Genomic DNA, 115,343 nt, shown 5'->3' with positions numbered 1-115,343 from the left:
TAATAAAGACAGTATTGTGTCTAATGGTAAAAATACACCTCTGATCAATCAAACTGTAAAAGGTAAAGTGGTTCAATCTTTTTTTAATAAGTAGTAATTTTCTTTATTAATTTTAAAAAAGCCAGCATTGGTTGGCTTTTTTAAATTAAGAATGGTTAATAATTGTAATTTTGTGTATATTTACCCTTAATAACTAGGGGGTAATATGAAGTTTTATAATAAAATTTTAGGAATTAGTGCGGTTACATTATCTGTAACAGCTTGTAATGCTAATTTATTTTCTAAGCATGTTGCATGTGATAATCAGGAAGCAATAAGTCTAGTCGAACAGGTTTTAAAAGATGACTTATCAGAGACACTAGAGAAAGAGCTTAAATCTTTAATTTCAGATGGAGCTATCAAAGATTTAGATCCAGCAAAATTGAAACTTTCAGCACAATCTATCAAATTTACATTAGCAGATAGCCGAACTGAATTCATTGATCCAAACAGTCCTAAAACGACTTGTTCTATTGATTTATCGTTAGTACTACCATCGGATTTAGTTAAGAAATCAGATGAAGCTCGTGCCAAAATTGATAGATATTCAACAGAAGCTCAAGCAAATGATTTAGATGTGAATTATGATAATAATAAAATTAATTTAACACTGGAATATACATTACAACCTACAGATAAAGGTGATAAAATTTTTGCGTTAGTTAAGAACTCAAATAATATTAATACGCTAATATCAGATACTTTAACTTATGCGTTTTTAAAGCCACAAATCGAAAAAAATCAAATAAAATTAAAAGAAGAACAAAATAAACATGTGGTTCAAGCTGAATATGAAGCAAATCAAGCCCAATATGAAGCAAATTTAGCTGCTCAAGAAGCTACAGCAGCAGCTGAAGACGTTAATGCTGAATATTATGAAGATTATTAATGGGGAAGATGAATATGAATTTAAAAATTGTTTGTCTTACGGTTACGACAATGTTGATTGCTGCTTGTGATAAGGTTTCTGAGATTACTGGGTCGGCTGCTAAATGTGATAACGAAACTGCAAAAGAACTAGTAGTTGAGTCTTTTAGTAAAAGCTTAAATGAAGTTTCGAGTAATCGTATTAAAGAGCTAATTGAAATTGAAAATGTTACAATTGATATGGGTAAAATGCGAAGTGCATTAAAGCAAATTACCTTTCAAGTGACTGATGTGCGCACAAATAATACAGATCCAAATAGCAAAAAAAGTTATTGCGCAACTAATTTTGTAGTTAAGCTGCCTGAACAAATGATTACAGATGCAGATTCTGCTAGAGCTGTATATCAGGAAAATAATGTTGCTCAATCTGCTGTGTTGTCAGACTTAAGTTTTGAACAAAACCAACTGAAAAAAGAAATTGAGTATTTAGTTCAACCAACTGATGATGGAAAAAAAGTTTTTGTAACTTTAGAAAATCCAGATGCGATAGTCTATTTTGTAAGTAATGTTGCAGTTGACTCTTTATTAAAAGCTGCCAGATTAAATGCTGCAGAAGTTGCAAAGCAGGAGGAGGTAAAACGTGTTGCTGAGCAAAATGCTGCAGCGCAGGAATATCAACAAGTTTTACTGGCTGAAGCTAAAACTAATCTTGATAATGCCAATGAAAATCTAAATTTGGTTTGGAATGCTACAACAAAAGAAGTACGTGAGCAGTTATTGGCTGAACAAAAGATTTGGCTTAAGAAACGAGATTTAGAATGTAAACTAGAAAGTTCCAATACTGAAAATCCTGAAGTTTATCGATTAAATTGTGAGACAAATATGACAGTTACACGTACTTCTGAATTGCGTCAAAAAATTTATTATCTAGAACCTTAAGATCTTTCTAATTTTGAATAAAAGTCAGCTTCGGCTGGCTTTTTTTACGAGATATTTTCCACACGTATTGAAATTATGAGTTAAAAATCATTGTAAAACCGCAATGAACAAATTATTACATTTGATTAAAAAATAAGCATATAAACTAAAATCTGCATGAAAATAATGAGAAGAGCATGGAGTATAAGTATGAATATCGATTTAATTGAATTAATTAAACAGCACGTCTCATCGATTGTGCTAGACGGTGACACAGAGAATTTATTTGAAAAAAATTCTGCGATTAGTCAGTTTATTCCTGTGTTGTTGAATTTATTTCGTTCTAAGCCACAATTGATTGAAACATTTCAAAAGCAATTAAATCCACGGCTTTCAGATATCTTTGTATCTAACCCAAGTTTAAAAGATCAATTTCTACAACATTTAGGTGGGGCAGCGCCAGCATCACAAATTGAACACACGCTGAACCAATCAATTGCGCCTACACTCGGTATACTGGAAAATGAAGCAGGTTCATCAGATCCACAGGCGATTACCCATTTACTCGATAATCATGCTGATTCTATCTTGGCTGCTGTTCCACAATGGGCTTTACCATTACTCGCTGGTCTAGGAATAAATACCGCGGTAGGTAAAACATTACATCAAGCTCCAGTCATTGAACCTGAACCAATCATTGTTGAAGAAAAAAAATCCAATTGGCTACTTCCTTTAATTGCTTTACTGGTGTTATTGGGGCTAATTACGTTTTTATATAAAGCATGTTCGAATAAAGAGGAACCAGCAACATCAAGTACCACCGTTGCACAGCCTGCAGCATCTCAGCCAGCGCGTTTACAATTTACCACCGGTGTAGATGGTGCATTGACTAATTGTCAAATTCAAACTGGTGATGCCAACTATATGGATATCCTACAACAGCAAGTGAAGCAAATTTTTAATTTTGCTACAGGTTGTGGTGCTGTTTCAGATGCGAGTTACCATACACAATTCATTGATCAAGACACCATTCCAACAGTACTACAAAAATTAAAAGGTGTGCCGAATACCACTTTAACCTGGACAGAAAATCAATTGTCAATTTTGTCTCAAAATCCTGCGGATGCTAAAAATTTAGCGAGCCAAATTGCACCTTTAGCGAAAAATATGACGGTGTTGGTTCAAGAGGGTGTTGATGAAAGTTCTGCGGTTGATAATAGTATTACTGATGCACAAAAAGCCTTGGCGAGTATTAATCCAGATCAAATCCGTGCTTTAGATGTCGCAACAGCATTGAATCTACAAATTATTAATTTTGCGACAGGTTCTTCTGAAATTCCTGAAGTGAATAAATCTATTTTGGATCAGGCTGCTGCGTTGATGCAACGTGCATCACAAGTGCATTTAACGGTACAAGGTCATACCGATGCTGTGGGTGATGCTGCTGCTAATAAAAAACTGTCACAAGAACGTGCACAGTCAGTAGTAGATTATTTAGTTTCTAAAGGTGTTGACCCTGCTCAATTGCAAGCAGTGGGCTATGGTCAAGAAAAACCAGTCGCAGATAACAGCACAAAAGAAGGTCAGTTTAAAAACCGTCGTATCGAATTTGAAGTCTTAAATACTGAAAATGGTAAGGTACGTGATGTCAGTAGTGAGGGTGTGACAGAAACAACACACTAAGCTTTAAACTCAAGATTTTAACCATACAATAAAGAAAATCCCTGTTTTAAGCAGGGATTTTTCTCGTCAAGGCGGGGTGATTTTGATTAGAATACGTCTGAATAATAAAACACCAATGGTAATTTAAAGCATGAAAAAAATAATATTAACCAGCCTGATGATTTCGACGAGCTTAATGTCGGGTTGTGATTATTTTAAAAATAAGAAAGATGCGGAAGTGAAGTCAGATACACCGGTATTAGAAGATTGGAGCTGTACTGCAAATGCAAATATTCAACAGCTGCAAGATCATTTGAAGAGTGAATATCTAAAAGAATTAAACAAACAATTACGTCAGTCTGATTATGAAGCAGATCAACAGTTGATGGATTTAATTGTAAAAAATCTTCAATTTAAAATTAAAAATATAACCACTCTAACTGAAGATCCAAATAAAGCAAAAACATTGGAATGTGCTAGTCAATTGCAGGTGGTCTTTCCGAAGGGTTTACAAAAGCGTGCGGAAAATGCTTTTGCCGAACGTCCATGTGATGAATGTGAGGAAGGGTATTCAAATTACACCTTAAATGATTCATTGCAGGATGGTGAATCTGGTTTAAGCATGGAAAATGATCAGCTCAAAGGTAACTTTACTTATAGTATTACCAAAACGGATCAAGAAGGTTTGAGCCTCAGTGTGCCGAGTCAAAATGATGTGATTGATGGTGTGGTGACGGTGACACGACATGCTGTGTTATACGCAGCTTATAGTAAGCAAAATAAACAAGACGAAGAGTCTTATCAGCAAAGTATTGAAAGTCAAACTGAGCAAATGGGACTTGCTCAAAAAGCAATGGATATTCGTAAAAAAGAATTAGATCAGGATAATGCTGCTGTCGTGGATCGACTGAATCAAACTTGGGATCGTTTTAGTGATGAGCAAAAGGCACAATTGCAGCAAGATCAATCCGATTGGTTTGAAAAGCGCGATGTTGATTGTAAAGTGCTTGCACAAAAATCCGTGTATTCATTAAATGACAGTGAAAAAGAAACTTATCAAAAGCATTCACAGTATTGGGATGACGCCATGCAAAACCAAAATCAAAACATGCAATTCACCAAGTGTTTTAATCAAAAAACAAATGAACGTATTGTATATTTGAATAATGTGTTTAATTAAATTCTAGGATTAATTAAACCTGTCTCGTCTTGAAATAGATGGATAGAATTTCATTTAAAACCGAGTTAAGAAATTAACTCGGTTTTTGCTTTCTTATACTTTTGATTACTATGCAATTGCATCAAATAGGCATTCCTGACATGCTCTAGTTTATTTTAAAATATATTGAAGTTACGAATGCGAATAAGTATTGTCGGTGCAGGGCGTGTTGCACATCATCTTGCTCAAGTGCTCAGTACCCAACATCAAATTGTGCAAGTCTTAAATCGAAATCTACAGAAAGCGAAGTCACTTGCCGCATTGGTGAATGCTGAAGCCATAGATTCTTTTGAGCCGCTAGACTCAAATATTGATTTAGCAATTATTGCCGTTAGTGATCAATCGATTTCAACGGTGATTGGGCAGGTGCATTATTCACTTCCTGATGTGCTGATTGTGCATACATCTGGCAGTACCAATTTAGATGTACTTACTCAACAGCATTCACGTGCAGGCGTATTTTATCCATTACAAACCTTTAGTTTGGATCGTGAAGTGGATTGGAGCAATACACCGTTATTTGTTGAGGCGGTGAATAAAGGCGATTTAAATATTTTAACTGTTTTGGCGAACAGTTTAAGTCAGCATGTCTATCAGTACGATTCAGCACAGCGACTAAGTTTACATTTGGCAGCGGTTTTTGCTTGTAACTTTAGTAATTATTGCTATGACATGGCCAAACAAGTGGTTGATGCTAAACAGGTTGATTTTAGTTTGCTTTATCCCCTTATATTAGAAACTGCTCAAAAAGCCACACAGCATGATCCTCGTTTAATGCAAACAGGGCCAGCAATGCGAGGCGATCAAAATATATTAAATATGCATACTTCGATGCTGGCAGATGCTCAGCAAGTTGAATTGCAACAGGTTTATCGTTTATTGAGTGGGCAGATCTTAAAACGCCATACTGCCACTTAAAATTTGGAATTATTATCGATCGCTAGATGAAATATATAAGGACGTATTGTGGCAAAAGATTTTAATAGTCAGCTTGTGGTTGATGGATATGATGAGCACATCCGAAAACTCATTCCTGGTTATGAGTTGATTCATCAGCAGATTCAAAGCATTTTGAAGTTACATCTTCAGGAAAATGCGCATGTACTGATTATTGGCTGTGGCACAGGTTATGAGTTGAATTATTTGTTGGCTGCACATCCAAACTGCACATTTACTGTGACAGAACTTTCTGAAAATATGCTGAATCAAGCTCGACAAAATGTTCAAGCTACAGGGCAGGCATATCGAGTTAATTTTGTATTGGGTAGCCATACAGATTTTGAGGTACCTGAAGTATTTGATGCGGTGTTGTGTATTTTGGTCACTCATTTTATTGAGCAAGATGCTAAACCTTTATTTTTAGCCAAAGCGTTTGAACTGCTTAAGCCACAGGGCATATTTTTAAGCTTTGATTTAATGCTGTCACAGTCGAGTGTAGAGCTGGATATATTACCTCAGTTTTGCCAAGCGCAAGGTTTAACAAAACACCAAGCGGATAAAATGATGCAACGTTTGGCAGATGATTTTGAGCTGATATCACAGTCGGATTATCAAACTTTACTAACGAAAATTGGCTTTGAGCACATCTATTGTTTTAGCCAAATATTTAGTTATGCCGCATATTGGGCAGTGAAAAGTTAAAAATCGTGCTGAGAACACCATAAAATATTTTAGAAAGTAACTATTCAGCCTGCGTCAAATCACTTATTGTTCAGATATAAAAATAATCAACTGGACGAAAATAATGTCAAAAACGGAATTTGATTACATCATTATTGGTGGTGGTAGTGCAGGTTGTGTATTAGCTGCGCGTTTAAGTGAAGATCCTGAGGTCACAGTCTGTTTACTTGAAGCTGGTGGGCAAGGTGATCAATGGACAGTCAATATTCCAGCCGCTTGTGTGGTAAGCCTACCTACTAAAATTAATAATTGGGCATTTGAAACTGTGCCGCAAAAAGGCTTGAATGGGCGTAAAGGTTATCAACCTCGTGGGAAGTGTCTAGGCGGATCATCGAGCATTAATGCCATGATTTATATCCGTGGCCATAAAAATGATTATGACCAATGGGCAGCGCAAGGCAATATAGGCTGGTCTTACGACGAGGTATTACCGTACTTTATTCGTTCTGAAAAAAATAACCGTATTCACAATGAATATCATGGCAATGATGGGCCTCTGTCTGTCACAGATGTACAGAGTGATAATATTTTCCATCAGCGTTATACCGAAGCTGCACGTGCGCAAGGTCATAAAGTTTTAGATGACTTTAATGGTGCCGAGCAAGAAGGGCTTGGCGTTTATCAAGTGACCCATATCAATGGGGAGCGTTGTAGTGTGGCACGGGCTTATTTATTTCCACATTTAAACCGTCCAAATTTAACTGTTTTCACCAAAGCGACTACCCATAGAATTGTAATTGAAAATAAAGTCGCGACAGGCGTAGAAGTACAGCATGCAGGGCAGTTGAAAGTACTGAAAGCACAGCGAGAAGTGTTGCTGAGTGCGGGTGCTATACAATCTCCACAAATTTTAATGCTTTCGGGTATTGGTGAACAAACTGAATTACAGGCATATGGTATTGAGTTAAAGCACCACTTACCGGGTGTCGGCAAAAATTTCCACGACCATCCTGACTTTATCTTTGGTTATAGTGTAAAGGAGTATCAAGGAACCTTTGGTATTTCAATTCCCGGCTCGATGGATATGCTGAAACAAATTGGCCGTTACCGTAAAGAACGTCGTGGCATGATTGCTTCAAATTTTGCTGAGTGTGGCGGCTTTTTAAAGACTTCACCAGAGCTGGAAATTCCGAACTTACAATTACATTTTGTTGTGGCACTTGTCGATGATCATGCACGTAAGTTCCATGCCAGTCATGGCTTGTCTTGCCATGTATGTCTGTTGAATCCACGTAGTCGCGGTACAATTAAAATCAGTGGTTCAAGTATTCATGATCCATTATTAATTGATCCAAATTTTTTAGGCGATGATCAGGATGTTGAAGATTTAGTCCAAGGTTTTAAAATTACTCAGCAATTGATGTTATCACCTGCCTTAGCGGGTCATTACAAGCAAGATCTATTTACCTCATTGGTCAAAACGGATGATGATATTCGTGCCATATTACGTCAGCGGGTAGATACGGTTTATCATCCTGTTGGTAGCTGTAAGATGGGCATCGATGAAATGGCTGTCGTTGATCCAGAGCTGAAAGTGTATGGTATTCAGAACTTACGTGTAGTGGATGCATCGATTATGCCGTCTGTGGTTAATGGCAATACTAATGCACCAACCGTGATGATTGCCGAAAAAGCAGTGGATATGATTCGTCAAGCGCAGCAGCAATCTAAGGTTGCTTAATATTTTTCTGATTTAAATAATAAAAAAACCACCGATGTCGGTGGTTTTTTAAATTTTCAAAATAGATTAATTGATCTTTTTGAAAATGAAGTCATTAATTTTATGACCTGCCTCAATACCACGACGTTCAAATTTGGTTTGTGGACGCCATTCAGGACGAGGGTAGCTATTGCCTTTACCCGCAAGATTCTCTAAACGCGGACGGTTGTCCAATACGTCTAACATCCATTCAGCATACGGTTCCCAGTCTGTTGCAGCATGGAAAGTACCGCCCATTTCCAATTTTTCTTCAACTAACGGCATGCGGTCATGTGAAACGAAACGGCGTTTGAAATGACGTTTTTTCTGCCATGGGTCAGGGAAATACAATTGAACGGTATTAATACTGTTGTCTGGCATTTCACGCAGCACTTGAATGGCATCTGCATCCAACACACGTAGGTTAGTTAAGCCTGCTAGACCTGCTTCATATACACACTGTGCAATACCTGGTACGTGTACTTCAATGCCGACAAAGTTACGTTCAGGATTTGCTTTTGCCATCAGTACCAATGAACGGCCCATACCAAAACCAATTTCGACAGTCAGAGGACGCTCAGGGTGTTCAAAGTGTTGACGTAGATCACCAACAGGGTAATCTAAAATTAAATGGCCATGTTGTTCCAATGCAGTACGTTGAGATGTATTGAGTGGAGTTGAACGACGCATAAACGTTACGATTTCACGGTGTTCGTTTAGGTTATCCAGTTCTACGGCTTGCTGGTCTAATTGATCGTTCGACATAACTTTGGCAAATGTAAAAAATTCGAATGCGGTATTTTAAGTCCTGAGTCTGACAAGTCAAATTTTTTCAGGAAAAAAGCGACTCTAAGGTACTGCTAAAGCAAGTGCTAGGATTCAGATTAGAGTTTATTTTCGGCTTGATCATCAAGCATTGGTAAAATGATTTTTACGCGTGTATGACCCGGTTTTGAATCAATATGAAACTCACCATCTATTCTTGCAATACGTGTACGCATGCTATGTAATCCCACATGTAGGCCTTGATCGACTTCAGATGGATCAAAACCGATCCCATTGTCTTCAATTTGCAAAATCAATAGATCGTCTAGTTCACTCAGGGAAACAGTGACTTTATTGGCCTGGCTATGTTTTAAGATGTTGGTGAGGGTTTCTTCGGCAACACGTGTCAATGTTAAACATTGTGCGGCATTCGGGCTATTAATCCATGTTGGTGCAAAGCTCCAATTTGATTGGATTTCTAATTCCTCAAATAATTGTACAAAACGATGTCGAATCGGTGCAGCCCATTCAATAGGTGTGTCAGGCGCTTTTACACCGATGCTTGAGCCTGAGTCGATGACTTGTCGAAGGTCATTTCGAAAGAGTTTCAGCATCGACATAATTTGTGGTTTCTCAACCTTGTCATTTTGTTCGAGCAACAACATTGAACGGACAATCGAACCGCCCAAACCATCATGTAGGTCATGGGAAAGATGAATGCGCTCTTGTAGTCGAACATTTTCAATAGCAAGTTGATGTTGTTTTTCTAAAGATTCGGTCAGTTCGGTTTTAGCCCGAGATACGTTTTCCGATAAAGTTTTATTAAAACGATCAATTTGGCGTGCATTACGAGCTAAACGTAAACCTAAAATTGCCCCTAAAGACAGCGTGGTGAAAGGGCCTGTATACGGTGATAGCGGGCGACCTTCCATAGAAATCACAAAATGCGCATCGTGAAAAGCAATTGGGATAAAGAGTAAATATACAGCAGCCATTAAGTAACTTTCAGGCTGTTTAGATTGATAAGCCAAAAAGGGGAAGCTAATACATTTTGCTAAAAAGATCAGCACCGCAACACCGAAAAAGATTTGAATGACAGTATTCAGTTGTGTGAGCGGTATGAAGCTTAGACACACGAGTGCGACTGTGAAAAATGCCCAAAGTGCTTTTTCTAGGCGCGGGAAACTACGATCCACAAATGACCATAGCGCTAAACAACCCGATACAGTATAAAAGCAAAAAATAATATTCTGAATTCTGTCTAATACTGTAGTTGAAAACGGTAATGGGCCTGTTAATAAAAAGCAGATGCTATAAAAAATCCAGAAAAAATTGGTTATTGCAAACCATAAAAAACTGCGTTCCTTACGATTGGTCAGCCAAGCGAGAAAATAGAAAATACCAACCACGAAGCTAATCATGGCGTTAAATTCAATTAGGGTTCTTTTTTCAAGTAGCCAACTTTTGTAGATAGGCAATACACTTTGATTTGTACCTAGACTGATTTGCCCCAGTCCAGATTTTTGCGTCAAGCTACCGTAGACCTGTACCCATATGACATTTCTACCTTCATTTAAACTTGACGGGGCAATGCTCCATTGGCGTGGGACATATTGGCTACGAGATGCAGGCTCATGTACAGATAAATCACTCCATAGCAATGAATCATTAATATAAATCTTGCCACTTTGAGTAATGCTTTCGAGCGCAAAAGAAATGGGTGCTTGGACGGATGTTGTACAGTGATAATTAAAATCAATTTTGTACCAAGCATTGCCATGAAAATCTGGCCAGCGTGAGCTCCACTGGTCGGGAAATTGTTGTATGTTAAGCCAGCCTGCGGTGGGACGTAGTTGAGGATTTAATTGGTTGCCTTGTGCAACCTGAATAGATTTGATATTTGCTGTACAGCTTGGGGTGTTTTGTAGGCTTGCATTGACTGCTGAGCAAAAAAATAAGTTGATAAATACTACGATGCTATAAATGATGAGCACATTGAGATATTTTTGGACTGGATCAAATACAAATCCTTGTCTCATTATTCCGCCTTTCCCCTAAGTTCTAAATCATTTAAAAGAAATGCGGAAGTAAATGAATCAAAACTAAAAATATATTTTAATATTCTGTCATTGTATTTTTTATAAACATAAGATTCAATAAAATTTATAATTTTCATTGAATTAGTAGATGATTGTTCATTTGAATGTGGTTGAAAACACATAATATTGCCGCCTCACTTGGGCGGCAAATTAAGCTAAATGGAATTTCAAAATGACCAAGCGTAGGCTTAATTATTGATTCGATCAATTAAGGTTGCGCTGGCTTCATTGAGACCAAGTAACTGCGTTTTGATGCCTTTTGCTTCAAATTTCTCCACCACACTATTTAGCATATTTACCGAGGTAATATCCCAAATGTGTGCATTTGACAAGTCAATTTCCACCGATTGAATGTGCTCATTAAAGTTAAAAAATTGGTAAAAACGATCTGAACTACTAAAGAAAATTTGACCACTGACTTGGTAGCGACGTTGATGATTATGTAAAGTTGAAGTGACTTTTACTGAGCTTTCTAATTGATTAATGATAAATAGCGCTGAAAGTAAAACGCCAACAAATACGCCAAGTGCTAAGTTATGTGTCAGCAAAACGACAATAACTACAGCAATCATCACAATGTTAAAAGAGATTGGGTGTTTGCTAAATTGCTTGACTGACCCCCATTGGAACGTCGTCAATGAAACCATAATCATAATTGCGACCAAAGCTGCCATTGGCACATAAGCCAGCCAATCTTTTAGGAAGACAACCAAACAGAGTAGGAAAACACCTGCGATTAAGGTCGATAGGCGTGTACGCGCACCAGAAGTTACATTAATAATAGATTGACCAATCATGGCACAACCGGCCATACCGCCCATAAATCCGCTAACAATATTTGCCATCCCTTGGCCACGGCATTCTTGATGGCGATCTGCTTCAGTATGGGTGATTTCATTAATCACCGTTGTGGTCATCATGGTTTCAAGTAAACCGACAGTCGCTAACGTCATGGAATACGGGAAAATAATCGTCAGTGTTTCTATATTGAATGGAATATTCGGAATTAAGAAAATAGGTAAGGTATCAGGTAACTGCCCTAAATCACTGACGGTGCGCATATCTGAACCTAAAAATAGCGCCAAGCAACTTAAAACAATAATACAAACGAGAGGGGATGGAATTGCTTTACCAAGTTTAGGAATATAGGGAAATAAGTAAATCACAGCTAAGCCAAGCAGCATGAATAGATAACCCGTACTATCCATTTTGGAAATTTCAGGTATTTGAGCAACAAAGATTAAAATCGCCAGTGCATTTAAGAAACCGTAGACCACTGCCTGAGAGACAAAGCGCATTAACTTTGCAACTTTAAAATAGCCAGCAATAATTTGGATGATCCCTGTAAGCACAGTCGCTGCTAATAAATATTGTAAGCCATGTTCTTTGACTAAGGTAATCATCAGCAGTGCCATTGCGCCTGTCGCCGCTGAAATCATGGCAGGGCGACCACCAAAAAATGCGATACTGACAGCAATACAAAAAGATGCATATAGTCCGACTTGTGGATCAACACCTGCAATCGCTGAAAACGCTATTGATTCTGGAATGAGTGCTAAACCAACCACTAAACCGGCCAGTACATCGCTACGAATATTAGAAAACCATTGATCTTTTTTGAGTTGCAGCACTGTATATTTTCATCAAACTTTAAACAGGGCTATGTTAAAACAACTGAATAAAAAAATGCATAACAGTTTGACTTGAAAATTCTATAGATATGGACAATAGTCAATGAGTATATGTGTTTCAGCATTTACGCTTTTTTGCAATTTACAGGTTTGATCACTTGAAAGTTTGTCAGAAGCGATTTAAAACAGTTAATAGTTTATAACAAGGATCAGATATGAAGCTTTATTATTCGCCAGGTGCATGTTCATTGGCTGCCCATATAATTTTAAATGAAATTAACGTAGATTTTGATTTGGTTCGTGTTGACCTTATAACCCATAAAACAGAAAAAGGATTAGATTATTACGAGATTAATCCAAAAGGATATGTTCCAGCTTTAGAAATTAATCCAGGTTTGATACTGACTGAAAACGTAGCGATTCTACCGTTCTTGGCACAACATGATCCTAAACAAGACTTAATTCCACCATCAGGCTTAGGTCGTGCAAAAGTATTGGAGTGGTTAGGTTATCTGAATTCTGAATTGCATGATGCCTATGCAGTATTCTTTGGTGCGCCATTAGATGCTGTAGCAAAAGAAAAAGCCTATGCTGAAATTGACCGTTTATTGAGTTATATCGATAAAGCGATTGGCGAGTCAGATAATGATTATTTGGTTGATGATAACTTTGGTCCGGCAGATGCCTACCTTTTTGTACTTACAAATTGGTCAAATGGCATTGAGCACGATTTAACACCGTATAAAAATATTATTGCGATTCGTAATAAAGTTGCTGAGCGTCAATCGGTACAAATTGCAATGCGAGATGAAGGCTTGATTCCTTAAAATATCTTTAGTTATTTATAAAAACGCCTCATTGTGAGGCGTTTTTTGCTGATCTATAAAAGTTTTAGTATTCAAACTGTGTATAAAAGTCATCAAAGTTAATATTATTTAAGGTCAATGTTTGGGGCGTTTTAAAGCTCGTCCATTTAATTTGGGTTTTACTTTCTTCAAAGGTGTTGCCACCCAGTATTTCCTTGCGTTTATGGGTTAGAAAATTATAGCTCTTAGACGTTTCTTCTCCTGAAGCGCGATGAAAACTGCTGTAATCAAATCCAATCAATTCAAAGCGCTTATTTTGCCATCTAAAGGTATAGCTGTGACGTGGCCATTCCCAGCCACCACAGGCCATAAAGTAGCTGAAATGTACCTTTAAAATTCCTTTAGAAATTTTAAGCTTATCCGCTTCAGCCAGTGGGTCGAGCAAACATGAGTTGGCTTGTTCAGCAACAGGAATACTATTGTTTTCTGCAACTCGTTGGTAACCCTGAGCAGTTTTAAAGAATACTAAAAATTTTCGCGGATTGTCATGAATGACCTCGCCACCTTCATCTTTTGTAACGATATCAACTTTCTGCTTCTCAACAATCATTGCTATATCTTGCAGCTGATCTTTATTTAAGTCACCAGTTGCTGCCATTAAGATGTCCCAACCTTTTGGCGCGAGTAATCTGGCCTGGGCTGGAATTTGGGCATGTAGGTAACATGGAAGTACCAAAAGGGGAAAGGTGTAAATGAGTTTGGGAATTTTCATTATTATCGTCAAAAAAAGGACTCGTTTGAGTCCTCTTTATAGCGTGAATCAGGGCTTATTTAAAGAAGTATCCTGTTTCAGGTGAGCTCGCATTGGCCATACGTTTACGTGGCATACGACCAGCAAGGAACGCTTCACGACCAGCTTCAACGGCTTTTTTCATAGCTGAAGCCATCAATATTGGATTTTGTGCAGCCGCAATCGCTGTATTCATTAATACACCGTCGCAGCCCAATTCCATTGCTATAGCTGCATCGCTTGCTGTACCAACACCAGCATCAACCAATACTGGCACTTTAGCGTTTTCTTTAATAATTGAAATGGTGTGTGGGTTGAGAATACCAAGACCAGAACCAATTAAACTACCTAAAGGCATAATCGCAACACAGCCCATACTTTCAAGCTCTTGTGCCACGATTGGATCATCAGAGGTATACACCATTATCTCGAAACCATCATCTATTAAAGTACGTGCTGCTTTCAACGTTTCGGTAATATTCGGGTAGAGGGTTTTTTCATCACCCAATACTTCTAATTTGACCAAGTTGTGACCATCCAATAATTCACGTGCCATCATGCAGGTGCGTACTGCGCTATTGGCATCAAAGCAACCCGCTGTATTGGGTAAAATGGTGTACTTTTCAGGCGGAATCACAGAAAGCAAGTTAGGCTGATCCGCATGTTGACCAATGTTCACACGTCGAATTGCAACGGTAACAATCTCCGCGCCGCTGGCTTGAATCGCTAAATCTGTTTCATTTAGGTCTTTATATTTACCGGTACCGACCAATAAACGTGAGTTAAAAGTTCGTGAACCTATAATTAAAGGTGTGTCTTCCATGGGAGCTCCATTTTAGCCGCCGCCAACGGCATGAATAATTTCAATATGATCTTGCTCAGCAATTAGTGTTTGTTCCAATTTGCTTTTTGAGATGATCATTTCATTTTTTTCGACAGCGAAACGTTTACCCTCTAGTTGCAATTGTTGAATCAATTGCAACAGGTTTATACAGTCAGTTTGAGTTGCTTCGCCGTTTAAAAATATTTGCATTTGTGCTGATTTCCATTCGTTCTAGGCAAATTTGAAGATTGAGTCTGTTTTGTTCGCTTCAGTACTCTTTATTCGTTTATCTTGCAAATTTAAACGCATTCCATGCGAGGATGACCCAACCTGCAATCATCAGTGCACCGCCAATTGGGGTGATTGCACCTAAACCACGCGGTAAGCCAAGCGCCATGATATATAGTGAGCCACAGAAAAACAAAATACCAATTTGGATAAGAAGGAAGCTGGCTTTGATCGGAATTTGCGGAATCACTTTCGCAATAATTGCAAGTGCAAGTAAACCGAGGGCGTGATAGAAAAAATAGTCGGTTGCGGTTTGCCACCAAGCAAGTTGAGCTTCACTGGCACGTGCTTTTAATCCATGTGCGCCAAAAGCACCAAGCATGACTGCAAAAGCTAAATTGAGTGCGGAGATTGCCATCCACATGTGCATTCACCCTAACAAATTTTGCGCACAACCATAGCATATTTTTGAACGTAATTTAAGTAAAACGACCCAATCTTTATTTTGATTTAAACCAAAAAAAAAGAGCATTTAGATGCTCTTTTTTCATGGATATTAGACCGAATTCAGTCATTAATTTGATGACATTGCGACTTTGATTTTCTCCATCGCATTTTTTTCTAACTGACGAATACGTTCTGCAGAGACATTATATTCAGCTGCAAGTTCATGTAGCGTTGATTTTTCATCATCTAGCCAACGACGCTGCAAAATATTACGAGAACGATCATCGAGTTGATCCATCGCATCATGCAAAGCAGTGCTACTTTGTTCTTCGTAATCTTCTTCTTCAGCCAAGCGAGCAGGGTCGTAGCGGTTATCTTCTAAATATAGCGCTGGGGCAACATGCGTTGAACCTTCGTCATCGTCATCACCTTGTGCTTCGAAGGCTGCATCGTATGCTGTTAAACGACCTTCCATTTCGAGCACTTGTGCTGCAGTCACATTTAAGTCATTGGCGATTGACTCAGCTTCAGCCATGGTGAGCTTTTTAGACGATTTTTTTAAGCTACGTAAATTAAAGAATAATTTTCGCTGCGCTTTGGTAGTTGCAATTTTAACAATACGCCAGTTACGAATCACATATTCGTGAATCTCTGCCTTAATCCAATGCACTGCAAAAGAAACAAGGCGAACACCCATAGTAGGGTCAAAGCGTTTTACTGCTTTCATTAAGCCCAAGTTACCTTCTTGAATCAGGTCGCCTTGTGGCAGGCCATAGCCTGCATAGCTACGCGCAATATGTACAACAAAACGCAAGTGCGACATTACCAACATTTTGGCAGCATCTAAATCTTGGTCGTAGTAATAACGTTCGGCCAGCTCTTTTTCTTGTTCGGCCGTTAAAATAGGAATTTGGTTAACAGTACTAATATAAGCACCGAGATTCACCCCGGGTGCCGATAATGACAGGGGCATCAATTGATTGCTGCTGTCACTCATATCTTCTCCTTGAGAAATAATAAAGGCTATGCCCAATAATTAAGATTTATCTTAATCCAATATTTCGCTAAATAATGGAAAATTGGGTATAGAAATGTAAAGTTTTATGCAAATGTGAAGCAATTAAGTTTATACGAAACTTTTTAAGATTCAATTAAGTAATGAAATTCAGACTCTGAAATTTTACTCAATTGAAAGTCTAACTGATGAATTTGACAGTATCGTGATACATCTTGTTGACTATGTGGGTCAGATGACTTCAAAAGCAAAGAATGTCCAGAACTATTCTTTAATGCTTTTTTTAACATCAATAAAGGCATTGGGCAGGGTTTACCCATTGCATCAACAGTGAGCACTGTCTTTTTACCATCATTCACAGCTGAACTTCATCGCATTTACATATGAAATGAAATATTAGCAAATACAGTGCCAAATCCCAACTATAAAAAGGCGAAAAGTCTTAGCCATTCATTGTTGAAAAGTATGTGAAAAAATAAGCTTATTGATAAGGAATTTAGCGCAAAAAAACCTATTATTTGCGTTTAACCCATGTTAAGCTCGTTGCGTTATTAAGATTTATGAGGGCTGTGAAGCCGCGTTTTTCTTGATATATTTGGATGTAACCGGGATTTTGTTGATAGTTTTACAGAATGATTACAAGCTTAGAAATAAAAATATTTTTTAACCTTGTTTGGTCTGCTGTTTGCAACACCGGGTGGTCCTTCTTTTTTAAATACGATAAGGATTAACTTATGACAGCTCGTGAACAAGGCGTTGTTAAATGGTTCAACGACACTAAAGGCTTTGGCTTTATTCAACGTAACGGCGGCGACGACGTATTCGTTCATTTCCGCGCAATTATGGGCGAAGGCCACCGTTCACTTCGTGACGGCCAACGCGTAGAATTCAGCGTTGTTAAAGGTCAAAAAGGCTTCCAAGCTGAAGAAGTACAACCTTTAGACTAATCGTCTGAATGTACTCAAAAACGCTCCAATGTAAATTGGGGCGTTTTTTGTTTATAATGCTTCAGCAATTTTGTGATTATTCAATTAGGGCACATCTATATGTCATCAGGTTTTGAAACCTTAAATTTACATCCGAACCTTAAAAAAGCCATTGATGCTTTAGGTTTTAAGGATATGACGCCTATTCAGCAAAAGGTTTTAAAATTTACATTGGCTGGACATGACGCTATTGGTCGTGCTCAAACTGGTACTGGGAAGACTGCGGCTTTCTTGGTCAGTGTGATCAATGACTTGTTGAATAATCCAATTAAAGAACAGCGTTATCGTGGTGAACCGCGTGCATTGATTCTTGCACCAACGCGCGAACTTGCTTTGCAAATTGAAAGTGATGCAAAAGAATTAGTGAAATACACTGATTTGAATGTCATGACTTTGCTCGGTGGGGTAGATTTTGATAAGCAAAAAAATCTTTTAAATCGTAATTTTGTCGACATTATGGTGGCGACACCGGGTCGCTTGATTGATTTTGTTGAACAAAAAGAAGTTTGGCTAGATCAAATAGAATTTTTAGTGATTGATGAAGCTGACCGTTTATTAGATATGGGCTTTATCCCATCTGTAAAACGTATCGTGCGCTTTTCACCACGTAAAGAACAACGACAAACTTTGATGTTCTCTGCAACATTTAGTTATGACGTTTTAAATTTGGCACAGCAATGGTTGTTTGAACCAGTGACTGTTGAAATTGAACCTGAGAAAAAAACCAATGCCGACGTAGAACAACGTGTCTACATGGTGGCAAAATCTGACAAATATAAATTGTTAGAAGAAATTTTACGTGTAGAGCCGATTGAAAAAGTAATGATCTTTGCCAATCGACGTGATCAAGTACGTAAGTTGTATGATCATCTTAAAAGAGATGGTTATAAAGTGGTGATGTTGTCTGGTGAAATCGCGCAAGACAAACGCCTAAAAATGTTGGATCAATTTAAAAATGGTCAACATAATATTATGATTGCGACTGACGTTGCTGGGCGTGGTATTCATGTGGATGGCGTTTCACACGTGGTGAACTTCACATTACCTGAACAGTCAGATGATTATGTACATCGTATTGGTCGTACCGGTCGTGCAGGTACTCGCGGTGTGAGTATTAGCTTTTTGTCAGAAGATGATGCGTTCTCTTTGCCAGAAATTGAAAAAGCCATTGGTCAAAAATTACCTTTAACCCGCTTGGAAGGTTATTGCTAATTAAAAGCAGAATGCCAGTTAAAAAAAGCCACTCAATTGAGTGGCTTTTTTATGGATGAGTCATATTTACCGTCACCATAGTTTAGTATTACTTCGCCTGACAAGTAAAAGTTAAAACAGTTTGATAGTCGTCATCTTTACTGATGCTACCGCTGTTACCAGTAATGGTACCAAGTACGCCAGCAGCCGCTTGAATCATTTGTCCAGTTTTTTCATCGACGACACCTTTTAATACGCCGTTGTATTCTTGTTTTTCGTCAACAACGATAGGTGAAGCATTTTTACCACAAGTACTATTAGCCGCAGCAATTGCGTTATTTTTAGCAGCAATACTGGTTTTTCCTACGGCTGTTACTTCGTATTGATTATTTGGTTTTTGTACGGCAAGTGTTTTAGTTGGTGTGCTTGTACATGCTGTCATTAATATTGCAGCTGAAAGTGCAGTAACTACAGCATAAGTTTTTTTCATTACTTTCATGGTATACCCCGTAACAGAAATAATTTAAATCATTTGATCATAAAAATGCTTATACAACAGGGATGTGCTGTACAGATTATGCAGTTTTTTTATAGTGAATCTGTGAATGAGGCTTCTAGCAAAGAGATCTGTGAGTCAACAGTAGAAACATTCTAGAGTAAGTGCTTGAGAATATGCTAATCTTGAGCAAAAGTTTTTAAGTACAGTAGATAGATGTCAATTCTAAAATCAGCAGTTGATTCAGTTCATCAAAATATTCATCAGCGTCAGTCAATTGGTCATTTAATTGAGCCTGCGCCGAATGCTGAACAATTGGAACAAGCATTTCAAGCGGCGCTTACTGCGCCTGACCATCACCGTTTAAAGCCAACACGTTTTGTTGTTATTCCTGAAACTGAACGTGAATCATTTGGTGAGCTTTTATCACAGGCTTTAGCGGATACTGGGCAAACAGAAGAAGCACAATTAGAACGTGTAAAACACCATCCATTTCGTGCACCTTTACTTGTTTTAGCACTTACAAAATTACAAGATCATCCCAAAGTACCGCATTTTGAACAAATTTTAAGTTCTGGTGCAGCTGTACAAAACTTCCTTCTTTCGCTACAAGTACAAGGTTTTTCAACAATGTGGCGTAGTGGTGCTGTCGTTGAATCTAAACTTTTTAAGCAAGCCTTAGGTCTTACTGAAAATGATTTAATTTCAGGCATTATTTATATAGGTACAGCAGTGAAAGCAATTCCTGCACGTGCAGAAATAAATTCAGCGGATTTTGTCAGCCATTGGCATAAATGAAATAGATAGAAATACGTAATTAGGATAAAACTAAAATGTCAGAACTTGATTTCGCAAGCCTAGTGAGCCCTGTATCAGTTGATCAAAAAACAGCACTACGTGTGACGGTTTTGGGTGGAGGGAGCTTTGGTACGGCAATGGCAAATACTGCTGTACGTAATGGTTGCGATACCATGATTTGGATTCGTGATGAAGCAGTTGCAGCTGATATTAATGCAACTCATATTAATAAGCGTTATTTACCTGATTTTCAACTTGAAGCAGGTTTGGTGGCTGTTTCTGATTTAGAGCAGGCTGTATGTAATCGCGATATTATTTTAGTGGCTATTCCGAGCCATTCTTTTCGTAGTGTGTTGCAACAAATTAAACCCTTTATAACCTCGCAAGCTGTGGTGTCGTTAACCAAAGGTATTGAAGCCAATACTTTTAGTTTTATGAGCGATATTATTCGTGAAGAATTACCAGAAGTTCCCTACGGTGTGCTGTCAGGGCCAAACCTAGCGAAAGAAATCGTGGCTGGACAACCTGCAGGGACTGTAATTGCCAGCCAATCAGAGCTAGTGCGTTATGCAGTTCAGCAAGCTTTACACAGTGCATTATTCCGTGTTTTTGCCAGTGATGATGTGCATGGTGTAGAACTTGGTGGTGCTTTAAAGAATATTTATGCGGTCGCGATGGGTTTGGCTGCGGCATATGGTGTCGGTGAGAACACTAAAAGTATGATTCTAACCCGTGCTTTAGCTGAAATGAGTCGCTTTGCCGTTAAGTTAGGAGCTAATCCATTAACCTTCCTCGGTTTGTCGGGGGTTGGTGATTTATTTGCAACCTGTAGTAGCCCATTGAGTCGAAACTATCAAGTTGGTTTTGCGTTAGGAAGTGGTAAATCATTAGAGCAGGCAACCACTGAGTTAGGACAAACAGCGGAAGGTATTAATACGATTGTTCAAGTGCGAGCACGTTCTGAAGAGCTTGATGTATATATGCCAATTACGAGTGCTTTATATGAAGTTATTTTTGAAGGTGCACCTGCAATAAATATCGCACTTTCACTTATGAAAAATGGGCATCGTAGTGATGTGGAATTTGTACTGCCGCATCAGCAGGTTTAAACGCTCGAAGTTTTGTGAATAATCATAGCTTTGTCATACATGCTATATATAATATGCTGGATAGAATAGGGACATTTTATGCAACTCACTTTAGTAAGACATGGCGAAGCTGCGCCACCTATCATGGGAAATGATATCAAACGCCCATTAACAGAACGTGGTATTGCACAAGCAGAGCAAACAGCACAGTACTTGAAAGATTTGATTCATCCGGAGGTTTTTGTGGTGAGTCCTTTACTTAGAGCACAGCAAACGCTTTCGTACTTGCAAAAGTATTTCCCAAACGTTCCTGTGGTGGTGTGTAATGCCATTAAACCAGAAGATGATGCAAAAATTGCGGTGGAGTGGTTGTCTCATTTACCGTATGAGTCTATTGTTGTGGTGTGTCACATGAACGTTGTTGCGCATATTGCATCATTATTGGTATCGGAATTCTTTAATCCGTATTCCCTTGCTGAAGCCCGAATTTATGATCAGGCAGTTATTGCGCCAGGTTTATCAACACAAATTAAATCGTTTATACCATCTATATAAAAACCAATTAAAACGGCAGAAAATAATCAATGTTGTATTTATGGATGCCAGAAGCCAATGGGGTTTGGCAATGGTCTGAGGGTGATTTTTGGAAACAGTCATCCACCCTTGAACAACTTATTCGAGAAATTCAGCCACACGCTGGAAAGGAAGCTGTTGTATTCTTTCCAAGTCGTGATGTGCAACTGATTCAGCAAAATTTTCCAAAAGCACAATATAAAAAGCTGGGGCCAGAAGGGGTTAAGTATCTTTTAGAAGAATTTGTCATCCTGCCTTTGGACGCGATGAAAATTTTGCATCACTTTCAAAACCCAGATCAGTTAACGGTAATGGGTATTGCAAATTCTGCTGTTGAAACCATGCAACATGCTTTGACGCTGATACCTGTTAAGGTTGTTTCTTTATTACCAGATTTTTTGGTGTTGCCAGTACCAGAACTTGGACAGCATACTTTGGCTAATGTGGGTGGCCATTTGCTGGTTCGTGAATCGGAGTATGTGGGGCAGTCGATTGATGATTTGGCGTTGTATCTCGATTATCAAAGTATACAACCGAAATATAAAATTTCTAATTTGACGGCAGATCAAACTCATTGTTTAGAAGCAAGTATCACACATGATCAACTCGAATCTTTTCATTATGAATTGCCGGTTTTAAAAAAGCCGAAACAACATCCTTGGAATGTATTGCCCAAAGCTAAGTCCAATAGTGGTGTGTCTGGTTATTGGAAAGCATGTGCAGCTGTATTGGTTGCTGCGATAATTACACAATTTAGCTATGATGCTTTACGTTGGTATCAGTATAAAAAAGTAGCTAATGTTACGGCAAATCAAGCTTTGGACCAATTTAAATATTGGTTTGGTCAATCATATCCTGTAACTGAACAAACTTTAAAAAGCCAATTTGAAGCCCAATTACGTCAAAGCCAAACGGGTAATGCTCAGGCTTTAGCGGTATTGAGCCGAGTTGGCCCCGTTTTAATGCAAAATCAGGTTGTGGCCAGTCGTGTGAGTTATGAGGCTTCAATAATGAATATGGAATTGAAAGCCAATTCATCGGAAGTCCTGCAAAATTTAAGTAATCAACTTAAACAGCAAGGTTTTAAAGTCGAATTAGGCAATATTCAGCCGAGTACTAACGGTGTAATCGGATTGGTGAAAGTACAATAAGGACAAAAATGGAACAGTTTCAGCAGCGCATAGACCTGCAAATTGAACGCATGACGGATTATTTAGATCGTTTAAGCATGCGTGAGCGTGTGATGGTCATCTTTACCACAATATTTGTTTTGGTGGCTGCCATTGGTGCTGCTTTATTTTATATGAATAAAGCCGCCAACTTTCAGCAAAAAAGAGTCAATGATTTAAAAGACACTGTGGTATGGATGCAAAGTAATGCAGTGACCATGAAGCCAGCAGGGGATGGTCAACTAAGCGCATCGGAAAAAGTACAGCGCGTTTCTCAGCAGCAAGGTTTGTCTGTTGCATCACAACAAATGGGTGATCAGATTCAAATTGCGGTGATGCATGAAAATTATGCAGTATTGGCAAATTTTCTTACACAATTGGTTCAAATGGGCTTAAGTGTTGAAAAGATGGAATTTAGTTCTGAAGCTGGACAGATTAAATTAACAGCGACTGTACAATAATCGGTAAAAATAAAGATCTGCTAAGCATGGTGTTTTTGTGATGCTATGCCTATAATATGCCGACTTAAAAAGCAGTAGACTTTTATAGATATGTTGTATTCTCTAGCCCGCCCTTTGTTGTTTAGTTTAGCACCAGAGCGTGCACATGAGCTGACATTGTCACTGTTGAAATCCTCTCACAAGATAGGAATGATGCGCCAAAACATCGCATCTAAACCAGTGACATGTATGGGAATTCAATTTCCAAACCCAGTGGGTTTAGCAGCCGGTCTTGATAAAAACGGTGCATATATTGATGCATTGGCGAGCCAAGGTTTTGGCTTTATTGAAATTGGTACGATCACACCTCTTCCTCAATCAGGTAATCCTGAACCGCGTTTATTCCGTTTACCGAAAGCAAAAGCTATTATTAACCGTATGGGTTTCAATAATGATGGCGTGGATAAACTGATTGAAAATGTAAAAGCTGCGAAATTCAAAGGTATTTTGGGTATCAATATTGGTAAAAATGCAGTGACTCCAGTGGAGAAAGCTGTTGATGATTATCTGATTTGTCTAGAAAAAGTTTACAATTACGCTTCTTATATTACTGTTAATATCTCTTCTCCTAATACAAAGAACCTTCGTAGCTTACAAAGTGGCGATGCTTTGACTGAACTGTTAGAAACTTTGAAAAAGCGTCAGCTTGAATTGGCTGATGAAAATCAACATTATGTGCCATTGGTACTTAAAGTTGCTCCAGATCTTGAACCTGAAGATATTCAATTTATTGCACAGCAATTGTTAACCTTTAAAATAGATGGTTTGATTGTGACCAATACCACATTGTCACGTGAAGGCGTTGAAGGCCTACCATTTGGTGATGAGGCGGGTGGTTTATCTGGAGCACCTGTATTTGAAAAAAGTACCGCATGTCTCGCTGCCTTTGCAAAAGTATTAAATGGTCGCATTCCATTGATTGGTGTGGGTGGTATTTTGTCGGGTGCAGATGCAGTGGCGAAACAAAAAGCAGGTGCAAGCCTTGTACAAGTGTATAGTGGCCTCATATATACAGGTCCAACACTTGTAAAAGATTGCGTAGACGCACTTTAAAGATCATGAATACCATTGATATCTTTATACTGATTATTTTGCTCATTGGAGGGCTGAACGGTTTGCGACAAGGATTTATTAAAGCCTTTGCGAACTTCGTTGGATGGATTCTTGCACTTGTTATTGCAGCAAAGTATGCAACCGTCCTTGCACCTTCGATGGTTTCACTCAGTACAGATCCAGTGGTTCAAAAAATTGCTGCGTTTGCATTTATCGTGCTGTTGATTGTGGTCATGACATGGGTTGCGACCTGGCTGTTAAATAGTATTCTGAAAACACTTAAGCTTGGGCCATTAAATCGCTTAGCTGGTGGTGTGTTTGGGAGCCTAAAAGGGTTGTTGGTAGTGCTCATCACCATGCAAGGCATTGGGCCTTGGGTGGAAAGCTCACCGCACTGGAAACAGTCGAAAATGGTACAGACATTATTGCCGTATGCACCTTGGGCGACTGCCATGTCCAAAGATGCTGCAAATCAAGCCTTACATCATATTAAGTCTGAAGATGCCGAGAAATCTTCTGACTATTCTTCTGAGTCGCAGAACAAGCATGGACGTTCTGGATCAGGCGAGTCAACGAATAATCCTTTTTATTAACCCTAGCTTGTCTGCGAGGTTGCTATGTGTGGAGTAGTTGGTATAGCTGGTAAATCACCTGTTAACCAAATGTTGTTTGATGCGTTAACGATGTTACAACATCGTGGACAGGATGCAGCCGGGATCGTAACTTGTCAGGATGGTCGTTTATTCCTGCGTAAAGATACGGGTATGGTGCGTGATGTGTTCCACACACGTCACATGCGTGCATTACAAGGTAACTATGGTATTGGCCATGTGCGTTACCCAACAGCGGGCTCTTCAAGTAGTGCTGAAGCCCAACCATTCTATGTAAACTCACCTTATGGCATCACGCTTGCGCATAACGGTAACTTAACCAATGCTGCTGAAATTCATGAAGATTTGTTCAAAACTGACTTGCGTCACATGAATACAGATTCAGATTCGGAAGTATTATTAAACGTGTTTGCACATGAATTGCAAAAACGTGCCAAATTGACTCCATCTGCAGATGATATTTTTCATGTCGTTTCACGTGTACATGAGCGCTGTAAAGGTGGTTATGCTGTTGTTGCCATGATTACCGGTCAAGGCTTAGTCGGTTTCCGTGATCCAAATGGTATTCGTCCATTAATTTACGGTTCTCGTGAAACTGAAAATGGTATGGAATATATCATTGCTTCAGAGTCTGTTGCGATTACAGCACTTGGCTTTAAGGTTGAGCGTGATATTGCACCGGGCGAAGCAATCTATATTAGCTCGACGGGCGAAATGCATACGAAGCAATGTGCAGCAGCACCTGAATATCGTCCATGTATCTTTGAGTATGTTTACTTTGCTCGTCCGGATGCAACAATTGATGGTATTTCAGTTTACAAAGCACGTTTGAAAATGGGCGAAAAACTTGCTCAGAAAATTCAACGCGAATGGGGTGAAGAACACGACATTGATGTGGTGATTCCAATTCCTGATACCTCACGTACTTCTGCGCTTGAGCTTGCTAATACCTTGGGTGTGAAGTTCCGTGAAGGCTTTATGAAGAACCGTTATATCGGTCGTACTTTTATTATGCCGGGTCAACAATTACGTAAAAAATCTGTACGTCAAAAGTTGAACCCTGTTGAGCTTGAGTTCCAAGGTAAAAATGTACTACTTGTAGATGACTCAATTGTACGTGGTACAACGTGTAATGAAATTATTCAGATGGCGCGTGATGCTGGTGCAAAAAAAGTATTCTTCGCTTCAGCTGCACCAATGGTGAAATATCCAAACGTGTATGGTATTGATATGCCAGCTAAATCTGAATTGATTGCATCTGAGCGTAGTGTTGAAGAAATTCGTGAAATCATTGGTGCAGACCGTTTAATCTTCCAAGATTTAGAAGATCTTAAATCAGCAGTACGTACAAAGAAAGTGCCAGAGCTACAAGACTTTGACTGTTCTGTATTTGATGGTAAATACGTGGCAGGTGGCATTGATGCAGAATATCTTGCTGCACTAGAGCGTAAACGTAACGATTCTGCAAAGAACGAAAAACCAGCTTATATCGATGTAAACATTGATGCAGCTTCTGTAGATTTAACTGGTGTTCGTGAAGAATAATCTGGTTAAAACATACTGAAAAAGCGGGAATTTCCCGCTTTTTTCATTTATGATGAGCAAACAAAAGACAATGTAAGTTAAGGATATTACATTGAGAAGCGTGGGTTATGATTTTATAAAAAACAAAAATATGTTTTGGCCTGTCACCATGTGCATGGCTGCGGTATTTATGACGGTTGCGATTATTAATGTCATCGTCGGTTTGATTGTGAACTATTACGATTCAACACAATCTGTTTATTGGCATGTATTAAGTCCTTTTTTGATCGCAGCTGTGTTGCTGATCATGTTGATCTCTGTAATCTACGAATTTTATACCTTTCGTTTAGGTGGTTATTCACTTGCAAAGCAATTAGGTGCGCGTCGTTTAAGCTTAATAGAAAGCATTCCTGAAGAAAGTCTCGCTTTGCGTATGACAGAGCAACTTGCTGATACTTTCTTAATTGGAACACCGGCACTTTATGTTTTACCAGATGAAGTGGGGGTAAATGCACTAACCGCAGGGTTTAATCCTAAAGATACATCCATCATTTTAACTTGGGGAGCACTGCAAACCCTAGATGAAATGGAAATGTATGGTTTATTGAGCCATGAATTTAATAAAATTTTATCTGGCGAAGCTGCTGAAAATACACGTTTAAAGATTTTATATAGCGGTTTAACGACCTTTAGTCAGTGGGGAAGTAAGATTGCTAAACGTGGTTTTTATAAAAATGGTCAGGCTCGTGACAATAAATTTGAAACATTGTTTGTCGCAATTGGTGCAGTTATATGGCTAATTGGTAGCTTAGGTGTACTGATTTCACGTTTTATTAAATACATTTCACTTGGTTCGCGGACTTATCGAAATGACCAGAAAACGAAACGCCTAATTCAGAACGATGCCAATATTCAAACCTTACTACGAATTTATGTGCATCACTCGGGTTCACAAATTCACAGTGAATATGCAGAATCTATTTCGCATATGTGCTTTGCCAATGCCTTAAGTCAGCAAAATTGGATGAATATTCATCCAAGTATTGAGCAGCGTATTTTTGAGTTGAATCCCGCATTGATACAAGATTTACAACTGGAAAATTTAAAGAAATTACGCAATCAACCTTTGTTTAACTTATTCCGTTCTTTGGAGGAAGCCAGTCCAGACATCACTACACCGTGGAATTCACCGCAGCCATTACCATTATTGCGTTTATCGCCGATTAGTTTTGCTTTAAAGGATGCGATTAAGCCACTTAATCCTGAAATACGTGATAATTGGCAGCGCCCAGAATTGATTCAACGTGCATTGCAAACTGCAACTGGTTCACGTGAAGTGATGGTGGCAATCCTCATGATTCGTCAGTATCGAGAGTTTATCCCGACTGAAGCTGAAGTGAGTCGCGCGATTGTAGATGCTTTATTGCATCTAGATGGGCGCGTACATATCTCCATTTTCCATGAAGCATGTAAAAACATTGGTTCAATGCCTGCGACTATTTCACGTCAATTCTTGACTAAGCTAGCACGAATTATTCAAGAAGATGGGGAGATTGGATTACTCGATGCTTTGCTGTTAGAAACAGTTAAACATGAGTTGAATCTACTCCCAACTCATACGCCAACGTCTTTGGAAGATGTTAAACCAAGTATCGTACGTTTAATTGATGCTTTATTGCATGTGCAGCAAATCAATAGTGATAATCAGCTCGAAGTTCGCGAAAAAATATTAAGTCGTATTTTAAGTAAAGATGAGCTGGAACATTACCGTGACATTTCGGACGAACCGATTGATTTAGCTGAAATATTGAATGATATTGCGGGACTGTTATTACGTGAGCGATTGAGTATTTTGGGTGTGGCTGAAATATGTTTGTGGAACGATCGAATCATTACGCAAGATGAATTAGACGTATTGCAACTCTTGTATTGGCGAATTGGTTTTGAAGCGGAAGAAATGATTGAGATTATGCAGAAAAAAAATAGTCTTATGATTATTTAAATATTGAATTAAACAGTGGTTATAGGCTTATAAACAAGAAATCGCTAAGCTGGGCTATATTGGGCGACTCATGCAGATGAAATAAGAATTTGTCGCTTGAATGAGTGAAATTAGGGCTAAAATGCTAAACTGAATGATCTATAAAAGTTCAGCAAAGCATCTACATAACCGTTAGAATACCAAACCTGAATAGGGTGATGATGAAAACATGATTGGGCATCAGCGAAGCATAATGGCGGCAATGGGAATCGACCTTTGGGTTCCTCAGGCTGCACCGTGTCAGCAATATAGCCCAAGCATTTGGCGTGATCAGGTCGCGCCTGAAATAGCCTTACAACCCGTTTCAGAAATTATTCTAAAAAACATTCCTCAAATTGATTCACAGTCAGTACAGACCAAACAGGTAAATGAAGTGCCTGTTGAGCCGCAGCACGATGTTGTACCTGTTACAAAACAGCAGGAGGAGCAACGTCCAATATTACAAATAGCGGCATTTAGCCTTGAGGCTATTTGTTTGGAGCACTGTGTAGTTGTGATTGATTCCACTGAGTTGACAGCAGATCAACAGTTACTGTGGGCTAATATACAACGTGCGGTTTCATCGCAATTTTATACATTACAATGGCCATTTGCTTGGGTAAATTTACAGGATGGACGTGGTGCTGCATCATATGTACAGGGTTTTATTGATGCGATAAGTTTGGATAAAAACATCTTATGCCTAGGTGATATTCCTCATTTAGCGCATTCAAAGATTTATCCACTGGCTTCATTACAACAAATGATCGATCAACCTAAATTAAAAAAACGCCTTTGGCAGTTTATGCAAAATAAAATGATTTAAAGGCGGCTTAAAAATCAAAGTTTAGTCAATACACGGGAAAGCAATGCAAAAAAAAGTCGTGGTATTTAGTCAGATAGATTCAGAAATTCTTCAACGTTTAGAACAACAATTTAAAGTCGTTAACATCAATCCAAAATTAGGCGACGTCAATCAGCAAATTTTAGAACACAGTGCCGATGCTGATGCAATGATTGGTGCAGGACGTTTACTCAATTCGAAAAATTTAGCATATGCAAAAAAGTTAAAAGTGATCTCGAGTGTGAGTGTGGGCTATGACAATTATGATTTGAGTTATTTAAATCAGCAGAAAATTTGGTTAACCCATACGCCACATGTTTTGACAGAAACCACAGCAGATTTAGCTTTTAGTCTACTCATGAGTGCTGCACGTCGAATACCTGAATTGGATCAATGGACCAAGCAAGGGCAGTGGTCAAGAACGGTTGGGCCAAGTCAGTTTGGGATGGATATCTTTGGTAAAACCATCGGTATTATCGGTTTAGGTCATATTGGTGCAGCAATTGCACGTCGTGCATTTCATGGCTTTAATATGAACGTTTTATATCATAATCGCCGTGAAAAGATTGAAGTCGCAGAAGCTTTCAGTGCTCAGTTTTGTGCTTTAGATGATTTACTGAAAAAATCAGACTTCGTTGTTGTTGCAGTTGATTTAAACGCAGCATCACAGGCTTTGATAGGTGAGCGTGAGTTGGCACTCATGCAAGCCAATGCTGTTTTGGTGAATATTTCTCGTGGTGCTGTAGTTGATGAAAAAGCTTTAATTCAAGCACTTAAAGATAAGCAAATATTTGCAGCTGGTTTAGATGTATATGAGAAAGAACCGCTGCATAGTTCTGAGCTTTTTCAGCTGAATAACGTAGTTACGTTGCCACATGTGGGTTCGGCTACACATGCGACGCGTAAGCGTATGGCTGAATTGGCATATCAAAATTTAATCGATGCATTGTCTGATAAGCAGCCGCGCTATTTGGTGAATCCTGTATTCGAATAATGAATTAACAACAGATTCTTCCATAATTATACGATTTTCAATGCTATATTTTAGTGGGATTGAATTTATAAAGTGGGCTGTATTTTGAAGAAAATAATACTGGCATGTGGTCTTGGTCTTTGTTCGAGTCTGGCGCAAACGCATTCGGTAGATTTCAATTCAACCCCTCAATTTAATGTGCCAGAAATTGGTAGTGGCATTGGTTTGCTTGATCAGCAGAAAGAGCGCGCGATTGGTGAAAAAGTTTATCGTGAAGTACATCGTCAATTACCTGTGACGCAAAATCCTTGGTTGGAAGATCGCCTACTTGCTGTTTTTACTCATATTCTTAGTCAAACGCAAATTAGTGAGCCTGTTGGTTTGCTGTTGATTAATGATGCCCAAATTAATGCCTTTGCTGTACCGGGTGGCCTATTTGCCTTAAATGCAGGACTAATTAATTCTGCACGAAATATGGATGAGGTGGCAGGGGTGATGGCGCATGAAATTGCACATGTATCACAACGTCATTACAGTCGCTCGCAAGAAGCCTTTAAAGGACAGGGTTTATTGTCACTAGCGGGCATTTTAGTTGGTGCTCTTGTTGCCTCTCAGGCAGACGGAGATGTTGGTGCTGCTGTCATGATGGGGTCGCAAGCGGCATTAATGGATAAGCAGCTCACATATAGTCGTAATCAAGAGCGTGAGGCAGATCGTATTGGTATGCAGTATATGTATCGTGCTGGATATAACCCACAAAGTATGGCTGATTTTTTTGAAGTGATGCATCGCGCGACTAGTCGGGTGAGCTTTTTGCCAGACTTTTGGTTGACTCACCCCTTAACAACTGAGCGGATGAGTGAGGCGCGATTACGTGCCAATCAGCTTCCACCTGTCAAAACAAGTTTACTTGATCAAGATTTTGAAATTTTAAAATGGTATAGCCGTGTACTTTCTGGTCAAGTGACGGAGCAACAGCTAGATGCAATGGTTGCACAAAAGAACTATGCCGCAGAATTGGCGCTAGTAAGTTTACAGGTACAACAAGGTGATTATGCTGCAGCACAAAAAATACTAAATGATGCTAAGCTGCAAAATGCAAATCATGCTTTATTGCTATTGTTACAAACTGATGTTTACTTGGGTCAAAATAAGATTCAAGAGGCATTAACTACGATCCGTAGTCCAGCAGTTGTTATGCCAGAAAATCGCGCGCTGAATTACAAATATGCTGAAGCATTAATACGAAATAAAGAATTTGGACAAGCGCAGATCATTTTGCAGCGTTTCTTACAATCTAATCCACGTGATGTCAGTGGTTGGCGATTGATGTTGCAATTGGCCAATGCGGATAAATCGGGTGCTTATCGCTCTGTAAATGTTTTGCGCTATCGTGCTGAAGTCGAGTATTGGACTGGGCAGGAGGAAAGCGCCATTAAGTCTTTATTGCAAGCTCAGCGTTTGGCTAAAGATTCGAAATCTCTAGAAGCTAAAGTTAAACAGCGCGTTGGTGAAATGCAAAAAGAGCGTATGTTGAAAATATAAAATATTTTTGCGCAAATATAGAATTTAAATTTGATAGATTATGTGGTTGTTCCTTTGTATGTGATTGATTTGGCTTTATTATTGAATTTTTAAGTTGCTCGAGTTTTGGTGCTTTGATTGTTCGGTGATAAACTCATTTTGTTTTATAACTTTAATCCAAAGATGTTGATACATGAAAAAAGTCATTTTAGCATTTTGCTTAATGGGTGTTGTAATGCAGGGTGTGTTTGCTGCAAGTGCTGAACAATATGTATTGTCAGTAAATGACATCAATGAAAAATATAAAAAAGATGTACGTGGATTTTTAGGCAATTTAGATCCACAGCAATCTGGTTTTACTGTGTCACAACAGGCTCAATTTTGTGGCATTGTTGGTACATATGTTAATGATCTTTATCGTGCAGCGGATGAAAATCGAGATTTTTTAGATCGCCAATATCGAAATATGACCAAGCAAGATGTCATTCAGCAAGTGCTTTCATCTCGTGAAATGCAGCTCTTAAAAAAATATAATGTCCAGTGTTCATTAAATTAATACTGTTTTTGTATTGCTATGCTTTGATAATAAAAATGAGAGAATTATGGATCAGCAAGGCGGCCAACTAACGTTAGATCATTTCACTATTGAAAACGACCAGATTGAATTAAAAATATTACAACAGAAAGATGCAGCTGAATTGTATGCTGCTATTCAGGCTTCATTAATTGAGTTGAGAAAATTTCCTGCAAGTTTGATTTGGTCGCTGCAAGAGCCAAATCTTGAAGCATCGCACGCATTTTGTTTATCAAGAATGCAGGCTCTCTTAAATAAAGAAAATTTTGTATATGTTGTTCGAGATCAAGACTGTAAAAATTTTTTAGGTGTGATGGATATTCACGAAATTAATTGGGAGAAAAATTCAGCAGCAGTTGGTTTTTGGGGGAATGCACAGTTTAAGCAACAAGGTTATATGTGTACAGCACTCAAATTATTTGCTGAAACTTTGATGAACCAATGGTCTTTTCAGCGTTTGGAAGCTTTTGTTGATACAGAAAATGTCTTGGCGCGTAAGCTATGTGAAAAAGTAGATTTTAAAATAATAGAAATACAGCAAGGTAAGGTGCAAAATCCAGTTGATGGAAGTATGCGGGATATTTGTCGCTATGTTTTAGAAAAGAAATAAAAACAGTCTTAAAATATAAATATGATGATTGGCTATTTAAGGTCATTCAAAGAACAGAATAAGCAACTTAAATAGACCAAATCAAACAATGGGTGTTGAAAGATTAAGAGAGTTTCGCCTTAATTTTAGCTGAAACTTGTGCAGGATCGGCACGTCCGGCTATGAGCGGACGTAGAGAGTTCATCACCTTACCCATATCTTTCATGCTAGTAGCTTCTTGCGCAGTAATAACTTGCGCAATGATGGAATCAAGTTCTTCCTCAGTCATAGCTTCTGGTAGAAACTGAGACAAAATCTCAATTTCGGCTTGTTCCTTACTAGCTAAATCTTCTCGGCCAGCGCCTGCAAAGGCTTTAACCGATTCTTTTCGTTGTTTGATTTGCTTTTCAATGACCGCAAGAACTTGAGCGTCGTCAAGTTCTTTGCGCTCATCGACTTCAATTTGTTTGATCGCTGCCTGAAGACTACGTATTACCGTTAACTTATCCATTTCTTTAGCACGCATTGTTGCTTTCAAAACGTCAGTAATTTGGTTTTTTAAAGTAGTCATTTATCTTGTCCAGGTAGTCAATCAATCACAAATTAATCTTAGTAAAGGCGTGTAGTACGTACTGATTCGCGCGCCAATTTCTTTTGGTAGCGTTTAACAGCAGCAGCTTTTTTACGTTTACGTTCTTGAGTAGGTTTTTCGTAGAATTCACGTTTACGAACGTCAGCAAGAACACCCGCTTTTTCGCATGAACGTTTGAAACGACGGATAGCTACGTCTACTGGTTCGCCTTCTTTCAATTTAACTTGTGGCATGAAGAATCCTCATTAAGTTATGGATAAGATCGCAGGCGTTATTGCCCTTGATCACAAGTGAAGTGCAATATTTTACTCATTTACATCTCATACCACAAGTCTATAATGGCACAAGCAATAGATTTGATATAGGTTATAGGCAGTTTAATGATCGTTTTAGGCTTAGAAACTTCGTGTGATGAGACTGGACTCGCACTGTATGACAGTGAAAAGGGATTGCTCGGGCAGGTATTGTATAGCCAAATTAAACTGCATGCAGAATATGGCGGTGTTGTGCCAGAATTGGCATCACGTGACCATGTGCGTAAGTTAATTCCATTAATTAAACAATTACTTGAAGAAAGTAGTGTAAACAAATCAGACATTGATGCCATTGCATATACACGTGGTCCAGGTTTGATGGGGGCATTAATGACAGGTGCATTATTTGGCCGCACACTGGCATTTGCTCTGAATAAACCAGCAATTGGCGTGCATCATATGGAAGGTCATATGTTGGCGCCTTTGTTGTCTAAAACTCCACCAGAATTTCCTTTTGTAGCTTTATTGGTATCGGGTGGACACACTCAATTAATGGCTGCTTATGGTATTGGTCAGTATGAATTACTCGGTGAGTCGATTGATGATGCTGCGGGTGAGGCTTTTGATAAAGTCGCAAAAATGATGGGCTTGCCATACCCTGGTGGACCTAATATTTCTAAGCTTGCTGCAAATGGAGATATGAATGCGTTCGAATTTCCACGACCTATGTTGCATCAAGGTTTAGATTTCTCATTCAGTGGTTTAAAAACTGCGGTTTCGGTTCAATTGAAAAAATTGGATGGTGAAAACCGTGATGCAGACGTTGCAGCTTCATTCCAAGAAGCATTGGTTGATACCTTAGTTAAAAAATCAGTGAAAGCGTTAAAACAAACGGGTTTAAAACGTTTGGTGATCGCTGGTGGTGTAAGTGCGAACAGTCGTTTACGTGAACGTTTAGAAGCTGATTTAGCCAAAATTAAAGCATCGGTATATTATGCAGAACCTGCTTTATGTACAGACAACGGTGCAATGATTGCTTTCGCAGGTTACCAACGTTTAAAAGCGGGTCAGCACGATGGCTTGTCGGTTACGACAACACCACGTTGGCCGATGACTGAGTTAAGCAATCCAAGTGAAGCTTAATTACATCTAAAACGTTAAATGCATTAAAGCCAAAAAAGAACCGCAATTGCGATTCTTTTTTGTTTCAATTTAAATTTGAAAATAATTGTGCACTACTAACTTTTCGCATAAAACCAGCACGTTTTAAGGCCAATGTCACCATGTTGGTATTACATGATTGAATGCCTTCAAAATTACCAAGATCTTCAGTAATTAATTTCCATAAATCACTTAAATCATTACATAGGACATGCCAGAAAAATTGTGAATCTCCACTAATGCCAAATAGGCAGCGTGTGTTTTTAAGTTCAGACAAGGTTTTGGCAATTTGATTTGCCGCATCTGGACGGGCTTTAATCAAAATAATCGCTTCGGACTTATAGCCCATCAAACTGGGTTCTACATCAACGCGAATATTGAAAATGCCTTCTTCCAATAAATCATTCAATAATTTCTGCGTTTTATGTTCACTGAGTTCAATTTGTTCTGCCAAACTTTTAATAGATGAACGCCCATCATTTGACAGAGCATGAATTAGTTTTAATTCTGTTTCAGTCAAACTTCTAAAATTGACGTTTTTATCGCTTGTGCCATCTAAAGCTTTGGGTTTGCTGGCCCAAGTAAAGGGTTTTAATACGGCTTGGGTTTCAACGGTTTTAATATCCGGAATTTGCGTGACAAAGTCATGCATCCAAACAGAGAGATCGGCGGCCTTTTCTAATCCAATTTCAAGGAAAATATCTGCAAGTCCTGTAGTTAGAAAGACAATGCGCACTTCTGGGCGATTTGCAAAAAATTGTGCAACTTCTTTTTCCTTGCCAAATTTCACACTGATCCAGACATGAACGGTGTAACCCTTATTGGCAACCACAGGATTTAATTCAATTGCAGTTCGTATAACTTGGTCATCTAGCAATTTACCCAGACGTCGAGACAGCTTTTTTTCAGGGACATCACTAATCTGGCTCAGTTCTCGCCATGATCCTCTCGGATTAGAGATAAGAGCTTTGATGCATGCAGTATCGATTTCGTCGAAACTAAAAGATTCACTCATGATAATTGACTTGTCTAAAAACTAATTATAATCTAAATTTAAGTCTAGAAAATAAAATACAGCCTGTATTTATGTCTAAATATTAAATGAGACGCTTATGGATGAGTCAAAAATGCAAAACTCAATTTCCACCCAAGGAAATGTATCACAAAAGAAAGTTATTCTTGCAGGAACTGTAGGAAATGCTATTGAATGGTTCGATTGGACGATTTATGCCACATTTGCAGTATTTTTCGCGAAACAATTTTTCCCATCAGATGATCCAACCGCATCCTTGCTTGCGACCTTCGCAATTTTTGCTGTAGGTTTCTTCATGCGCCCATTAGGTGGAATCGTATTAGGGATCTTTTCTGACCGCTATGGTCGAAAAGCCGCTTTGGCCGCAACCATCATAATGATGGCAGGTGGTTCTTTGATGATTGGTCTTTCACCAACCTATGAATCAATTGGTATTTTTGCACCGATTATTTTGGTATTAGCGCGATTACTTCAAGGTCTATCTTTGGGTGGTGAGTTCGCTTCAGCGGCAACTTATCTTTCAGAGATGGCACCAAAAAATAAACGCGGATTCTATTCGAGCTTTATGTTTTTTAGTTCAGCGATTGGTATTTTGATGGCCTCAGGTCTTGCTTGGGCTTTAACAAGTTCTTTAACTGAAACGCAAATGAGCGAATACGGATGGCGTATTCCGTTTATTTTGGGTGCGATTGGCGGCTTGGTGGGTATGTGGATTCGTAAATCAGTACCTGATAGCGAAATGACCCATAAAAAAGAATCAGTAAAAAATCCTTTGGCTGTACTGATTAAACGTCATCCGAAGGAAACGCTCCGTATTGTCGGTATTTCTATCTTAACAACATTTGCATTCTATATTTTTGTGGTTTATGTCCCGACCTATGCCATTAAAGTTTTAGGTGCAGAGCCACAAACCGCCTTTGCTGCCAATACGGTTGGCTTAATTATCTTTATGTTGTGTCAGCCTGTGTTTGGCTGGCTATCAGACAAAATTGGGCGTAAACCACAGTTGATCGTATTTGCCGTGGGATATTTAGTGTTCTTTTATCCAATCATTAAATGGATGGATGGTACGTTTGCATCAATTTTATTGGTCGAGCTTTTCGGCTTGGTTTTATATGCTTTATATACCGCCATTGGCCCAGCTGTCATGTCTGAACAGTTTCCGACAGAAGTACGAGCTGTCGGTATTGGCGCACCTTACAATTTGATGGTGGCTTTACTCGGCGGCACTACACCGTATGTGCTGACTTGGCTGCAAAGTATTGGTAAACAAGATTACTTCTATTTTATGGTGTTGGTTGGCGCATTATTAACATTAATCACATTTATTAAAATGCCTGAAACGGCAGGAAAAGGTTTGGAAGATATAAAATGAATATTGTGAATTTATCTGCACTTGAGCTAGGTCGCCAGATTGCCTGCAAAAAGATAACTTCAGTAGAGACAGTTCAATTTTATATTGATCGAAACCAAACATTTAAACATCTAGATTGTATTTCGGAATTATTCGAAATCGAGGCTTTGCAACAGGCACAACATTTAGATGAGTTGCTTCAGCAAGGCACACGATTGAGTCCATTTCATGGTGTGCCAATTTTACTAAAAGATAATCTGGATGTAGCGGGTCATATCACCCATGCAGGTACAGTTTATCTAGATCAAAAAGCACAAGCGAACTGTGAACTGGTTGATCAGTTAAAAAATTTAGGTTTTGTGATTTTAGGTAAAACTAAAATGACCGAGTTGGCATTTGGTCTTTCTGGGCAAAATCCAATGCAGGGTACACCTAAAAATCCGTGGGCGGAACAGCAATATGCGCCAGGTGGATCTTCTTCAGGTTCAGCGGTTGCGGTGGCTTGTGGTCTTAGTCCCTTGGCATTTGGCGGTGATACAGGTGGTTCGATTCGTACACCAGCAGCATTAAATGGCATATTTGGTTTTAAACCTTCAGCCCATAAAATTGCCGACACGGGTGCAGTACCTTTATCCAAAACTTTAGATACTCTAGGGCCTTTTGCACGATTTGCAGATGATATTAGCGCTTTAGTCAATGTATTGATGGATGTAAATGTTGAAGCGGCATCAAGTGAAAATGTAATTTATGCTTTAGATGAATCTGCATTTCCATATCCGCTTGAGCCTGAGGTATTAACACTTTGGCGCGAAGGGCTAAAACGCATCGAATCATTGGGAATCGAAATTAAAAACTGGCAACCACCTACACATTTCAATTTTCATGATTTATCGGACCGAACTTCTGACATTATTGCTTATGAAAGTTATTTATATCATGGAGATACAGCTGAAGATTCTGAAACACAGATGTGGGAATTAGTTCGTCAGCGTGTGTTACGCGGTAAGAGTATTTCACAGGAAAAATACGAGTCATTGATTGCAGAGCGAACTGAATTTCAGCAATCATTTAAAGCCTCTTTAAATGGTCAATGTTTGCTGTTTCCAGTGAGCCCATTCCTTGCAGCTGTGTCAAACACAAAGGATACCGAGTTTAGTCATGTGGGTGAATACACGCGTCCATTTAATTATTTAGATGCACCAAGTTATGCTTTTCCAATTGCTCAAAGTGAAAGCGGACTGCCGATGGGTATTCAGTTGGTTTCATATCAAGCGAATGATGTTGATGTGATGCACATCGTTCAGAAAATTGCTAATGGTTTAAATATTCGCTCTATTCTGCCGCCGATTTGTCAGGATTAAGAATTAACGAATCATTTGTTATATTCAAAAAAAGAACCGCTATTACGGTTCTTTTTTTATTTAGTTTTTTGGCTCTAGGCTTGTTTAAGTTGCTCTGACCCAATCCAATGCTTTGAAAATTGATAGGCAGCACGACCAGAACGTTGTCCTCGCGCCTGACACCAACGTAGTGCCTCAGCACGCGCTTCATCTGTCCATGGCATCTCGGCTTTAGCCAAATAGTGTTCAACAATTTCTAAATATAAATTTTGATCCATTGGGTAGAACGATAACCAAAGTCCAAAACGATCTGAAAGTGATATTTTTTCTTCAATCGCTTCTTGCGGGTGAAGTTCGGTATATTGTGGAACATCTACACGTGTGACAGGCGTATTTTCATGCATAAATTCAGGCAATAAATGACGACGGTTACTGGTGGCATAAATAATGAAATTTGTAGATCCAGATTGGAGTGAACCATCTAAGACACTTTTTAGACTGCGATAGTTTTCGTCTTCAGCATTGAAAGCAAGATCATCACAATAAACAATAAACTTTTCGGGACGACCTTCAATCAGTTCTTGAATTAGTGGTAATTCAGACAAATCATCACGTTCAATTTCAATTAAACGTAAACCTTGCTCAGCATATTCAGTCAGTAGGGCACGAACAATGGATGATTTACCCGTACCACGTGAACCTGTAAGCAAAACATCATTGGCAGGCAGACCATTCAGAAACTGTAAGGTATTTTGAATGACTTTTTCTTTTTGCCGTTCAATACCTTTTAAATCATCTAAATACATGACTTTAGGTTGATAGATCGCTTTTAGTTGTTGGTTTTGCCATTTGAAAGCCATACTTGAAAAATCGGGTGCTTGCTTGAGTTCTGGCAAACTATGTTGTAGTTGCAGGAGTACAGTGGAAAGCGATTCAAGGATGTTGTCAGGTAAATCAATTGTTGCCATGATGAGTCAGCTTATCTTGTCTTGTTGTGTATGGATGTATAAGACTCAGTTTACATAAATACGTGTATGAATTGGATGAAATATGTCAAATTTGAATGTAAATTAGATCGATCAGGCACCATTGATTCAGTTAAAATGTTGTTATAAATCTATTGTTGCTAACAAGAAAAATGCCTAGAGGGATCATCATGTTGTTTAAAGATTTTTCACAGAATATAAATCCCCATCAGGCCTATCGCTTAAAAAAATTAAAACGCCAGCTCGAACATGCTGAAAGTTATGAAGAATGGAAAAGTATTGCGCTCAAAATTGATGAAGAGTCGGGCGCTCAAGAGTGGAAACTTGACAATAGTTCTCCTTATTTTGATGCAGAAATAATTTCACATCGATTAAGTTTATTAAAACGTTACCGCACACAACAACGTACCCGTGACTTGATGTATATCTTAAGTGAGGGGCTGAGTTACGATATCGGCAATATTGCTCATCCCTTATTGTTTACAGAAGCTTATGTAGGCACAAAAAAAATCATTGAAGATTATGTAGAAGAAGTGAGTAAGAGCTTAGCTTTTATAGCTTCAGCAGAATGTACATGTCTAAATGTTGAGCAAAAAATTGAATTCTTTAAACAAAGCCAAACTGCTTTTGGTCAACCTGTTTTAATGTTTTCAGGAGGTTCAACTTTAGGGTTATTTCATACAGGTGTGTGTAAGGCGCTCATGGAGCAAGACTTGTTGCCTAAAGTTTTATCGGGTTCAAGTGCGGGAGCGATTATGACGGCAATGTTAGGGGTATCGAAACCTTCTGACTTTGCAGGACTATTAAATGGACACAACTTCTTTAGTGAAGCATTTCATTTCCGTAAGCTCAGTGAGCTCATACAGGGCAATGGTGGCCTGGCAGATGTGAAGTATCTCAAAAAATTTCTGATTGAGAACTTAGGTGACTTAACCTTTGCTGAAGCCTATAAGCAATCTGGTCTACACATTAATATTGCGGTAGCGCCTTATGATGCATCGCAAGATGCCCGCATTATGAATGCCTATACATCACCAGACTTATTGGTGTGGAGTGCTGTTTTGGCTTCGTGTGCAGTGCCTATCTTATTTCCACCAGTACGTCTAACCAGTAAGCGCTATGATGGACAACTAACCCCTTATATGTCCGCTACCCGTTGGGTGGATGGCAGTGTGAGAAGTGACTTCCCACAAGAAAAAATGGCGCGTTTATATAATATTAACTACAGCATCGCGAGCCAAGTGAATCCACATATTGTGCCGTTCATGCAGGATGATGCAGCGCGTTTTCGTAAAAGTATGCTGAGTTGGCCTGAACGCATTGTACGTAGACAAGGGAAGGTGATTAGTAAAGGTGTTATGGACTTTGCACGTGAACGTGTGGGAAGTATACCGCCTGTTCGGCGCTTGCTCGATCATGGTTATGGGGTAGTCGATCAGCGTTACTATGGTGATGTAAATATTGTGGGTAAATATGGTTTACGTCACTACAGTTATATGCTGCAAAATCCACGACCATACTTATTTAAGGTACTTCAGCGAGAAGGTGAGCGTGCAACTTGGCCTAAAATTTCATTAATTGAAACACAGGCGCGGGTAGGGAAAACCATCCAGCATTGTCTTGAACTGTTAAACTATCAGCATGAACCCGAACAATGTCAGGCAGAGTATATTGCCGTTTAGCGACTTACCGTTAGCACAACTACGTTATAGCTTAAAAACCAAGCCAAAGAGCTTGGTTTTTGGTCGACGGCTGTATCAATTTACATTTAATCAAAAGCGATATTGGTTAAAGACCCAAATTAAGCACGGTGGTCATCAAACTCATCTTGAGAGCTTTCAGCATGAATTAAACATGTATGAGATATTTGCTCAGCATCCTTCGTCGCAAGCATTGCTGTTAAATTATCAAATGTTAGAGCCAAACAACTTATGCATTGAAAATGAGCAGGTTGAACAACTGCTTATTATTGAGCATGCAGTAGGGTTGTTTGAGCAAGCTGCTGAACAAATGAGTCTTGAGCAAGTTCGACAAATACTTTGGCTTGCTATAGATGCGATAGAAAAAATATATGCTGCTGGTTATTTACATGCAGATTTGAAAAGAGAGCACTTTGTGATTCAGCAAGGGCAGTGCAAGCTCATTGATTTTGAACAATCACTAGAAATAGAACATCAATCTCGATTGATGACGGCGACTCCACGTTATATGGCACCTGAGTTGTTTCAAGGACAGGCTAAATCTATACAAAGTGAAATCTATGCTTTAGGCATCATTTTCCTTGAATGGCTCACAGAACAACGATTACAGGCCGCTAATTATCAAGATTGGGCTTATTTACATTGTCAGCGATTAAGAATTGATCTACCTGAGCAATTCCGTGTATTTCAACCGTTACTCATGTTGATGCTGGATAAACAAAAACAGCAAAGAATGGTGGATTTTTATCGCTTAAAAAGCACCTTAATAGCTGAATTTGCTTAAGAAAAATACAAAAAAGAGGTTTTTGTTTTTTATTTAAACAAACAAGAGGCTTTTTTATAAAAAAGGCTTGTCATGTACAGGTGATCTCTATAATATACACAGCCATTGGGGACGTGGCGAAATTGGTAGACGCACTGGATTTAGGTTCCAGCGCCGCGAGGTGTGAGAGTTCGAGTCTCTCCGTCCCCACCACTAAATATTAAACTTCGGTTTGATAGTTAGGCTACAGAGGATTGGTGTAATGGTAGCATGACGGTCTCCAAAACCGTTCGTCAAGGTTCGAGTCCTTGATCCTCTGCCAAGTTTTAAATTAAAAGTCTGATTGATTCAGCAACCCTGTTGGGGACGTGGCGAAATTGGTAGACGCACTGGATTTAGGTTCCAGCGCCGCGAGGTGTGAGAGTTCGAGTCTCTCCGTCCCCACCACTTATTTATTAAGCGGTGTAACAACAGAATTTGAAACTAATATTTTAAGTCTGATTTATTCAGCACCCTGATGGGGACGTGGCGAAATTGGTAGACGCACTGGATTTAGGTTCCAGCGCCGCGAGGTGTGAGAGTTCGAGTCTCTCCGTCCCCACCATTAAATTAAGCAAGGCATTGGCCTTGCTTTTTTGCGTTTGGGGTGTCCAAATTTTTCAAATGCAAAATGTATATGATTCGCCTGATATATACTGAAATATTGCTATAGGCTTCTAAAACAGCTCACTATTTAAGATGCCTTGCGTTCTATTAAGAGTTGTTTTGTCACACAAGTGTTGAAGCACTTAACTACGATTCTTAACTGTGAAAAATTACATAAATGCTGCTATAAAAAAAGCCCGAAAAATCGGGCTATTAATGATTTAAATTTCAAAAAAATTTTTGAATTAATTCATTTATTTCAAAAATTAAAAAAAGAATCAGATCGGACTTAAGCCTTTAAGTGATCTTCAAATTCTTCACCAAGCTGCATAGCTAAAGCATTACCAGATAAATCCACAGTTACAAGACCGTATTCTTTTTTAAAGCTGAAGGTAAAACCGCGGTTGTCCGCGAGTGAGCGTACTGAATAACCAAGTTTTTCTAACCAAAGACGAAACGCAACCACATTTTTTGCTTTAACTACTTTTTTCACGAGCGAACTCCTTATCAATCATTCTTTATTAAATAGGGGTGTCAAAATATTTTTTAAAGGGCGAAAAGTTAAGTTTTATATAAAATATTCAATTTTGAGTGATTAATAAACAGAAATAACTTTTAATATAATATTTTTATATCATAAGTTTTTGTTAATACATGAAATAATCTTAATGTAAGTAAATATTATTATTTCATAAATTGTTCATAGTGAAACAAAGCTTTTTAAAAGATTCTACAGATGCTTGATAAATGGAAACTAGATATAGTGCGATAGTACAAATTAAATGTATGCTGGATCTAAAGTGTTTTGATCCTTCAAATCGGGATGAAGTCATGTTGAATTGAGTGAAGTTGGCTAAAGGTAATATTTGAAAAGTGAACTAAAAAGCAGTTTTTTAAAATTGTGTGAAATAATAAATATTATATAAAAATTAATTAGTTATGATTGTTTAAATCATGCTTTGACTGCGTATAATGCCATTGCTTTTGATATTAATTTTAACAGTTGTGAATAAAGTTATACTTCTTTGCATTCCATTTATTAGTCTATTTTGTACGGTTACTTTGGCTGCTGTACCCCAAATGATCGGATGACGACACTTATTCAGCAGGTCAATGCAGCTCAGCACAATGCAATCCAGAACAAAGAGGAAAGGGTTTTAATTGGAAGGGCAAGCTGGAAAATTTCTTGTCGTATACAGGCCAACGACAATTTGCATTTCTGTATGATGCGTAAAAATCATATTACGGTGATGCGTTTAAATGATGATTACAGTATCAGTGTTGGTCATAGTCATGCGAAAAATACACTAAGTTTTCTAAAGGTCGATCATCATTTAGCGGTCAGTGCGCGTGAGGGGCTATTTCGAGATGCAAATGATCTAGTGATACAATTTAAGCAAGGCAATCTGTTGAGAATAGGCTATCAATTAACAGGTGCTGATACTGTGCAATATAGTGAGCTTTCGCTGATTGGCTTTAATGATGCATTTGAAGATATGCAGGCTCAGTTTAAGCAAAATCGATAAAATAAATATTCATAATGAAAGGTGTATTTGTAGAAAACTCTACTAAATCCATATTTGAAAACTTATATACTGTGCGAGTAGCAAATATGATGAATGAATATGCAAACGATTGAGCAATATGTGCATGAAGAAATTGAACGTATACAACAGCAGGGGAAAGTACCGGTTGGGGTGATGTTAGGCCATGAAGATTGGTTGGTTTTTTCAGAACAATCTAAAGTTTCATATACACCTTTTGGTAGTGCGCGTCGCTATCAGCCTGCTTTGGGTGGATTGCTTTTAGTGCGTATTGATGAAATGCAAGCAGTGCGTGTTGTTACCCAAACCGAGTTGGATGTATTTGCAGTTACCAACCAGATTTTGTAAGCAATTACCTATTTTATAAAAAAGAGGCAGTCATAAGCTGCCTCTTTTTATATGTTTTCATACTGATCAAATCAAAAATTATCTTTTAAATCACGTAAGCGTTTAAAATCTTCTACACTTTCAGCACGTAAAAAAGGGTTGGTTTCAAGCTCTAAAGCGATGCTACTGGGCAAAGTGCATTGACCAATCATGCGTAAAGATTCAACCTCTTCAAAACGTTGCTGAATCGCGATATTGTCAGGTTCAACATGCCGTGCAAACTGCGCATTTGAAAGTGTATATTCGTGGGTGCAGTAAACTTTTGTTTCTGCTGGAAATGCTGCAATACGTGCTAAAGAGTCGTACATTTGCTCATATGTTCCTTCAAAAACACGTCCACACCCCATAGCAAAGAGCGTATCTCCACAAAATAGGGTGTTTATGTCATCGATAAAATAAACAATATGGCCGAGTGTGTGTCCAGGAACAGCAGTAACTTCAACTGTAAGACCATGAAATTCGAATATGTCATCATGATCTAAAGGAAAATTAATCCAAGGAATACGGGATAATTCAGCACGTGGCCCATAGATTGGAATATTTCGATCTTGGATTAGTGCGGGCACCCCGCCAACATGATCTTTATGCCAATGTGTCAGCCAAATTTGTTGAAGTGTTAAGCCATGTTCTGCACAGTATTGTTCAACCAATTCTGCTTCTGTCGGGTCGACAGCAATGACCTCATGGCTCGGTATATGTTCGAGTAGCCATATATAGTTTTGTAGGGCATTTTTGACATCTAATGTGTGTATTTTAAAAGTCATTTTCACTCTTACAATTGGGTTTGTTTTATTTAAATTAACATGAAATGCAGTGTAATGGCTTATTGATCATGTGGTTGTGAAGGAGATAATCCGTATTTATCTGCATCACGAAAGCTAAGGAATTAAAAACTTTTTTTATTACGACCAAATCAATTAGGATTACTGTTCTAGATCATCTACCGAAATGGCTTGACCAATCGTATAGAAATGTCCACCCGCGACGTGATGCAAACTTTTCCATTCATCTGCAACATCTTGGTAGTACCAATGACCATCTCGAAAAACACGTTCATCAGCATATGCCGCAATGACTTTACCAATGAACAGATCATGATTTTGTTGATTATGTGGTTCAGATATTAATTGGCACAAAATCCAAGCGGAACAGCCTTCAACCAGTGGAATATCGGCATCGTGCATCTTAAATAATTCAACACCACATTGGCGTAATTTTTCGGGAGCATCACGCTGGCTAATCATGCCGAGGGCATACACCATTTTCAGTTGCTTTAACGTCGGAACTTGTAAGGCGAAATAACCTGAATGTTCGATAATTTCGCGCGTTTTTGTGGCTTTATCGAGTACAACAGTGACCTTGGCTGGACTAAATTCTAAAGCACATGCCCAAGCCGCAGTCATGACGCCAGTTGTTTGCTGGTCTTGTGCTGAGACTAAAACGGTCGGGCCGTGGTTAAGTAAACGATAAGATTTTTCAAGAGGAACGGGACGAAGATGCGCTTTCAAATTTTATCCTTATATTGAGCCGCCAGTGACTGATCATGTAGGCGAATCGTTAAAATTAAGATTTACATAGCATATAACGCATGTAATGTTTTCAAAAGCCTTTAAAATAAAACACATATTTAGGAGATTATTCATGAAGATGTATCAAGTAGACGCATTCACGCAAGAATTATTTAAAGGAAATCCTGCTGCGGTCATTGTGTTGGACGAGTGGTTAGATGAAAACTTGATGCAAAAAATTGCGCTAGAAAATAATTTGTCTGAAACAGCTTTTGTGAAAAAGTTAGATGAAGCAAATTATGAAATTCGTTGGTTCACACCGACAACGGAAGTTGATTTCTGTGGTCATGCGACGCTTGCCAGTAGCTATGTTTTGTTCCGCTTTTATACACAGTTAAAAGCCATACAATTTCATGTTAAAAATCTGGGCATATTTGCAGTTAAACATGCTGAAGATGGCAAGATTTTAATGAATTTCCCTCAGCGTAAAGCACAGATCGTGACTGAATATCCTGTAGAGTTGACCCAAGCCTTGAGTCAACCGTTTAAGCAGGTGTACCTGAATGCACAGGCTTATATTGTTGAATATGAAACCGCGCAACAGGTCTTAGATGAACAACCTGATTTAGCTGTATTAAAACGTCTTGGTAAAATAAGAACGGCGATTACAGCGCCAGGTAGCATTACGGATGTTGCGATTACTGCACAAGCAACGAATTATGACTGTATTTCACGCTATTTTGCACCAGGCAATGGTATTGACGAAGACCCTGTAACCGGTTCAATTCATACGGGAATCGTGCCGATATGGGCAGAAAAATTGAATAAAAAGAACATTCTTGCATATCAAGCATCAGCGCGTGGTGGTGAATTACATTGTGTGATGCAAGATGATGATCGAATTGAAATTTCAGGTTATGCACGATTATATATGCAAGCTGAAATTGAAATTTAATAAAATTAAATCAATTACATGCTGTCTTAAGTGACAGCAGGTTTTTAATAAAAAGTTACTATCATTCAATAAAATGAACGAATAGAATCATCAGTGAAATGATCGAATCTAAAGAAATTCGATGCCATCGATAAACAGGATAAAGAATTTACATGCGTATTAAACAACTCACGCTTTCACTTTTATTTGCAGGTTTAAGCACCACACTTTTGGCTCAACCTGTTTTGGTTAAATCAGAACAATCAATTGAAGAATATAAGCTTGATAATGGTTTTCGAGTGATTCTTGCGCAAAATAATAAAGAAAGTAAAGTGTTTATGAATACGGTGTATTTCACTGGTTCATTGAATGATCCACAAGGTAAAGGTGGTTTGGCGCATTTGCTAGAGCATTTAGCTTTTAAGGGTACTGAAAATGTCAAAGGTGATGAATTTCAGCGTCGACTCGATCAGTTCACTTTAATGACCAATGCCAGCACCAATTATTACTCCACCAAATATACCAATGTGGTTCGACCTGAACAAAATGCGCTGGATCAAGTTTTGCATTTAGAAGCAGAACGTATGGACAAATTGGTATTACAAGAAAAATTTGTCCCGACTGAAATTGATATTGTGAAGCGTGAGCGCGAGATTCGTTTAGATCAGCCATTTTCAGTATTGATTGATCAAGTGTGGAAAGCGGCTTATGGCAATCAACATTTAGGACGTTTGCCAATTGGTGACTTGAATGAACTTCAATCCATCAATATGAAAGAATTAAATCAGTTTTATCGCACTTGGTATGCACCCAATAATGCGGTGATGGTGATTTCGGGGAAGTTTGATAAAGCTGCGGTGCTCAAACAAATTGATAGTCAATTTAGTCCAATTGCATCTCGAAATATTCCCGCTCAACCCAAGGTTCCTGTACTGGATGCGAGTAAAATTAAACAACGCGAATTTACTGTGAATAAAGGCAGTGATTTTGCTAAATTTAATATTTACTTAAATGGCTCTGTTGAAAATATTAAGCCTGCATTGGCGGTGTCACCAACTTTGTATACCTTGCAGCCAAGCGGTCATCTTTATCAAAGTGTCGTAGAAACAGGTACAGCGACAGCAGTACAAAGTTCAACATGGCTAGATAAGGACTTTAATTTAGTCTTTATGGGCGCTATTTATGCGCCAAATCATGATGCGAAAAAAGTTTCGAATGGACTCATTCAAGGCGTAGAGAAATCTAAACCATTTGATGAAGTTGAGTTAAATCGTGTCAAAAGCATGACTCGTAACATGGCAGATAATATTAAGAACAATGCGTCTGCTTTGGGTGAACGATTAAGTGATTATACTGTGGCTTATAATGGTGATTGGGCACAATACTTTAAAGATTTAGATAAAGTTCAAAACCTCAATGTTGCTGATGTAAATAAAATTTATAAAGATTTTCTAAAGCCGGAGTATCGTATTACAGGCAACATTTTGCCCACTCCAGAAGACCAGAAAAAAGCACAACAACAAGCAGCTGCAAAACCGACTGAAACTTTAGATAAACAAGCTGAAGTTGAAGAACCGTTAAAAGATGTAAGTGTTTATCGGGCTGAAGTTAAGCAGTATGTGCAAGAGTCTAAACAGTATCTGAATCAAAAAGAAAAACAGATTCAGCGAGGAAAATTAAAAAACGGCATCCAATATGCTTTATTTCCAACGCAAACCCGTGATGATAAAACCTATGCAACAGTAGCACTAGATTTTGGTACAGCGCAAAGTTTAATGAATAAAGGCGAGTTGTTAGATTTAACGGCTTACCTCATGTTCCGAGCATCCAAAGATCAAAGTCTACAGCAAATCGCCGATAAAATTATCGATGTAGGTGGTGGCGCAACGGTGAGTGCAACGGGGAATGGTTTTACAATTCAAGTGGTTGCACGTAAAGAAAAATTTGCAGAATTTTTTAAGTACGTTATGGATGTTGTGAAAGCGCCTTCATTTGAACAATCACAATTTGACTTAATTAAGTCTCAGAGTTTATCGAGTTTAGATCGTCCATATACTGAGCCTGATACTGTGTCTGCAATGACTTTATCTCGTTTAGTTGAAATCTACCAACCAGGTGATATTCGTTACCATTTTGAACCTGAACTGGCGAAGAAACAATTAAATGCTGCGACACGAGATCAAGTACAGCGACTACATCAGCAGTTCTTTAAAACGCAACATGCGCAAATTGCTGTGACTGGTGATTTTGATGCGAAACAAATTGAAAAAATGCTAAAAACAGAATTTTCAACTTGGACGACACAAGAACCGTATGCACGTTTGGATTCCAAATACACAGCTTATCCTGCGCAAAAAGTCCATGCATTGTCTGAGCAACGTGAATTTGGTAGTTATCAAGCAATTATGACGTTCCCTGTTGGGGTGGAACATGCCGATTCGCCTGCATTACAGGTATTTCGTCATATTCTTGGTGACTCACAATTGTCATCACGATTAGCGCAAGAATTGCGTGAGAAGAATGCCTTAGTTTATGGGTTTAGTGCAGATGTAAATTTTGATGACTGGGTGGATTCGGGTGTATTAAGTATTGGTGCGAACTACACTGCCGGAAAGTCAGCACAAGTTTCACAAGCAGTGCATAAAGTGCTTCAGAGTATGCTGAAAAACGGCGTCACTGAGCAAGAAGTAGAAGCAGCTAAAGCCAGTATGTTGAAAAAACGCTTAACTGCACTTGAAGATGATCGTCGTATTCACAGTATGCTCATTCCACAATTGGAAAAAGGCCGTGATTTAAATTATCGTGAAAAGCGTGACCGAGCGATTGCTGCATTGACTAAAGCAGATATTGATGCGGTTATTAAAAAGTATATCCAGCCGAATCAACTGGTTGAGGTTATGTCAGATCAATATGGTCAGGCAGAAAAACCAGCTAAGTAAGTATTTAATTATTGCGATAAAAAATCCTCCATTTTGGAGGATTTTTTGCTTTTAATATTTACAAGCGATAGAACTGGCGCGCATTGTGTCGAAACACATCTGCTAAAGCTTCAGGATTGTAGGCCGCCACAGCATCAGAGAATGCATCAATAATATTAACGAGCGTTGTACTTACACTATCCATAGGGAAATTGGATGCGAACATAACACGATATTGCCCAAAGGATTTTAATGCGTGTGTGATAAGTGGCAGTGCACAATCAAATACTTCGTCTTTCGATGCCAAACGATTTTCTTTATGGAACTGATGTCCGAGTACTGGCATGAATAAGCCAGACATTTTGGTATATACATTCGGACAAGACGCTAATTCGGCAATGTCATCTTTCCAACGGAAAATAATATTGTCACGTGCAGTTTGAGTTAAACCTGTATGCGAACCGACAGCACCAAAAGCACCTACAGGTGTACCAAAGTGATCAAGGACAATTGACGTTTCAGGAAAGGCACGTGCCAGTGCTGTTACATCTCGTATTTGGTCTGAATATACCCATGCATCAAAACTTAGGTTCATTTGAGCTAAAGCTTCAAAACCTTTCATAAATTTTTTATTGGTATAAAGATGCGGTTCTTTGGTCCATGCATGAATTTTCGGATCTTCGTGCACTGCAGCTATGCGTCGGATACCTCTAAAATGCGGTGAAGCCTGTTTGTGCATTTTTAAGATTTTTTTAAAGTTACTATCACAAGGGTCTGCAGTCCCTACAATTCCACCTAAGCCCACTGTACGCTCATTAAAATCTAAAGATTCAATAAAACGCGTTTCTCCAACTACACCTTTGCCTTTATTGTCATGCCAATTTGCCTCGACATGTACAATTTGATCAACTAAGTAGTGTCCAGTATCTTGTTTATAGTCTTCTGGTAAATAGGGTGCAGTGACATGTGTAGTTAAGCCTACAGTATCCAGTAAATGCTGAGGCTGTACAAAGCGAACCATTTTGTCGAGTAGATAAGGATGTTTACCTAGAAGTTTGACAGCGAGGGCTGCGGCATGTGGTGTGTTGTAAGGATCCCATTGGTGGATATGTGAGTCGACTATGGGAAAATCGAGTTTCTGCATTTCTTTCCTTGATCTAAATCCATATGAATCATCAGAGATTATTGTATTTTTGCCTAAAAGAGGGAAGTCGCATACTAAAATTAGACGAAATGATGTAAAACATTATCATAAGACTATTTTAAATCAATGCTTTGAATAGATGTAATAGTGCTAAAAAAAAGCCCCGAAGGGCTTTTTATTAATGCTTGTGGTCGTGATCATGTTTGTTGGCATGAAACTCTTCGTTGTGACGGAAACGAAGATAGTTTTCAAATTGTTCGCAGTATTCGTCATAATTATCTTCAAGCATCATTTGGAACTGTTGAAGTATATAAGACATGACTTGCTCTTTGGCTTCACGCATTTCATTACCATCTTTGAAACCGTTGGCTGCTACCCAAGTATTAAAACGAGCAGTACCGAATAACATTGCGGCACTCACTTGACCACGCATTTCAGCAGGTTTGACTTGTGAACCTTTTTCAACACGACAAAATTCATTGGCTTGTTTAATAAAATCATCAGCACGTTCAAAAAAAGCAGCATTCAACGCTTCTTCTTCGGTAACATCAGTTGCTTCAATCTTTTGAACCATGAATGAGTCCTAGCATAAAAATCTAATAGCGTATTATAGGCAAAGCCTTGCAGAAACTAAACCTTTGACTTAATCTAAAAATAGCCTAAGTGTAAAAATGGATTCTTGCATGCAAAATGCGATTGCAGTTCAAAGCCTTAAAAGTGATATTGCGTTGTTACGTCAAAATATTTGGCCACCGGCAAATTTAGCCAATGTAGAAGGCCTACCAATTTACTACGGTACTCAAGCGGAAGTTGCAGAATATTATGCGCAGTGGACAGGTTTAATTGAACGAGCACAAGACTTATTTCAACCGTTTATGGAAGATGAAGTTTTGGATGCGATTCATTTGCCGAGTCACCTCAATTTGCCTTTATTTTATTTTCATGTTGATCGTATTCGGATTAATAAAACGCGGGCTAAAGAATCCAAAACGTTTCGCGGTATTGCAAGCTTAGTTGAAAAATGCGGCCAGTATGAGCCCGAACAAATTCAAGCGATGCGCCAATGGTTAGATAGCGATGATACGGCTGCACTGGTGGCACATCGTGAATTTATTGATTTACGTACTTATGTATTTCAACATGGGCAAAGTGATTACACGCGTACCCGATTTTATGTGAATGGTATTGTCCTCAGTGTGGAGTCAGACTTTGTGCTGGTTGATGCACGTGATAAGCCACGAAAAGCCCGCAGCGATAGCTATAGCGATCCATTGGGCGATAACAATACGTGGAAAGTGTTTGGTAAATATCGTTAATAAAATACATTGAAGACGAAATGAAACCGTGTATTGATTTAAAGAACAGGGCAGTTGTGTTTAGGATTATTTAAACCGCGGCTATGTGTAAATAAAGCCAAAAGTGCTAACCCGACAAAGATCACTACAGTATAGAGTAAAATATTGGCATTAAAATGATCAACCACATACCCACCAAAGACTGAGCCAAAAGCAATCATCAGTTGGAAAATGCCGATAAATAAAGGCATGCCTTTTTCTACTGCTTCAGGTGCGTGTACAAACATCCAAATATTTGCAGTTGTTGGAAACGCACCAAATGCAAAACCCCATAATGCTGTGAGAACATAAGCGCTGCTTAAATGAATCGCAAAATGTGGGAAGCTAAAAAATACGATAATAAAACTGATTGCAACAAATGCGAGGGTATAACGCACATTGATATTACTGCTATAGCCAGCAAATAAGTTGCCGAAAAACCCACTAACACCATAGATCAGTAATAGGCTACCAATAGTAGCGCCATCAAAACCTGCCTGATTTTTAAAGAATGGGGCTAAATAACTATAAGATGAAAAATGTGCGAAACCAATTAATAAGATAATCACAAGACCTTTACGCGCTTTATGATTTTGGATTAAGGCGGGTAAATCTTTCCAGCGGATGGCAGAAGTTGGCGCTAAACGTGGCAGAAATTTGTATTCTAGCGCAATAATCACAGCACCTATCAATGCGATTGATTGAAAAGCACTTCGCCAGCCAAGCCATTCACTGAGCCATGTACCAAGTGGAACACCTAAGATGGTTGCCAATGTGACACCCGCCATGACGATTGCCGTCGCTTTGGCTATAGCTAAATGGGGTGGCGCGACACGACCACTTAAAGCAATTGCAGTGGCCCAAAAACCGCCAATAGCTATACCAAGTAAAAATCGGCTGAATAACACCAGAGCAAAACTGTCAGCAATGCCTGTAATAAAATTTGAAATCACCATAATGGCTGTGAGTGCAATCAGTAGCTTTCGACGATCAAGTTGTTTAACGGCAACAGATAATACAGGTGCGGCGATTGCACCCATAATGCCAGGAAGGGTAATAACAAGGCCTGCTGTACCAACGCTGATATCTAAATCTTGCGCAATTGAATTTAATACACCAATGGGGAGAAATTCACTGGTTACAAGTGCAAAAGCTGTAATAGCAACCGTTAAGATGGCGAACCAGTTACCTTCTGACTTTGGCGATGGGTTGGTTAGAGATGAATGCGTTGCAGATGCGTTGGGTGTCTTTTTGACCTGAGTATTCATGTTGATACTCCCATTAATTTAATTAAATAGTGATTGTTATAAAATTAAACTATTTGATTAAATACGGAGCGTCAATTATTTTAATAGTGAACGTTATAAAATATAAATGATAGCTTATGATGGATAAATCAAAGCAAGAAAATCAAAGTGTTTGCAACGAGCAAAATACTAAACGTCGCGGGCGTCCGAAATGCTTTAATGAGCAAGTTGCATTAGAACAAGCGATGTTATTGTTTTGGCAACATGGCTATGAAGGCACATCCATTAGTGACTTAACTCAAGCTTTGGGTATTACTGCGCCAAGTTTATATGCAACCTTTGGAGATAAAGCAGCGTTATTTGATCGATGTATTGTGCATTATGTACAGCAAGAAGCCATGCCCGCAGAGCAAATTTTGCAAACAGCTACAACTGCGAAAATAGCAGTTGAGTTGTATTTATATGAGAGTATTCGGCATCTTGTACAAAAAGATAAGCCAAAGGGCTGTATGTTGGTTGTTGCGACAATGAACTGTTCACAACAGAATACTTTTTTACAAGAGCATCTTAAACAAATTCGTTTGCAAAGTCGGAATAAATTATTAGAGCGGCTTAATCTTGGATTTGAACAAGGTGAGATAGCTAATTTAGATAAAGTGATGCAGCTTTGTGATTTTTATACGACATTGTTATATGGCATGACCATTCAGGCAATAGATGGCGCGAGTGCTGATCATCTACATAGTATTGTTAAGAATGCTATGAACATGTGGGATCAGATCATTTTTCAATCATGCTTAAACTAAGTTTAGTTCTCATATTCGTTCTCATAATTTTCTAGCTAATGAATGATTAATTTTTTCAAAAAGCTTTAATAGTTAAATAAATAGTGCTTATTTATAGCAATCAGTTATGGATTTGAATTCAATATAAATGAATGATGCCTATTTACATGGATGAATACTGATATTGGCTAATTCCATGACGCTAATATTACCTTCTACCGCTGCGAAATCATCACTTTGGCTTGAGAGAGTTAAACATTCTCCTGACTTGACGCTAGCGAGTAATTGAGCTTGTTGTTTATTAATATTTAAACTGTAAATACTGAGATTTCCTTGATCCGTTTTAATCTGATAGGACTCATCACCATAATCTGCTGGATCATTTCGCAGCACTTTAAATGTGTGTTGCGTTGAATCTAAATTTGAATTTGAGACATTTTCTAGTTGAACGGATGATGTTCTACGCAGTTCAGTACTTTGTATTGCTTTGTGTTGTTCGCTGCATCCAATAAGGTGAAGACTTAACCCAACAGTGAGAAAGAGTGTGAGAGAAGTTCGGAATGAATGAATTAAAAGCGTGAGTATTTTCATAGAGAAACCACCCTAAACTTAACTTTTCAGATGATTTATTTTATCGGCTTTTAAATAAAATAGAAAAAAAGAGCATCACAAATTATTTCAATGTAAAGCACAGATTACTTTTTGATGTTTGGTAGAACAATAATATTAAATACAGGAAATGTGGAGGTTGCTTAAAACCTCCATGAACAATTGAATTATTTAATTAATTTTCGGCTCACTAAAAACTGTTCAGTTGCGTCAAGAAGTTTATCGGCATACACCTCTTGTTTAGCTGTCAACCAACCTAGCACAAACCAATCACTTGCTTCTAGCTCTGTTTGTTGAATGTACTGAGCAGAAGAAGACAGCACTTGATATTCCTGCGCTGAAATTTGTGCATCATTTAAGGCTTTACTGTACTTCTGCAAATTTTTTACGTCGTAGATTGAAGTTAAAATTGGGAAACTAAATTTAAGCTCTTGAATGCGCTGTGAAAGCGTGTCTAAACTTTCAAAATGACTGATATCTGCGTCGTTCAATGCTTCTTGTAACGCTTTATACTGATTTTGCAGGGTATTTTGTGCAAACCATTTAAAGTCATTTTGTTGTGGTGTATCAGTCGTAGCTAAGCTAAACATCAGCAATTCTAGATAATGATGAACGTTTTGAGTGGATTTAACCAAATTCCCCAGTTTTTCTTTGGCGTATAAAATATCTTTTGCCAAATTTTCCGAGGTGGTTGGATTTTGTAAAAAACCACCTAAGGTATCTTGCATGTGTTGGAAATGATGCAACTGTTCAAACTGTTGTTTAAACGCACCAAGTTGCATAGCCCATTTTTCAACAATATCGCTGTTCCAGTCTTTAAAGAGTGAAATACTCAATTGTAGATGATCAAGTGCGCGCTGTGCTTGCTGTATATGTTCAGGTTGAGCAACGCCAGCAGAAATAGCAGCAATGTTTGGGAGTAAGTGCTGAATATGCAGTGCAATCAGAAGACGTAAGTTTTTTGCAGCAGAATCTTTCTTACTCAGTTGAATCTCTTTTGCTTCAGTTGCAGGACTCACCTTTAGACCTAAAGCAAGTAAATTCCCCATTTCCGCTTTACTACGCACATCGAGCCAAAGTTGATATTTTTTGACCCATTCAAAACTAAATGCAAGTAGTGAATGAATTGAACCACTTTTTAGTTCAAATTCGACTTCATGTACTTCTTGCTCGGCACTTTCAGTACGAATACAACCAACATCAAGACTGACTTCAATTTCGGCATCTTCAAACTGAATAACGCGATAAGTCCGTAAAATATCCGTTTCGAATTGCAGTTTAAGTTGATCTTGTTGCTCCGCTAAGACCTTATTGAGTACGGCCTGGGCTTCTGGCTCAGTTGTATAAACTTCAAGATTTAAGTCAGGCGCATCTGCTAATTCACCTAAATCTAAGTTATGTTCAAAACGTTCAATGTGGCTTTTACCCGCAGCTTTTAAGGTCTGTATCCAGCGCGTTCCTTCTAGACGCTGACGTAAAGCTGCGCGTTGCTCTGCCATTTTACGGTCAGGCGTATCAAAATATTTTGCTTTCAGTTGAATCTGTTCGGATTTTTTGGGATCTAATGCTTTTAATAAGGCATTTCGACGTGCTTCTGGAATCTGAAATTTTAATTCAACTTCAACCATGGTTATTTGTCCTGATGTGCTTCTTCATTGTAAACATGAAGTTGTGACGCAAAATTATTTAAAAAAGTAGTTAATCACTAAAACTGGCGAAAAATATAGTTCAATTTTATAGAGGGTCGATTGTAACTAAAAACCAATAGGATGTAAGACTTGACGAGTTGAAAAATAACCATGCACTGAAAAGTTCAATGACAAGCCTAAGGGGCTATCATGATTATGAGCTTTCAATATTCAATATGTGCTAATTCCTTCAGAGCGATGTAACTGAACCAACACTACTTTTAAATGCTGAAAAATTAAGCTATGTTGAATAAAACAGTTCAGGATGAGCGTAATGAATGCACAAGTACAGCCACAGTTCGATAATGAACAGCAGCCAAATTTTCAACTTCCTATTCAGGACTATCACACGTTCTACCGATTTTATTTAACAGAACATCGCAATATTATGAGTCGCCGTTTACATGTGACTGGAAGCAGTATTGGTCTACATTTTTTTGCGAAAGCAATTATTAAGCGCAAACCACGTTATTTTGCATATGGCCTAATTTCAGGCTATGCCTGCGCGTGGGTAGGTCACTTTATTTTTGAAAAAAATAAGCCTGCAAGTTTTAAGCAGCCACTTTATAGTTTTATTTCAGATTGGCGGATGTTTGCGGATGTGTTAAAAGGCAATTTAAGTTTGATTGATCGCCAAAAAGATAAGATTGAAAGTTAATTGCATCTAAAATCAATGTTTTGATCGAATTAGTAACAAATGAAAACTGAATACTTGGTAAAAACTTGCAAAGTTAGAGTGATTAGTCTAATAATTGGCATACAGTTTATTTGTGACTTGTGATTACGCACGAATAGAAATAAACGACCAGTTTTCCGAGCCTAGAGTGACCTTCTCTAGGCTTTTTTTATGTCTAATAATTCATCCAATAACTTTAAATTTTTTAGAAACAAAGAATTGGAATAAAAAATAGATAGACTTTTTGATGTTCTGAACGCTCCCCAAAACGTTTCTTACCAAAGCATCAAAAAGTCTAATTCGATTACCACCTTATTTTTATTATAGTGTTCTGTTCTTGTGCGCTGAGTTTTGTGTTCTTATGTAGTTGTATTAAATATTTTATGTAACATTTTCGATATCCCTGAAATTGGGTATTTTTGAATTTTTCATGCAATTTTTCGTCGGAAATTGCACGTTATAAAATCAATATAATCAAACGCCTTGCTAAATTGTGTTGCAACGCCAAAACCAGCTTTAGTTTTGGCTATAATAAGAGTTAATTAGAACCTTTTTAGATGTGAGCCAGCAATGCGTGGTCTATACCTCATTACAAATGATGATCCTTTAGAGTTACTTTTAGCTAAGCTAGAAGGTGCAATGTCAAATGGAGGTATTGCAGTTTTGCAGTATCGCCGTAAAAAAGTTGCTAAAGAAGATCAGATTTACGAAGTGGAATACATGAAAGCCATGTGTGCTGAATATGCTGTTCCTTTTGTAATTAATGATGATTTAGATTTAGCAGAAAAATATGGTTTAGGTGTGCATTTAGGGCAAGATGACGGCTCTATTGTGGATGCTGTGGCACGTTTGCCAGAAGGCGTATTAATTGGCCGTAGCTGTAATAACTCATTGCAACTTGCAGAACAAGCAATTGCTGATGGTGCAAACTATGTGGCATTTGGTGCAATTTATGCAACTGATACCAAACCTGAAGCAGGTAATATTGGTTTAGAAACGTTGAAACAAGCCAAACAACAATTAAATGTACCAATCTGTGCAATTGGCGGTCTAACCGTTGAAAATTCAAAAATTGTGATTGAATCAGGCGCGGATTATTGTGCGGTGATTAGTGATATATTAGGACGTCCAATGAATTTGATTCCCGACCGTCTTGATGAATGGTCAGCACTTTTTAAGTAATAGACATTTTTCGCTGTATTTTTTTTGATTTTCTTTATTTTTAGTTGAGTTGATTCATGAGCTTATCTCCAAAGCAAGAGCAATTATTTAAGCAAGCCAGCAAACACATACCAGGTGGTGTCAACTCTCCTGTACGTGCCTTTAATGGGGTAGGTGGGACACCTGTATTTATTGAAAAAGCACAAGGTGCTTATCTATATGATGTTGATGGCAAGCGTTATGTCGATTATGTCGGTTCTTGGGGGCCAATGATTTTAGGCCATGCTCAACCCGATATTATTAAAGCAGTTCAAGAAGCAGCAGTAGATGGTTTAAGTTTTGGCGCGCCAACTGTACACGAAACCACTTTGGCTGACATTATTTGTGAAATCATGCCGTCAATTGAATTGGTACGTATGACCAACTCAGGTACGGAAGCTACGATGACTGCTATCCGTCTAGCTCGTGGTTATACAGGGCGTGATAAAATTGTGAAATTTGAAGGTTGTTACCACGGTCATTCAGATTCACTCTTGGTGAAAGCAGGTTCTGGTCTTTTGACTAAAGGTGAAGGCGAAGCAACTTCGGCCGGTGTACCTGCCGATTTTGCTAAACACACATTAACGCTTCCGTATAATGACATTGCAATGTTGAAAGAATGCTTTGCTAAGTTCGGTTCTGAAATTGCAGGTGTAATTGTTGAGCCAGTTGCAGGCAACATGAATTTGGTTAAACCAATTGATGGCTTCCTTCAAGCGATTCGTGATGTATGTGATGAGCATGGCTCAGTTTTCATCATTGATGAAGTAATGACTGGCTTCCGAGTTGGTTTAGGTGGTGCTCAAGCACATTATGGCGTTACGCCAGACTTAACGACTTTAGGTAAAATCATTGGTGCAGGCTTACCTGTTGGTGCATTCGGTGGTAAGCGTGAAGTGATGGAGTGTATTGCACCGCTTGGTAAGGTATATCAAGCTGGTACATTGTCAGGCAACCCATTAGCAATGCGTGCTGGTATTGAAATGTTTAAGCATTTACGCCAACCAGGTTTTTATGATGCTTTAACTGCAAAACTTGAAACATTACTTGCTGGTCTACAAGCTGCTGCTGACGAAGCGGGCATTCCATTTTTCACTCAACAAGTGGGCGGCATGTTTGGCTTGTATTTCACAGATCAAACTGAAATCACTGGTTTTGATTCAATTTTAAAATGTGATGTAGATGCCTTCCGTACTTTCTTCCACGGTATGTTAAAACGCGGTATCAACCTTGCACCATCAGCATTTGAAGCAGGCTTCTTCTCTAGTGCACATAGCGATGAAGATATTGCATTTACCATTGAAATGGCAAAAGAAGTTTTTGCTGAAATGAAGTAATTTTCATTTTAATGAGTAAATTCTGATTTAGAATAAAGCCCGCAGCTTGCTGTGGGCTTTTTTGTGGTCGCATGATTAAACATGTATTGAAAAAAGGATTTTTTAAATGAAAACCAAGCATTATTTAACTTTGGCAGATGCAGAATTTTTACTAAACACAGCACATGCTTATGCAGTCGAAAATGGTTTTAATGTCAGCATTGCGGTTACGGATGAGACAGGCAATTTGTTAGCGATGAAACGTATGGATGGTGCATCGCCAATGACAGCAAATCTATGCTTAGAAAAAGCCAAATGTTCAGCCATCAGTAAGCGCCCATCTAAATTGTTTGAAGACTTGATAAAAGGCGGGCAGATGGGTTTCTTAACCATGCAGACGTTTAATGGTATGTTGGAAGGCGGTGAACCGATTTTGTTTGAAGGGCAGCTAGTTGGCGCAATGGGCGTGTCTGGGGTAAAGTCATTTCAGGATGCAGAAATTGCACAATTCGCTATTGAAAAGTTTTTAGCACAGCTTGGATGATTTTTTATATTTTTAGTTTAACTTAATGTAATTTTAGAGAATTATCTGCTAATAGTTCGTGAAACATGATTAATCATTTAGAAAGCCAAATCGGTGAGGATTGGGTTTTTAGGTTTGATAAAGTTTTGAAATTTAATGTAAAACTAGGTTGGTTTGTATAAAGTGTATTATATTAATTTTATGGAAAATAAAGAGGAAAAAATATGGATTCAAAAAAATTAGCTAATGTATTCAAAAATGAAATTATTAATGAAAACCTAGAAATTTATAAAAGTTTTTTTACGGACTATTCTCCATCAGAAATTAAAGACCCTTATTTTATCAATGCTATAAGTTTTTTTAATACCTTATCAGATGACAATAAGCGAATTTTTTTCTCAATTTTGCGACAAGTAATGATTGATTCAATTAGTAATGTATTAGGTGCTATTGATGGCAGTTCATATCTATCAGAATGCGATGGTGACTTTTCATTGTTATATGAGGGTGAAGCACTTGAAGATTTACAAGATTATTTTTTATCTCAGTTTGAGTAAAATATATCAAATATACTTCATTCAACATAATGGCCATTATAAGAAATACAAATTTAAAAATCCCAAATAGCTCTAATCATAAGAGTAAACTACACTATCCATAGAGTTGTTAACTATTTTATTAGAGTCTCCCATGCTGTACCCCATGCCCAAGAAAATCCAACTTTCTCCCTCAAAAGCCAAATGGCAACTCTTATCCTCCGCATCTGTTTTAGTCCTCGTAGGTTTACAAAATCTACGCATGATGCAAGGAATCCAAGACAGCGCATTGATGCAAAACCTGATTCAGGTCACTAATAAAGCCAAAGCACTGGAAATCCCAATTATCGATTTATATGGGGATGATTTACTGCAAGGCATGCAACAGCTCGGTGAATATGCAACATCACATCCGCAATTAATATTTGCAGGGCAAATTACCCCCATGCTGAAACAGATATTGCCACACTTACAAAGCGTGACCGAGCAGATCTGCGTGGTGGATGACGCAATTGAGTTAAGTAGCCAAGAACAACATATACAATGGGTAGATAGCCTGACAACACAGGGATTTCACCACATGAACAGCTATAGTGTAACGCGACTATGGAGTTTGAGTGCACCGACTGATTATGTGTTGTCTGCTAAAGGCATATTACTTGCAGTTGCTGAACAGCTAGAAATGGAACCTTTACAAATTGATCCACTCACAGATTTACGCAGTTATGGATTAGATTCTGTGGGGATGGCGAACTTGGTTGGCCTTTGGCGTGCGAGCGGGGCAAATATTCGTTACGAAGACTTTTTACAAGATGCGAGCCTGAAAGCTTTGCTCGAAAAATTGCTTAGTAATTCCTAATTAGGTCAAATTGGAAAAATTTTTGTTCTAAATCGGAAAATACATCGGGAAATAGGGCTTTTTGCATTGTAATTGTTGGCTAAGCTTTTTATCATTGCCGCCTTGTTTTTCGTGATCAGACTGGATTGAGCTTTGAGTAACTTTCTAACAGAACACCTGATACATCGTGATACGGACTTTATGGTGATCCATAAGCCGGCAGGTTTACTCACAGTTCCGGGAAAAACAGCAGATTTACAAGATTGTGTAATCAATCGCTTATTGAAAATCGAGCCGAAAACATTACTGATTCATCGTCTTGATCGAGATACTTCAGGTATTTTAGTTTTTGCTTTGACACGTCAAGGACAAAATCGAATTTCACGCCAGTTTCAAGAACGTCAAACGTCTAAAACCTATCAAGCATTGGTAGCAGGAATACTAGAGGGTGAGGGAACTGTTGATGTTCCTGTGGTATATGACCCAGAACATCCACCTTTACATATCGCTGATCCTGCCCACAACAAGCCAGCACTCACACATTGGAAAGCTACTGAACATTTTGAAATTCAGGGACAACCAGTAACACGTGTAGCGTTAACCCCAATTACAGGTCGTTCACATCAATTACGTGTACATATGCAATATTTAGGTCATCCGATTGTTGGTGACACGCTATATGCAACTCCTGATCAGCAAAAACTCATGCCACGTCTTTGTTTACATGCTGAACACCTCAGTTTTACTCATCCTGAAACGGAACAGCCAGTTGAATTTCATTGTGCCGTACCATTTTAGGATAATCATTTAAATCCCAAAGAATTCTGCTCACTAATTTGGTGGGCTTTATGTCAAAATATATTGCTTAAAGGTCTAGATTTTTGCTCAAATAACATTCAAAGTTTGAGCTTAATATTTTCAGACCTAACTTGAGAAAAAGGTGGAAAAATTGCAGCAGTTTGCTATTGGTCAACGTTGGTTATCAGATACAGAAACAGAACTCGGTTTAGGTGTTCTTATTGATGTTGATGAGCGATCGGTCAGCATTTTATTCCCAAAAAGCGACGAAACACGTGTTTATGCACGCCACAATGCGCCTTTGTCTCGAATCATTTTTAATGTGAATGATGAAGTGCAAGACCAAGAAGGCACAATTTGGCTTGTAGAGTCATTTGAAGACCGTGGTGGAGTTGTACGTTATAACGCAGTACGAAAGCTTGAAGATGGCTCAGAAGAGCGTAAATCACTCAATGAAACGCGTATTGGTGCAAGCATTCAGTTGGCGAAACCACTTGAGCGTTTACTTGCAAGCCAAGTCGATTATAAAGAATGGTACGACTTACGTATTGAAGCCTTATTACTTCAAGCTAACATGAAATCAAGCCCATTGCGTGGCTTGGTAGGTTCGCGTGTCGGTTTGATTCCGCATCAGCTATATATTGCACATGAAGTTGGTAAACGTTTTGCACCACGTGTATTACTTGCTGATGAAGTAGGCCTAGGTAAAACCATTGAAGCAGGTTTGATTATTCATCAACAGTTGAAAACTGGCCGTGCTGAACGTATTTTGGTTCTTGTACCTGATTCATTGCAATATCAATGGATGATTGAAATGCGTCGTCGTTTCAATCTTGAGTTCTCTTTGTTTGATTTGACCCGTACCGCATCAATTAAAGAACATGATCCTGATTTAAATCCATTCCTAACAGAACAGTGCATCATCGCAAGTGTTGACTTGATGATTGACCATGATGACTTACGTGAACAAGCGCTTGAAGCTGGTTTTGATCTACTGGTAGTCGATGAAGCCCATCATTTGATGTGGTCTGAAGAAGAGGGCGGCAATGACCGTTACGACCTTGTAGAAGAACTTTCAGAAAAAACACCAGGTGTATTGTTACTTACGGCTACACCAGAGCAGTTGGGTGTAGAAAGCCATTTCGCACGTTTACGCTTACTTGATCCACAACGTTTTAGTTCTTTAGACCGTTTCTTGGACGAAGAAGAGCAATATCATCAAACTGCAAAAATTGCAGAAGTTTTAATGTCTGATATGCCGCTAGAAGAAGCGCATATTGCTGCAATTGAAACTTTACTTGGTCACCGTATTAGTGATGAGCCTGAACAGCGTTTCCGCGCGATTCACGAATTATTAGACCGTCATGGTACAGGTCGTATTTTATTCCGTAATACACGTGAAGCAATTCAAGGCTTCCCGGGTCGTGACTGTCAGCCAGCGCCACTTCCAGCACCAGAAAATTGGTCTAAAGATGGCAAGCTACGTGAACAAATGTGGCCTGAAGAAGCACAACTTGACGGTTCTTGGATGGAAAGCGACCCACGTGTTATGTGGTTGATGGAACGTTTACGTACTGATCTTAAGCACAAAAAAGTGTTGTTAATTGCACGTAGTGGCCCAGTGGTTGAATCACTTGAAAATGTACTTCGTTTACATGCTGGTATTCGTACCGCAATGTTCCATGAAGGCATGAGCTTGTTAGAGCGTGACCAAGCGGCAGCATACTTTGCAGAAGAATCGTATGGTGCGCAAATCTTGCTGTGCTCTGAAATTGGTTCTGAAGGTCGTAACTTCCAGTTTGCATCAGACTTAGTTTTGTTTGACTTACCTGCAAACCCAGATGTACTTGAACAGCGTATTGGTCGTCTAGACCGTATTGGGCAAGAAAACCGTATTCAAATTCACGTGCCTTATTTGGTTGGTACAGCACAAGAACGTATGTTCCGTTGGTATAATGAAGCGTTGAATATTTTCAGCAACATTTCTCCAACTGCGCAAACTTTGCAAGAAAACTTTATTGTTAACCTAAAAGATTGTTTACTTGCTGATAAAGGCCAAGAGTTTGAAGATTTACTTGAAGCAGTAAGCGTACAACGTGAGGCTTTAGAAGCTGAGCTTCAATCTGGCCGTGACCGTTTGTTAGAATACAATTCATGTCGTCCAATTGTGGCGCAAGAGATTGTGACAGCACTTGAAGATTACGACGACAACACGACTTTGCCAATGTTCATGAAGCGCTTTATGGCGTCAACGAATATTGATTTTGATGAGCAAAGTAACGGTACGGTGATCATCAAGCCAACTGATCAAATGCAAGTTCAGGGTTTAACCCTTGATGAAGAAGGCATGACGGCGACTTTCTATCGTGACCAAGCACAAATTCGTGAAGATGCTCAGTATTTAACACTTGAACATCCATTCACAGAAAGCGTGATGGAAATGATTAATACTCAAAGCTTTGGTAGTACGAATGTGGCGGTATTAAAATCAGCTGCATTACCACAAGGTTCTGTGTTGATGGAAGTGTGGTTCAAAGTGGATGTTGTTGCACCAAAAGCATTGAACTTGCCATCAAGTCTGCCACAACAGTTGGTTCGTGTATTGTTGAGTGAAAAAGGTCAAGACTTATCACAAAAAATTGCACCTGAAATTTTACGTCCTTATTTACATCATCTTGATGGCAATAGCTGCCGCCAAGTGGTTAAAGCGCGTCGTGATGTGATTGAACAGCGTTACACTCAAGCTTTGGAAATTGCGCGTGGTGCATTACCTGGTTTCAAACAGCAAGCCAAAGAAATGTACGGTAGCAAATGGCAATACGAAATTGACCGTTTAACTTACCTCAAACAGTTCAACCCAAGTATTCGTGAAGATGAAATTACACGTCTACAAAAGCTACAAAAAGAAGGTTTAACATTGCTTGATGGTTTGGCTGTGACACCTGAAGCAATTCAAATTATGGTGGTGGTAAAACCGTAATAGGTCTTTCTTGATATTAAAAAGCACCTTCGGGTGCTTTTTCTTTGACTGATGGTTTTAATAGGTTGTAAATTGTATTTGGCGGTAATTATCAATTTAATCCGTTGTATCTTCACTGCCCCATAAGAAATAGGTGTTTTTTAAATCGCCTATGGCACTATCAAAGTTTTCTTCTGCATCTATCATGTAAACAATATATTGAAATATGGGCTATGTGTATCGAATTGTATTTGGATACAGAAGCGTGACGCTTTCCGTTGTGTGAAATAATACTTTTCTAAGGCGGTAAAATAGATCTAGTCGCAAAGGGGTTGTTTCAAAGCGATTGCACCACAGTAATGCTGAATTTCAGGTAGCAGGCGAAGCAGATAATTGGCCTCAATTCCTTCAGCAACTATAACTTCAGGCACCACATTTTTGCAAAGCGCTAAAAACTCTGCCTTGAGTAATTCATGATTTTGGCTTGAATCAAGATGAATTTCGCGTTGAGGTTGCTTTAAATAAAAATCATCAATTAAAATCATTATTTATACTCCTTATAATTTTTATAAAAAATTGGGCGGTTTTGTTGCTCCCAAATAAAATGGAGAAGTGAAATCTATAAAAATTGAATTTTCAGACTTGATATTTTAAAGCCAAAGCATGAATTAAAATTGCGGCTTGAGTGCATTGTTTAATATCTGCATCCAGCCCCATAAAATCGCGTTCAATACAAATCAACTCATCTCGATAATCTTCAATCTGGGTATTGGTGCTTTCAGCCAAAATCAATAAATCATGTAAGTAGCTATCATATTCATCAGCCATATTTTTTATATCACTAATGCCAATCGGATCCCAATTATTCAGTAAAATTTGGCGCAACTCATATACAATTGGGTGCTGTGCAAGGTTGTCATTCGTATCTCGGGGCATAATCATTTCCTTAAAAATGAGGAATAATGCGTGTGTTAAAAATTGGTTTATTGGTCAATGTATAGATTATTTTTATAGGTACATTATACAGTTTGGTTTAAGTTTAATTTGGTTTTGACGTCAATAGTTGTCGCTAAATTTTGTTTTTTATAACAATTCATTGCTAGAGTGAAATATTGACATGCGTTAAAATGCCTCGAATTTTATGGTGTACTAAAAAGAATATAACAATATGAAAGCATTAATTACTTTAGGTAGCAAAACTTCACATGGCGGCGTAGTAACAGAATCTGAGCCAAGTTTTGTTATTAATGGTATTGCCGTACATTTAAATGGGATGAAACATTACTGCCCAAAATGTAAAACTACAGTCAGTGCGATCGCTAGCGATCAAAGCACGACAGTAAAAGGGCGAGGCGTGGTGATCGTTGGGGACAAAACGACCTGTGGTGCAACTTTCTTGCCACAGCAAAATATGGTCGTATCTGCTAAATAGCAGCTGCCAAGTTAGGATTGTTTAAGCTCAGTAAAGATTGCTTTCATTAATCTATAGATTTGGCTGATAAAGACTTGGCTGAATTGTCAGATGAGTTTGTCTATTCAGGCTATTGTTTTAAAATCTATGTTGGCTAAGCTTTATGTTCAAAATGGTTTGCGATCAAGGATTCTAGTTGATGAAAACCCCGATACATTTTACTCATGCCAATGGCATACCGGGTCAAAGCTATCAGAAGTTCTTGTCGCAGTTTACCTCAGACTATGAGGTTGAATATATTCCATTGATTGGTTTGGATGCGCAGTATCCGATTACCAAAGATTGGCGCTATTTGGTTGAGCAAGTCATAGCTGATATTGAACAGAAATTTCCGCAGCAAAAAGTCATTGGTTTAGGCCATTCATTTGGTTCATTGCTCACCTTAATGGCTGCCTATAAACGTCCAGATTTATTTTCACAATTGGTGATTATGGATCCACCGTTCGTGATTGGGCGTAATGCAGCATTGTTTGAACTGGTGAAAAAATTCAATCTTAAAGCCATTCATAAATTTACCCCATCGGGTATGACTTTGAAACGTAAAGATCAATGGCTGAGCAAGCAGGAAGCATTTGAATCATTGCGTAATAATCGATTATTTAAAGATTTTGATGATCAATGTTTTCAAGATTATGTGAATGTAGGCATTCAAAGGAATGCAATGGGGAGTGGGGTAACTTTGACCATTCCCAAAATAGTCGAAGCTGAAATTTTTAAAACGGTACCTGCGTGGTGGTGGCGAACGCCACGTAAAGCACCGAATATTCCAGTGCATTTAATGACTGCTGAGCAAAGTCCGTTTTATCAGCAAGGCTTTCCGCAAGCCATGAAGAAAATATATAAAATTCCATATACTGTCCTGCAAGGTGGGCACATGTTTCCTTTGGAGCAGCCCATTGAAACAGCCGAGCATGTCATGCATGTATTAAAAAATATTGCTGCCTGAATAGTATTATTTAGTATGCATGAATATAAAAAAGGAGACATATTGTCTCCTTCTTAATTTGGTTTTTCTGAAATTTAGATGCTTATCGAATCTGTGCTTCGTCCAAATGACGAGCACCTTCTAACAACATGCGAATCATAATCATGGTTTGTTCCGCCACTTGCTTGCGTTCTTCAACAGGCATATCAATCACTTTGGCACCCATGTTAAATACAATTTGAGTAATGCCCATTGCAACAATATCTGGATGCGCGAGTTTGCTTTGATTCAGTCGTTCCAAAACAATTAAATCTTCTTTTAATTCTTGTTGGAAATAATTTAATTGACGCTCAACCGCATTTTTATATGAATGCGACCCCGTATAACCTTCGCGAAGTAGTAGGCTTAAATTTCCTTCATCAGCATCAAGCTGTTCAATAAAAACTTCAACTGAACTACGGATAATACTGCTTTGGCGTGATGCCTTTAAACGTGCTTCATGCAAAATCTGACGTAATACGCCACCAGCACGATCAATTAACTCAATTGCCAATTCATCCGTGTCTTTAAAATGGCGATAGAAGCTATTCGGTGCAATGCCAGCTTCACGTGCAACTTCACGCAAGCTTAAAGAGGAGATACTTTTTTGCGGGCCGATTAAATTCAGCGCTGCTTGAAACAGTTCTTCCTTGGTAATCGTTGCTTTACGACCAACTGTACGGATTGTAAGTGGCGCTTCAGCTTCTGTATGTAATTCTTCCTGGTACATGTTAACCATATTCGTCTGTGCAGACTGAGTCATATTTTTCAATGGATTAGAAACATTAACATATTATAGCGATAGCGAGTAGATTTTGTGAAATGCATATTAAGTGAACAACTGTATATACAAATATATATACATGTGTATAATAATTAAAACCTCCCATGAAATGTGTTCGACTATGCATGTACTTGAAAAAGCGAAAAAGCCTTTAAATGCACTGAAAGACAGTGTGGTAGATGTAAATGCAGTAAATTTTTGGCTACAGAAATTCAATCCTTTATGGTCGGGCAGTCAAGCTCTCGGTAAAGTTGTTCAAAAAGAAAATGCAGCGAATGACATGGTAAGTTTTACCATTCAGATCAATCGCTTATTTAAATTTGGACAAGCTGGTCAACATCATCCTGTATTTATTCGGGTTAATGGTATCCGCTATGAACGTACTTATAGTTTGACGCAGCTTGATGCACAACACGTTTTACTGAGCGTAAAAAAAGTTGATGCGGGTATTGTTAGTTCATATTTGGTTGAAAAAACACAAGTAGGTGACATTATCGAGTTTGGACAGCCGTTTGGTGAGATGAAACTTCCATCAACTCGTAGTCCACTGATTTTGTTGGCGGCTGGCAGTGGCATTACACCAATGCTGAGTTTGCTTAAAGCATTAAGTCAGACCAAAGACATGTCGGAACAACCAATTCAATTGCTTTACTGGGTTAAGCGTCATGCAGATGCGGCTTTCAAAGCGCGTTTTGATGAATTAGCTGCACAGTATCCTAATTTTAAATTTAAAATATTTTTTACTCAAGAAGCGCAAGCGGATGCACGTTTAGGTGCATCGCATATAGCACAAATTGAAAACCTTGGCGCGAGTACGATATATGCATGTGGCCCTTCAGGCTTTGTAACCCAAGCAGAACAGCTATGTTCTAGTGCGCAATGCTTTATGAGTGAAGCATTTAGTATGAGTGCTGTAGATACCGATGAAGTGGGTTTTGTGAATATCACATTAACTCAGTCCAATAAAACAGTCAGTATTCCAAAAGGGCAGTCAATTTTGTCTAGCTTGGAACAACAAAATATTAAGCCGAACCACGGTTGCCGTATGGGTATTTGTAATAAATGTGCTTGCAATAAAGTCGAAGGTTCAACCAAAAACTTGGTGAACGGTAGCCGAAATACTGAACCGGGTAATTTATTAAAAATTTGTGTCAATTCAGCACAGACTGATTTAGTTATTGATTTATAAGGTAGTAAAACTATGAACATGCCTGTAAAAATTGAATATTTTAAAAATCCTAAAAACCGTGAATTAACTCAAACTCAACTCGATGAACTTGCCCGTGAGTTGGATGCGATTAAGCAAGAAGTACTTGATGATTTAGGTGAAAAAGACGCGAAGTATATTCGTCGTGTGTATTCTACGATTCGCTATTCGTCTATGGCTGGTCGTGCATTACTGTTTGCAGGATGGTTCCCACCAGCTTGGGTACTCGGTACAGGTTTACTTGGTTTTGCCAAAATCATGGAAAATATGGAACTTGGCCATAATGTGATGCACGGTCAATATGACTGGATGAATGATCCGAAGCTCAATGGCCAGACTTACGAATGGGATATTGTCGGTACAGCGGATAACTGGCGTCAAACGCATAACTTTAAGCATCATACCTATACCAATATTAAAGGGATGGATGATGATATTGGTTATGGTCTGGTTCGTTTATTCCCTGAGCAGCGTTGGAAGCCGGGCTATTTATTACAGCCAATCTATAGCATTCCATTTTGCTTGCTTTTCCAATGGGGCGTCGCGATTCAAAACCTAGAATTGGGTAAATACTTCAAAGGCCGTAAAACTAAAGAACAGACCAAAGCAGAATGGAAGCCAATGCAAGCAAAAATTGGCAAACAACTGTTTAAAGATTATGTATTTTTTCCATTGATCGCTGGGCCTGCAGCATTACCCGTATTCACCGGTAATTTAGTGGCAAATGGCTTACGTAATATTTGGACATTCAGTATCATTTTCTGTGGTCATTTCACTAAAGATGTTGAAGTGTTCCCAAAAAAAGTACTTGAAAATGAAAGCCGCGGTCATTGGTATATGCGTCAAATTCGTGGTTCTTCAAACCTGACTGGTTCTGAAGCTTTTCATATTCTAACAGGGCATTTGAGTCATCAGATTGAACACCATTTATACCCTGATGTTCCTGCACGCCGTTACCGTCAGATGGCACCAAAAGTGCAAGCTGTATGTGAAAAGTATGGTTTGAACTACAATAACGCGAGCCTTGTGAAACAATATGGCAGCGTAATTAAACGTATTGTGAAATATGCATTCCCGTTTAAAAAATAATATGAATTGGAATAAAAAAAGCCATGCATTTGCATGGCTTTTTTTATGAAGAGGAGGGCGTTGGCTGAGTAACATTATTTTTTAATGTGCAGTCGAAGGATTTTGATCAAATTCATGTAATTTCCATTTTTCGCCATGCGAATTACCACTTCAATTTCTTCTTTACTCCACATCTGGCGTGTGGCAGAGAAGGCAAACTGTGCGAGTAATACAAACGGATTCTCACCGAATTTGATGTTGAGGCCTTTTACATATTTTGGTGGATTGAATTGATTCATATTCTATTCCGGCTTGTAATGTTGTACCGCATTAATTGTAATTATTGTGAAAAATAACACAGAATATGAATGATTGAAAAGGCTAATTGTATGAAATTATTTATAGTTTAGAACAGCTTAATTTTACAATGTTGATTATTTAATCAAATTAAAAAAACCAAGTAGAATGCTCTGTTTTAGGTGAGTTCAGGTAGAGTATTATCATGGCCATTCATAAAAAAATGGGTTGCTAATTCAAACATCGCTAAGTCTTCATCACTATTGCCATAGGCATAAATACACTCATAATCTTGCACATTAAAATGTTGCAATATACGAATTTTCTTTTGCTCTCCACTACAGTCCAGTGTGTGATATTTACCTGTTAATTTACGATCATGGCTATCTGTTTCCGTACAAATTAATTTCACACCGAGTTTTTTTGCTATGGGTTTTAAATATAAATCAACAGACGCAGACACTAAAGCGACATCATGGCCGAGTTGTTGATGTTGCTGAAGCTGTTTATATAATTCGGGGTTAAGTTTAGACATAAGCGTTTCAGCATAGACTTCAGCCTGGCTTAAAATATGTTGTTGATCCGCTTGCTTAAACATTGCGGCATAAAGTTTTGGACGCATGGCGTGCGCAGGATAAAGGTTTAAGTAATAACCCTGTATCCATGGTAAGAGCTTGATGCCTTGGCGCACAATATGGCGTTTAGAGAGAGAATGGAAGATGAACCCTGTAAAACTGTCGGTTTTGCACAGGGTACCATCAAAGTCAAAGAGAGCTAGAGCTTTAGGTTTTTGATGCGGCGCATGCATGTTTGATAACGTCCATCGACACGAGTTGCAAACCAATTGGTGTTGTAATCACGGCTTAATTTAGGTCCCGAAATGACCACTTCTGGCATCATTGCATAGAAGGGTTCTTTACCTGTTTTTTCTTGATAAAGTTTTTTTACCGCTTTATATGTGAGTGTACCTTCAAAATTTTCATCCTTTTCTTTTTTCAAGTCTGAACGAATTTGACGTGGTGTGGCAATCACATTATTTTCTGCAAATACAGCAATGAGTGCTGTCTCAGATTGGCTTTTCGCTGCTCGAGGTGAACCGTCTTTGCTATACAAAAGTAAGTCACCATCCAAGCTTAGCTCTGCAGGTGTTAAGTCATTTAACATACTTTGGAACGCGGCATTACGACTTGAATAACGGCCAGAGTTATAGTCAGCAAAGCGATAGATTGGCTTATCATATTCAGCCGGATACATCATAAGGCGGTGTATACCATAATATAACCCGCCATATTGGGTATACATGTCAGTACGAAGTTCTGCAATATTGCCACCTTGACGCTTATGATCTTTGGCATAACCAATATGAACTTGCATTGAACCTAAGGTAGTAATAGGGTTTAATTTTTCCCCAATATCTTGACCAACGAGTTTAGCTGCACCAGTCAGCGCACTGACATGATAATGTTTGGACATGTAATCGAAGATTTCACGATAAAGCTCATCAAGTTCACGTTCAGTTTGCACGCGACGCATTTGACTTAAATAGTTATCTTCTGGGCTAGGCTGATTTTTAAGGACATCTTGGAAATAACCAGCAACCGTACCACCAATACCATCACCGAGTTTATCTTTAAACTTTTCTTCAAGTCGATCCTGAACTTCTTTCACTGCTTTTTCGCCTAAACCCGGCACATGCGGGTCAGCCACGAAGTTTGACTCTTGGTCAACTACAGCAACAATGGTACAGACATTTTCTTTAGTGGTTGGAATACCCAACTGATCACTAATATCATAAATATCATTGGCCCATGATTGGCGCTCGTTTACACGAGGTGGAATGGCTTTTTTAATTTGTTCAGCTTCCATGGTCGGTTCATCTTTCGACCACCATGAACCATTTCCACAAGCGCTTAAGCTTATAGATAAAGCCAGTATAGACATTGATTTAAAGCAAAAAGTTGCAGAAAAGGTTTTGTTCATATCTTCCAAAAAAGTCAGCCACATAAGGGGAAAGAGGCACGGGCAGTATACTATGCACATGACAAAGTTGATGAATTATTATGTATATGCCTCGTTGGGTGCTGTCAATATAATTTTCGCGTATAACTTGAGTAAAAACAAAGTGATTGGATTTGATGATGGGAAATAATAACCAAATTCAGATTCTTATATGATTAATTCAATCTATGATTTTTTCAAAATATGAAAATTGAAGGTATATACTGAATAAAACCATAATTTTTTAAGGGGATTAAATATGCCAGCAAAGTTTTTCAGTATTTTCTTTGCATGTATTGCTTTGGTGATGGTTGTTGGAGCACTCATAATCAACATAGGTTTTGATAAACCAATGGTTGAATATTGGATTTTATTGCTACTTCCTTGTTTTGGTGTGCCTATTTTAACCTCAGTAATGATTACAAAGGATGAAAATCTGTAATTTTTGCAGCTACTCGGTTTTCTTAAGATATAAGCTCACTTCGGTGGGCTTTTTGCAGTCTGATTTACGCGCACATTTGTTATAATGCATTCATGCGTAAATATGAACGATCTAAATTGAAAAACCAGCTTGATGTGCAGTGGACAACAGAGCAGGATTGTTACTTAATTGAAAATTCGACAATCCCACTTGAACAGCTGATGAATGTACTTAATTTCTCAGAAGATGAAATTCATCAACGTAAAGAGATTTTAGGTTTATATCGTCGTGAGCGGCAAATTCAACGGATGAAAATCAAATAATTCAAGCAAAAAAAGCCCACTATAATGTGGGCTTTTAGCAAAATATAGATTATTTTGCAGCTGCTTCAGATGCAGCACTCACTTCAACTGCTTCTTGAGTTGTTTCAGCAGTTTGAACTTCAGATGCCGCAGATTCAGTTGCAGCAACTTCAACTTTTTGTTCTTCAGCAGCGAATGTAGTTGCAGCAGCAGCAGAAATAAGAGTAGCGAAAAGTACTTTGTTTAAAGTTTTCATTAATTCATCATCGTTCATTTAATTGGAGGTGGTAATTTAATGAATAAATCATGAGAAAAGTGTAATTATACTAATACCTTCTGTGGCAACTCTGTATCATTCAAAGTCTTTATTTATCATAAAATTAAAATTATTAGAACTGCATCACTTTTATTGAACATGGCTTTTTTATTGGGTATTGCTTGATGAAAACAGTAATCGCTATGATCCAATTAGAACCAGTCTTGAAAAAAGAAAACCCGAAAATAAATCGGGTAGCGGATTTTACTTTGTTATTGCAGCGACGGAGTGACTTAATCGCTTGATTCATAATTTAAACGCTTATTATGAACGATTGATGAAATCATAAAACAATTACTTTGGGCATTGGATGGAGAGTTTCTCAGCATAATAATCTTGTGAAATGTGTAAATCATTCAGCATTTTTTCAGTTGTGTATTCCTGTGGAGCAATTTCTAACATGGCCGGTATATAATTGTTTTTATATTCATTCGGATAATCGACACATAACACTTGTTGTTTCACATCTAAAGTTGTATTTGCTGAATCTAATTGATCCAGATAGTAACTGATTTTTTCATCCGCATGAGCAAAACGTTGTTGAGGTGTGTCTAACTGGGCATTTCTGCTTTGTTGGTTTGGGCTTATTGATTCTGCATTTGCATCTTCAGTCGGTTTTTGGCAGGCAACTAATGCAGAAGACACAACGATTAAACTCAATAATTTTATATGCATGTTAAATATCATTTTCCAATACTTTATGAAGATCCCGCTTAGGACTTCAGTATAAAAGTTTTCATCAAGAAAATATTGATCATTTTGTTTTGCGGTATAAACGGCTTAGTTCAATAAGATCAAGTCCGATACAAAGCTAAATGCATGGAAATTTAGTGTTAAAGACACTAAACTAGCGACATATTTTTTCTCTCCTATTTTCAATTTGCCTAGAGTTTTGCTTAAGCCTAATGAAGGGCATGAAGCGCTCTAGCAATTTAGCCCAATGATATGAATTAGTAATGTGGAATTGCTTATCGTTAAGTCAGTTCCCATGGTTTTATTTATATGAAGGGTTAATTGAAGTCATAACTACGAGATATTTACGAGGTTTAAGCTTTGAGTCAACATAACGTCATTCAAGAACTATTCGATCGTCCAATCGAAAGAAAGTTATGGGTTGCTCCCATGGCAGGCGTTACCGATCGACCATTTCGCACCTTGTGTAAATATTTTGGTGCAGGTCATGCGGTCAGTGAAATGATGACGGCAGACAAAACACTACGCATGAGTAAAAAAAGCTTATATCGTGCTAATTTTGATGGAGAAATTGCACCTATTTCTGCACAAATTGCTGGTTCAGATCCGCATGAATTAGCGGAAGCCGCACGTTATCAAGTGGCGAACGGTGCTCAAATTGTTGATATCAATATGGGCTGCCCAGCGAAGAAAGTCTGTAATAAATTAGCTGGTTCTGCTTTATTGAAAGATGAGGATCTCGTTGCACGTATACTCGATACAGTTGTGGCAGCCGTAGATGTTCCTGTTAGTTTAAAAACTCGTCTTGGCTATTTAAATGGTCATGAAAATATTATGCGTGTGGCGAAACGTGCTGAAGAAGCGGGCATTGCAGCTTTGGCATTACATGGTCGTACACGTGAAGATATGTATTTAAATACTGCACGTTATAGTTTAATTAAAGACGTAAAGTCATTTATTAATATCCCCGTTATTGCCAATGGAGATATTGATACTCCTGAAAAAGCCAAGTTCGTTTTAGATTATACAGGCGCGGATGCTGTGATGATTGGCCGTGCTGCTCAGGGGCGACCTTGGATTTTCCGTGAAATTGCACATTATTTAACAACGGGCGAGCATTTGGCTGCACCGACCATAACAGAAGTTCGCGACGTATTGTTGGGGCACTTATCTGAATTGTACGAGTTTTATGGTGAATATTCGGGTTGCCGTATTTCTCGTAAACATATTGCTTGGTATACCAAAGGTTTACGTTCAAGTAATGAATTCCGCCAAAACATGTATAAAGTTGAATCTACAACGGATCAGTACAAAGTGGTCGAAAACTATTTTAATAATTTGTTAGAACATGGTGAAATCATGAGTGATGTTCAAGTTGAACAAGTGAATTTGCTTGAAACTAAATAAATGAAATTTGTGATTTTACGATGCAAAAAGCCCTCAAAATGATGAGGGCTTTTTGCATTTATATGGTTGTATAAAAGCTAAATTGGGCTTTTAATTAAAACGCATTTCTAAAACAAGTTGATTAATTAAGTCAGGCGCTTCTAATTCACGGATTTGCGATACATTTGTTCCTGCCCAAAAAGCACCATAACCCTGTATGCCTTTTTTGCTTGCAGCAGCATGTAGCTGTTTGCCTAAGTCATATGTATATGGATAAGGTGGAACTGTTGGGCGCGTAGGGGTATCAACATCTGTATGCCAGTTATTAATAATGCCACGGGCTGGTCGTCCAGAAATGCTCGCTGTAATTTGTGTAATCGGGGCATCAAACAGTGCTTTACGATAAGCCTCATTCGCATTTGATGTTTTACATTGAACAAAAGCTGTACCGAGTTGAACAGCATCGGCGCCGAGTTCCATGATGTTATATGCTTGATGACCATTCATAATGCCGCCAGCAGCAATGATTGGACACTGTATATGTTGTTTTAACAGTTGTACTAAATCACGTGTTTTTACACTGCTATCAAAGCTTTCATTGAAAATGCCGCGATGCCCGCCAGCTTCAACCCCTTGAGCAATGACAATATCAATGCCCGCAGCTTCAATCAGTTTTGCTTCAGCCAAATTTGTTGCTGAAACCATTGTAACGATGCCAGCTTGTTTTAGGGCTTGAATCTGATGTGGGTGTGGTATGCCAAAATGAAAGCTGACAGCTTTGGGACGTGTTTCCAAGACTAAATTTAAAAAGTGGTCATCGTCTTTAAAACTTGGATATATGCAATTTAATGCTTCAGGCGCTGCTGCATCAAACTCAGTGAAAAGTGAATTGAATTGTAAGATCCATTGTGCCGCTACTTGTTCATCCAACTCGACACTATCATGACAAAAGAAATTGACCTGAAAGGGTTGATCCGTGAGTTCCTGAGTTTGCAAAATTTGTTTTCGTGCATTCTCTACACTGCTTGCGCCTAACCCAAGAGAACCTAATCCACCTTGGTTAGAGACTTCTGCTGCAAGTTCAGGTGTGGAAACACCAGCCATTGGGGCAAGTAAAATTGGGTGCTTAATGCCAAGTTTTTCTAGTAAAGTCATGTGCATACTCCAGTCACTTTATTTACTTTGCCCAAGCTTAAAAAATTAAGCAAATAATATTCGTTATTTCATTTTTAAATGATGGTCTTTCAACGGCGATCGACTTACAAATACAGCGACATCTCATGTCGTAGAGTTGATGAATGACATATTCAATAGAAAGCTAGATATTAAAATAGAATTGTATTTAATCAATTGTATTCTCCCCATGTCTGATCGTATCCGTGAAAAACTGCAAATTTTAGCTGATGCTGCCAAATATGATGTTTCTTGTTCTTCAAGTGGTAGCAAACGCCAAAATAAAGACAAAGGTTTAGGTAATACTGGTAATGGTATTTGTCACAGTTATACCGAAGATGGTCGCTGCGTATCCTTACTTAAAATATTATTTTCTAATGTGTGTATTTTTGATTGTGCCTATTGTGTATCGCGGCGCAGTAATGATGTCAAACGTGCGGCGTTTACGGTGCAAGAAGTGGTTGATCTCACCATGAACTTTTATCGCCGCAATTATATTGAAGGGCTATTTCTAAGCTCTGGTATTTTTAAATCAGCGGATTACACCATGGAGCGTATGTTGCAAGTGGTGAAAAAGCTGCGTTTAGAAGAAAACTTTAATGGCTATATTCACCTCAAAACCATTCCGGGTGCTTCACAAGAAATTATTACAGAAGCCGGTTTATATGTTGACCGTATGAGCATTAACTTAGAAATGCCAACTGAAGCCGGTTTACAACAATTTGCTCCAGAAAAAAACCATGCTGAAGTGCAAAAAGATTTAGGTATTGTGCGAGATCGGTTGATTGAGCTGAAAGACGAACGGAAAATAATTCGCTCAGTACCGAAGTTTGTTCCAGCTGGACAGACCACACAAATGGTGGTTGGGGCGCATCAAGAGTCTGACCGCGATGTCATATTGATGGCCGATCATCATTACAAAGAGTTTAAGCTGAAGCGGGTGTATTACTCGGGCTATATTCCAATTAATGAAAATGAACGTGCACTGCCTGCTGTCGGTTCCGCACCACCTTTGTTACGCGAGAACCGCTTATATCAAAGTGATTGGCTCATGCGCTTTTATGGTTTTGCTGCTAACGAATTGGTTGATGAAGAACATCCTAATTTAGAATTAGATATTGACCCAAAACTTGGTTGGGCACTGCGCCATCCTGAGCAATTTCCAGTAGATATTAATCGTGCTGAATATCAAATGATATTACGTGTGCCGGGTATTGGTGTGCGTTCGGCTAAGAAAATTGTTCAAGCACGTTGCTTTGGTAAAATTCATATTGATCAGTTAAAGCGTATGGGGGTGTCCTATAACAGGGCACAGCATTTTATTCGCTGTGAAGATTCTCCAAAATTTATTCGTGAGCAGCAGCCATATCAAATTCGACAGCAAATTTTACAAAGTGGTCAATCTAAATATACTCAACAAATTAGCCCACAATTGAGCTTAGGGTTTTAGTTCGTAGTCATGAGTATTTATATTTTTGATGGCACGATGACTGGATTACTTAGCTGTATATTTCGTGCTTTTCAATTTAAAGAATTTGATGTGCAGGTTTCTACTGATGCAAATGTGCAAACGGGCTTGTTTGCAGAGGTGATTGATGTTGCTAGTAATGATGAACACGCGCAGCGGGTTTGGCAGGGATTAAAATTAAAAGCATCGGATAGTGCTTTTAAGCAGTTTTATTATGCCTTTTTGTCAGAGCAGCAACAGGCTTTTCAACATTGTTTTAATTTTGCGATCTATGTGTTTCAGCAGCAACGTGATGTGTCTAAAAATTATGGCCATGCCGATGTATTGGGAATGAGCCAGTGGGCGAAGCAAGTAGGGCGTGAAAAGCATAGGATGGAAGCCTTTGTTCGCTTTAAAAAATGTCAGGATGGTTTATTCATAAGTTTGGTTTCACCTGATTTTAATGTTTTACCCATTATCGAACGACATTTTAAAGCACGTTATCAAGATCAACGCTGGCTTATATACGATGAAAAGCGCAATTTTGGCATCTATTATGATTTGCATAAAGTTCATCAAGTACAGATGGATGCAGGAGCAATAGATCGTCAAACTGCGAGTGGGCATAGTCAATCTTTTTGTATTGAACTGGATGATGAAGAAGTCTTGTATGATCAGCTTTGGAAGGATTACTTCCGTAGCGTCAATATTGAGGCTCGCCGAAATATGAAATTACATGTGCAATATGTGCCACGGCGCTATTGGCGTTATATGAATGAGAAAACCCTTTAGTTGGTTTTTCAGGCATAATGGCTGCGCTTTAGAATGTTTTTAAGTGAGACCTTGATGAAATTGTTTCTTGCATCGACAGTGTTGACTGCGGTTATGCTCAGTGCTTGCTCTGCCAATGAGCAAGAAAAGTCAGCTGTAAATTCTCAGAGTTATCAAGTGGCAGATGCTACAACTTTGCAACAGCGATTTGAGCAATTAAATCAAAAGTTAGCCAATGATTTTGCCCAGCTTAAAAAAATGGAAAGTTTGGCATTTTCAGATCAATCTGCTTTAGATGTGACAAACTTAAAAACATTGAACCAGCATTTTGTAGCGAATACTGCATTAAAGTCATCCAAAGTAGCTTATTGCGATGTAATGAATGGACATTTCGCTGAAATGTATCGACTTGGACATTTTAATTTAGCTATGGTGAAAGATTTGAAACTGCCGAATGCAGGGCAGGAGGATTGGTCACAAGTTTTTTCTAATGCTGATCAATTTTATGATTTTATTATCAATCGTTATACCACCTATAAGCAGGCGCAAGAGACCATGCAATATGGCTGTAATTTAAAAGCAGCACTGAGTAATTAAAAAATCCCCTCAATAGAGGGGATTTTTTTGTGTATATGAAATTAGCAACCAGTTAATTTTTCAGGTTGAGGGCGTTCACCAGGGAAGAAGATTGGGCGCAGCTTGACCCCAATACCATTACCAATGAATGCAAATACAAGCCATAACCAGCCGTGTAAGCTGCCGGATGCAATACCACTGAAATATGCACCAATGTTGCAACCGTAAGCTAAACGTGCACCATAACCGAGTAATAAACCACCAATCACTGCTGCCATGAGCGAGCGTTTTGGAATATTAAAGTTGGGTGCAAACTTACCAGCAAGGCTAGCTGCAAGTAGTGCACCTAACATGATGCCGAAGTTCATCATCGATGTAATATCAAACCATAAAGATTCAGTCAGCGCTTTAGCATTGGCAGGTTGCTGCCAATATGCCCAAGATGCAACATCAATACCCATGAAACTTGCAGACTTAGCAGTCCAAACTGCCAGTGCTGAGGTTACACCCCATGGGCGGCCAGCCAGCGCCAAGGTTGCAAAGTTAAGTAAAGTTAAGATGATGCCACCCCAAACCAAAGGCCATGGGCCACGCAGAAAGCGTTTCCAACCTTGATTTGTACTTTGTGGTTCAACTTCGAGACTGCCGTGACGTTTTTTCTCAAAGTAAACTGTTGCTGCTGCAATAACAGCAAATAGAACGAAATTGAGTAATAAAGCTGGCACGACTCCGAAACTTTTTACCAAAGAAATTGGTTCAAAGTGTGGTAAATCAAACCACCATTGAATATGTGAAGTCGCGATAAGTGAACCCGTACAGAAGAAGAACAAGGTCACAATCATGCGCGCACTACCAGCACCCACAGTATAAAGCGTACCTGATGCACAGCCACCGCCCAATTGCATACCAATACCAAAGATAAAGGCGCCAATCATCACGGACATAGACACAGGATTTACGTTGCCTTTAACAGGATTACCAAATAATTCACCTGCACCCAAGGCAGGGAAAAATAGTAAAACAGCGAGTGCAAGCATAATCATTTGTGCGCGGAGTCCACGACCACGGCGCTCTTTAATGAACACACGCCAACTAGAGGTGAATCCAAAAGAGGCATGATATAACGTCATACCTAGAGCACCACCAATTAAAAATAACAATGCTTGGTTAATACCAACGACGTAATAAGCACCGATAGTACCTAAAATTAATAAAACAAATGCCACCCAAACCGAGGTGTTTGATCGGTTTGCTGGCTCAGCTAAAACAGACATGGGAGGAAGAATATTGATTTAAAGTGTGTCTATTCTAAAGTTTTTATATATTGTAAAAACCAATACTGATTAAAAAAAAGGCAAACAAAGCTGTGTAAAATTGATTTAAATAATCAAATTTACTTATATGTTATGATATTTAAAAGAATTTCATTAGAGCCCAATTTCTAAATTGGACTCACACTCATCTAAATTGGATTTACATTAAACAACGAACCGATCCAACTTGAGAACAGCATCGCAGCAATACCCCATAATGCAACACGAACACTACCTTTCCAGATAGACGTACCAGCTGCATAGCTGGCCAAAGCACCTAATAATGCTAATGAAATGACACCAACGGCCATTACAGCTTTTTCGATATGTTGATCCGCACTAATTAAAATAGCGACCATTGGAAATAGCGCACCAACTGAAAAGGCAAGTGCCGATGATAAAGCTGCTTGAATAGGCCTCGCTGCTGTATTGTCATGGATGCCTATTTCATCACGTGCATGAGCTGCAAGTGCATCATGTGCAGTCAGTTGAATTGCAACTTCATGCGCCAGTTGTGGTTCTAAACCACGTGCAATATAAATTTGGGTTAATTCTTTGAGTTCGAGATCAGGATTTTTTTGGAGTTCTTTATGCTCCATGTGTAAATCTGCCTTTTCGACATCTTCTTGAGATTTTACAGAAATATATTCACCAGCTGCCATTGATGTGGCGCCAGATATTAATCCCGCGATACAGGTAATCAATAGGGTATGGCTCGATGCACCACTCGCAGCCATACCCATAATTAAGCTTGTGACGGAAATAATGCCATCATTGGCACCCAGTACAGATGCACGTAACCAACCCGTTCTTTCAATATAGTGTTTTTCAGTATGGTGTGAATAAGACATTATTTTCTCTAATTAAAATCTTATGGTTTACCTTTATAGGGTGACGTGTCGATTTGCATTCTGCAAGTAGGTAATTCGATTAATTTAGTTTTTTACGATTGTATAGGCAATAAAAAAGCTCCAGTCCAGGAGCCTTTTTATCACGCAACAATTATTGTTGAGCTTTCTCTTTCACATTTGCCGCACCTTGCTCAACAGCACCAGCTGCTTCAGCAGTTACGTCTTTCGCAGCTTCTTTAGTATCGTGTGCAGCTTGAGCTGTTGCATCAGCAGCATTCTCAGTTGCTACTGCTGTAGCAGTTGCAGCTTCAGAAGTTGCATTTGCAATATCATGGCCTGCTTGGTCAGCAGCATTTTCTAGGTGTTCGCCTGTAGTTGCACCTGTTTCTGGTGCTTTATCTTTGTTACAGCCAACAAGAGCAACAGTTGCAGCTAAACCTAAAGCAACAAGTAATTTATTCATTTTGATCGTTCCTATTTTTGTTATGCCCGTAGCATGGGCTGAATTTATATTAGCTGAAAAAATATTCAAAAATCGATCAAAAATTGTTGATTTAGTGTAATTTTTATCAAGCTAATTTTTGAGTAAAAATTATTATTTAAATCTTAATCTCAAAAAATTGTTTACATCAAGTCTTCGATGGAAGTGACAATATAATTGATCATTTCATCATCATGGTGCCATATGTAAATTTCTTCACCTAAATTGACGCCATATTCATCTTGTAATAATAAATAGTCGCTAGCGCCGTTATGTACGATGGCAATGCAGTTCGCATGGAAAAATTACCTATTTCACGAGTGGATTGATGCTTAACGCTAAGGTGATCCATTGTCCATTTAATTTTTGATATCACTAACGTCTTGAAATGGAAGTCGCCACCACGTTTCAATAACGTCCTCATCATATTTGTGCTCTGAGTCGGAAATAACAATGTTGATTTCAACACCGTTATCAATTTGTATTTGGCTTTATATTTTTTTAGAAATTTAAATCCTAATCGATCTTCGGTTGCCATAATAAATTTATATTCTAAGGGGAATGGCATCGGCGTTTTCTTTAATTATTTTGGTTTTTTATGAATAAGCTAAGTTTATCTTTTGTCAAAATAATTTATATTTAATGTTTAGCTCATAAAAAAGCCTGCAATGAATGCAGGCTTTTTTTTAAGGAATTAATCAAAAAATGATTAAAGACCAGCTGAAGCTTTAAGCGCTTCCACTTTGTCAGTTTTTTCCCATGTAAATGCAGTATCTGAACCTTCGCGACCAAAGTGACCATAAGCAGCTGTTTGTTGGTACATTGGTTGAATAAGGTCAAGCATACGAGTAATACCGTATGGACGTAAGTCAAAATGTTCACGTACTAGTGCAATGATCAAATCTTCAGACACTTTTGCAGTGTTGAAAGTATTGATTGAAATTGAAGTAGGTTCAGCAACACCAATGGCATAAGACACTTGAATTTCACATTTGTCTGCGAGACCAGCAGCGACAATATTTTTGGCTACATAACGGCCTGCATAAGCTGCAGAACGGTCAACTTTAGATGGATCTTTACCAGAGAAAGCACCGCCACCGTGACGTGCCATACCACCGTAAGTATCTACAATGATTTTACGACCAGTTAAACCACAGTCACCTACAGGTCCGCCGATCACGAACATGCCTGTTGGGTTGATATGGAATTTAGTGTCTGCATGGAACATTTCAGCAGGGATCACTTTTTTCACGATTTCTTCGATTACTGCTTCTTTAAGCTGAGCTTGAGTAATTTTCGGGTCGTGTTGTGTTGAAAGTACAACAGCATCTAAGCGAACAGGTTTGCCATTTTCATAAGCAAAAGTGACTTGGCTTTTAGCATCTGGACGTAACCAAGCCAATTTACCTTGTTTACGTAGTTCAGCTTGTTTTTCCATTAAGCGATGCGCGTATGAAATTGGAGCTGGCATCAGCACATCAGTTTCACGGCTAGCATAACCAAACATTAAGCCTTGGTCACCTGCACCTTGATCTTCAGGTTTTTGACGGTCAACGCCCTGAGCAATTTCAGGAGATTGTTTACCAATCATGTTAATCACGGCACATGTTGAACCATCAAAGCCAAGATCAGAGTGATGATATCCAATACCATTTACGGTATTACGAACAATCGCTTCAAAATCGACATTTGCAGTTGTTGTGATTTCACCGGCAAGTACAACCGCACCCGTTTTTACAAGCGTTTCACAAGCAACCCGCGCATATGGGTCTTCTTTTAAAATAGCATCCAAAATAGCATCGCTGATTTGGTCAGCCATTTTATCAGGATGGCCTTCGCTTACAGATTCCGAGGTAAATACAGCGTACTCGCGCATAAGTCCTATCACAGTTAAATTTAAAGACGCAATATGTTACATCGAGATTGGCTTGAGGACTAGCTTAACATGACCAAAATGGATGAAATTAATTCATTTCAATGACTTTTTAATTGATATAACCATCTAAAAAATTGATATGACACGCTTATTTAGGTTTTTCATATTTGAGTTATAGGGAAAATAGATAAATATGGATTAAGAAGAAAAAGATTAACTGAATTTGAAAGTAGATTTTTTGTTTTAGGTGAAACTAAAGTATTTAAAAAATATTGATATAAAAATCAATTTCAAAGGAATAATTATTGTCATAAATTGCCATAGATGCGGTAAAACAATCATTTATTTGTCGGTTAGCAATTCAACAAGTGATGTAAATATGGGTATTTGTGACTTGGTACATATATTGCGTAGTTTCTTTACATGTTAAGGGGAAACATGATGAAGCAAGCTGGATTTACATTGATTGAAATCATGATCGTTGTTGCAATTATTGGTATTTTAGCTGCGATAGCAACTGTGTCCTATAACGTTTATGTAGCTCGTGCACAGGTGTCAGAAGTACTGACGATGTTGTCACCGTATAAATTAAAATTAATTGAGCAATATTCAGATGAACTCAGTTGTGCAGAACTTGATGCAGCCGTTAATGAACATATCACGACCAAATACATCGCCAACAGTCAGATAGCGGATATTTCAGGGAACTGTTCAGTTATTTTTACTTTTAAAGCGACAGAGGTAAATTTAGCGCTACGCTCGAAGCGCATTTATTTTAGTATTCCTGATGGTTTAAATGGTGCTTGGAATTGTCAATCTGATGATATTGCTCAGCGTAATTTACCTGTAACGTGTACAGGAATTTAAGTTTTGAACTGCTTTATTTCCAATTAAAAATTTACTTATTCAGGTTGAAAAGCATTAGCTGAATAAAATTCACAATGCTTTTTACCATATTAGCAAAAAAGAATCTAATAACAAAAAAAATTAACTATGAAGTAGGGGATTATCAATACTTTAAATATAAAGAGGTCGGTGTTTTAAAGGTGATTAAAACGATTAGATGGCAATATCATGTCATTGTTTGGTCACATCAAAGTGACACTGTTTATAAAACAAACGGCGATTACAGACTTGAAATTGACCAATAAGCACCCAAAATATAGGGGTAGCTGGAATAATTAGCGAAATATTGCCCATTAGGCTTTACCCATTCCGCTTTTTTTAAGACAATATGCCCATCTTTGAATTCTTATTCATCTTACTCTTTTAAACCATTTGTTTGGACTCTGACCTATGACAACCCCGCTTAACGAACGTCGTATTGCAAACGCAATTCGTGTATTGGCAATGGATGCTGTGCAAAAAGCAAATTCAGGACATCCAGGTGCTCCAATGGGGATGGCAGATATTGCTGATGTGGTATGGCGTGAATTTTTAAACCATAACCCTGCAAACCCACAATGGGCAAACCGTGACCGTTTTGTATTGTCTAACGGCCATGGCTCTATGTTGCAATATGCGTTATTGCACTTAACTGGTTATGACCTTTCAATTGAAGATTTAAAATCTTTCCGTCAATTACACTCTAAAACTCCAGGCCACCCAGAATTGGGCTATGCACCTGGTATCGAAACAACAACTGGTCCATTAGGTCAAGGTATTGCGAACGCTGTTGGTTTTGCACTTGCTGAAAAAACTTTAGCGGCTCAATTCAACAAAGATGACATTAAAGTCGTTGATCACAACACTTACTGCTTCTTGGGTGATGGCTGTTTAATGGAAGGTGTTTCTCACGAAGCATGTTCATTGGCGGGTACGCTGGGTCTTGGTAAATTAGTTGTTTATTATGACGACAACGGCATCTCAATTGATGGTGAAGTAGAAGGTTGGTTCTCTGACGATACAGAACAGCGTTTCCTAGCTTACGGTTGGCAAGTGCTTAAAGTTGATGGTCATGATGCTGATGCAATCCGTGCAGCAACTGTTGAAGCAAAAGCTGAAACTGCTAAACCGACATTAATTATCTGCAAAACGATTATTGGTTTAGGTTCACCAAATAAACAAGGTAAAGAAGATTGCCATGGTGCGCCGCTTGGTAATGATGAAATTGCTTTAACTCGTGAAGCTTTGGGCTGGACAGAAGGTCCATTCGAAATTCCTGCTGACGTCTATGCAGCTTGGGATGCAAAAGCGAAAGGTACTCAATCAGAATCTGCTTGGAATGATGTATTTGCAGCATATGCAGCGAAATACCCAACTGAAGCTGCTGAGTTAAAACGTCGTCTATCAGGTGAATTACCAGCTGATTTCGTTGCTCAAGCAGATGCATATATTGCTGAAGTAAATGAAAAAGCTGAAACAATTGCGACACGTAAAGCAAGCCAAAATGCCATTCAAGCATTTGCACCAAAACTTCCAGAAATTCTAGGCGGTTCGGCTGATCTTGCAGGTTCTAACCTGACTTTATGGAAAGGTGCAGAAGGCGTTGAATCTAATCCAGCGGGTAACTACGTACACTACGGTGTACGTGAATTTGGTATGACTGCAATTGCGAATGGTGTAGCGCTGCATGGCGGTTTCGTTCCTTATGTAGCAACATTCTTAATGTTCATGGAATATGCGCGTAATGCAGTACGTATGTCTGCATTGATGAAACAACGTGTGATCCATGTTTATACACATGACTCAATTGGTCTAGGTGAAGATGGCCCTACACACCAACCTGTAGAGCAAATTGCATCTTTACGCGGTACACCAAACCTGAACACTTGGCGTCCATGTGACACTGTAGAAGCGTCTATTTCTTGGAAATCTGCACTTCTTCGTTCAGAAGGCCCTACAGCGTTAATTTTCTCTCGTCAAAACTTACCATTCCAAACTCGTACAGCTGAGCAAATTGCTGACGTAGCGAAAGGTGGTTACGTGCTTGCGAAAGAAAAAGGCGAATTGAAAGCAATCATTATTGCGACTGGTTCAGAAGTTTCATTGGCAATGGATGCTTACGCTCAACTTGATGGCGTACGTGTGGTATCTATGCCATGTGCTGAAGAATTCGTGAAACAAGATGCAGCTTACCGTGAAGCGGTTCTTCCATCTAACATCCGTGCACGTGTTGCTGTTGAAGCTGCGCATGTGGATTACTGGTGGAAATTTGTTGGTTTAGATGGTCGTGTCATTGGTATGACAACTTACGGCGAATCTGCTCCAGCAAAAGATTTGTACCAACACTTCGGTATTACTGCTGAAGCTGTGGTTGAAGCAGTGAAAGAAATTACAGCTTAATACCTGTTATTAACAGTCTTTAAAAGGCGCTCTCAATTGAGAGCGTCTTTTATTTTTGAACTTTACAGCACTGATTTTTATTTTTGCTGTAAATGATTCATTCATACATTGGCAAAACGAAGAAGTGAGATAGAGATGAGTTTATATGAGCAAATCAGTGATGAGATCACTTTAATGGATGCAGGCGAGCAGAAGTGGATTGGTCAAGACCTTCCATTAGAAGCAATGGTTGCAGTTGAGCTGTTGTTGCAGGATATGGCTGAAGAAAAACTGATTAAAGTGCGCCGTAAAAACCATGAAAAAACCACGGGTTTAAAACAGATTGATCGCATTTTGATTGAAAAGCTCTAAGTTTTTGAATGTAATGCTAAAAAAGCTTTGTTTCTAGAAGGAAATAAAGCTTTTTTTATGTGCGTATATTGTTTATAAAAAAGCCTATAAGATTTAAAACAGTCGATCATCACTATGTTAAATATTCAGGCACTCTCATCAGGTAGTATTCAATATTCAGATTGGTTACCGTTATGGCAAGGCTATCAAGAATTTTATCAGGTGCAATTAAGTGCAGAAGTGAGTAAAAACACTTGGCATAAGCTTAGTGACCCACAGCAAGATCACATTTATGGCTTTGTGGCTTATATTGATAATCAAGCAGTTGGGTTGGTACATGTGATTGAGCATGATAGCTGCTGGACTGTACAACCGTATGCCTATTTGCAGGATTTATTTACACTGGAAAGCGCGCGAGGGAAAGGTGTTGCTCGGGCTTTAATTCAGGCTGTGCAAGAATATACCCAACAGAGAAAATGTGATCGCGTGTATTGGCTAACACATCAAGACAATCAACAAGCACAAAAATTATATGATCAAATTGCGAGAAAAACAGGCTTTATTCAATATCGTCTTTAATGCGATTTAGATACCCAAAAAATAAAGCCCCGAATGTAAGGGCTTTATCAATTCTATAGCTTCAATATTATGAGTTTGCTGAAACATTAAAGCGTTTTGAATTATCTGCATCTTGTTGAATGGTCCATTCACCTTCAACACGGAATGAAGCGGCAGAAGCATAAGTATCTTCTAAGAATTGAAAATACGTAATTAGGCCATCTTTTACCGTAGCTTTAATTGCAAACGGAGATGTGAAGGTGTTTTTGGCAATGACAGAGGTATAGGTAAATTTACCAAATACGGCCACAGTTTCGCCTTCACCAATTAGATCTGTAACTTGAAAATCGTCAACATTCCAATAGGTGCCAACATTTGAGAAGGTATATACATAAACTTCACGGCCAGTTGAAGTACCTGCCCATGGTTCAATTTGTTTAAGTTCAGGGCTGTTAAAATTTAGAGAGGTATAAATTGCATCTTCTGCGACCAGTTTTTCTGCAGCATTGGCAACTAATTCTTTTGAGGTGTTAAGTAAAAAGGCCAATACAACATCTTTAGGTTGTTTTGTGCTGATTGCTTTTTCAATTGCTTGTAAATTTTCTGACATAACAATTCAACTTTATTTATACAGATGAAGAAATTATTTTAGTCATTATAAATAAGGAGAAAAGAGCTTATTATAAGCAATAGTATCCTAAAATTAGGAAAATATATGCCAAATAATTGTTATATCTTTAGATTGTTGCAATTAGTTTGATTTAAAGTGTTTGAAAATGGTAAATCTGTCTTGTAGATTAGTGTGCTTATAGGCCAAATAGCTCAAACAATTGAGCGCGCGGAATGCGGTAAACACTTAGGGTTTACAAATCTATCGTTCTAAAGATGCAACATATCGTTTTATCTTTAACAGTGTTTTCAGTTTAAAATTCTATAGACTAATCAGTATTCTAAAGCGAGATAAGAACATGAACTTCAAAGTATTAACATTAGGTCTGGCGGTAGTGTCAGCAGCGACTGTTTCAATGGCTAAGCCTGTCACATATCAAATTGACCCAACGCATACAGCAACTGTATTTACTTGGAATCATTTCGGTTTCTCAACGCCTTCTGCGAACTTTAGCGACATTCAAGGCACAATCAATGTTGATAATGCAAAACCTGCAAATTCATCTGTAAATGTAACGATTCCACTTGCAAGCTTAAATACCAACGTGAAAGCGTTAGATGATCATTTAAAAACTGCAGATTTTTTTGACGCAGAAAAATATCCAAATATCACATTTAAAAGTACAAAAGTACAAGCAATCAGCAAGAATAAATACAAAATCACAGGTAACTTAACTGTTAAGAATGTGACTAAACCAGTGGTATTGGATGCTGTGTTAAACAAGCAAGCTGTTCATCCGATGACAAAAGCAGAAACCGTTGGTTTTAATGCAACAACTTCGTTTGATCGTTCAGCATTTGGTGTAGGTGCTTACGTACCAAATGTTGGTGATAAAATCACTGTGAACATTACGACTGAAGCATCAGTGCCAGCTGCACAACCAGCTGTAAAATAATTTTTAGCAACTCCCTCAGCTAAAAATAATAAAGCACCCAATTGGGTGCTTTTTTTATGGATGTGGCTCTATAGATATTCGCACTGAATGTGACTAGTCACGATTTAATATAAGTAGACAGCCAAAACTAATAAAAATTCCGCCCGTTATCGCATCGATTTTTTGGCTAAACTTTTGATAATAGCCCGTCATTTTTGGAGCAGAAAAGACTAGAGCGACAACCGCAAACCAAATTAGACTTTCAACAAATACTAAAGCCAATAATGAACTTTGTTGTAAAAGGCTAACATCGGTACTAATGGCAATAGAAAAAACACTACTGAAATAAACCAAGGCTTTGGGATTTGCCATGTTGGTAAAGAAGCCCTGTAAGAGCAATTTTTTATGTGATTTGCTTGTAGTTTTCTTCAGTTCGGTTGCTGTAGCGGTGGTTTCCTTGGTTGCAAAAGCAGATTTAAGTAATTGTGTCCCTAAATAAAGCAGATACAAACCACCTAAAATCATGAGTACTTGTTGTAACCAAGCAATTTTCTGGAATAAGAAATGCAATCCACTAATTGCACAAATTGACCAAACGAGAATACTTAAAGAGACACCTAAGGCAGCGCATAGAGCATGCGTGCGAGATTGACGAATTGCACTTTGGGTAACAAAAAAGAAGTCAGGGCCTGGGCTAATCAAAGCAAAGAAATGAATGAGAGCAATGCTGAGTAAAGATGTCATTTATGAGATATGAGTATGCGGTAAATTTCATCTTTATACGGCATAGCTATAGAAAATAACAGCGCTTATTGGTACTTGAGTTGTCCAATAAAATTTTGAATGACACGTGAAGCAACCATTTCAAGTGCCACAGCATATTGTTGATTATCTCTTCGTAAGCTAGGAATATGAATGTCTGCTTTACGTAATTCACAAGTATGACCTATTAACCATTTCTCCATCGTATGAGCTTCAGCTTCAATATGGAATTGTAAGGCTAAAATATTATTTCCAACACTGAACGCTTGATTTGGATAAATAGCCGAACTTGCTAATAAGGTGGCTTGTGAGGGAAGTTCGAAGGTATCGCCATGCCAGTGCAGTACAGCATGATCTGCTAATACAGCAAGTGGATTGTTGGGTGTGGCTTTAATATCGAGTGGAGACCAACCGATTTCTTTGGCGTGTCCTGCATAGACTTTTGCGCCAAGTGCATGTGCAATGAGTTGAGCACCTAAACATATACCTAAGGTCGGTAAATTATTTTCTAAACGTACTTTTAGTAAGTCAATTTCTTGTTGTAAGAATGGATAATCTTCAGTTTCATAAACGCCAATTGGGCCGCCAAGAATAATAGTGAGACCTTTGTATTCTAGGGCTTTGCTTAAGTCATCAATACCTGCTTCAAAATACCGTACCCGATAGCCCATTTGATAAAATGTATCTTCAAGTGAGCCGAGGTCTTCAAAAGCAAGGTGTTGAATTGCATAAATAGTATCGGGAAGAGCAGTGTGCATATGCGGATACAGAATCAAGTGGACGAAATAAGAATGTAACGTGAAATATAAAAAAGGGAAGTGTTCTACCGTAAAAAGACAATGAAAGTATGCGAAAAAGACCATGATTCGTCATTTGAGAAATGGCGTAGTTGGAAATATTTTTTTAAAATCAATGGAAATCGCTTATTAGATGCGTATGATGAAAACTTCAGAAATCTACAGATAAATTTTTTCTGAACTATAAAAAAATCCCATATAAAAGATTTTTAAAGTAAAAAAATATATGCCAGGGAAATTATATGGACTTAAAATCAAATCCCGATGCAAAATTATTGCATGCGATACACAACATATTGTTGAAGGAATGGGATCCATTGGGTATTCGAAGAATGCCTTCAATGCGTGATGAATATGATGATTACTTGCCGAATATCTTTAAATTGATACGCGACAATTCAAGTGAATCAGAAATTTTTGAATATTTATGGTGGATTGAACTGAAAGTTTTAGAAAAAACTGGACGTAAAGAACATACTTTAAAAATAGCCAAATTACTCAAAGAAATTGAAAAATAACGCTTCGCTTAGAAATAAGAGAATAAATGTTAAATAGAAAAAAAGCCGACACAAATGTATCGGCTTTTTTGCAGCATATTTATGCGCCTTGACAACTTTAAAATTTCTTTTCGACGGTGAACATAAAGCTTGGAATCGCTTCATTTATACGTGATTGGTAAAGCGCGCCAGTGCGTTGATCACGTAATACTTCTTTGTAATCGCTACTTAAAATATTACGTGCATTTACGGATGCAGACCAATTTTGTTCAAATCGTTTGGTGAAACTTATATCCATATTTACACGTTCATTACTGGTGCGGTTGTATGGCTCATTACTGAGTGCACGGGTGTATTCTGGGGTGTAATTTAAATTGACACTTGTAGCAATTCGCCAAGGTTGGTAGTTATAGGAGATACCTGTACTCGCAGAATATGGTGCGACATCACTGGCTAGACGTTTTGTACCATTATCTTCTTCAATTTTTGCACGCACGGTAGAAAGCTGTGCGTTTAGCATAAATGAATGCCCCGAATCGGTTTGCTTCAACGCGTAGCGCCCCGCAATTTCTACGCCATAAGTCGTCGCACTGTCTTGGTTATATGGGCGTTCCACAAAGCGGCTATCACTATCAGCTGTACCACATAAATGACCTGTCACATTTTCACTATAAATCGATTTTTCAATATAGTCTTCGATTTCACGGTAATACGCTGTTACGTTCACGCCGCCTGCAGGGGTGTTATAGCCCAATGTGGTTTCGTAAGCATTGATCTTTTCAGGGCGTAAGAATGGGTTACCACCACGGTCAGGATTGTTTAAGCTGCCTGCATCACTATCCGTAGAAACAGAAACAGTTGGCATAAGTTGATTGCTACGAGGGCTTTTAAAGGCCTGACTCAGGTTGGTTTGTAATGACCATTGCTCATTAAAATCATAACGATGTGCGAGTACAGGACTTAAATGATTATCTTGATAATCCACTAAGCCTGAGCGATCAATCCATTCTTGACGTACTCCCAGTGTTAACGTTTGCTTATCTGTATATCGCCAACTGCCTTCGACATAAGCGGCATAAGTTTGTTCATCCAAAGTGTTGGCAATATTGCTTTCTAACTCACTTGATCGAAGATCTGTACCAAACTTGATTTGCTTTTTCGCATCAAATTTACGTACACCATCATAAGCCAAACCATATTCATTAATTTGTTCATCAATATAAGATTGCTGACGCGTTGAACGGGTTAATTCAGTTTCTTGTTGCTGTTCTATCGATAAGCGAATTTTGTCTGAATCACCCTGATTTTTACGTTCATAACGGGTATTTAAACGAATACTGTCATTTTTATCTTTTTGTACTTGAGAACCGCTTGAACCTTCACTTTCATTGTTACGGTAGAAGACTTCGGCAACTAATTTCTGTTGATCATCGAGCTGATATTCAACACGTGGTGTCAACATTTGAGAAGTACGATTGGTAATACGTCGTTGTGTTTGTTCACCTGTTGCATTTTGGGTACGTGTTAATGTGTCAGAATCATTCCACGATTGACTGCCTGATAAGCTATAGATCCAAGTATCATCACGACCATCCATTTGGAAATTTAGATTTGTGCGTTCCTCTTCACGTGTATTGGACTGCGTTAAACCATAACCTGCACGGACAGAACCACTCAAACGGGTGTCATTGAGCGGCTCTTTTAAAATGATATTGATGACTGCAGAAGATGCAACTGAAGCCTGAGCGACGCTTGGCTGCTTGGTAATTTCAATACGCTCAATCATTTCAGGGGTGATGCTGTCGACCACAGACATACCACCACGCGGCCCGCCTTGAACAGGTTCACCATTAATTAAAAATACGGGTGCACCGCCACCACGAAAACGCATGCCGCCAGCACTTGGGCCTCCACGCGGTCCACCTCCCGCACCTGGGAGTTGAAAACCTGCTGCTCGACGTAGTGCATCATTTATCGACTGATCACCGAATTTCAGCATTTCATCACGAGTGACAATAGTTTTTGCGACTGCGCTAATATCCGGATCTTTAGGTTTGATTGCTGCTGAACGCACTTCAAAAGTCAGAGCTTCCATTTGCTGAACATCTGCTTGTGGCTGTTCAGTCAATGTAGATGAATTTTCTGCTGCCCAAATTGAAGTAGACAGGGTAAGTAAGGCATAACTCAGTGTGTGGTCAGTTTTAATGGGGTGCGCACGCCTTGCATTATTTGGTTATCCAAATGTAATTTTCGGCAAGAGTAGCGCACAATTATGGAGAAAATTTGTGGAAAAGCCATGTATTGAACATTTTAATTCTTTCTTAAATCCCTATAGATAATAGGTATATAGCTCTATAATTTACTTTTCATGTGAAGCGTAATTTTTCAAATTGAATTGTTGCTTTGTTCTGGCTATTGCTTTGATTTTGAGTACCAAGAATGTGATTAATTGAATCTAAAAACTGGCGTCTTTAAACAATACATTGCTTGCAAAGCTCTTCAAAGTTAGCTTCTGATTTGAGCCCTAGCCATTTTTGCATTTGGGTAAAAATCCATTGCATATCTTCAGTTTTGGGTGTGCCATCGTCTTCAATAAAGTGTCGAATAATATTTTGAATAGACGCATATTTATGCACATGGATTTGTTCAGAGCATTCAAAACGAATAATTTCATAGTGTTGGAGCAGGCCCCAAACTTGTGAATAATCTTCAAGATTTTTTAATTCTTGTTGTGCTTTTTGTATAGCTGTACACAATGCCTTTAATGTATTTGGATGTTGCGCTGCCCATCTTGAAGTCACGGCTAGTACCTTATCGGCTACTGTGGGGATGATATCGCTACTCTGCGCAATGATTTGACTGATACCCATAATCTCACCTTGGGTATTCCATGGCTCGCCGACACAAAATCCATCAATAATGCCATTGTTGAGTGATTCGACCATAAAAGGTGGTGGTACGGTACGTAAGGTTAATGCTTTAGCAGCAGCTTCGTTGGCAAGCGCCAACCATTCACGTAAGCAAAAGTGATGAATTGAATGCTTAAATACGTGAGCTAAGTGAATCGTTTGACCAGAGTGAATCGCTGCAAATATTTTTGCTGCAGATTGGGCGGGACGATCCGCTGAACTAATGTTTAATTGATAGCACAATTGTTGTGACAAACTGATAAAAGCCCGATTGGTACTGAGGACAAGAGGTGTTTGGAGGGGTATACCTAGTTGATCTTCACCTAAGGCAGCAGCTGGTAACATGGCCGACAAGCAATGTGCAGCATCTAAAAAGCCAAATGCAAGACGATCTCTCAAACTTGCCCAAGAGGCTTCTTTAACCAATTCGACATTGAGACCTTGTTGTTCAAAATATCCTTGATGTTTCGCCCATAGGATTGCGACGCAGTCGAGTAGGGGAATATAGCCAAGCTGTAGATCGGTTTTTTCAAGAGTAGACATGGCTTATTCCTTAAATTGTGATTGTAAAAGTGCTTGAGCATCGAGTAATCGACGTGCCATTTCACCCATGGTCATACGATGGCTCATGGCATTTTTACGTAATAAACTAAAAGCTTGTTCTTCTGTTAATGCATGCATTTGAATTAACAGCACCTTGGCTTTTTCAATATCTTTACGGTCGGCCAATTTACATTTGGTTTCAGCCAAATCATTGAGTAATTTTTTATGCTTTTTATATTGCTCAATCGATATTTCTAAAATGCTATTAAGACGGGTGGGATCTATACCATCAACAATATAAGCCGTTACTCCAGCATCGATAGCATTTCGGATCGTATCTTGGCTCGAATTTTTAGTAAAAAGTACCGTTGGTAAGTCAAACTGAGAAACACAACTTTCGATAATATCTCGGTGTGGATGATCCATATCTAATAAGATGACATCAGCTTTAATTTGCTGTAAATACCCCATATTTAAATGGTCAATCATCAGGCAAGCAACGACATCAAAGTCGTGCTGAAGTAATGAGGCTTTGGTGAAATCAGCACGTTCTGGGTCATCATCTATTAATGCAATTTTAAGTTTTGGCATGCGAAAGCTCGCGCAGAGCAAAAAAACAAATACGTATAAATATGCTTAAGCAATTTAAGTGCCAAAATCAAAACGAATAAACCTGTATTTTTTTAAGTTTATTGAGGGTGTACGGACGACAGGCATTGATATCTAATCAATTTGCACTGTCGTGGTGCATGCCATCTTTATTCTGCACATAAATGAGCGGCTGAATGAAGGGACAGAATTGAATCTGATCTTTACAGTCGAATAAATTTAATTTGATAGATTATTGAATAAGCAAATTACCTTATATATTTGCTATTTATTAAATTTGGCACGAGATATGCTTATTAAACACTGAGTCAAAGAAGACTCTAAAAATTTGTAAGACGGCCAACGACGTCCGTTCTGATCGACTCTGCAATGTGTTAGCGACATAGCAGAGTACCCAATGCGTTCAGTTCAGTCAGGAGATGGTTATGTCTTCAAATTTAAATGCTAAAAAAGCGACAAAAATAAATCTATTTAACTTTACTTCAGCAGCAATGCGGGCCTTCCACATGAGTTGGCTCGCATTCTTTGTTTGCTTTTTCGCTTGGTTTGCCTGCGCCCCCTTAATGCCAGTCATTGCAGGTGAATTCCATCTGACCAAAGACCAAATCGCCAATATTAATATTGCTGCGGTCGCTATCACGATTTTAGTCCGTCTAATTGTTGGGCCTTTATGTGATAAATACGGCCCACGCAAAACCTATACGGCTTTGTTGATTATTGGCAGTATTCCAGTGTTTGGAGTGGCTTCAGCCAATAGTTATGAATCCTTCTTATTCTTTCGTCTCCTCATTGGCGCGATTGGCGCAAGCTTTGTGATTACGCAATATCACACCAGCATTATGTTTGCACCAAATGTAGTTGGAACAGCAAATGCTGCAACTGCGGGATGGGGTAATGCAGGCGGCGGCGCGACTCAAGCCCTAATGCCATTAATGCTAGGCGCTTTGGTGATGTTTGGTGTTGAGCAAGCGATGGGCTGGCGAATTGCGCTGATTGTTCCAGGTGTAATGATGCTGATTGTTGGCGCTTTATATTGGAAATTTACACAAGATTGCCCGCAAGGTGATTTTAAAGAGCTACGTGCGCAAGGCATTGCTGTTGGTTCAGATAAGAAAGGCGGTGTAGCGATATTAATGCACGCAGCACGTAATTACCGTGTATGGATTTTATTTGGTGCTTATGCTGCATGTTTTGGTATTGAAATCTTTATTCATAACATCATTGCACTTTACTACGTCGACAATTTCCAATTTGGCTTAAAAGAAGCAGGCATGGCTGCAGGGATCTTTGGCTTGTTGGCGCTATTTGCTCGTGCGCTTGGCGGCATTGTTTCAGATAAAGTGGCAACTAAAAAAGGCTTAGATGGTCGTACAAAAGTGTTATTTGCGATGATTCTGCTTGAAGGACTGTTCCTTATTCTTTTCTCACAAATGCACACGCCAATTTTAGCCATCCTTGCGATGACGGTATTTGCCTTATTTACCCATATGGCGTGTGGTGCAACTTATGCTTTGGTGCCATTTATTGATCGTGATGCCTTAGGTGGTGTGGCAGGCATTATTGGTGCGGGCGGTAACGTCGGTGCAGTGGCAGCAGGTTTTTTACTCAAAGGTATGTTGGATATTCAAACGACTTTAATGGTGCTGGGTGGCCTGGTGGTGATTGCAGCAAGTTGCGTACTGATGATTCGCTTCTCTGTCGAGCACAAAGAAAAAGAACAGCGTTTATTTGAACAAGCCGTACATGAACGCAGCTTAGCTGAAGCACAAAACTAAAACAGCCAAGAATCAGCAGAAATATCTAAAGCATTGGAGTAACAATATGAAAATTATCATGATTGGTCATGGCATGGTCGGCCATAAGTTTATCGAATCGGTTTTAGAGCTCGCAGGTGATGAAGTTGAAATCACCATCTTAGCCGAAGAGCCACGCTTAGCCTATGACCGTGTACATTTAACTGAGTATTTCAGTGGCAAGTCAGCCAAAGACTTAACCTTATGTCGTAGTGATTTTGCAGATGCCTATGGTATTGACCTGCGTCTAAGCACCAAAGCCATTGAAATTGATCAACTCAATAAAACAGTGATGACCAATCATGGTGATGTCTTAAGTTATGACAAGCTGATACTTGCTACTGGTTCTTATGCGTTTGTGCCGCCTATTCCGGGTAATGACCGTAAAAATTGCTTTGTGTACCGTACGATTGAGGATTTAGATGCGATTCGTGCTGCAAGTTTAAATGCTAAATCAGGTGTAGTGATTGGCGGTGGATTACTTGGTTTAGAAGCTGCCAAAGCCTTACGCGACTTAAACCTAGAAACGCATGTGGTAGAGTTTGCTCCACGTTTAATGGCAGTACAGATTGATGATTTGGGCGGTAAAGTTTTACGTTCAAAAATCGAAAATCTAGGGGTGAAAGTTCATACGCAAAAAGCTACGTCTTGTATTGAAGATGGCGCAAATGCTAAGCATGTGATGAAGTTTGGTGATGGTTCAGAGTTAGAAACCGACATTATTTTGTTCTCAGCGGGTATCCGTCCACGTGATGAGTTAGCGCGTCAAAGTGGTTTAAGTATTGGTGAACGTGGCGGTATTACTATTAATGATTACTGCCAAACCTCGAACCCAGATATTTATGCCATTGGTGAATGTGCACTTTGGCAAAATAAAATTTATGGCTTGGTGGCACCGGGTTATGACATGGCACGCATTGCAGCCAAACATGTGATGGAACAAAGCTGTACTGAGTTTGCAGGTGCAGATATGAGCACCAAACTCAAACTGATGGGGGTAGATGTGGCATCGGTAGGTGATGCACATGCGATGACGCCAAATTCGCTCAGCTATTTTTATGCGGATGAAGCAGCGCAGGTGTATAAAAAGATTGTAGTGGATGCCGCAAAAACTCAACTGCTTGGCGCTGTGCTGGTGGGCTGCGCCAAAGAATATAACGATTTACTGCAAATGATGCTGAATGGATTGGCTATTCCAGAAAATCCTGAAAGTTTAATCATGCCAGGTTTTGAGCAATCTTCTGCAAAAGCAGGTGGTAGTGGTGTTGATCTGTTGCCTGACAGCGCCACCATTTGTTCATGCAATAACGTGTCTAAGGCAGATATTTGCGAAGCGATTGCAGGCGGTTCAACATCACTCGGCGCATTAAAGAAATGTACTAAAGCCGCAACGGCTTGTGGAGGATGCACGCCGCTGGTGACTCAAGTTCTAAAATCGGAATTGCAGCGTCAAGGAGTTACAGTCAATAACCATCTGTGTGAGCATTTTGCGTATTCACGCCAAGAGCTGTATCACTTGGTTCGCGTCAATGAAATTAAAACTTTTGATGATTTGATTCAGCAGCATGGTCATGGATTGGGTTGTGATATCTGTAAACCAACGGCAGCTAATATTTTGGCTTCTTGTTGGAATGATTTTGTGCTGAAGCCAAGCCATGCAGGCCTGCAAGACAGCAATGACTACTACTTGGGCAATATTCAAAAAGATGGTTCTTATTCTGTTGTACCACGTATGGCAGGTGGTGAAGTCACCCCAGATGGTTTAATTGCAGTGGGGCAGATTGCGAAAGAATATGGCCTATATACCAAATTAACGGGTGGTCAGCGTGTAGACATGTTTGGTGCGCAAGTGCATCAATTGCCTGAAATTTGGGAAAAGTTAATTGCAGCTGGCTTTGAATCTGGGCATGCCTACGGTAAGTCATTAAGAACAGTGAAATCATGCGTTGGCAGTACATGGTGCCGCTATGGTGTAGATGATTCTGTGGGTTTAGCCATCTTCCTAGAAAATCGTTACAAAGGACTGCGATCTCCACACAAACTTAAAATGGCAGTGTCTGGCTGTACTCGTGAATGTGCAGAAGCACAAAGTAAAGATGTGGGCGTGATTGCCACAGAAAAAGGCTGGAACCTCTATGTATGTGGCAACGGCGGTATGAAACCACGTCATGCAGAGCTTTTAGCATCTGATTTAGATACACAAACTTTAATCAAATATATCGACCGGTTCTTTATGTTCTACATCCAAACTGCGGATCGTTTACAACGGACTTCTGTGTGGCGCGACAATATGGAAGGAGGTTTAGATTATTTAAAAGATGTTGTTGTGCATGATTCTTTAGGTGTCGCGGCTGAATTAGAACGTCGCATGAGCCATGTTGTCGGAACTTATCAAGATGAATGGCGTACTGCGGTGGAAGACCCTGAAGTGCGCAAACGCTTTGTCACTTTTGTGAATGCCAAAGCTGAACAGCAAAATGATCCGCATATTCAATTTGCTTCGGTCCGCGGTCAAATTCGCCCTAAAAATGAGGCAGAACGTGATGGTAGCCGTATTCCAGTGGTAGAAGCGTAAATAGAATAAGGATAATGAACATGACAATTTTAAAAGAAATGAATGAACTGGACTGGGTTGAAATCTGCGCATTAGAAGATATTACGCCTAATACAGGTGTTGGAGCACTCATTGAAAATCAGCAAATTGCTATTTTCCGTGTCGGTTCAGAAAAACGCGTCTATGCGCTCAGCAATCAAGACCCATTCAGCAAAGCCTTTGTAATGTCGCGCGGTATTGTAGGAGATTTACAGGGTGAGCGTGTGGTAGCGTCGCCAATTTATAAACAGCATTTTAGTCTCGCTACAGGGCGCTGCTTGGAAGACAAAGAGCAAAAACTGCTGGTGTTTCCAAGCAAGATTGAACAGGGCAAAGTTTTTGTTAGCCCAACGGCGCAAAAAACCTATATCACCAACAATGGATTAGCACAGGAAAAAATGAAGCTGGTGCTGATTGGTAATGGGTTGGCAGGTATGCGCTGCTTAGAAGATCTGCTGGATATGGCACCCGAACGTTATGAGATTACCGTGATTGGTGAAGAGCCTTGGGGCAATTACAACCGTATCATGCTGTCTCCAGTGCTTTCTGGTGATAAAACCATTGAAGATATTATGCTGCATCCACCTGCGTGGTATGCAGACAAAGGCATTCATTTTATTGCTGGTGATCGCGCGGTGCGCATCGACCGTCCTCGCAAACAGGTTTATACCGAAACCGGCATTGTGGTGGATTATGACCGTTTAATATTAGCCACTGGTTCGACGCCTTTTGTACCGCCAATCGCTGGTGCTGATTTAAAAGGCGTACTGAGTTTTCGGGATATTTACGATGTAAACATAATGCTGGATATGGCTAAACGTGCGAAAAATGCAGTCGTAATTGGTGGTGGATTGTTGGGATTAGAAGCGGCTTATGGCTTAAAACAGCGTGGTATGAATGTCACGGTATTGCATTTGATGGATCGAATTATGGACCGTCAATTGGATACTAAAGCCAGTCATATGCTAAAAAAATCGATTGAGCAAAAGGGCATCCGTATTATTACTGAAGCCAATACCGAAAGCTTAATTGGAGAAGATGGTCATGTTAAATCTGTGCATTTAAAAGATGGCACAGTATTGGATGCAGATTTAGTGGTCTTTGCTGTGGGGATTCGTCCGAATATGGCATTGGCGCAAAGTGCGGGGCTACGCTGTAACCGCGGCGTGTTGGTTAATGACACCATGCAAACTTATGACCCAAGTATTTATGCAGTTGGTGAATGCATTGAACATCGAAATCAAACTTTTGGTTTGGTTGAACCGCTTTGGGGGCAAGCCTTCATTTGTGCATCGCACTTGGCTGAGCATGGCAGCCTGACCTTCAAAGCACCCACGGTGCCTACACAGTTAAAGGTGAGTGGTTGTGATGTGTTTTCAGCTGGAAACTTTGAACCATTAGATGATTTTGAGGACATCATTTTAAATGATGAAAAACGTCAGATTTATAAACGCATTATTATTCAAAAAGATAAGGTCATCGGTGCGGTTTTATTTGGCGATACTGATGATGGTGCATGGTATGCCGAACTGATTGCGGATCAAAGCTCAATTTCTTCTATTCGAAATAAATTATTGTTTGGTAAAGATTTTGCTTTAAAGAAAGCGGGTTGATTCATTATTCATCGGAAGAATAACAATCACGACCTCAATTTTTCATTTTACGTTAATTCTATTTGCATATAGGTATTGACTCACTTTTGAAGGATCAAAAGTGACAAAAATCCTTTGTTGGGCGAGGGGTACATCCATGTACCCCCGCCCAACGGTGGCATCCATGCCACCACGTGATAGCCACTATCATCTTGAACCTAGATTTTTAGTCAGTTTTTGAAATCGATCATAACCCCCAATTTATTAAGATTGGATGTAAGGAGCAAAGCAGAAATGAATAGTATTCCTCTTGTGGAACTGCATAGCTCCACCGCAGCAAATGTAAAAACTACACAAACCACATGTCCATATTGCGGTGTTGGATGTGGAGTAACGGCCAAAGTAACACAAACAGCTTTGGGGCAAAAAGTTACGGTAGAGGGAGATTTAAATCATCCTTCAAACTATGGAAAACTTTGCATTAAAGGCAGTAATTTGGCAGATACGCTTGGCTTAGAAACTCGTGTTCTGCATCCAATGCTTGGGCGAAAAGCGAACCGCATACAATCTAATTGGGATACAGCAATTACAACCATAGCTGATAAATTTCAACAATGTATTGATGATTATGGCCGTGACAGTATTGCATTTTATGTGTCAGGACAGCTGCTGACTGAAGACTATTATGCGGTGAATAAATTTGTTAAAGGCTATTTGGGCACAGCCAATATTGATACCAATTCACGTCTTTGCATGTCGTCTGCAGTGGCTGCACATAAACGTGCTTTTGGGGAAGACTTAGTTCCAGCGAGCTATGAAGATTTTGAACATACAGACATGGTCGTGCTGGTGGGTTCAAATACTGCTTGGTGTCATCCTGTGCTGTATCAACGCATTATGAAAGCCAAAGAGCAGCGCGACTTATTTGTTGTGGTTATTGACCCGCGTTTTACCAGTACTTGTGAAGCAGCAGATTTACATTTGCCAATTTTACCTGGGCAAGATGTAGCGCTGTTCAATGGCTTACTGCAATATCTCTCTAAAAATAACTATGCAGATCATGCATTTATTCAGAATTATACCGATGGTTTGGCGCAAGCTCTAGAGAGCAGCACATCAGAATCTGAAATTGAATCTGTAGCAACGCGAACAGGTATTTCAGTTGAAAAATTACAGTTATTTTTTGAAAAATTTGCTCAAACTGAAAAAATCATGAGCCTATTTTCAATGGGGGTGAATCAATCTTCGCGTGGGGTAGATAAAGCCAACAGTATTATTAATTGTCATTTGCTGACTGGAAAAATTGGCAAATTAGGTGCTGCGCCATTTTCAATGACAGGTCAGCCAAATGCTATGGGTGGTCGTGAAGTTGGCGGTCTGGCCAATATGCTGGCAAGTCATATGGATTTGGACAATCCAAGTCATCGTCAATTGGTACAGCAGTTTTGGCAAAGCCCGTACATTGCAGATTCGGTTGGGCTAAAAGCAGTCGATCTATTTCAGGCAGTGGAAAGCGGCAAGATTAAAGCCATTTGGATTATGGCGACCAATCCTGTGGTCAGCATGCCAGATGCGGATCAAATCAAACGGGCTTTAGAGCAATGTGAATTGGTGGTGGTATCAGACATATGCCAAGATACAGATACCACTGCATATGCAGATGTATTGTTACCTGCGCTCGGTTGGGGAGAGAAAGACGGCACGGTCACTAACTCTGAACGCCGTATCTCACGGCAACGCGCATTTTTAGATGCGCCTGATGAGGCTAAAGCCGATTGGTGGGCGATTGCACAAGTAGCAAAAAAAATGGGCTTTTCTGGCTTTAATTATATAAATAGTCATGAGATTTTTATTGAACATGGTCAGCTTTCTAGCTATGAAAATGCACCATTAGCAGAGCGGAATGAAACCAGTCATTTTCGCTATTTTAACTTACAAGGTTTAAGTCATTTAACAGCTGAAGAATATGATGAACTAGCGCCAATACAGTGGCCTGTTATAGATAAAAATCAAGTAGATGCTGATGTCTCAAGATTATTTCAACAAGGCGAATTTAGCCATGCCAATGGCAAAGCTAAATTTATTGCGACTAGCGCCATAGATCCTGTAAATCAAACGGATCAAGAATACCCGCTGATTTTGAATACTGGCCGAATCCGTGACCAATGGCACACCATGAGCCGCACAGGATTATCTGCAAATTTAGCCAATCATCGTGCTGAACCGTATTGCGAACTGCATCCAAATGATGCGCTGAAATATGGCATTAAAGATGGCGAACTGATTGAAGTGCGCTCGAAGTGGGGATTATGTGTATTACGCGCACAGATTGGCGACAATATTCGTCGCGGGCAAATCTTCGCGCCGATTCATTGGAATGATCAAGTTGCATCAGATGCCCGAATTGGCAAAGTGGTTAATCCAGTGGTGGATGCGATTTCAGGTGAACCTGAATTTAAGCATACGCCTGTGACAATTCAGCCCTTTTATATCCAGTGGCAAGGTGTGCTGTATGTGCGACAAGGTTTTGAGCACATTGTTCAGCCAACGATTCAAAAAACAGTGTGGTGGACCAAAGTCATGCAAACCAAAGCAGTGCGTTTTGAGCTGGCGGATCGGCAAAAATTCAGCACGACCACAGAACAGTTAAAACGTTTGTTGCCATTTACCGATGAAGATTTTGAATGGCTCAATTTAGAAGATCAATCGGCACAAATCTCCCACAGTGTGGTGCTGAAAAATGGCGTGCTTATTGCAAGTTTATATATTGCACCTACAGATTTATTGCCTGATCGCGACTGGTTGGCAAGCCTATTTAAACGTGAACGTTTAAGTGCAATGCACCGCAAAGCATTGTTGGCGGGTCAAGCGATGTCAATGGGTAATAATGACGGACCATTAGTCTGTAGTTGTTTTAAAGTTGGTAAAAACAAAATCATTCAAACCATTAAAGAGAACAATATTAACAATGAAAAACAAGTCACTGCTTGCTTGAAAGCAGGTGGAAATTGCGGGTCTTGTTTACCTGAAATACGCGGCTTAATTAAAGCGTGTCAAACGGAGTATGCAGAATGACAAGAAAACAGCGAATCCCTGTAACCTATGCAGAAACGGATGTGGTGATTTTGGCGGGTGGACAAGCACGCCGAATGAATGGCATCAATAAACTTTTGCAAAAATTTGATAATGAAATTCAACTCATCAAAATTCATCAGCAGCTCAAATCTCGCGCTGAAAAAGTTTGGGTTAATAGTCATCGTGATCATTCAATTTATGAACGGATCATACCATCGATTCAATACTTCCAAGACGATGAAGCGGGCTTTCATGGGCCACTGATGGGAATGAAAAGTGCATGGTCACATGTGCAATCGGACTATGTGCTATTTGTGCCTTGTGATGTGACTTACATTCCGAACAAAGTGATTTCCAGATTACATCAGGCAATCCAGCGTAATCCAAGATGTGAAGTGGCAGTTGTAGAGATTAATGGAAAAGCCTTGTATCCATTTTGCTTGCTCAAAAGAAGTAGTCTGCCGACCATAGAACATCATCTTGAGCAAAATCAGCGCAGTTTAAAGCACTGTTTTGTTGAAATGCACATGCAAGTGGCAAGTTTTAAAAACCGTGCACTGTTTTTTCACAGCATTAATTCCTTTGATGAGCTGCAACAGCACCGACAACTGAACTTTCTGTAATTCAATCTGATTTTTAATCTATCTCACGCTGTTGATCAGTGTGAGTAGGAAATTTTTGTCTTTAGATTCAATCATTTTTTACATAAACCCAAAGTTGGAACACTTTTTGCAGTTTATTCAGCATGGAAATAGGGCGTCATTTTTATGCTGTGCAATAACAGCGCAATCGACGTCATGGATATGATGATGAATAGCATGACATACCTAAATCAGCACCGCGTGTTCCAAGATCAATTTGGACGGCAAAAGCGCAAGCTCCGTATTTCGGTGACGGATCGCTGTAATTTTAAGTGTGTCTATTGCATGCCTGAACATCCTGAATGGATGAAAAAGCATGAGTTATTAAGTTTTGACGAACTTTTTGTATTTTGCCAATTTATGGTGCAGCAAGGGATAGAACAAATCCGCATTACTGGCGGTGAACCTTTAATGCGTCATGGGGTCGTACATTTTATAGCGCAGTTACAACAGCTCAAAAGCATAGGGTTAAAACGCATTTCAATGACCAGCAATGGTCATTATTTAGTGAAATATGCAGCACCTTTAAAGCAAGCAGGTTTGGATGATCTAAATATCAGTTTAGACAGTTTAGATGCAGCTCAATTTAAGGTATTAACACAAAAAGAAATTAACTCTGTATTGGCAGGAATTGAAGCCGCAGCACAAGCTGGTCTGAGCATTAAGATCAACACAGTATTGATGAAAGGCATAAATGAAGATCAAATTATTCCTTTAGTGAAATGGGCACATAACAATCAATTTGAACCCCGTTTTATTGAGTTTATGCCGCTCGATGGTGATCAAAAATGGTCTTCCGATGCCGTGGTGACTGAGCAAGAAATTTTAAATGCTTTATCAAAAGAATTTGCCGTACACATACAACATGGACAGGGTTCGAACCCAGCACGTAATTACAATATAAATGGCAAATCTGTCGGTATTATTTCAACGATTAGCAATTCATTTTGCGGAACCTGTGACCGTCTAAGATTGAATGCACAGGGTGAATTTTTTAACTGCTTATTTGCACAAAACGGTTTGAAACTGAAGTCTGAAATTCAGCATTTAACTGAGGCTTTTCTAGAAAATGGCCTCACACAGCATCTATATACACAATCAATCGACTTAGCACACGCTTGGCAAACTCAATCAGATGTAATGCAAGCACAATTGGAGCTGCAAGATCAATTAGCCAACTATATTTGGCACAAAGCGCAAGGCTATGATGCGATTCAAAAGACGTTAAAACAAGAACATTCAACGCAACCCTCTCATGCACGAAAGATCAGCATGCACATGATTGGAGGTTAAAAATGGCTGAATTACTCATACAGATGATCAACATTAAAATTGAAAGTTATGGCGCAATTCAGCGTCAGTTACCTGAAGATCTAAGTTTGCAATGTACGGTTGGATCTACAGTGGATGATGTTTTAGATTATGTGATTCGTGCCTATCCAGATGCATATGGCTCGTTAGAGCGCTGTGCTTGTGCAATGGGTGAAGACATCATTAGCCGAAATACGATTTTAAAACATGACGCTGTCATCGTGCTGTTATCACCTGTAGCAGGAGGTTAAAGATGGAACTGAACAATTTTAACCGTATTCAGGACACTGTACTTCAACAAGCTGTATTTGATGGAATTCAATCTTTTCCTGAATGTGGTGGTATTGGCATTTTTATTGGCACAGTGCGCAATCATCATGAAGGCCGCGCGGTGAAAGCACTGAAATATACAGCTTATGCGCCAGTGGCTGAAAAAATGATTCGGCAAATCGAACAAGACATTCAGCTTAAATATGGTGTGTCTTATGTGCGCGTGGTACACCGTATTGGCGCACTTGGTATTGGTGATACCGCAATTATTGCTATGGCTTATGCCCCACATCGTCGTGAGGCCTTTGAAGCATGTGAAGAAGCTGTAGAGCGGGTCAAACATGAAGTGCCTGTGTGGAAAGAGGAATTTTACATGGATGGCAGCAGTCAATTTGTAGAAGGCTGTTGTATTCGTAAAGATCAACAAAATCATTCAGATCAATTATCACAACTTCATGTTCTTACTGAAGCTAAAACGCCATCATCACATTCACATTGTTTACATACACATGAACATCCGCACGGTGATGATCATCATTTGGTTCAAAAAAATATTCAGCAGAATGCCAATATCTATCAATGGCATCTGTAAAGCCTCAAAAAAAATAGCAATACACAAATAAACAGGAAAACAACATGAAAAATGTGGGCATGAAAGCAGAAAGTTACCGCACAGCTATTGCAATAGGTATATTGCATGCGCCCCCACATTGCATTGAACTGTTGCGAAATGGCAATACTGAAAAGGGTGATGCGCTAAAAACAGCTCGAATTGCCGGCATCTTAGGCGCAAAGCGCACAGATGAACTCATTCCTCTTTGTCATCCCTTACCGATTTATCGTGCTGATGTGGAATACGAGCTTTTTGATGCGTATGTGGAAATTTCAGCAGTGGTGGAAACCATTGGCCCGACAGGGGTTGAAATGGAAGCGTTAACAGCAGTCAGTCTTGCAGGATTGACCTTGTATGACATGCTGAAACCGCATTGTGAACCTGAAGATTTGTTATTGGATGGGATTAAACTAGAAAAGAAAAAAGGTGGGAAATCGCATTTTACCCGTGTATTGAAAGAAAGCTTGTCTGCTTCAGTCATCGTACTTTCAGACACTGTGGCTTCAGGTAAAAAGCCAGATACAGCAGGGCAGAATGTCCTAGAAATCTTACAAGAAGCCAATTTTAGCGATATTAACTATCAAGTCATTCCAGACAGCCCAGAACAATTATTGGTTTTAATTGAGCAGCAAAAAAATCAATATCCTTTGATTCTTACCGTAGGTGGAACAGGACTTGGGCCAAAAGATTTAACCGTAGAGACCATCCAGCCTTTATTGCAACGTGAAATACCGGGGCTAATGGAAGCATCCCGCAGTTTCGGACAAAAACGTACGCCGTATGCAGCGCTAAGTCGTGGTGTAGCAGGCTATATTGATACAAGTTTAGTCATGACTTTACCGGGCAGCCGTCAAGGTGCAAAAGAGTCCTTGATTGCGGTCTTACCTGCATTAGTTCATTTATTTGACGTGCAAAAAAATATTCCGCATGCAGGGGGCTATCAATGAATCAAGCACTAAGTAAAGAATTAAAACCTACAAAAAACCTTACTGTATCGCATGGCGGTTGCGGATCTGAAGAGGGACTCATCTCAGTGGATCAGGCATTACAAATGTTACTTGATCATACGCAGAGTCTTGACATAGAGACACTTACACTAGATCAAACCTTAAATCGCTATCTTGCCAAAGCGGTTTATTCAAAGATCAATTTACCTTTATTTTCACAAAGTGCAGTCGACGGTTATGCCATTTGTGCCGCGCCAGCAACACTGGGTATGGGCACTTCATTTGAATTGATTGGAGAAATTCGAGCAGGACAAAATTTAGAGATTCAACTCCAACAAGGGCAAGCCATTCGCATCTTTACAGGCGCAAAAGTTCCGGCCAATACTTCCACTGTTGCACGTCAAGAAATTGTGCAGCTACTAGATAATGGTGAAACTAGGAAAATCGTACTCACTGAACCACTTCAATCTCACGCTGATATACGTGATGTAGGGGAAGAAGTCGCATGTGGGCAATTGTTAGCAGATTTAGGTCAAAAACTCAGTGTGGGTGCAATTGCAGCATTGAGCATGGCCGGTGTGAAAAATATAGAGGTTTTCAAATATCCAAAAATTGCCGTGGTGATTACTGGAGATGAAGTTTCAGTAAATGTAGAGGATTTAGCATCAGGTAAAATTTTTGATGCCAATGCGCCGTTGATTCAAGCATGGTTTCAATCTCGAAGCCAAGAGGTCGATATCATGCATGTTGCAGATACAGAGCAAGCCGTAACAGCATTGTTGAATCGATTGAAAAATGAATATGACCTTATTCTCACCACGGGTGGTGTGTCAGTGGGTGATTATGACTTTGTTCGCCCTGTTACTTTAAAACTGGGGTTTGAACAGATCTTTTGGAAAGTCAAACAAAAGCCTGGGAAGCCAATGCTGTTTGCAGATTTACTACGTCAGGATGGCAGTCATTGTTATTTATTGGGGCTACCGGGTAATCCTGCTGCTGTTTATGCAGGTATGCAAATTTATACAGCGACTTTAGTTAAAGTCCTACAAGGTCAGAAAAAACTTCCTGAATGGTTTAGCGGCACGATTCAGCATGAGTTAAAAGCCGATACGCGAGAGCGATTCCTTAGGATGACTGTTCAATTTAATGATGGTCAATTACTGTTAAATAGCCTAAGCAAACAGCAATCTCACATGTTGAGCAATTTAATGCACGCGAATTGTTTAGTACGTGTTCCCGCAGGTGAAAAAATGGTTGTAGGTACAAAGTTACAAGGACTATTTATTTAAGTTTTTAACTTCTAGCTGTGCCATATATTTTTTATTGAAAAAGCATAGTTGTTAGATAAGCCTTAAAAAAATGAGAAAAATCATGATGAAGAAAATTCTATTCAGCTTTGCGACTGTGATTTTTTCCAATTTAGTCCAAGCGGAAACAGTCAAAATTTATGCAGCAGCCAGCCTGACTAATGCTATTACTGATATTATCAAATTGTATCAAAAACAAAATCCTAAGATTGAGATAATACCTGTATTTGGTGCATCTGGTGCTTTGGCGAAACAAATTGAAGCTGGAGCAAGCAGCGATGTTTTCTTTTCAGCTGATCAAGACTGGATGAAATATTTGGTGCAAAAGCAAAAAGTACAACCGACTCAAGTAAAGCCTTTTTTATTAAATGAATTGGTTTTGATTAGCCCAATCAATACAAAAATGCAGTTTAAGGCAGTCCCGCAATTTAATTTTTCGCAATCCTTCCAAGGGCATTTGTGTACAGGGCAAATGGAGTCCGTGCCAGTTGGTAAATATGCGAAGCACAGTCTCATCAAACTAAATTGGTTGAACAGTTTAAACGGCCGTATTGTTGGAACAGATGATGTGCGCTCAGCATTGGCCTTTGTTGAGCGTGGTGAATGCCAAGCAGGCATCGTTTATAAAACGGATGCGCTCATCAGTAAAAAAGTCAAAATGGTGGGAGCATTTCCAGCAAACTCGCACAGTCCAATCATTTATCCAATTGCATTAACCATGCAAGGACAAAAAAACAAAGATGCTGTTAAGTTCGCTCAATTCATTAAAGCGAATGGGCAAGCCAAGCAAGTGTTTTTCCAATATGGATTTAAATTGTAGATAGGCCTTGCAATGTTATCGCCTGAAGAGTTAAACGCGCTTTATCTATCGGCCAAAGTTGGTGCTTTTGCAGTGATGATATGCCTTCCTTTCGCGATAGCGCTTGCGTGGGTATTAGCACGCTATGATTTTCGATTCAAATTTTTAGTTGAAGCCTTACTTCAATTGCCAATGGTGTTGCCACCTGTGGTGCTTGGATATCTCTTATTGGTGCTTTTTGGTAATCAGGGTCTCATTGGGAAATACTTTAATCAAATAGGTGTTCAATTCGCATTTAACTGGAAAGGGGCAGTATTGGCGTCAATGATTGTCGCTTTTCCATTAATGGTGCAACCAATCCGCTTATCCTTTCAAATGATTAATCAACAATTAGAGCAAGTAGCAGGCTCACTGGGTGCGAGCCCGTTTAAAGTCTTTTGTAGTATCAGTTTACCTCTAGCGCTGCCAGGTATTTTGATTGGGAGTATTCTCTGTTTCAGTCGAAGTCTTGGTGAGTTTGGGGCAACGATAACGTTTGTCGGGAACATTCCAAATGAAACCCGTACCATTCCAATCGCAATTTATTCCTTGCTACAGCAGCCTGATGGTGAACAAATGGCCATGCGCTTAGTTACATTGTCTTTGGTTTTGGCTTTCTCTGCATTGGTTGTAAATTATTGGATTATGCAAAAATATTATAAAATGGTGGGTTGATAATGCTTGTATGTAAATTTGATTATCAAAATGAATCTATCAGTCTGAATGTTGATTTTAAGATGGAAACTGGTGTACTTGGTATCGTGGGGCGCTCAGGTGCAGGAAAATCTACGTTCTTAAAAAATATAGTCGGGATTCATAAACCAACAAGAGGTTTAATTGAATTAAATCATACTAAAATTGTGGATATAGAAAATAATATTTTTATACCGATGCATAAAAGAAAAATTGCATTGGTTTTTCAACAAGCAACATTATTTCCTCATTTAAATGTTAAGCAAAATTTACTTTACCCTTTAAAGTATTTAAAGAGAAATAAGACAAAATTTGAATATGATCAGATTATTGAGGTCTTAGATATTGAGAAATTATTAACTAAAAAATCCAGTCAATTATCTGGCGGGGAACTACAAAGAATTTCTATTGGAAGGGCGTTATTTTCTTCACCTGAGTTATTGTTGTTAGATGAGCCACTCAATGGTTTAGATATTGAGCTAAAAAATAATGTGATTCAGTTTATTAATAAAGTAAATCATGAACTACATATGCCAATCATCTATGTTACTCATCAAAAAGAAGAATTGGTAAAATTAAATGCTCAATTAATTAATATTGATAAGTTTAAATAAAAATAATATTAACTCATTATTAATAATAAAATACATTTATATAAAAAATAACGAAAATAAATCAAATTAATACAAAATTGTGTGAAATAGGTTGAATATTTACATGGATATTATAGATTGTATTTTTAATTCCGACTAAACCACTAGGATTAATTATGCAAATTCAAACTATTTCTAAATCTGATTGGATAACGACGTTATCTGATGGTCATAAATTAGTCTTGGATAATAAGTCTGTTGTTTTAATTGATATAGATTTAGATGAAATCGAAAAAATTGAAATATTAGATAATAAATTGATCATTACACTTTTAAATGGTGAGGTGGTAACAGTTGATAATTTTGATGTAAGTCAGAGTGATCTTGTAATTAGAAATCACAATTCAGAATTATTTTTATATGACTTTAAATCAATTCAATATAATCCAATTGATCGTATCGAGCCATTATTAGATGGTAAATCGGAAACATCCTTTATTAGTATTTGGCCAATTCTAACAGCTGCGGGGCTGGCTGGAGTCGTTGGTGGTATAAGTTCATCTAGCGTTAATGGTAAAGATGGTCAAAAAGGTACTGACGGCAAGAATGGTGTTGATGGTAAAACAGCATTTGAGTTAGCCCAAGAAAATGGCTACACGGGAACACTAGAACAATGGCTTTCAGCCTTGAAAGGTGAAGCGGGTAAAGACGGTCTGTCTGCCTATGAGACAGCGGTAGCCAATGGCTATCAAGGTACTGAGGCTGAATGGTTGGCTTCTCTTGTAGGTCAAACAGGTTTAACTGGTGCAGACGGTAAATCTGCATACGATCTAGCAGTAGAAAATGGCTATGAAGGCACGATTCAAGAATGGTTAGATGGTTTAACCATTGAAGTGATTGGTGCTGTCGGCAAATCTGCGTATGAGCTTGCAGTTGAGAATGGTTTTGAAGGTTCGGTTCAAGATTGGCTTGCGTCATTAAAAGGTGAGCAAGGTAATGCAGGTCAAAATGGCTCGAACGGTAAAGATGGTCAAGATGGTGTTGATGGTAAATCTGCTTACGAACTTGCAGTTGAAAATGGTTATACAGGCAGCCTTGAAAACTGGTTAACAGCATTAAAAGGTGATACAGGTTCATCCGCATATGAATCTGCAGTAGCAAATGGCTATCAAGGTACTGAGGCTGAATGGTTAGCTTCTCTTGTCGGTCAAACAGGTTTAACTGGTGCGGATGGTAAGTCTGCATACGATCTAGCAGTAGAAAATGGCTATGAAGGCACGATTCAAGAATGGTTAGATGGCTTAACCATTGAAGTGATTGGTGCTGTCGGTAAATCAGCGTATGAACTTGCTGTTGAGAATGGCTTTATTGGTACGGTTCAAGATTGGCTTGCGTCATTAAAAGGTGAGCAAGGTAATGCAGGTCAAAATGGTACCAATGGAACTGATGGTAAATCAGCGTTTGACCTCTACCAAGAAGCAGCTCAACAAGCGCAAGATGCAGCAGTTAAAAAAGCACAAGAAGATGCAGTATCAAAAGGTCTAGATCAAGCGGGTATTGACCAAGCGGTTGCCGATGCAATTGCAGACAATCCAGTGTATGACACGATTGACGCATGGTTAGGTTCACTACAAGGTCAAAACGGCACTGACGGTCAAGATGGTGTTGATGGTAAATCTGCTTACGAACTTGCAGTTGAAAATGGTTATACAGGCAGCCTTGAAAACTGGTTAACAGCATTAAAAGGTGATACAGGTTCATCCGCATATGAATCTGCAGTAGCAAATGGCTATCAAGGTACTGAGGCTGAATGGTTAGCTTCTCTTGTCGGTCAAACAGGTTTAACTGGTGCGGATGGTAAGTCTGCATACGATC

115 protein-coding genes and 4 tRNA genes (1 of these 119 running past the window's edge) are annotated in these 115,343 nt (G+C 38.9%); 78 read left to right on the top strand and 41 right to left on the bottom strand.

The genetic code is table 11. From position 1 onward, the window contains the following. The 8 genes from A9J31_RS02505 to A9J31_RS02470 form a co-directional block, all read left to right on the top strand. Positions 1-94 carry the end of a dihydroorotase gene (locus tag A9J31_RS02505; RefSeq protein WP_067762244.1) on the top strand. Its footprint begins 1,157 nt before the window's first position, so only the last 94 of its 1,251 coding nucleotides appear in the window; the start codon falls outside the window, past its left edge; its stop codon occupies positions 92-94. Positions 95-205: 111 nt separating this feature from the next. Beyond that, a complete protein-coding gene (locus A9J31_RS02500; RefSeq protein ID WP_067762242.1) occupies positions 206-928 on the top strand; it encodes a hypothetical protein in 723 nt (240 codons plus the stop codon). Between the two features lie 14 nt (positions 929-942). Next, positions 943-1,845 carry a lysozyme inhibitor LprI family protein gene (locus A9J31_RS02495; RefSeq protein WP_245668194.1) on the top strand — a complete coding sequence of 301 codons (903 nt, stop codon included), beginning with the start codon at positions 943-945 and terminating at the stop codon, positions 1,843-1,845. A 189-nt stretch (positions 1,846-2,034) separates the two neighbouring features. Further along, on the top strand, positions 2,035-3,507 hold the full coding sequence (locus tag A9J31_RS02490; RefSeq protein ID WP_067762240.1) for an OmpA family protein: 1,473 nt from the start codon (positions 2,035-2,037) through the stop codon (positions 3,505-3,507). Positions 3,508-3,637: 130 nt separating this feature from the next. Beyond that, on the top strand, positions 3,638-4,666 hold the full coding sequence (locus tag A9J31_RS02485) for a hypothetical protein (protein ID WP_067762238.1): 1,029 nt from the start codon (positions 3,638-3,640) through the stop codon (positions 4,664-4,666). Between the two features lie 177 nt (positions 4,667-4,843). Next, on the top strand, positions 4,844-5,623 hold the full coding sequence (locus tag A9J31_RS02480) for a Rossmann-like and DUF2520 domain-containing protein (protein WP_067762236.1): 780 nt from the start codon (positions 4,844-4,846) through the stop codon (positions 5,621-5,623). A gap of 48 nt (positions 5,624-5,671) precedes the next feature. Further along, entirely contained in the window at positions 5,672-6,346 is a 675-nt protein-coding gene (locus tag A9J31_RS02475; RefSeq protein WP_067762234.1) for an SAM-dependent methyltransferase, read from the top strand. A 103-nt stretch (positions 6,347-6,449) separates the two neighbouring features. Next, entirely contained in the window at positions 6,450-8,066 is a 1,617-nt protein-coding gene (locus tag A9J31_RS02470; RefSeq protein ID WP_067762232.1) for a GMC family oxidoreductase, read from the top strand. A gap of 66 nt (positions 8,067-8,132) precedes the next feature. Here the strand turns inward: A9J31_RS02470 and trmB are convergent, their stop codons facing one another. The 3 genes from trmB to A9J31_RS02450 form a co-directional block, all read right to left on the bottom strand. Then, positions 8,133-8,849 carry a tRNA (guanosine(46)-N7)-methyltransferase TrmB gene (gene trmB / locus A9J31_RS02465; RefSeq protein ID WP_067762230.1) on the bottom strand — a complete coding sequence of 239 codons (717 nt, stop codon included), beginning with the start codon at positions 8,847-8,849 and terminating at the stop codon, positions 8,133-8,135. A 119-nt stretch (positions 8,850-8,968) separates the two neighbouring features. Next, entirely contained in the window at positions 8,969-10,888 is a 1,920-nt protein-coding gene (locus A9J31_RS02460; protein ID WP_067762228.1) for a sensor histidine kinase, read from the bottom strand. A 248-nt stretch (positions 10,889-11,136) separates the two neighbouring features. Next, positions 11,137-12,579, bottom strand: a complete 1,443-nt coding sequence (locus A9J31_RS02450) for a SulP family inorganic anion transporter (protein WP_067762224.1) — start codon at positions 12,577-12,579, stop codon at positions 11,137-11,139. Positions 12,580-12,794: 215 nt separating this feature from the next. Here A9J31_RS02450 and A9J31_RS02445 point away from each other — a divergent pair, with 215 nt between their 5' ends. Next, positions 12,795-13,406, top strand: a complete 612-nt coding sequence (locus A9J31_RS02445; RefSeq protein ID WP_067762222.1) for a glutathione binding-like protein — start codon at positions 12,795-12,797, stop codon at positions 13,404-13,406. A gap of 64 nt (positions 13,407-13,470) precedes the next feature. On the opposite strand, the gene A9J31_RS02440 is transcribed toward A9J31_RS02445, so the two are convergent. The 6 genes from A9J31_RS02440 to A9J31_RS02415 all read right to left on the bottom strand — a co-directional run bounded on the left by A9J31_RS02440 (position 13,471) and on the right by A9J31_RS02415 (position 17,008). Next, on the bottom strand, positions 13,471-14,157 hold the full coding sequence (locus A9J31_RS02440) for a hypothetical protein (protein ID WP_067762220.1): 687 nt from the start codon (positions 14,155-14,157) through the stop codon (positions 13,471-13,473). A gap of 55 nt (positions 14,158-14,212) precedes the next feature. Beyond that, positions 14,213-14,998: a thiazole synthase gene (locus tag A9J31_RS02435; RefSeq protein ID WP_067762218.1), complete on the bottom strand. Its 786-nt coding sequence runs from the start codon at positions 14,996-14,998 to the stop codon at positions 14,213-14,215. A 12-nt stretch (positions 14,999-15,010) separates the two neighbouring features. Next, positions 15,011-15,208: a sulfur carrier protein ThiS gene (gene thiS / locus A9J31_RS02430; RefSeq protein WP_067762216.1), complete on the bottom strand. Its 198-nt coding sequence runs from the start codon at positions 15,206-15,208 to the stop codon at positions 15,011-15,013. 76 nt (positions 15,209-15,284) lie between these two features. Next, positions 15,285-15,650 (bottom strand): DUF423 domain-containing protein, encoded by a 366-nt coding sequence (locus tag A9J31_RS02425; protein ID WP_067762213.1) that lies wholly within the window; start codon positions 15,648-15,650, stop codon positions 15,285-15,287. Positions 15,651-15,800: 150 nt separating this feature from the next. Then, complete coding sequence (gene rpoH / locus A9J31_RS02420) at positions 15,801-16,670, bottom strand: RNA polymerase sigma factor RpoH (RefSeq protein WP_067762211.1); 870 nt, start codon at positions 16,668-16,670, stop codon at positions 15,801-15,803. Between the two features lie 143 nt (positions 16,671-16,813). After that, complete coding sequence (locus A9J31_RS02415; RefSeq protein ID WP_067762280.1) at positions 16,814-17,008, bottom strand: sulfurtransferase TusA family protein; 195 nt, start codon at positions 17,006-17,008, stop codon at positions 16,814-16,816. A 414-nt stretch (positions 17,009-17,422) separates the two neighbouring features. Between A9J31_RS02415 and A9J31_RS02410 the strand changes: the two genes are divergently transcribed. Further along, positions 17,423-17,635, top strand: a complete 213-nt coding sequence (locus A9J31_RS02410; RefSeq protein WP_005014923.1) for a cold-shock protein — start codon at positions 17,423-17,425, stop codon at positions 17,633-17,635. Positions 17,636-17,734: 99 nt separating this feature from the next. Beyond that, positions 17,735-18,886 (top strand): ATP-dependent RNA helicase RhlB, encoded by a 1,152-nt coding sequence (gene rhlB, locus A9J31_RS02405; protein ID WP_067762209.1) that lies wholly within the window; start codon positions 17,735-17,737, stop codon positions 18,884-18,886. Positions 18,887-18,974: 88 nt separating this feature from the next. Here the strand turns inward: rhlB and A9J31_RS02400 are convergent, their stop codons facing one another. After that, entirely contained in the window at positions 18,975-19,355 is a 381-nt protein-coding gene (locus A9J31_RS02400) for a hypothetical protein (protein WP_067762278.1), read from the bottom strand. A 228-nt stretch (positions 19,356-19,583) separates the two neighbouring features. Between A9J31_RS02400 and A9J31_RS02395 the strand changes: the two genes are divergently transcribed. The 14 genes from A9J31_RS02395 (at position 19,584) to A9J31_RS02330 (ending at position 33,222) form a co-directional block, all read left to right on the top strand. Further along, positions 19,584-20,159, top strand: a complete 576-nt coding sequence (locus A9J31_RS02395) for a nitroreductase family protein (RefSeq protein ID WP_067762276.1) — start codon at positions 19,584-19,586, stop codon at positions 20,157-20,159. 35 nt (positions 20,160-20,194) lie between these two features. Then, the gene (locus A9J31_RS02390) at positions 20,195-21,268 is read left to right on the top strand and encodes an NAD(P)H-dependent glycerol-3-phosphate dehydrogenase (RefSeq protein ID WP_067762207.1); all 1,074 of its coding nucleotides are present in this window, start codon (positions 20,195-20,197) and stop codon (positions 21,266-21,268) included. A gap of 78 nt (positions 21,269-21,346) precedes the next feature. Beyond that, positions 21,347-21,802, top strand: a complete 456-nt coding sequence (locus tag A9J31_RS02385) for a SixA phosphatase family protein (protein ID WP_067762205.1) — start codon at positions 21,347-21,349, stop codon at positions 21,800-21,802. 29 nt (positions 21,803-21,831) lie between these two features. Beyond that, positions 21,832-22,971, top strand: coding sequence for a type II secretion system protein GspL (gspL, locus tag A9J31_RS02380; RefSeq protein ID WP_067762203.1), 1,140 nt, complete (start codon positions 21,832-21,834; stop codon positions 22,969-22,971). An 8-nt stretch (positions 22,972-22,979) separates the two neighbouring features. Then, positions 22,980-23,450, top strand: coding sequence for a type II secretion system protein GspM (gspM, locus tag A9J31_RS02375; RefSeq protein WP_067762201.1), 471 nt, complete (start codon positions 22,980-22,982; stop codon positions 23,448-23,450). Positions 23,451-23,540: 90 nt separating this feature from the next. Then, positions 23,541-24,542 (top strand): quinone-dependent dihydroorotate dehydrogenase, encoded by a 1,002-nt coding sequence (locus tag A9J31_RS02370; RefSeq protein WP_067762199.1) that lies wholly within the window; start codon positions 23,541-23,543, stop codon positions 24,540-24,542. Positions 24,543-24,547: 5 nt separating this feature from the next. Next, positions 24,548-25,135, top strand: coding sequence for a CvpA family protein (locus tag A9J31_RS02365; protein WP_067762196.1), 588 nt, complete (start codon positions 24,548-24,550; stop codon positions 25,133-25,135). Between the two features lie 24 nt (positions 25,136-25,159). Then, the gene (gene purF, locus A9J31_RS02360) at positions 25,160-26,698 is read left to right on the top strand and encodes an amidophosphoribosyltransferase (protein WP_067762194.1); all 1,539 of its coding nucleotides are present in this window, start codon (positions 25,160-25,162) and stop codon (positions 26,696-26,698) included. 91 nt (positions 26,699-26,789) lie between these two features. Then, positions 26,790-28,679: a M48 family metalloprotease gene (locus A9J31_RS02355; protein WP_067762192.1), complete on the top strand. Its 1,890-nt coding sequence runs from the start codon at positions 26,790-26,792 to the stop codon at positions 28,677-28,679. 208 nt (positions 28,680-28,887) lie between these two features. Continuing rightward, a complete protein-coding gene (locus tag A9J31_RS02350; protein WP_067762190.1) occupies positions 28,888-29,523 on the top strand; it encodes a hypothetical protein in 636 nt (211 codons plus the stop codon). 43 nt (positions 29,524-29,566) lie between these two features. Beyond that, a complete protein-coding gene (locus A9J31_RS02345) occupies positions 29,567-30,535 on the top strand; it encodes a 2-hydroxyacid dehydrogenase (RefSeq protein WP_067762188.1) in 969 nt (322 codons plus the stop codon). An 84-nt stretch (positions 30,536-30,619) separates the two neighbouring features. Further along, entirely contained in the window at positions 30,620-32,059 is a 1,440-nt protein-coding gene (locus A9J31_RS02340; protein ID WP_067762274.1) for a M48 family metalloprotease, read from the top strand. A gap of 172 nt (positions 32,060-32,231) precedes the next feature. Then, complete coding sequence (locus tag A9J31_RS02335; RefSeq protein WP_067762186.1) at positions 32,232-32,594, top strand: hypothetical protein; 363 nt, start codon at positions 32,232-32,234, stop codon at positions 32,592-32,594. A gap of 13 nt (positions 32,595-32,607) precedes the next feature. Continuing rightward, positions 32,608-33,222, top strand: coding sequence for a GNAT family N-acetyltransferase (locus A9J31_RS02330; RefSeq protein WP_245668193.1), 615 nt, complete (start codon positions 32,608-32,610; stop codon positions 33,220-33,222). 103 nt (positions 33,223-33,325) lie between these two features. Here the strand turns inward: A9J31_RS02330 and A9J31_RS02325 are convergent, their stop codons facing one another. Both A9J31_RS02325 and rpsU read right to left on the bottom strand, forming a co-directional pair. Next, positions 33,326-33,772 carry a GatB/YqeY domain-containing protein gene (locus A9J31_RS02325; RefSeq protein WP_067762182.1) on the bottom strand — a complete coding sequence of 149 codons (447 nt, stop codon included), beginning with the start codon at positions 33,770-33,772 and terminating at the stop codon, positions 33,326-33,328. Positions 33,773-33,810: 38 nt separating this feature from the next. Next, positions 33,811-34,026, bottom strand: coding sequence for a 30S ribosomal protein S21 (gene rpsU, locus A9J31_RS02320; RefSeq protein WP_001136722.1), 216 nt, complete (start codon positions 34,024-34,026; stop codon positions 33,811-33,813). Positions 34,027-34,173: 147 nt separating this feature from the next. On the opposite strand from rpsU, the gene tsaD reads away from it, so the two are divergent. After that, positions 34,174-35,190 (top strand): tRNA (adenosine(37)-N6)-threonylcarbamoyltransferase complex transferase subunit TsaD, encoded by a 1,017-nt coding sequence (gene tsaD / locus A9J31_RS02315; RefSeq protein ID WP_067762180.1) that lies wholly within the window; start codon positions 34,174-34,176, stop codon positions 35,188-35,190. A 64-nt stretch (positions 35,191-35,254) separates the two neighbouring features. Here tsaD and A9J31_RS02310 read toward each other — a convergent pair whose 3' ends face one another. Next, entirely contained in the window at positions 35,255-36,223 is a 969-nt protein-coding gene (locus tag A9J31_RS02310; RefSeq protein ID WP_067762178.1) for an Lrp/AsnC family transcriptional regulator, read from the bottom strand. A gap of 97 nt (positions 36,224-36,320) precedes the next feature. On the opposite strand from A9J31_RS02310, the gene A9J31_RS02305 reads away from it, so the two are divergent. Continuing rightward, positions 36,321-37,616 (top strand): MFS transporter, encoded by a 1,296-nt coding sequence (locus A9J31_RS02305; protein WP_067762176.1) that lies wholly within the window; start codon positions 36,321-36,323, stop codon positions 37,614-37,616. Next, positions 37,613-38,956, top strand: coding sequence for an amidase (locus A9J31_RS02300; protein WP_067762174.1), 1,344 nt, complete (start codon positions 37,613-37,615; stop codon positions 38,954-38,956). Before A9J31_RS02305 ends, A9J31_RS02300 begins: the two co-directional genes overlap by 4 nt. Positions 38,957-39,030: 74 nt before the next feature. On the opposite strand, the gene A9J31_RS02295 is transcribed toward A9J31_RS02300, so the two are convergent. Continuing rightward, a complete protein-coding gene (locus A9J31_RS02295; RefSeq protein ID WP_067762172.1) occupies positions 39,031-39,903 on the bottom strand; it encodes an ATP-binding protein in 873 nt (290 codons plus the stop codon). A 188-nt stretch (positions 39,904-40,091) separates the two neighbouring features. On the opposite strand from A9J31_RS02295, the gene A9J31_RS02290 reads away from it, so the two are divergent. From A9J31_RS02290 to A9J31_RS02265, 6 genes are all read left to right on the top strand, one after another. Then, on the top strand, positions 40,092-41,603 hold the full coding sequence (locus A9J31_RS02290) for a DUF3336 domain-containing protein (RefSeq protein ID WP_067762170.1): 1,512 nt from the start codon (positions 40,092-40,094) through the stop codon (positions 41,601-41,603). Continuing rightward, a complete protein-coding gene (locus A9J31_RS02285) occupies positions 41,593-42,405 on the top strand; it encodes a protein kinase domain-containing protein (RefSeq protein ID WP_245668192.1) in 813 nt (270 codons plus the stop codon). The genes A9J31_RS02290 and A9J31_RS02285 overlap by 11 nt, the downstream gene beginning before the upstream one ends. 107 nt (positions 42,406-42,512) lie before the next feature. Further along, positions 42,513-42,597 (top strand) — tRNA-Leu (locus A9J31_RS02280). 35 nt (positions 42,598-42,632) lie between these two features. Continuing rightward, positions 42,633-42,706: transfer RNA gene (locus A9J31_RS02275), tRNA-Trp, on the top strand. 40 nt (positions 42,707-42,746) lie between these two features. After that, a tRNA-Leu gene (locus A9J31_RS02270) sits at positions 42,747-42,831 on the top strand. 72 nt (positions 42,832-42,903) lie between these two features. Next, positions 42,904-42,988: transfer RNA gene (locus A9J31_RS02265), tRNA-Leu, on the top strand. A 330-nt stretch (positions 42,989-43,318) separates the two neighbouring features. On the opposite strand, the gene A9J31_RS02260 is transcribed toward A9J31_RS02265, so the two are convergent. After that, positions 43,319-43,522, bottom strand: a complete 204-nt coding sequence (locus tag A9J31_RS02260; protein ID WP_067762165.1) for a hypothetical protein — start codon at positions 43,520-43,522, stop codon at positions 43,319-43,321. 730 nt (positions 43,523-44,252) lie between these two features. Here A9J31_RS02260 and A9J31_RS02255 point away from each other — a divergent pair. Both A9J31_RS02255 and A9J31_RS02250 read left to right on the top strand, forming a co-directional pair. Further along, the gene (locus A9J31_RS02255) at positions 44,253-44,555 is read left to right on the top strand and encodes a hypothetical protein (RefSeq protein WP_067762163.1); all 303 of its coding nucleotides are present in this window, start codon (positions 44,253-44,255) and stop codon (positions 44,553-44,555) included. Positions 44,556-44,648: 93 nt separating this feature from the next. Beyond that, positions 44,649-44,921: a hypothetical protein gene (locus A9J31_RS02250; RefSeq protein ID WP_067762161.1), complete on the top strand. Its 273-nt coding sequence runs from the start codon at positions 44,649-44,651 to the stop codon at positions 44,919-44,921. 71 nt (positions 44,922-44,992) lie between these two features. Here A9J31_RS02250 and gloB read toward each other — a convergent pair whose 3' ends face one another. After that, on the bottom strand, positions 44,993-45,724 hold the full coding sequence (gene gloB / locus A9J31_RS02245) for a hydroxyacylglutathione hydrolase (RefSeq protein WP_067762159.1): 732 nt from the start codon (positions 45,722-45,724) through the stop codon (positions 44,993-44,995). A 159-nt stretch (positions 45,725-45,883) separates the two neighbouring features. Next, on the bottom strand, positions 45,884-46,468 hold the full coding sequence (locus A9J31_RS02240) for a flavin reductase family protein (protein ID WP_067762157.1): 585 nt from the start codon (positions 46,466-46,468) through the stop codon (positions 45,884-45,886). Positions 46,469-46,601: 133 nt separating this feature from the next. Between A9J31_RS02240 and A9J31_RS02235 the strand changes: the two genes are divergently transcribed. Beyond that, positions 46,602-47,423 carry a PhzF family phenazine biosynthesis protein gene (locus A9J31_RS02235; protein WP_067762155.1) on the top strand — a complete coding sequence of 274 codons (822 nt, stop codon included), beginning with the start codon at positions 46,602-46,604 and terminating at the stop codon, positions 47,421-47,423. A 152-nt stretch (positions 47,424-47,575) separates the two neighbouring features. After that, positions 47,576-50,341, top strand: coding sequence for a M16 family metallopeptidase (locus A9J31_RS02230; protein ID WP_081410242.1), 2,766 nt, complete (start codon positions 47,576-47,578; stop codon positions 50,339-50,341). A gap of 58 nt (positions 50,342-50,399) precedes the next feature. On the opposite strand, the gene A9J31_RS02225 is transcribed toward A9J31_RS02230, so the two are convergent. Further along, positions 50,400-51,464: an amidohydrolase family protein gene (locus tag A9J31_RS02225; RefSeq protein WP_067762151.1), complete on the bottom strand. Its 1,065-nt coding sequence runs from the start codon at positions 51,462-51,464 to the stop codon at positions 50,400-50,402. 178 nt (positions 51,465-51,642) lie between these two features. Further along, positions 51,643-52,038: a DUF3144 domain-containing protein gene (locus A9J31_RS02220; RefSeq protein ID WP_067762146.1), complete on the bottom strand. Its 396-nt coding sequence runs from the start codon at positions 52,036-52,038 to the stop codon at positions 51,643-51,645. 109 nt (positions 52,039-52,147) lie between these two features. On the opposite strand from A9J31_RS02220, the gene A9J31_RS02215 reads away from it, so the two are divergent. Beyond that, a complete protein-coding gene (locus A9J31_RS02215) occupies positions 52,148-52,780 on the top strand; it encodes a hypothetical protein (protein ID WP_067762144.1) in 633 nt (210 codons plus the stop codon). 38 nt (positions 52,781-52,818) lie between these two features. On the opposite strand, the gene A9J31_RS02210 is transcribed toward A9J31_RS02215, so the two are convergent. Continuing rightward, entirely contained in the window at positions 52,819-54,066 is a 1,248-nt protein-coding gene (locus A9J31_RS02210; RefSeq protein ID WP_067762142.1) for an MFS transporter, read from the bottom strand. Between the two features lie 119 nt (positions 54,067-54,185). Between A9J31_RS02210 and A9J31_RS02205 the strand changes: the two genes are divergently transcribed. After that, the gene (locus tag A9J31_RS02205) at positions 54,186-54,851 is read left to right on the top strand and encodes a TetR/AcrR family transcriptional regulator (RefSeq protein ID WP_067762139.1); all 666 of its coding nucleotides are present in this window, start codon (positions 54,186-54,188) and stop codon (positions 54,849-54,851) included. 138 nt (positions 54,852-54,989) lie between these two features. On the opposite strand, the gene A9J31_RS02200 is transcribed toward A9J31_RS02205, so the two are convergent. Together A9J31_RS02200 and A9J31_RS02195 are read right to left on the bottom strand one after the other, a co-directional pair. Beyond that, positions 54,990-55,421: a hypothetical protein gene (locus A9J31_RS02200; protein ID WP_067762137.1), complete on the bottom strand. Its 432-nt coding sequence runs from the start codon at positions 55,419-55,421 to the stop codon at positions 54,990-54,992. A gap of 185 nt (positions 55,422-55,606) precedes the next feature. Further along, positions 55,607-57,067, bottom strand: a complete 1,461-nt coding sequence (locus A9J31_RS02195; protein WP_067762135.1) for a CYTH domain-containing protein — start codon at positions 57,065-57,067, stop codon at positions 55,607-55,609. A gap of 334 nt (positions 57,068-57,401) precedes the next feature. Here A9J31_RS02195 and A9J31_RS02190 point away from each other — a divergent pair, with 334 nt between their 5' ends. The 8 genes from A9J31_RS02190 to rapA all read left to right on the top strand — a co-directional run bounded on the left by A9J31_RS02190 (position 57,402) and on the right by rapA (position 65,994). After that, positions 57,402-57,785: an Mpo1-like protein gene (locus A9J31_RS02190; RefSeq protein ID WP_067762133.1), complete on the top strand. Its 384-nt coding sequence runs from the start codon at positions 57,402-57,404 to the stop codon at positions 57,783-57,785. Between the two features lie 588 nt (positions 57,786-58,373). Further along, entirely contained in the window at positions 58,374-58,985 is a 612-nt protein-coding gene (gene thiE, locus A9J31_RS02185) for a thiamine phosphate synthase (protein WP_067762132.1), read from the top strand. A gap of 56 nt (positions 58,986-59,041) precedes the next feature. Beyond that, positions 59,042-60,340: a glutamate-1-semialdehyde 2,1-aminomutase gene (gene hemL / locus A9J31_RS02180; protein WP_067762130.1), complete on the top strand. Its 1,299-nt coding sequence runs from the start codon at positions 59,042-59,044 to the stop codon at positions 60,338-60,340. A gap of 106 nt (positions 60,341-60,446) precedes the next feature. Continuing rightward, a complete protein-coding gene (locus A9J31_RS02175) occupies positions 60,447-60,863 on the top strand; it encodes a GlcG/HbpS family heme-binding protein (RefSeq protein WP_067762128.1) in 417 nt (138 codons plus the stop codon). Between the two features lie 203 nt (positions 60,864-61,066). Further along, positions 61,067-61,399, top strand: a complete 333-nt coding sequence (locus A9J31_RS02170; RefSeq protein ID WP_067762127.1) for a hypothetical protein — start codon at positions 61,067-61,069, stop codon at positions 61,397-61,399. Positions 61,400-61,532: 133 nt separating this feature from the next. Beyond that, positions 61,533-62,237, top strand: a complete 705-nt coding sequence (locus tag A9J31_RS02165) for a phosphopantetheine-binding protein (RefSeq protein ID WP_067762125.1) — start codon at positions 61,533-61,535, stop codon at positions 62,235-62,237. Between the two features lie 132 nt (positions 62,238-62,369). Beyond that, positions 62,370-63,014: an RluA family pseudouridine synthase gene (locus A9J31_RS02160; protein ID WP_067762123.1), complete on the top strand. Its 645-nt coding sequence runs from the start codon at positions 62,370-62,372 to the stop codon at positions 63,012-63,014. A 142-nt stretch (positions 63,015-63,156) separates the two neighbouring features. After that, on the top strand, positions 63,157-65,994 hold the full coding sequence (gene rapA, locus A9J31_RS02155) for an RNA polymerase-associated protein RapA (RefSeq protein WP_067762120.1): 2,838 nt from the start codon (positions 63,157-63,159) through the stop codon (positions 65,992-65,994). Positions 65,995-66,290: 296 nt separating this feature from the next. On the opposite strand, the gene A9J31_RS02150 is transcribed toward rapA, so the two are convergent. Both A9J31_RS02150 and A9J31_RS02145 read right to left on the bottom strand, forming a co-directional pair. After that, complete coding sequence (locus A9J31_RS02150; protein WP_067762118.1) at positions 66,291-66,518, bottom strand: hypothetical protein; 228 nt, start codon at positions 66,516-66,518, stop codon at positions 66,291-66,293. A 91-nt stretch (positions 66,519-66,609) separates the two neighbouring features. Further along, positions 66,610-66,909, bottom strand: a complete 300-nt coding sequence (locus tag A9J31_RS02145) for a hypothetical protein (RefSeq protein WP_067762116.1) — start codon at positions 66,907-66,909, stop codon at positions 66,610-66,612. Between the two features lie 232 nt (positions 66,910-67,141). Here A9J31_RS02145 and A9J31_RS02140 point away from each other — a divergent pair, with 232 nt between their 5' ends. Together A9J31_RS02140 and A9J31_RS02135 are read left to right on the top strand one after the other, a co-directional pair. Then, positions 67,142-67,405 carry a PAAR domain-containing protein gene (locus A9J31_RS02140; protein WP_067762114.1) on the top strand — a complete coding sequence of 88 codons (264 nt, stop codon included), beginning with the start codon at positions 67,142-67,144 and terminating at the stop codon, positions 67,403-67,405. 178 nt (positions 67,406-67,583) lie between these two features. Beyond that, positions 67,584-68,390, top strand: a complete 807-nt coding sequence (locus A9J31_RS02135) for an alpha/beta fold hydrolase (protein ID WP_067762112.1) — start codon at positions 67,584-67,586, stop codon at positions 68,388-68,390. 82 nt (positions 68,391-68,472) lie between these two features. Here A9J31_RS02135 and fabR read toward each other — a convergent pair whose 3' ends face one another. Further along, complete coding sequence (fabR, locus tag A9J31_RS02130; protein ID WP_245668191.1) at positions 68,473-69,147, bottom strand: HTH-type transcriptional repressor FabR; 675 nt, start codon at positions 69,145-69,147, stop codon at positions 68,473-68,475. Positions 69,148-69,313: 166 nt separating this feature from the next. Between fabR and A9J31_RS02125 the strand changes: the two genes are divergently transcribed. Then, positions 69,314-70,381: a ferredoxin reductase gene (locus tag A9J31_RS02125; RefSeq protein ID WP_067762107.1), complete on the top strand. Its 1,068-nt coding sequence runs from the start codon at positions 69,314-69,316 to the stop codon at positions 70,379-70,381. 12 nt (positions 70,382-70,393) lie between these two features. Further along, positions 70,394-71,488 carry a fatty acid desaturase family protein gene (locus A9J31_RS02120; RefSeq protein WP_067762105.1) on the top strand — a complete coding sequence of 365 codons (1,095 nt, stop codon included), beginning with the start codon at positions 70,394-70,396 and terminating at the stop codon, positions 71,486-71,488. A 74-nt stretch (positions 71,489-71,562) separates the two neighbouring features. Here A9J31_RS02120 and A9J31_RS02115 read toward each other — a convergent pair whose 3' ends face one another. The 3 genes from A9J31_RS02115 to A9J31_RS02105 all read right to left on the bottom strand — a co-directional run bounded on the left by A9J31_RS02115 (position 71,563) and on the right by A9J31_RS02105 (position 73,744). Then, entirely contained in the window at positions 71,563-71,766 is a 204-nt protein-coding gene (locus tag A9J31_RS02115; RefSeq protein WP_067762103.1) for a hypothetical protein, read from the bottom strand. A gap of 176 nt (positions 71,767-71,942) precedes the next feature. Next, positions 71,943-72,572: an HAD-IB family hydrolase gene (locus A9J31_RS02110; RefSeq protein ID WP_067762101.1), complete on the bottom strand. Its 630-nt coding sequence runs from the start codon at positions 72,570-72,572 to the stop codon at positions 71,943-71,945. Next, positions 72,539-73,744 carry a DUF1615 domain-containing protein gene (locus A9J31_RS02105; protein WP_067762272.1) on the bottom strand — a complete coding sequence of 402 codons (1,206 nt, stop codon included), beginning with the start codon at positions 73,742-73,744 and terminating at the stop codon, positions 72,539-72,541. Before A9J31_RS02105 ends, A9J31_RS02110 begins: the two co-directional genes overlap by 34 nt. Positions 73,745-74,021: 277 nt before the next feature. Between A9J31_RS02105 and A9J31_RS02100 the strand changes: the two genes are divergently transcribed. Continuing rightward, the gene (locus A9J31_RS02100) at positions 74,022-74,204 is read left to right on the top strand and encodes a hypothetical protein (RefSeq protein ID WP_067762098.1); all 183 of its coding nucleotides are present in this window, start codon (positions 74,022-74,024) and stop codon (positions 74,202-74,204) included. A 92-nt stretch (positions 74,205-74,296) separates the two neighbouring features. Next, entirely contained in the window at positions 74,297-74,506 is a 210-nt protein-coding gene (locus A9J31_RS02095; protein WP_067762096.1) for a hypothetical protein, read from the top strand. Positions 74,507-74,555: 49 nt separating this feature from the next. On the opposite strand, the gene A9J31_RS02090 is transcribed toward A9J31_RS02095, so the two are convergent. Both A9J31_RS02090 and A9J31_RS02085 read right to left on the bottom strand, forming a co-directional pair. Beyond that, positions 74,556-74,741, bottom strand: coding sequence for a hypothetical protein (locus tag A9J31_RS02090; protein ID WP_150923002.1), 186 nt, complete (start codon positions 74,739-74,741; stop codon positions 74,556-74,558). Between the two features lie 354 nt (positions 74,742-75,095). Continuing rightward, positions 75,096-75,476 carry a hypothetical protein gene (locus A9J31_RS02085; protein WP_067762092.1) on the bottom strand — a complete coding sequence of 127 codons (381 nt, stop codon included), beginning with the start codon at positions 75,474-75,476 and terminating at the stop codon, positions 75,096-75,098. A 420-nt stretch (positions 75,477-75,896) separates the two neighbouring features. Here A9J31_RS02085 and dusB point away from each other — a divergent pair, with 420 nt between their 5' ends. Further along, positions 75,897-76,901, top strand: coding sequence for a tRNA dihydrouridine synthase DusB (gene dusB, locus A9J31_RS02080; protein ID WP_281181673.1), 1,005 nt, complete (start codon positions 75,897-75,899; stop codon positions 76,899-76,901). Between the two features lie 90 nt (positions 76,902-76,991). Here the strand turns inward: dusB and A9J31_RS02075 are convergent, their stop codons facing one another. After that, the gene (locus tag A9J31_RS02075) at positions 76,992-78,035 is read right to left on the bottom strand and encodes an NAD(P)H-dependent flavin oxidoreductase (RefSeq protein WP_067762088.1); all 1,044 of its coding nucleotides are present in this window, start codon (positions 78,033-78,035) and stop codon (positions 76,992-76,994) included. A 208-nt stretch (positions 78,036-78,243) separates the two neighbouring features. Between A9J31_RS02075 and A9J31_RS02070 the strand changes: the two genes are divergently transcribed. Genes A9J31_RS02070 through A9J31_RS02060 form a run of 3 tightly spaced genes read left to right on the top strand, consistent with a single transcriptional unit; the run spans position 78,244 to position 80,868 of the window. Then, a complete protein-coding gene (locus A9J31_RS02070) occupies positions 78,244-79,503 on the top strand; it encodes a putative DNA modification/repair radical SAM protein (protein ID WP_067762086.1) in 1,260 nt (419 codons plus the stop codon). Positions 79,504-79,512: 9 nt separating this feature from the next. Beyond that, positions 79,513-80,292: a TIGR03915 family putative DNA repair protein gene (locus A9J31_RS02065; protein WP_067762084.1), complete on the top strand. Its 780-nt coding sequence runs from the start codon at positions 79,513-79,515 to the stop codon at positions 80,290-80,292. A 54-nt stretch (positions 80,293-80,346) separates the two neighbouring features. After that, the gene (locus A9J31_RS02060; RefSeq protein ID WP_067762270.1) at positions 80,347-80,868 is read left to right on the top strand and encodes a hypothetical protein; all 522 of its coding nucleotides are present in this window, start codon (positions 80,347-80,349) and stop codon (positions 80,866-80,868) included. A 41-nt stretch (positions 80,869-80,909) separates the two neighbouring features. Here A9J31_RS02060 and A9J31_RS02055 read toward each other — a convergent pair whose 3' ends face one another. The 4 genes from A9J31_RS02055 to metK all read right to left on the bottom strand — a co-directional run bounded on the left by A9J31_RS02055 (position 80,910) and on the right by metK (position 85,368). Next, positions 80,910-82,121 (bottom strand): YeeE/YedE family protein, encoded by a 1,212-nt coding sequence (locus A9J31_RS02055; protein WP_067762082.1) that lies wholly within the window; start codon positions 82,119-82,121, stop codon positions 80,910-80,912. 188 nt (positions 82,122-82,309) lie between these two features. Next, positions 82,310-83,011, bottom strand: coding sequence for a VIT1/CCC1 transporter family protein (locus A9J31_RS02050; protein WP_067762079.1), 702 nt, complete (start codon positions 83,009-83,011; stop codon positions 82,310-82,312). 151 nt (positions 83,012-83,162) lie between these two features. Further along, on the bottom strand, positions 83,163-83,474 hold the full coding sequence (locus A9J31_RS02045) for a hypothetical protein (protein WP_067762077.1): 312 nt from the start codon (positions 83,472-83,474) through the stop codon (positions 83,163-83,165). A 727-nt stretch (positions 83,475-84,201) separates the two neighbouring features. Next, positions 84,202-85,368 (bottom strand): methionine adenosyltransferase, encoded by a 1,167-nt coding sequence (gene metK / locus A9J31_RS02035; RefSeq protein WP_067762073.1) that lies wholly within the window; start codon positions 85,366-85,368, stop codon positions 84,202-84,204. Between the two features lie 438 nt (positions 85,369-85,806). Between metK and A9J31_RS02030 the strand changes: the two genes are divergently transcribed. From A9J31_RS02030 to A9J31_RS02010, 4 genes are all read left to right on the top strand, one after another. Continuing rightward, entirely contained in the window at positions 85,807-86,235 is a 429-nt protein-coding gene (locus A9J31_RS02030) for a pilin (RefSeq protein WP_155857593.1), read from the top strand. A gap of 429 nt (positions 86,236-86,664) precedes the next feature. Next, positions 86,665-88,653, top strand: a complete 1,989-nt coding sequence (gene tkt, locus A9J31_RS02020) for a transketolase (RefSeq protein WP_067762068.1) — start codon at positions 86,665-86,667, stop codon at positions 88,651-88,653. 135 nt (positions 88,654-88,788) lie between these two features. After that, positions 88,789-89,004 (top strand): hypothetical protein, encoded by a 216-nt coding sequence (locus A9J31_RS02015; RefSeq protein ID WP_067762066.1) that lies wholly within the window; start codon positions 88,789-88,791, stop codon positions 89,002-89,004. A gap of 114 nt (positions 89,005-89,118) precedes the next feature. Then, positions 89,119-89,562: a GNAT family N-acetyltransferase gene (locus tag A9J31_RS02010; RefSeq protein ID WP_067762064.1), complete on the top strand. Its 444-nt coding sequence runs from the start codon at positions 89,119-89,121 to the stop codon at positions 89,560-89,562. Positions 89,563-89,629: 67 nt separating this feature from the next. Here A9J31_RS02010 and A9J31_RS15730 read toward each other — a convergent pair whose 3' ends face one another. Next, entirely contained in the window at positions 89,630-90,151 is a 522-nt protein-coding gene (locus tag A9J31_RS15730; protein WP_171256647.1) for a nuclear transport factor 2 family protein, read from the bottom strand. A 358-nt stretch (positions 90,152-90,509) separates the two neighbouring features. Here A9J31_RS15730 and A9J31_RS02000 point away from each other — a divergent pair, with 358 nt between their 5' ends. Next, the gene (locus tag A9J31_RS02000) at positions 90,510-91,106 is read left to right on the top strand and encodes a YceI family protein (protein WP_067762062.1); all 597 of its coding nucleotides are present in this window, start codon (positions 90,510-90,512) and stop codon (positions 91,104-91,106) included. Positions 91,107-91,199: 93 nt separating this feature from the next. Here the strand turns inward: A9J31_RS02000 and A9J31_RS01995 are convergent, their stop codons facing one another. Beyond that, positions 91,200-91,829: a LysE family transporter gene (locus tag A9J31_RS01995; protein ID WP_067762060.1), complete on the bottom strand. Its 630-nt coding sequence runs from the start codon at positions 91,827-91,829 to the stop codon at positions 91,200-91,202. 65 nt (positions 91,830-91,894) lie between these two features. Beyond that, the gene (locus tag A9J31_RS01990) at positions 91,895-92,605 is read right to left on the bottom strand and encodes a glutamine amidotransferase (protein WP_067762058.1); all 711 of its coding nucleotides are present in this window, start codon (positions 92,603-92,605) and stop codon (positions 91,895-91,897) included. Between the two features lie 281 nt (positions 92,606-92,886). Between A9J31_RS01990 and A9J31_RS01985 the strand changes: the two genes are divergently transcribed. After that, complete coding sequence (locus A9J31_RS01985; protein WP_067762057.1) at positions 92,887-93,162, top strand: hypothetical protein; 276 nt, start codon at positions 92,887-92,889, stop codon at positions 93,160-93,162. A gap of 97 nt (positions 93,163-93,259) precedes the next feature. Here the strand turns inward: A9J31_RS01985 and A9J31_RS01980 are convergent, their stop codons facing one another. The 3 genes from A9J31_RS01980 to A9J31_RS01970 all read right to left on the bottom strand — a co-directional run bounded on the left by A9J31_RS01980 (position 93,260) and on the right by A9J31_RS01970 (position 97,184). Continuing rightward, complete coding sequence (locus tag A9J31_RS01980; RefSeq protein ID WP_150923008.1) at positions 93,260-95,236, bottom strand: TonB-dependent receptor plug domain-containing protein; 1,977 nt, start codon at positions 95,234-95,236, stop codon at positions 93,260-93,262. A 376-nt stretch (positions 95,237-95,612) separates the two neighbouring features. Continuing rightward, positions 95,613-96,593: an ABC transporter substrate-binding protein gene (locus A9J31_RS01975; protein ID WP_067762054.1), complete on the bottom strand. Its 981-nt coding sequence runs from the start codon at positions 96,591-96,593 to the stop codon at positions 95,613-95,615. Between the two features lie 3 nt (positions 96,594-96,596). After that, positions 96,597-97,184, bottom strand: a complete 588-nt coding sequence (locus A9J31_RS01970) for an ANTAR domain-containing response regulator (protein ID WP_067762052.1) — start codon at positions 97,182-97,184, stop codon at positions 96,597-96,599. Between the two features lie 443 nt (positions 97,185-97,627). Between A9J31_RS01970 and A9J31_RS01965 the strand changes: the two genes are divergently transcribed. From A9J31_RS01965 to A9J31_RS15750, 14 genes are all read left to right on the top strand, one after another. Further along, positions 97,628-98,977, top strand: coding sequence for an MFS transporter (locus A9J31_RS01965; protein WP_067762050.1), 1,350 nt, complete (start codon positions 97,628-97,630; stop codon positions 98,975-98,977). Positions 98,978-99,023: 46 nt separating this feature from the next. After that, positions 99,024-101,570, top strand: coding sequence for a nitrite reductase large subunit NirB (gene nirB, locus A9J31_RS01960; protein ID WP_067762048.1), 2,547 nt, complete (start codon positions 99,024-99,026; stop codon positions 101,568-101,570). A gap of 20 nt (positions 101,571-101,590) precedes the next feature. Continuing rightward, positions 101,591-103,201: a nitrite reductase small subunit NirD gene (gene nirD, locus A9J31_RS01955; protein ID WP_067762045.1), complete on the top strand. Its 1,611-nt coding sequence runs from the start codon at positions 101,591-101,593 to the stop codon at positions 103,199-103,201. Between the two features lie 273 nt (positions 103,202-103,474). Beyond that, positions 103,475-106,255, top strand: a complete 2,781-nt coding sequence (locus A9J31_RS01950; RefSeq protein WP_067762043.1) for a nitrate reductase — start codon at positions 103,475-103,477, stop codon at positions 106,253-106,255. After that, complete coding sequence (gene mobA, locus A9J31_RS01945) at positions 106,252-106,878, top strand: molybdenum cofactor guanylyltransferase (RefSeq protein WP_067762041.1); 627 nt, start codon at positions 106,252-106,254, stop codon at positions 106,876-106,878. Before A9J31_RS01950 ends, mobA begins: the two co-directional genes overlap by 4 nt. A 186-nt stretch (positions 106,879-107,064) precedes the next feature. Beyond that, positions 107,065-108,189: a GTP 3',8-cyclase MoaA gene (moaA, locus tag A9J31_RS01940; RefSeq protein WP_067762266.1), complete on the top strand. Its 1,125-nt coding sequence runs from the start codon at positions 107,065-107,067 to the stop codon at positions 108,187-108,189. 2 nt (positions 108,190-108,191) lie between these two features. Continuing rightward, positions 108,192-108,458 carry a MoaD/ThiS family protein gene (locus A9J31_RS01935; RefSeq protein WP_067762039.1) on the top strand — a complete coding sequence of 89 codons (267 nt, stop codon included), beginning with the start codon at positions 108,192-108,194 and terminating at the stop codon, positions 108,456-108,458. A 2-nt stretch (positions 108,459-108,460) separates the two neighbouring features. After that, entirely contained in the window at positions 108,461-109,069 is a 609-nt protein-coding gene (locus A9J31_RS01930; RefSeq protein ID WP_067762037.1) for a molybdenum cofactor biosynthesis protein MoaE, read from the top strand. 44 nt (positions 109,070-109,113) lie between these two features. Further along, on the top strand, positions 109,114-110,037 hold the full coding sequence (moaCB, locus tag A9J31_RS01925) for a bifunctional molybdenum cofactor biosynthesis protein MoaC/MoaB (RefSeq protein WP_067762035.1): 924 nt from the start codon (positions 109,114-109,116) through the stop codon (positions 110,035-110,037). Beyond that, complete coding sequence (locus A9J31_RS01920) at positions 110,034-111,326, top strand: molybdopterin molybdotransferase MoeA (RefSeq protein ID WP_067762034.1); 1,293 nt, start codon at positions 110,034-110,036, stop codon at positions 111,324-111,326. The genes moaCB and A9J31_RS01920 overlap by 4 nt, the downstream gene beginning before the upstream one ends. A gap of 85 nt (positions 111,327-111,411) precedes the next feature. Then, positions 111,412-112,164 carry a molybdate ABC transporter substrate-binding protein gene (gene modA, locus A9J31_RS01915; RefSeq protein ID WP_067762032.1) on the top strand — a complete coding sequence of 251 codons (753 nt, stop codon included), beginning with the start codon at positions 111,412-111,414 and terminating at the stop codon, positions 112,162-112,164. A gap of 12 nt (positions 112,165-112,176) precedes the next feature. After that, a complete protein-coding gene (modB, locus tag A9J31_RS01910; RefSeq protein ID WP_067762030.1) occupies positions 112,177-112,857 on the top strand; it encodes a molybdate ABC transporter permease subunit in 681 nt (226 codons plus the stop codon). A gap of 2 nt (positions 112,858-112,859) precedes the next feature. Further along, positions 112,860-113,489, top strand: a complete 630-nt coding sequence (locus tag A9J31_RS01905) for an ATP-binding cassette domain-containing protein (RefSeq protein WP_067762028.1) — start codon at positions 112,860-112,862, stop codon at positions 113,487-113,489. 155 nt (positions 113,490-113,644) lie between these two features. After that, positions 113,645-115,343 (top strand): BapA/Bap/LapF family prefix-like domain-containing protein (locus A9J31_RS15750; RefSeq protein ID WP_425394337.1); only part of this gene is annotated, 1,699 nt, incomplete at its 3' end.

The organism is Acinetobacter gandensis (assembly GCF_001678755.1).
Classification (GTDB): domain Bacteria; phylum Pseudomonadota; class Gammaproteobacteria; order Pseudomonadales; family Moraxellaceae; genus Acinetobacter; species Acinetobacter gandensis.
The sequence above is the reverse complement of the archived record's forward strand: the minus strand, read 5'-3'. Positions and strand labels throughout refer to the sequence as shown.

Coding starts and splice junctions, on each gene's coding strand:
- gspM (WP_067762201.1), top strand. CDS start 22,980: ATGGAACAGTTTCAGCAGCGCATAGACCTGCAAATTGAACGCATGACG.
- A9J31_RS02365 (WP_067762196.1), top strand. CDS start 24,548: ATGAATACCATTGATATCTTTATACTGATTATTTTGCTCATTGGAGGG.
- A9J31_RS02100 (WP_067762098.1), top strand. CDS start 74,022: ATGCCAGCAAAGTTTTTCAGTATTTTCTTTGCATGTATTGCTTTGGTG.
- A9J31_RS01930 (WP_067762037.1), top strand. CDS start 108,461: ATGGAACTGAACAATTTTAACCGTATTCAGGACACTGTACTTCAACAA.
- modA (WP_067762032.1), top strand. CDS start 111,412: ATGAAGAAAATTCTATTCAGCTTTGCGACTGTGATTTTTTCCAATTTA.
- nirD (WP_067762045.1), top strand. CDS start 101,591: ATGACAATTTTAAAAGAAATGAATGAACTGGACTGGGTTGAAATCTGC.
- A9J31_RS02095 (WP_067762096.1), top strand. CDS start 74,297: ATGCGTAAATATGAACGATCTAAATTGAAAAACCAGCTTGATGTGCAG.
- mobA (WP_067762041.1), top strand. CDS start 106,252: ATGACAAGAAAACAGCGAATCCCTGTAACCTATGCAGAAACGGATGTG.
- A9J31_RS02435 (WP_067762218.1), bottom strand. CDS start 14,998: ATGGAAGACACACCTTTAATTATAGGTTCACGAACTTTTAACTCACGT.
- moaA (WP_067762266.1), top strand. CDS start 107,065: ATGAATAGCATGACATACCTAAATCAGCACCGCGTGTTCCAAGATCAA.
- A9J31_RS02400 (WP_067762278.1), bottom strand. CDS start 19,355: ATGAAAAAAACTTATGCTGTAGTTACTGCACTTTCAGCTGCAATATTA.
- rpsU (WP_001136722.1), bottom strand. CDS start 34,026: ATGCCACAAGTTAAATTGAAAGAAGGCGAACCAGTAGACGTAGCTATC.
- A9J31_RS02325 (WP_067762182.1), bottom strand. CDS start 33,772: ATGACTACTTTAAAAAACCAAATTACTGACGTTTTGAAAGCAACAATG.
- A9J31_RS02135 (WP_067762112.1), top strand. CDS start 67,584: ATGAAAACCCCGATACATTTTACTCATGCCAATGGCATACCGGGTCAA.
- A9J31_RS02235 (WP_067762155.1), top strand. CDS start 46,602: ATGAAGATGTATCAAGTAGACGCATTCACGCAAGAATTATTTAAAGGA.
- A9J31_RS02165 (WP_067762125.1), top strand. CDS start 61,533: ATGCTGTACCCCATGCCCAAGAAAATCCAACTTTCTCCCTCAAAAGCC.
- A9J31_RS02295 (WP_067762172.1), bottom strand. CDS start 39,903: ATGGCAACAATTGATTTACCTGACAACATCCTTGAATCGCTTTCCACT.
- A9J31_RS02335 (WP_067762186.1), top strand. CDS start 32,232: ATGAAAAAAGTCATTTTAGCATTTTGCTTAATGGGTGTTGTAATGCAG.
- A9J31_RS02480 (WP_067762236.1), top strand. CDS start 4,844: ATGCGAATAAGTATTGTCGGTGCAGGGCGTGTTGCACATCATCTTGCT.
- A9J31_RS02055 (WP_067762082.1), bottom strand. CDS start 82,121: ATGTCTGTTTTAGCTGAGCCAGCAAACCGATCAAACACCTCGGTTTGG.
- A9J31_RS02220 (WP_067762146.1), bottom strand. CDS start 52,038: ATGGTTCAAAAGATTGAAGCAACTGATGTTACCGAAGAAGAAGCGTTG.
- A9J31_RS02000 (WP_067762062.1), top strand. CDS start 90,510: ATGAACTTCAAAGTATTAACATTAGGTCTGGCGGTAGTGTCAGCAGCG.
- A9J31_RS02090 (WP_150923002.1), bottom strand. CDS start 74,741: ATGAAAACTTTAAACAAAGTACTTTTCGCTACTCTTATTTCTGCTGCT.
- A9J31_RS01990 (WP_067762058.1), bottom strand. CDS start 92,605: ATGCACACTGCTCTTCCCGATACTATTTATGCAATTCAACACCTTGCT.
- A9J31_RS02140 (WP_067762114.1), top strand. CDS start 67,142: ATGAAAGCATTAATTACTTTAGGTAGCAAAACTTCACATGGCGGCGTA.
- A9J31_RS02305 (WP_067762176.1), top strand. CDS start 36,321: ATGGATGAGTCAAAAATGCAAAACTCAATTTCCACCCAAGGAAATGTA.
- A9J31_RS02370 (WP_067762199.1), top strand. CDS start 23,541: ATGTTGTATTCTCTAGCCCGCCCTTTGTTGTTTAGTTTAGCACCAGAG.
- A9J31_RS02200 (WP_067762137.1), bottom strand. CDS start 55,421: ATGAAAATACTCACGCTTTTAATTCATTCATTCCGAACTTCTCTCACA.
- fabR (WP_245668191.1), bottom strand. CDS start 69,147: ATGGTTAACATGTACCAGGAAGAATTACATACAGAAGCTGAAGCGCCA.
- A9J31_RS02175 (WP_067762128.1), top strand. CDS start 60,447: ATGAAAACCAAGCATTATTTAACTTTGGCAGATGCAGAATTTTTACTA.
- A9J31_RS01950 (WP_067762043.1), top strand. CDS start 103,475: ATGAATAGTATTCCTCTTGTGGAACTGCATAGCTCCACCGCAGCAAAT.
- moaCB (WP_067762035.1), top strand. CDS start 109,114: ATGAAAAATGTGGGCATGAAAGCAGAAAGTTACCGCACAGCTATTGCA.
- A9J31_RS02045 (WP_067762077.1), bottom strand. CDS start 83,474: ATGAATAAATTACTTGTTGCTTTAGGTTTAGCTGCAACTGTTGCTCTT.
- A9J31_RS02120 (WP_067762105.1), top strand. CDS start 70,394: ATGAACATGCCTGTAAAAATTGAATATTTTAAAAATCCTAAAAACCGT.
- A9J31_RS02010 (WP_067762064.1), top strand. CDS start 89,119: ATGTTAAATATTCAGGCACTCTCATCAGGTAGTATTCAATATTCAGAT.
- trmB (WP_067762230.1), bottom strand. CDS start 8,849: ATGTCGAACGATCAATTAGACCAGCAAGCCGTAGAACTGGATAACCTA.
- gloB (WP_067762159.1), bottom strand. CDS start 45,724: ATGACTTTTAAAATACACACATTAGATGTCAAAAATGCCCTACAAAAC.
- A9J31_RS02060 (WP_067762270.1), top strand. CDS start 80,347: ATGAAATTGTTTCTTGCATCGACAGTGTTGACTGCGGTTATGCTCAGT.
- A9J31_RS02065 (WP_067762084.1), top strand. CDS start 79,513: ATGAGTATTTATATTTTTGATGGCACGATGACTGGATTACTTAGCTGT.
- A9J31_RS01920 (WP_067762034.1), top strand. CDS start 110,034: ATGAATCAAGCACTAAGTAAAGAATTAAAACCTACAAAAAACCTTACT.
- A9J31_RS01905 (WP_067762028.1), top strand. CDS start 112,860: ATGCTTGTATGTAAATTTGATTATCAAAATGAATCTATCAGTCTGAAT.
- A9J31_RS02345 (WP_067762188.1), top strand. CDS start 29,567: ATGCAAAAAAAAGTCGTGGTATTTAGTCAGATAGATTCAGAAATTCTT.
- A9J31_RS02390 (WP_067762207.1), top strand. CDS start 20,195: ATGTCAGAACTTGATTTCGCAAGCCTAGTGAGCCCTGTATCAGTTGAT.
- A9J31_RS02300 (WP_067762174.1), top strand. CDS start 37,613: ATGAATATTGTGAATTTATCTGCACTTGAGCTAGGTCGCCAGATTGCC.
- A9J31_RS02070 (WP_067762086.1), top strand. CDS start 78,244: ATGTCTGATCGTATCCGTGAAAAACTGCAAATTTTAGCTGATGCTGCC.
- A9J31_RS02230 (WP_081410242.1), top strand. CDS start 47,576: ATGCGTATTAAACAACTCACGCTTTCACTTTTATTTGCAGGTTTAAGC.
- A9J31_RS02115 (WP_067762103.1), bottom strand. CDS start 71,766: ATGAATCAATTCAATCCACCAAAATATGTAAAAGGCCTCAACATCAAA.
- A9J31_RS01975 (WP_067762054.1), bottom strand. CDS start 96,593: ATGTCTACTCTTGAAAAAACCGATCTACAGCTTGGCTATATTCCCCTA.
- A9J31_RS02385 (WP_067762205.1), top strand. CDS start 21,347: ATGCAACTCACTTTAGTAAGACATGGCGAAGCTGCGCCACCTATCATG.
- A9J31_RS02075 (WP_067762088.1), bottom strand. CDS start 78,035: ATGACTTTACTAGAAAAACTTGGCATTAAGCACCCAATTTTACTTGCC.
- A9J31_RS02495 (WP_245668194.1), top strand. CDS start 943: ATGAATTTAAAAATTGTTTGTCTTACGGTTACGACAATGTTGATTGCT.
- A9J31_RS02085 (WP_067762092.1), bottom strand. CDS start 75,476: ATGCATATAAAATTATTGAGTTTAATCGTTGTGTCTTCTGCATTAGTT.
- A9J31_RS02125 (WP_067762107.1), top strand. CDS start 69,314: ATGCATGTACTTGAAAAAGCGAAAAAGCCTTTAAATGCACTGAAAGAC.
- A9J31_RS02215 (WP_067762144.1), top strand. CDS start 52,148: ATGCAAAATGCGATTGCAGTTCAAAGCCTTAAAAGTGATATTGCGTTG.
- A9J31_RS15730 (WP_171256647.1), bottom strand. CDS start 90,151: ATGTCAGAAAATTTACAAGCAATTGAAAAAGCAATCAGCACAAAACAA.
- rhlB (WP_067762209.1), top strand. CDS start 17,735: ATGTCATCAGGTTTTGAAACCTTAAATTTACATCCGAACCTTAAAAAA.
- modB (WP_067762030.1), top strand. CDS start 112,177: ATGTTATCGCCTGAAGAGTTAAACGCGCTTTATCTATCGGCCAAAGTT.
- thiS (WP_067762216.1), bottom strand. CDS start 15,208: ATGCAAATATTTTTAAACGGCGAAGCAACTCAAACTGACTGTATAAAC.
- A9J31_RS02225 (WP_067762151.1), bottom strand. CDS start 51,464: ATGCAGAAACTCGATTTTCCCATAGTCGACTCACATATCCACCAATGG.
- A9J31_RS02250 (WP_067762161.1), top strand. CDS start 44,649: ATGAATATGCAAACGATTGAGCAATATGTGCATGAAGAAATTGAACGT.
- A9J31_RS02290 (WP_067762170.1), top strand. CDS start 40,092: ATGTTGTTTAAAGATTTTTCACAGAATATAAATCCCCATCAGGCCTAT.
- A9J31_RS01965 (WP_067762050.1), top strand. CDS start 97,628: ATGTCTTCAAATTTAAATGCTAAAAAAGCGACAAAAATAAATCTATTT.
- A9J31_RS02190 (WP_067762133.1), top strand. CDS start 57,402: ATGAATGCACAAGTACAGCCACAGTTCGATAATGAACAGCAGCCAAAT.
- A9J31_RS01995 (WP_067762060.1), bottom strand. CDS start 91,829: ATGACATCTTTACTCAGCATTGCTCTCATTCATTTCTTTGCTTTGATT.
- A9J31_RS02410 (WP_005014923.1), top strand. CDS start 17,423: ATGACAGCTCGTGAACAAGGCGTTGTTAAATGGTTCAACGACACTAAA.
- A9J31_RS01970 (WP_067762052.1), bottom strand. CDS start 97,184: ATGCCAAAACTTAAAATTGCATTAATAGATGATGACCCAGAACGTGCT.
- A9J31_RS01985 (WP_067762057.1), top strand. CDS start 92,887: ATGGACTTAAAATCAAATCCCGATGCAAAATTATTGCATGCGATACAC.
- A9J31_RS02425 (WP_067762213.1), bottom strand. CDS start 15,650: ATGTGGATGGCAATCTCCGCACTCAATTTAGCTTTTGCAGTCATGCTT.
- A9J31_RS02490 (WP_067762240.1), top strand. CDS start 2,035: ATGAATATCGATTTAATTGAATTAATTAAACAGCACGTCTCATCGATT.
- A9J31_RS02470 (WP_067762232.1), top strand. CDS start 6,450: ATGTCAAAAACGGAATTTGATTACATCATTATTGGTGGTGGTAGTGCA.
- A9J31_RS02150 (WP_067762118.1), bottom strand. CDS start 66,518: ATGATTTTAATTGATGATTTTTATTTAAAGCAACCTCAACGCGAAATT.
- A9J31_RS02110 (WP_067762101.1), bottom strand. CDS start 72,572: ATGCATGCGCCGCATCAAAAACCTAAAGCTCTAGCTCTCTTTGACTTT.
- A9J31_RS02205 (WP_067762139.1), top strand. CDS start 54,186: ATGGATAAATCAAAGCAAGAAAATCAAAGTGTTTGCAACGAGCAAAAT.
- A9J31_RS01980 (WP_150923008.1), bottom strand. CDS start 95,236: ATGGAAGCTCTGACTTTTGAAGTGCGTTCAGCAGCAATCAAACCTAAA.
- rpoH (WP_067762211.1), bottom strand. CDS start 16,670: ATGAGTGACAGCAGCAATCAATTGATGCCCCTGTCATTATCGGCACCC.
- purF (WP_067762194.1), top strand. CDS start 25,160: ATGTGTGGAGTAGTTGGTATAGCTGGTAAATCACCTGTTAACCAAATG.
- A9J31_RS02500 (WP_067762242.1), top strand. CDS start 206: ATGAAGTTTTATAATAAAATTTTAGGAATTAGTGCGGTTACATTATCT.
- A9J31_RS02015 (WP_067762066.1), top strand. CDS start 88,789: ATGAGTTTATATGAGCAAATCAGTGATGAGATCACTTTAATGGATGCA.
- hemL (WP_067762130.1), top strand. CDS start 59,042: ATGAGCTTATCTCCAAAGCAAGAGCAATTATTTAAGCAAGCCAGCAAA.
- A9J31_RS02145 (WP_067762116.1), bottom strand. CDS start 66,909: ATGCCCCGAGATACGAATGACAACCTTGCACAGCACCCAATTGTATAT.
- metK (WP_067762073.1), bottom strand. CDS start 85,368: ATGCGCGAGTACGCTGTATTTACCTCGGAATCTGTAAGCGAAGGCCAT.
- A9J31_RS02030 (WP_155857593.1), top strand. CDS start 85,807: ATGATGAAGCAAGCTGGATTTACATTGATTGAAATCATGATCGTTGTT.
- A9J31_RS02310 (WP_067762178.1), bottom strand. CDS start 36,223: ATGAGTGAATCTTTTAGTTTCGACGAAATCGATACTGCATGCATCAAA.
- A9J31_RS02440 (WP_067762220.1), bottom strand. CDS start 14,157: ATGAAAATTCCCAAACTCATTTACACCTTTCCCCTTTTGGTACTTCCA.
- thiE (WP_067762132.1), top strand. CDS start 58,374: ATGCGTGGTCTATACCTCATTACAAATGATGATCCTTTAGAGTTACTT.
- A9J31_RS02350 (WP_067762190.1), top strand. CDS start 28,888: ATGATTGGGCATCAGCGAAGCATAATGGCGGCAATGGGAATCGACCTT.
- A9J31_RS02195 (WP_067762135.1), bottom strand. CDS start 57,067: ATGGTTGAAGTTGAATTAAAATTTCAGATTCCAGAAGCACGTCGAAAT.
- nirB (WP_067762048.1), top strand. CDS start 99,024: ATGAAAATTATCATGATTGGTCATGGCATGGTCGGCCATAAGTTTATC.
- gspL (WP_067762203.1), top strand. CDS start 21,832: ATGTTGTATTTATGGATGCCAGAAGCCAATGGGGTTTGGCAATGGTCT.
- A9J31_RS02050 (WP_067762079.1), bottom strand. CDS start 83,011: ATGTCTTATTCACACCATACTGAAAAACACTATATTGAAAGAACGGGT.
- A9J31_RS02255 (WP_067762163.1), top strand. CDS start 44,253: ATGATGCGTAAAAATCATATTACGGTGATGCGTTTAAATGATGATTAC.
- A9J31_RS02105 (WP_067762272.1), bottom strand. CDS start 73,744: ATGAACAAAACCTTTTCTGCAACTTTTTGCTTTAAATCAATGTCTATA.
- A9J31_RS02210 (WP_067762142.1), bottom strand. CDS start 54,066: ATGAATACTCAGGTCAAAAAGACACCCAACGCATCTGCAACGCATTCA.
- tsaD (WP_067762180.1), top strand. CDS start 34,174: ATGATCGTTTTAGGCTTAGAAACTTCGTGTGATGAGACTGGACTCGCA.
- A9J31_RS02460 (WP_067762228.1), bottom strand. CDS start 10,888: ATGAGACAAGGATTTGTATTTGATCCAGTCCAAAAATATCTCAATGTG.
- A9J31_RS02445 (WP_067762222.1), top strand. CDS start 12,795: ATGAAGCTTTATTATTCGCCAGGTGCATGTTCATTGGCTGCCCATATA.
- tkt (WP_067762068.1), top strand. CDS start 86,665: ATGACAACCCCGCTTAACGAACGTCGTATTGCAAACGCAATTCGTGTA.
- A9J31_RS02170 (WP_067762127.1), top strand. CDS start 61,067: ATGGATTCAAAAAAATTAGCTAATGTATTCAAAAATGAAATTATTAAT.
- A9J31_RS02415 (WP_067762280.1), bottom strand. CDS start 17,008: ATGGGTAAACCCTGCCCAATGCCTTTATTGATGTTAAAAAAAGCATTA.
- A9J31_RS02485 (WP_067762238.1), top strand. CDS start 3,638: ATGAAAAAAATAATATTAACCAGCCTGATGATTTCGACGAGCTTAATG.
- A9J31_RS01935 (WP_067762039.1), top strand. CDS start 108,192: ATGGCTGAATTACTCATACAGATGATCAACATTAAAATTGAAAGTTAT.